The sequence below is a fragment of the Massilia norwichensis genome (genome assembly GCF_024753245.1).
GTDB classification, from domain to species: Bacteria; Pseudomonadota; Gammaproteobacteria; order Burkholderiales; family Burkholderiaceae_D; genus Telluria; species Telluria norwichensis.
Genome location: NZ_JANUGX010000013.1, coordinates 1 through 112724 on the forward strand (window position 1 = coordinate 1; position 112724 = coordinate 112724).

The 112724-nt window shown below is 66.4% G+C and carries 105 protein-coding genes, 1 tRNA gene and 1 pseudogene (1 of these 107 running past the window's edge); 54 read left to right on the forward strand and 53 right to left on the reverse strand.

Going from position 1 to position 112724, the window contains the following annotated elements; translation table 11 throughout:
- Positions 1–19 precede the first annotated feature (19 nt).
- The 7 genes from NX782_RS12255 to NX782_RS12285 form a co-directional block, all read right to left on the reverse strand.
- Positions 20–109: transfer RNA gene (locus NX782_RS12255), tRNA-Ser, on the reverse strand.
- Positions 110–177: 68 nt separating this feature from the next.
- Entirely contained in the window at positions 178–1473 is a 1296-nt protein-coding gene (gene serS / locus NX782_RS12260) for a serine--tRNA ligase (RefSeq protein WP_258845754.1), read from the reverse strand.
- Positions 1474–1563: 90 nt separating this feature from the next.
- Positions 1564–1776 (reverse strand): hypothetical protein, encoded by a 213-nt coding sequence (locus NX782_RS12265; protein WP_258845755.1) that lies wholly within the window; start codon positions 1774–1776, stop codon positions 1564–1566.
- A 153-nt stretch (positions 1777–1929) separates the two neighbouring features.
- Entirely contained in the window at positions 1930–3252 is a 1323-nt protein-coding gene (locus NX782_RS12270) for a replication-associated recombination protein A (protein ID WP_258845756.1), read from the reverse strand.
- Between the two features lie 36 nt (positions 3253–3288).
- Complete coding sequence (locus NX782_RS12275; RefSeq protein ID WP_258845757.1) at positions 3289–3930, reverse strand: energy transducer TonB; 642 nt, start codon at positions 3928–3930, stop codon at positions 3289–3291.
- Positions 3927–4568 (reverse strand): outer membrane lipoprotein chaperone LolA, encoded by a 642-nt coding sequence (gene lolA, locus NX782_RS12280; RefSeq protein WP_370661788.1) that lies wholly within the window; start codon positions 4566–4568, stop codon positions 3927–3929. The genes NX782_RS12275 and lolA overlap by 4 nt, the downstream gene beginning before the upstream one ends.
- Positions 4569–4667: 99 nt before the next feature.
- The gene (locus tag NX782_RS12285; protein ID WP_258845758.1) at positions 4668–7334 is read right to left on the reverse strand and encodes a DNA translocase FtsK; all 2667 of its coding nucleotides are present in this window, start codon (positions 7332–7334) and stop codon (positions 4668–4670) included.
- A 187-nt stretch (positions 7335–7521) separates the two neighbouring features.
- On the opposite strand from NX782_RS12285, the gene trxB reads away from it, so the two are divergent.
- From trxB to NX782_RS12305, 4 genes are all read left to right on the forward strand, one after another.
- The gene (gene trxB / locus NX782_RS12290) at positions 7522–8475 is read left to right on the forward strand and encodes a thioredoxin-disulfide reductase (RefSeq protein ID WP_258845759.1); all 954 of its coding nucleotides are present in this window, start codon (positions 7522–7524) and stop codon (positions 8473–8475) included.
- A 70-nt stretch (positions 8476–8545) separates the two neighbouring features.
- Positions 8546–9232 carry a Smr/MutS family protein gene (locus NX782_RS12295; protein ID WP_258845760.1) on the forward strand — a complete coding sequence of 229 codons (687 nt, stop codon included), beginning with the start codon at positions 8546–8548 and terminating at the stop codon, positions 9230–9232.
- 92 nt (positions 9233–9324) lie between these two features.
- Positions 9325–11538 carry an ATP-binding protein gene (locus NX782_RS12300; RefSeq protein ID WP_258845761.1) on the forward strand — a complete coding sequence of 738 codons (2214 nt, stop codon included), beginning with the start codon at positions 9325–9327 and terminating at the stop codon, positions 11536–11538.
- 15 nt (positions 11539–11553) lie between these two features.
- Positions 11554–12159, forward strand: coding sequence for a trimeric intracellular cation channel family protein (locus NX782_RS12305; RefSeq protein ID WP_258845762.1), 606 nt, complete (start codon positions 11554–11556; stop codon positions 12157–12159).
- Here the strand turns inward: NX782_RS12305 and NX782_RS12310 are convergent.
- The 4 genes from NX782_RS12310 to NX782_RS12325 form a co-directional block, all read right to left on the reverse strand.
- The gene (locus NX782_RS12310; RefSeq protein WP_258845763.1) at positions 12137–14578 is read right to left on the reverse strand and encodes an ATP-binding protein; all 2442 of its coding nucleotides are present in this window, start codon (positions 14576–14578) and stop codon (positions 12137–12139) included. The genes NX782_RS12305 and NX782_RS12310 overlap by 23 nt on opposite strands.
- Before the next feature lie 145 nt (positions 14579–14723).
- On the reverse strand, positions 14724–15080 hold the full coding sequence (locus tag NX782_RS12315; RefSeq protein ID WP_258845764.1) for a response regulator: 357 nt from the start codon (positions 15078–15080) through the stop codon (positions 14724–14726).
- Positions 15081–15159: 79 nt separating this feature from the next.
- Positions 15160–15498, reverse strand: a complete 339-nt coding sequence (locus NX782_RS12320) for a P-II family nitrogen regulator (RefSeq protein WP_258845765.1) — start codon at positions 15496–15498, stop codon at positions 15160–15162.
- A gap of 25 nt (positions 15499–15523) precedes the next feature.
- Positions 15524–17590, reverse strand: a complete 2067-nt coding sequence (locus NX782_RS12325; RefSeq protein ID WP_258845766.1) for an NAD(+) synthase — start codon at positions 17588–17590, stop codon at positions 15524–15526.
- Positions 17591–17619: 29 nt separating this feature from the next.
- On the opposite strand from NX782_RS12325, the gene NX782_RS12330 reads away from it, so the two are divergent.
- Both NX782_RS12330 and NX782_RS12335 read left to right on the forward strand, forming a co-directional pair.
- On the forward strand, positions 17620–18768 hold the full coding sequence (locus NX782_RS12330; RefSeq protein ID WP_258845767.1) for a GNAT family N-acetyltransferase: 1149 nt from the start codon (positions 17620–17622) through the stop codon (positions 18766–18768).
- Positions 18769–18837: 69 nt separating this feature from the next.
- Entirely contained in the window at positions 18838–20622 is a 1785-nt protein-coding gene (locus NX782_RS12335; RefSeq protein WP_258845768.1) for a thiamine pyrophosphate-requiring protein, read from the forward strand.
- A gap of 46 nt (positions 20623–20668) precedes the next feature.
- On the opposite strand, the gene NX782_RS12340 is transcribed toward NX782_RS12335, so the two are convergent.
- Together NX782_RS12340 and NX782_RS12345 are read right to left on the reverse strand one after the other, a co-directional pair.
- Entirely contained in the window at positions 20669–21916 is a 1248-nt protein-coding gene (locus NX782_RS12340) for an HNH endonuclease (protein ID WP_258845769.1), read from the reverse strand.
- A 66-nt stretch (positions 21917–21982) separates the two neighbouring features.
- On the reverse strand, positions 21983–22903 hold the full coding sequence (locus NX782_RS12345) for a LysR family transcriptional regulator (RefSeq protein WP_258845770.1): 921 nt from the start codon (positions 22901–22903) through the stop codon (positions 21983–21985).
- 272 nt (positions 22904–23175) lie between these two features.
- Between NX782_RS12345 and NX782_RS12350 the strand changes: the two genes are divergently transcribed.
- From NX782_RS12350 to NX782_RS12395, 10 genes are all read left to right on the forward strand, one after another.
- Complete coding sequence (locus tag NX782_RS12350) at positions 23176–25563, forward strand: TonB-dependent receptor (RefSeq protein ID WP_258845771.1); 2388 nt, start codon at positions 23176–23178, stop codon at positions 25561–25563.
- Positions 25564–25631: 68 nt separating this feature from the next.
- Positions 25632–26504: an alpha/beta fold hydrolase gene (locus tag NX782_RS12355; RefSeq protein ID WP_258845772.1), complete on the forward strand. Its 873-nt coding sequence runs from the start codon at positions 25632–25634 to the stop codon at positions 26502–26504.
- A gap of 33 nt (positions 26505–26537) precedes the next feature.
- On the forward strand, positions 26538–27743 hold the full coding sequence (locus NX782_RS12360) for a substrate-binding domain-containing protein (RefSeq protein WP_258845773.1): 1206 nt from the start codon (positions 26538–26540) through the stop codon (positions 27741–27743).
- 1 nt (position 27744) lies between these two features.
- Positions 27745–28518 carry an ABC transporter ATP-binding protein gene (locus tag NX782_RS12365; protein ID WP_258845774.1) on the forward strand — a complete coding sequence of 258 codons (774 nt, stop codon included), beginning with the start codon at positions 27745–27747 and terminating at the stop codon, positions 28516–28518.
- On the forward strand, positions 28511–29248 hold the full coding sequence (locus tag NX782_RS12370) for an ABC transporter ATP-binding protein (protein ID WP_258845775.1): 738 nt from the start codon (positions 28511–28513) through the stop codon (positions 29246–29248). Before NX782_RS12365 ends, NX782_RS12370 begins: the two co-directional genes overlap by 8 nt.
- Complete coding sequence (locus NX782_RS12375) at positions 29245–30276, forward strand: branched-chain amino acid ABC transporter permease (RefSeq protein ID WP_258845776.1); 1032 nt, start codon at positions 29245–29247, stop codon at positions 30274–30276. Before NX782_RS12370 ends, NX782_RS12375 begins: the two co-directional genes overlap by 4 nt.
- A gap of 2 nt (positions 30277–30278) precedes the next feature.
- Positions 30279–31343: a branched-chain amino acid ABC transporter permease gene (locus tag NX782_RS12380; protein WP_258845777.1), complete on the forward strand. Its 1065-nt coding sequence runs from the start codon at positions 30279–30281 to the stop codon at positions 31341–31343.
- Between the two features lie 332 nt (positions 31344–31675).
- Positions 31676–32335 (forward strand): choice-of-anchor J family PEP-CTERM protein, encoded by a 660-nt coding sequence (locus NX782_RS12385; RefSeq protein WP_258845778.1) that lies wholly within the window; start codon positions 31676–31678, stop codon positions 32333–32335.
- A 12-nt stretch (positions 32336–32347) separates the two neighbouring features.
- Complete coding sequence (locus NX782_RS12390) at positions 32348–32776, forward strand: post-PEP-CTERM-1 domain-containing protein (RefSeq protein WP_258845779.1); 429 nt, start codon at positions 32348–32350, stop codon at positions 32774–32776.
- Complete coding sequence (locus NX782_RS12395) at positions 32763–34238, forward strand: PA domain-containing protein (protein ID WP_308632936.1); 1476 nt, start codon at positions 32763–32765, stop codon at positions 34236–34238. The genes NX782_RS12390 and NX782_RS12395 overlap by 14 nt, the downstream gene beginning before the upstream one ends.
- Positions 34239–34316: 78 nt before the next feature.
- On the opposite strand, the gene ppa is transcribed toward NX782_RS12395, so the two are convergent.
- The 5 genes from ppa to hemC form a co-directional block, all read right to left on the reverse strand.
- Positions 34317–34853, reverse strand: coding sequence for an inorganic diphosphatase (ppa, locus tag NX782_RS12400; RefSeq protein ID WP_258845780.1), 537 nt, complete (start codon positions 34851–34853; stop codon positions 34317–34319).
- A 97-nt stretch (positions 34854–34950) separates the two neighbouring features.
- A complete protein-coding gene (locus tag NX782_RS12405; RefSeq protein ID WP_258845781.1) occupies positions 34951–36147 on the reverse strand; it encodes a heme biosynthesis protein HemY in 1197 nt (398 codons plus the stop codon).
- A gap of 11 nt (positions 36148–36158) precedes the next feature.
- Positions 36159–37319 (reverse strand): uroporphyrinogen-III C-methyltransferase, encoded by a 1161-nt coding sequence (locus tag NX782_RS12410; protein ID WP_258845782.1) that lies wholly within the window; start codon positions 37317–37319, stop codon positions 36159–36161.
- Positions 37316–38092: a uroporphyrinogen-III synthase gene (locus NX782_RS12415; RefSeq protein WP_258845872.1), complete on the reverse strand. Its 777-nt coding sequence runs from the start codon at positions 38090–38092 to the stop codon at positions 37316–37318. Before NX782_RS12415 ends, NX782_RS12410 begins: the two co-directional genes overlap by 4 nt.
- Positions 38092–39069, reverse strand: coding sequence for a hydroxymethylbilane synthase (gene hemC / locus NX782_RS12420; protein ID WP_258845783.1), 978 nt, complete (start codon positions 39067–39069; stop codon positions 38092–38094). The genes NX782_RS12415 and hemC overlap by 1 nt, the downstream gene beginning before the upstream one ends.
- A 172-nt stretch (positions 39070–39241) precedes the next feature.
- Between hemC and ppc the strand changes: the two genes are divergently transcribed.
- Complete coding sequence (ppc, locus tag NX782_RS12425) at positions 39242–42085, forward strand: phosphoenolpyruvate carboxylase (protein ID WP_258845784.1); 2844 nt, start codon at positions 39242–39244, stop codon at positions 42083–42085.
- A 75-nt stretch (positions 42086–42160) separates the two neighbouring features.
- On the opposite strand, the gene NX782_RS12430 is transcribed toward ppc, so the two are convergent.
- The 3 genes from NX782_RS12430 to rpoD all read right to left on the reverse strand — a co-directional run bounded on the left by NX782_RS12430 (position 42161) and on the right by rpoD (position 46674).
- Complete coding sequence (locus NX782_RS12430; RefSeq protein ID WP_258845785.1) at positions 42161–42898, reverse strand: hypothetical protein; 738 nt, start codon at positions 42896–42898, stop codon at positions 42161–42163.
- A gap of 63 nt (positions 42899–42961) precedes the next feature.
- Positions 42962–43801, reverse strand: coding sequence for a transporter (locus tag NX782_RS12435; RefSeq protein WP_258845786.1), 840 nt, complete (start codon positions 43799–43801; stop codon positions 42962–42964).
- Between the two features lie 95 nt (positions 43802–43896).
- A complete protein-coding gene (rpoD, locus tag NX782_RS12440; RefSeq protein ID WP_258845787.1) occupies positions 43897–46674 on the reverse strand; it encodes an RNA polymerase sigma factor RpoD in 2778 nt (925 codons plus the stop codon).
- A gap of 602 nt (positions 46675–47276) precedes the next feature.
- Here rpoD and NX782_RS12445 point away from each other — a divergent pair.
- From NX782_RS12445 to NX782_RS12470, 6 genes are all read left to right on the forward strand, one after another.
- Positions 47277–47828: a ProQ/FINO family protein gene (locus NX782_RS12445; RefSeq protein WP_308632937.1), complete on the forward strand. Its 552-nt coding sequence runs from the start codon at positions 47277–47279 to the stop codon at positions 47826–47828.
- A gap of 26 nt (positions 47829–47854) precedes the next feature.
- The gene (locus NX782_RS12450; protein WP_258845788.1) at positions 47855–48562 is read left to right on the forward strand and encodes a 3'-5' exonuclease; all 708 of its coding nucleotides are present in this window, start codon (positions 47855–47857) and stop codon (positions 48560–48562) included.
- Positions 48563–48605: 43 nt separating this feature from the next.
- Positions 48606–48986 (forward strand): c-type cytochrome, encoded by a 381-nt coding sequence (locus NX782_RS12455; RefSeq protein ID WP_308632938.1) that lies wholly within the window; start codon positions 48606–48608, stop codon positions 48984–48986.
- Between the two features lie 114 nt (positions 48987–49100).
- Positions 49101–49883, forward strand: a complete 783-nt coding sequence (locus NX782_RS12460; RefSeq protein WP_258845790.1) for a c-type cytochrome — start codon at positions 49101–49103, stop codon at positions 49881–49883.
- The gene (locus tag NX782_RS12465) at positions 49880–51136 is read left to right on the forward strand and encodes a c-type cytochrome (protein ID WP_258845791.1); all 1257 of its coding nucleotides are present in this window, start codon (positions 49880–49882) and stop codon (positions 51134–51136) included. The genes NX782_RS12460 and NX782_RS12465 overlap by 4 nt, the downstream gene beginning before the upstream one ends.
- Positions 51137–51322: 186 nt before the next feature.
- Positions 51323–52162 (forward strand): PEP-CTERM sorting domain-containing protein, encoded by an 840-nt coding sequence (locus tag NX782_RS12470; RefSeq protein WP_258845792.1) that lies wholly within the window; start codon positions 51323–51325, stop codon positions 52160–52162.
- Between the two features lie 116 nt (positions 52163–52278).
- Here the strand turns inward: NX782_RS12470 and NX782_RS12475 are convergent, their stop codons facing one another.
- Together NX782_RS12475 and NX782_RS12480 are read right to left on the reverse strand one after the other, a co-directional pair.
- On the reverse strand, positions 52279–53400 hold the full coding sequence (locus tag NX782_RS12475) for a type IV pilus twitching motility protein PilT (protein ID WP_258845793.1): 1122 nt from the start codon (positions 53398–53400) through the stop codon (positions 52279–52281).
- A gap of 117 nt (positions 53401–53517) precedes the next feature.
- Complete coding sequence (locus NX782_RS12480) at positions 53518–53991, reverse strand: DMT family transporter (RefSeq protein ID WP_258845794.1); 474 nt, start codon at positions 53989–53991, stop codon at positions 53518–53520.
- 150 nt (positions 53992–54141) lie between these two features.
- Between NX782_RS12480 and NX782_RS12485 the strand changes: the two genes are divergently transcribed.
- On the forward strand, positions 54142–55068 hold the full coding sequence (locus NX782_RS12485) for a hypothetical protein (RefSeq protein WP_258845795.1): 927 nt from the start codon (positions 54142–54144) through the stop codon (positions 55066–55068).
- A gap of 45 nt (positions 55069–55113) precedes the next feature.
- Positions 55114–55908 carry a head GIN domain-containing protein gene (locus tag NX782_RS12490; RefSeq protein WP_258845796.1) on the forward strand — a complete coding sequence of 265 codons (795 nt, stop codon included), beginning with the start codon at positions 55114–55116 and terminating at the stop codon, positions 55906–55908.
- A 98-nt stretch (positions 55909–56006) separates the two neighbouring features.
- Here the strand turns inward: NX782_RS12490 and NX782_RS12495 are convergent, their stop codons facing one another.
- From NX782_RS12495 to purU, 3 genes are read right to left on the reverse strand one after another with little or no spacing between them, the layout of a single operon-like run.
- Positions 56007–56465, reverse strand: coding sequence for a copper chaperone PCu(A)C (locus NX782_RS12495; RefSeq protein ID WP_258845797.1), 459 nt, complete (start codon positions 56463–56465; stop codon positions 56007–56009).
- A 23-nt stretch (positions 56466–56488) separates the two neighbouring features.
- Positions 56489–57037, reverse strand: coding sequence for a YaeQ family protein (locus tag NX782_RS12500; RefSeq protein ID WP_258845798.1), 549 nt, complete (start codon positions 57035–57037; stop codon positions 56489–56491).
- A 16-nt stretch (positions 57038–57053) separates the two neighbouring features.
- Complete coding sequence (gene purU, locus NX782_RS12505) at positions 57054–57923, reverse strand: formyltetrahydrofolate deformylase (protein WP_258845799.1); 870 nt, start codon at positions 57921–57923, stop codon at positions 57054–57056.
- A 95-nt stretch (positions 57924–58018) separates the two neighbouring features.
- Between purU and NX782_RS12510 the strand changes: the two genes are divergently transcribed.
- The 3 genes from NX782_RS12510 to NX782_RS12520 all read left to right on the forward strand — a co-directional run bounded on the left by NX782_RS12510 (position 58019) and on the right by NX782_RS12520 (position 60253).
- A complete protein-coding gene (locus tag NX782_RS12510) occupies positions 58019–59044 on the forward strand; it encodes an NADP-dependent oxidoreductase (RefSeq protein ID WP_258845800.1) in 1026 nt (341 codons plus the stop codon).
- A gap of 215 nt (positions 59045–59259) precedes the next feature.
- Entirely contained in the window at positions 59260–59592 is a 333-nt protein-coding gene (locus NX782_RS12515; protein ID WP_258845801.1) for a KGG domain-containing protein, read from the forward strand.
- Positions 59593–59740: 148 nt separating this feature from the next.
- Positions 59741–60253 carry a M48 metallopeptidase family protein gene (locus NX782_RS12520; protein ID WP_258845802.1) on the forward strand — a complete coding sequence of 171 codons (513 nt, stop codon included), beginning with the start codon at positions 59741–59743 and terminating at the stop codon, positions 60251–60253.
- Here NX782_RS12520 and NX782_RS12525 read toward each other — a convergent pair.
- Positions 60250–62541 (reverse strand): annotated as a pseudogene (locus NX782_RS12525) (FdhF/YdeP family oxidoreductase). The gene NX782_RS12520 and the pseudogene NX782_RS12525 sit on opposite strands and share 4 nt — an antisense overlap.
- A 271-nt stretch (positions 62542–62812) precedes the next feature.
- On the opposite strand from NX782_RS12525, the gene NX782_RS12530 reads away from it, so the two are divergent.
- The gene (locus tag NX782_RS12530) at positions 62813–65506 is read left to right on the forward strand and encodes a sensor domain-containing diguanylate cyclase (RefSeq protein ID WP_258845803.1); all 2694 of its coding nucleotides are present in this window, start codon (positions 62813–62815) and stop codon (positions 65504–65506) included.
- A 5-nt stretch (positions 65507–65511) separates the two neighbouring features.
- Here the strand turns inward: NX782_RS12530 and NX782_RS12535 are convergent, their stop codons facing one another.
- From NX782_RS12535 to NX782_RS12545, 3 genes are all read right to left on the reverse strand, one after another.
- A complete protein-coding gene (locus NX782_RS12535) occupies positions 65512–66837 on the reverse strand; it encodes a PepSY-associated TM helix domain-containing protein (protein WP_258845804.1) in 1326 nt (441 codons plus the stop codon).
- On the reverse strand, positions 66825–69119 hold the full coding sequence (locus NX782_RS12540) for a TonB-dependent receptor (protein WP_258845805.1): 2295 nt from the start codon (positions 69117–69119) through the stop codon (positions 66825–66827). Before NX782_RS12540 ends, NX782_RS12535 begins: the two co-directional genes overlap by 13 nt.
- Positions 69120–69247: 128 nt before the next feature.
- The gene (locus NX782_RS12545) at positions 69248–69658 is read right to left on the reverse strand and encodes a DUF2946 domain-containing protein (RefSeq protein ID WP_258845806.1); all 411 of its coding nucleotides are present in this window, start codon (positions 69656–69658) and stop codon (positions 69248–69250) included.
- Positions 69659–69838: 180 nt separating this feature from the next.
- Between NX782_RS12545 and NX782_RS12550 the strand changes: the two genes are divergently transcribed.
- The 4 genes from NX782_RS12550 to NX782_RS12565 are packed head-to-tail and all read left to right on the forward strand — an operon-like array spanning position 69839 to position 75338.
- On the forward strand, positions 69839–71104 hold the full coding sequence (locus NX782_RS12550) for a hypothetical protein (protein WP_258845807.1): 1266 nt from the start codon (positions 69839–69841) through the stop codon (positions 71102–71104).
- 1 nt (position 71105) lies between these two features.
- Positions 71106–71549 carry a phosphate ABC transporter substrate-binding protein gene (locus NX782_RS12555; RefSeq protein ID WP_258845808.1) on the forward strand — a complete coding sequence of 148 codons (444 nt, stop codon included), beginning with the start codon at positions 71106–71108 and terminating at the stop codon, positions 71547–71549.
- The gene (locus tag NX782_RS12560) at positions 71546–74230 is read left to right on the forward strand and encodes a bifunctional diguanylate cyclase/phosphodiesterase (RefSeq protein WP_258845809.1); all 2685 of its coding nucleotides are present in this window, start codon (positions 71546–71548) and stop codon (positions 74228–74230) included. The genes NX782_RS12555 and NX782_RS12560 overlap by 4 nt, the downstream gene beginning before the upstream one ends.
- A 1-nt stretch (position 74231) precedes the next feature.
- Complete coding sequence (locus tag NX782_RS12565; protein WP_258845810.1) at positions 74232–75338, forward strand: diguanylate cyclase; 1107 nt, start codon at positions 74232–74234, stop codon at positions 75336–75338.
- A 45-nt stretch (positions 75339–75383) separates the two neighbouring features.
- On the opposite strand, the gene NX782_RS12570 is transcribed toward NX782_RS12565, so the two are convergent.
- The 8 genes from NX782_RS12570 to NX782_RS12605 all read right to left on the reverse strand — a co-directional run bounded on the left by NX782_RS12570 (position 75384) and on the right by NX782_RS12605 (position 81726).
- Entirely contained in the window at positions 75384–75926 is a 543-nt protein-coding gene (locus NX782_RS12570; protein ID WP_258845811.1) for an LOG family protein, read from the reverse strand.
- A complete protein-coding gene (locus NX782_RS12575) occupies positions 75923–76603 on the reverse strand; it encodes a TetR/AcrR family transcriptional regulator (protein ID WP_258845812.1) in 681 nt (226 codons plus the stop codon). The genes NX782_RS12570 and NX782_RS12575 overlap by 4 nt, the downstream gene beginning before the upstream one ends.
- A gap of 75 nt (positions 76604–76678) precedes the next feature.
- Positions 76679–77479 carry a response regulator gene (locus tag NX782_RS12580; protein ID WP_258845813.1) on the reverse strand — a complete coding sequence of 267 codons (801 nt, stop codon included), beginning with the start codon at positions 77477–77479 and terminating at the stop codon, positions 76679–76681.
- Positions 77480–77535: 56 nt separating this feature from the next.
- Positions 77536–78450, reverse strand: coding sequence for an alpha/beta fold hydrolase (locus NX782_RS12585; protein ID WP_258845814.1), 915 nt, complete (start codon positions 78448–78450; stop codon positions 77536–77538).
- A 4-nt stretch (positions 78451–78454) separates the two neighbouring features.
- Positions 78455–80122 (reverse strand): GMC family oxidoreductase, encoded by a 1668-nt coding sequence (locus NX782_RS12590; protein ID WP_258845815.1) that lies wholly within the window; start codon positions 80120–80122, stop codon positions 78455–78457.
- Between the two features lie 9 nt (positions 80123–80131).
- Positions 80132–80653 (reverse strand): twin-arginine translocation signal domain-containing protein, encoded by a 522-nt coding sequence (locus NX782_RS12595; protein ID WP_258845816.1) that lies wholly within the window; start codon positions 80651–80653, stop codon positions 80132–80134.
- A gap of 135 nt (positions 80654–80788) precedes the next feature.
- Entirely contained in the window at positions 80789–81556 is a 768-nt protein-coding gene (locus NX782_RS12600) for an RNA methyltransferase (RefSeq protein ID WP_258845817.1), read from the reverse strand.
- Positions 81553–81726, reverse strand: coding sequence for a hypothetical protein (locus tag NX782_RS12605; RefSeq protein ID WP_258845818.1), 174 nt, complete (start codon positions 81724–81726; stop codon positions 81553–81555). Before NX782_RS12605 ends, NX782_RS12600 begins: the two co-directional genes overlap by 4 nt.
- A gap of 21 nt (positions 81727–81747) precedes the next feature.
- Between NX782_RS12605 and NX782_RS12610 the strand changes: the two genes are divergently transcribed.
- The 8 genes from NX782_RS12610 (at position 81748) to NX782_RS12645 (ending at position 89096) form a co-directional block, all read left to right on the forward strand.
- Positions 81748–82527: an inositol monophosphatase family protein gene (locus NX782_RS12610; RefSeq protein WP_258845874.1), complete on the forward strand. Its 780-nt coding sequence runs from the start codon at positions 81748–81750 to the stop codon at positions 82525–82527.
- A 332-nt stretch (positions 82528–82859) separates the two neighbouring features.
- Positions 82860–84317, forward strand: a complete 1458-nt coding sequence (locus tag NX782_RS12615) for a DEAD/DEAH box helicase (RefSeq protein ID WP_258845819.1) — start codon at positions 82860–82862, stop codon at positions 84315–84317.
- 255 nt (positions 84318–84572) lie between these two features.
- The gene (locus tag NX782_RS12620) at positions 84573–85001 is read left to right on the forward strand and encodes a MarR family winged helix-turn-helix transcriptional regulator (protein ID WP_258845820.1); all 429 of its coding nucleotides are present in this window, start codon (positions 84573–84575) and stop codon (positions 84999–85001) included.
- A 20-nt stretch (positions 85002–85021) separates the two neighbouring features.
- Positions 85022–86341: an MFS transporter gene (locus tag NX782_RS12625; RefSeq protein ID WP_258845821.1), complete on the forward strand. Its 1320-nt coding sequence runs from the start codon at positions 85022–85024 to the stop codon at positions 86339–86341.
- Positions 86342–86413: 72 nt separating this feature from the next.
- Positions 86414–87193, forward strand: coding sequence for a 2-oxo-tetronate isomerase (gene otnI / locus NX782_RS12630; protein WP_258845822.1), 780 nt, complete (start codon positions 86414–86416; stop codon positions 87191–87193).
- 86 nt (positions 87194–87279) lie between these two features.
- Positions 87280–88143 (forward strand): hypothetical protein, encoded by an 864-nt coding sequence (locus NX782_RS12635; protein ID WP_258845823.1) that lies wholly within the window; start codon positions 87280–87282, stop codon positions 88141–88143.
- A 15-nt stretch (positions 88144–88158) separates the two neighbouring features.
- Entirely contained in the window at positions 88159–88647 is a 489-nt protein-coding gene (locus NX782_RS12640) for a hypothetical protein (protein ID WP_258845824.1), read from the forward strand.
- A 65-nt stretch (positions 88648–88712) separates the two neighbouring features.
- Positions 88713–89096 (forward strand): TraR/DksA family transcriptional regulator, encoded by a 384-nt coding sequence (locus NX782_RS12645; RefSeq protein ID WP_258845825.1) that lies wholly within the window; start codon positions 88713–88715, stop codon positions 89094–89096.
- 27 nt (positions 89097–89123) lie between these two features.
- On the opposite strand, the gene phbB is transcribed toward NX782_RS12645, so the two are convergent.
- The 5 genes from phbB to NX782_RS12670 form a co-directional block, all read right to left on the reverse strand.
- Positions 89124–89882, reverse strand: a complete 759-nt coding sequence (gene phbB / locus NX782_RS12650) for an acetoacetyl-CoA reductase (RefSeq protein WP_258845826.1) — start codon at positions 89880–89882, stop codon at positions 89124–89126.
- Between the two features lie 128 nt (positions 89883–90010).
- On the reverse strand, positions 90011–90565 hold the full coding sequence (locus NX782_RS12655) for a hypothetical protein (protein ID WP_258845827.1): 555 nt from the start codon (positions 90563–90565) through the stop codon (positions 90011–90013).
- 100 nt (positions 90566–90665) lie between these two features.
- Complete coding sequence (locus NX782_RS12660; RefSeq protein WP_258845828.1) at positions 90666–91541, reverse strand: M90 family metallopeptidase; 876 nt, start codon at positions 91539–91541, stop codon at positions 90666–90668.
- Entirely contained in the window at positions 91541–92314 is a 774-nt protein-coding gene (locus NX782_RS12665; RefSeq protein ID WP_258845829.1) for a glutathione peroxidase, read from the reverse strand. The genes NX782_RS12660 and NX782_RS12665 overlap by 1 nt, the downstream gene beginning before the upstream one ends.
- A 215-nt stretch (positions 92315–92529) precedes the next feature.
- Positions 92530–93135: a winged helix-turn-helix domain-containing protein gene (locus tag NX782_RS12670; protein ID WP_258845830.1), complete on the reverse strand. Its 606-nt coding sequence runs from the start codon at positions 93133–93135 to the stop codon at positions 92530–92532.
- A 608-nt stretch (positions 93136–93743) separates the two neighbouring features.
- Between NX782_RS12670 and NX782_RS12675 the strand changes: the two genes are divergently transcribed.
- Entirely contained in the window at positions 93744–94775 is a 1032-nt protein-coding gene (locus NX782_RS12675) for an OmpA family protein (RefSeq protein ID WP_308632939.1), read from the forward strand.
- A gap of 119 nt (positions 94776–94894) precedes the next feature.
- The gene (locus tag NX782_RS12680) at positions 94895–95920 is read left to right on the forward strand and encodes a YihY/virulence factor BrkB family protein (protein ID WP_258845832.1); all 1026 of its coding nucleotides are present in this window, start codon (positions 94895–94897) and stop codon (positions 95918–95920) included.
- A 63-nt stretch (positions 95921–95983) separates the two neighbouring features.
- Here the strand turns inward: NX782_RS12680 and NX782_RS12685 are convergent, their stop codons facing one another.
- The 3 genes from NX782_RS12685 to NX782_RS12695 form a co-directional block, all read right to left on the reverse strand.
- Positions 95984–97258 carry an AI-2E family transporter gene (locus tag NX782_RS12685; RefSeq protein ID WP_370661789.1) on the reverse strand — a complete coding sequence of 425 codons (1275 nt, stop codon included), beginning with the start codon at positions 97256–97258 and terminating at the stop codon, positions 95984–95986.
- Between the two features lie 137 nt (positions 97259–97395).
- Entirely contained in the window at positions 97396–97710 is a 315-nt protein-coding gene (locus NX782_RS12690; RefSeq protein ID WP_258845833.1) for a BON domain-containing protein, read from the reverse strand.
- Positions 97711–97773: 63 nt separating this feature from the next.
- Positions 97774–98322 (reverse strand): hypothetical protein, encoded by a 549-nt coding sequence (locus NX782_RS12695; protein WP_258845834.1) that lies wholly within the window; start codon positions 98320–98322, stop codon positions 97774–97776.
- 194 nt (positions 98323–98516) lie between these two features.
- On the opposite strand from NX782_RS12695, the gene NX782_RS12700 reads away from it, so the two are divergent.
- Positions 98517–98990: an outer membrane lipoprotein gene (locus NX782_RS12700; protein ID WP_258845835.1), complete on the forward strand. Its 474-nt coding sequence runs from the start codon at positions 98517–98519 to the stop codon at positions 98988–98990.
- 66 nt (positions 98991–99056) lie between these two features.
- Complete coding sequence (locus tag NX782_RS12705; protein WP_258845836.1) at positions 99057–99446, forward strand: hypothetical protein; 390 nt, start codon at positions 99057–99059, stop codon at positions 99444–99446.
- A 150-nt stretch (positions 99447–99596) separates the two neighbouring features.
- On the opposite strand, the gene NX782_RS12710 is transcribed toward NX782_RS12705, so the two are convergent.
- The 6 genes from NX782_RS12710 to NX782_RS12735 form a co-directional block, all read right to left on the reverse strand.
- Positions 99597–99950, reverse strand: coding sequence for a hypothetical protein (locus NX782_RS12710; protein WP_258845837.1), 354 nt, complete (start codon positions 99948–99950; stop codon positions 99597–99599).
- Positions 99951–99961: 11 nt separating this feature from the next.
- Positions 99962–100348 (reverse strand): phage holin family protein, encoded by a 387-nt coding sequence (locus NX782_RS12715; RefSeq protein WP_258845838.1) that lies wholly within the window; start codon positions 100346–100348, stop codon positions 99962–99964.
- An 18-nt stretch (positions 100349–100366) separates the two neighbouring features.
- Positions 100367–100633: an ElaB/YgaM/YqjD family protein gene (locus NX782_RS12720; protein WP_258845876.1), complete on the reverse strand. Its 267-nt coding sequence runs from the start codon at positions 100631–100633 to the stop codon at positions 100367–100369.
- Between the two features lie 131 nt (positions 100634–100764).
- Positions 100765–101301 (reverse strand): ferritin-like domain-containing protein, encoded by a 537-nt coding sequence (locus tag NX782_RS12725; protein WP_258845839.1) that lies wholly within the window; start codon positions 101299–101301, stop codon positions 100765–100767.
- A 45-nt stretch (positions 101302–101346) separates the two neighbouring features.
- Entirely contained in the window at positions 101347–102270 is a 924-nt protein-coding gene (locus NX782_RS12730; RefSeq protein WP_258845840.1) for an OmpA family protein, read from the reverse strand.
- Between the two features lie 13 nt (positions 102271–102283).
- On the reverse strand, positions 102284–102676 hold the full coding sequence (locus tag NX782_RS12735; RefSeq protein ID WP_258845841.1) for a DUF4398 domain-containing protein: 393 nt from the start codon (positions 102674–102676) through the stop codon (positions 102284–102286).
- 192 nt (positions 102677–102868) lie between these two features.
- Between NX782_RS12735 and NX782_RS12740 the strand changes: the two genes are divergently transcribed.
- The 3 genes from NX782_RS12740 (at position 102869) to NX782_RS12750 (ending at position 105627) form a co-directional block, all read left to right on the forward strand.
- Complete coding sequence (locus NX782_RS12740; RefSeq protein ID WP_258845842.1) at positions 102869–104992, forward strand: AsmA family protein; 2124 nt, start codon at positions 102869–102871, stop codon at positions 104990–104992.
- 66 nt (positions 104993–105058) lie between these two features.
- On the forward strand, positions 105059–105370 hold the full coding sequence (locus NX782_RS12745; protein ID WP_258845843.1) for a BON domain-containing protein: 312 nt from the start codon (positions 105059–105061) through the stop codon (positions 105368–105370).
- 35 nt (positions 105371–105405) lie between these two features.
- Positions 105406–105627 carry a YMGG-like glycine zipper-containing protein gene (locus NX782_RS12750; RefSeq protein WP_258845844.1) on the forward strand — a complete coding sequence of 74 codons (222 nt, stop codon included), beginning with the start codon at positions 105406–105408 and terminating at the stop codon, positions 105625–105627.
- Between the two features lie 113 nt (positions 105628–105740).
- Here the strand turns inward: NX782_RS12750 and NX782_RS12755 are convergent, their stop codons facing one another.
- Positions 105741–106472: a Crp/Fnr family transcriptional regulator gene (locus tag NX782_RS12755; protein ID WP_258845845.1), complete on the reverse strand. Its 732-nt coding sequence runs from the start codon at positions 106470–106472 to the stop codon at positions 105741–105743.
- 178 nt (positions 106473–106650) lie between these two features.
- On the opposite strand from NX782_RS12755, the gene NX782_RS12760 reads away from it, so the two are divergent.
- The 6 genes from NX782_RS12760 to NX782_RS12785 all read left to right on the forward strand — a co-directional run.
- The gene (locus NX782_RS12760) at positions 106651–107487 is read left to right on the forward strand and encodes a glycine zipper 2TM domain-containing protein (protein ID WP_258845846.1); all 837 of its coding nucleotides are present in this window, start codon (positions 106651–106653) and stop codon (positions 107485–107487) included.
- 162 nt (positions 107488–107649) lie between these two features.
- Complete coding sequence (locus NX782_RS12765) at positions 107650–107880, forward strand: hypothetical protein (RefSeq protein WP_258845847.1); 231 nt, start codon at positions 107650–107652, stop codon at positions 107878–107880.
- A 90-nt stretch (positions 107881–107970) separates the two neighbouring features.
- Positions 107971–108117 carry a lmo0937 family membrane protein gene (locus NX782_RS12770; RefSeq protein WP_230029538.1) on the forward strand — a complete coding sequence of 49 codons (147 nt, stop codon included), beginning with the start codon at positions 107971–107973 and terminating at the stop codon, positions 108115–108117.
- Positions 108118–108223: 106 nt separating this feature from the next.
- Positions 108224–108901, forward strand: a complete 678-nt coding sequence (locus NX782_RS12775) for a YiaD family glycine zipper/OmpA-like lipoprotein (protein ID WP_258845848.1) — start codon at positions 108224–108226, stop codon at positions 108899–108901.
- A 378-nt stretch (positions 108902–109279) separates the two neighbouring features.
- Positions 109280–112135, forward strand: coding sequence for a TonB-dependent receptor plug domain-containing protein (locus tag NX782_RS12780; protein WP_258845849.1), 2856 nt, complete (start codon positions 109280–109282; stop codon positions 112133–112135).
- Positions 112136–112245: 110 nt separating this feature from the next.
- Positions 112246–112724, forward strand: partial view of an NUDIX hydrolase gene (locus NX782_RS12785; RefSeq protein WP_258845850.1) — the 5' portion only. It continues 115 nt past the right edge of the window; only the first 479 of its 594 coding nucleotides appear in the window; the start codon lies at positions 112246–112248; its stop codon lies off the right edge, out of view.

Here is a 112724-nt window from a genome sequence, read left to right on the forward strand (position 1 = left end):
CGGGAGCCCTTTTCTTATTTGGCGGAGAGGGTGGGATTCGAACCCACGGTACGGTCACCCGTACGCCTGATTTCGAGTCAGGTACATTCGACCACTCTGCCACCTCTCCTGGTAACCGGTCGCTGTATTCGCGAGAGGCCACATTATAGCAGCCTCTTGCGAAAACGGAAGAGCTATTTAAGCGGACGGGGTCAGGCGCTCGAGACCGCCCATGTACGGACGCAGCACTTCCGGAACGACCACGCTGCCGTCCGCCTGCTGGTAGTTCTCCAGCACGGCAACCAGCGTGCGGCCGACTGCCAGGCCCGAACCGTTCAGGGTGTGGACCATTTCCGGCTTGTTCTGGGCATTGCGGAACCGGGCCTGCATGCGGCGGGCCTGGAAGGCTTCGGTGTTCGACAGCGAGGAGATCTCGCGGTAGGTGTTCTGCGCCGGCAGCCAGACTTCCAGGTCGTAGGTCTTGGCGGCGCCAAAGCCCATGTCGCCGGTGCACAGCGACATCACGCGGTACGGCAGGCCCAGGCTCTTCAGGATGAACTCGGCCTGGCCGACCATTTCTTCCAGCGCTTCGTACGACTTTTCCGGATGCGCGATCTGCACGAGCTCGACCTTGTCGAACTGGTGCTGGCGGATCATGCCGCGGGTGTCGCGGCCGTAGCTGCCCGCTTCCGAGCGGAAGCACGGGGTGTGGGCGGTGATCTTGATCGGCAGCTGGTCCAGCGCCACGATCTCGTCGCGCACCATGTTGGTCAGCGAGACTTCCGAGGTCGGGATCAGGTAGAAGGTCTCGCCTTCGCCTTCGACGCCGCCCTTCTTCACCGCGAACAGGTCTTCCTCGAATTTCGGCAGCTGGCCGGTGCCGCGCAGCGAATCGGCGTTGACCATGTACGGGGTGTAGCACTCGGTGTAGCCGTGCTGGCCGGTGTGGGTGTCCAGCATGAACTGGGCCAGCGCGCGGTGCAGACGGGCGATGCCGCCCTTCATGACCGAGAAGCGCGAGCCGGTCAGCTTGGTCGCGGTGTCGAAGTCCAGGCCCAGCGGGCCGCCGATGTCGACGTGGTCCTTGACCTCGAAATCGAACTGCGGCGGCGTGCCAACCTTGCGCACTTCGACGTTGCCGGTCTCGTCCTGGCCGACCGGTACGGACTCGTGCGGCAGGTTCGGGATCGCTTCCATGAAGCGCGCCATCTTCTCCTGCACCTGGGCGAGGGCCACTTCGTTGGCCTTGAGTTCGTCGCCGATGCCGGCCACTTCCGCCATCACGGCGCTGGTGTCTTCGCCTTTGCCCTTCAGCATGCCGATCTGCTTGGACAGGCTGTTGCGCTTGCCCTGCAGCTCTTCGGTGCGCGTCTGGATCGCCTTGCGCTCGGCTTCGATGGCGTTGAAGCCGGCGACGTCGAGCTGGAACTTGCGGGTCGCCAGGCGGGCGGCGACATTGTCGATGTCTTTGCGGAGAAGTTGGATGTCAATCATTGTCGGTGGTTGCGCTTGGTTTTATCGAATGCGCAATTGTACCAAGCCGACAGGCTCCAGGTCCGCCAGATTCACCGGCCTTTCATCGAATCAGTTCAGGGCTGCCTTCTCGACGGCGCTCAGGCGGTGCGCCTTGATCACGACGGTCGGCACGTTCGGGTTGACCGCGGTGTTGGCAACGACCGCAGCCGGAGCGGCGCGGACCACGTCCGGGGCCTGGGCCGAGGCCATGGCATAGCTCGCGAAGTTGGCCACGACGGCAGCGACGATGAAGGCGGCTTCGAGGTTTTGACGCAGTTTCATGATGTTCTCCTTCGGGTTCGGTTGTCTGTTAAGTGCTTCGGTATGGTTGAACTTTACCGATTCGAACCCGGGACCTCCATCGACTTGCGACGGAGTGCCCAAAACACGGAATGAACTGCGAAAAAGCGGGTCTGGGGCCTTGTTCGCCCTGCCCTACTCGTCCTGTCCTCCACTGCGCGCATCCTCGTCCAGGCTGCGCAGCCAGGCCAGCTTCTCGGCGATCTTCGCCTCGATCCCGCGCGGCACCGGCTGGTACCAGCCAGGCTCCGGCATGCCGTCCGGCAGATAGGTCTCGCCGGCCGCATAGGCGTTCGGCTCGTCGTGGGCGTAGCGGTAGGCGTGGCCGTAGCCGAGTTCCTTCATCAGCTTGGTCGGCGCGTTGCGCAGGTGGACCGGGACCTCGCGCGACTTGTCCTTCTTCACGAAGGCCATGGCCGCGTTGAAGGCGTTGTAGCCGGCATTGCTCTTGGCCGCGATCGCCAGGTAGATCACGGCCTGACCCAGCGCCAGCTCGCCTTCCGGCGAACCGAGGCGCTCGTAGGTCGCGGCGGCGTCATTGGCGAGCTGGATCGCGCGCGGGTCGGCGATGCCGATGTCTTCCCAGGCCATGCGCACGATGCGGCGCGACAGGTACTTGGCGTCGGCGCCGCCGTCGAGCATGCGGCACAGCCAGTACAGCGCCGCGTCCGGATGCGAGCCGCGCACCGACTTATGCAGGGCCGAGATCTGGTCGTAGAAGTTGTCGCCACCCTTGTCGAAGCGGCGTGCGTTCAGGGTCAGCGCGTTCTCGACGAACTCGCGCGTGATCTGGGTGACGCCGGCGGTATCGGCCGAGGTCTTGGTCTGCTCGAGCAGGTTCAGGAAGCGGCGGGCATCGCCGTCCGCGTAGCCGACCAGGGTATCGACCGCGACCTCGTCGAACTGCAGGTTCTGCAGCACGCGCTCCTGGGCGCGCTTGAGCAGCTGGCGCATCTCCTCGTCGTTCAGCGCTTTGAGCACGTAGACCTGGGAGCGCGACAGCAGCGCCGAGTTGACTTCGAAGGACGGGTTCTCGGTGGTCGCGCCGATCAGCGTCACCAGCCCGCTTTCGACGAAGGGCAGCAAGGCGTCCTGCTGCGACTTGTTGAAGCGGTGGATCTCGTCGATGAAGAGGATGGTGTGCTTGCCGCCGGCCAGGAAGTGCTCGGCCTGCTCGATCGAGGCGCGGATGTCCTTCACGCCGGACAGCACCGCCGACAGCGCGATGAATTCGCAGTCGAAGGCATTCGCGGTCAGGCGCGCCAGCGTGGTCTTGCCGACGCCCGGCGGACCCCACAGGATCATCGAGTGCGGCCGGCCCGACTGGAACACCAGGTTCAGCGGTTTACCCGGTCCCAGCAGGTGGCTCTGGCCGATCACCTCGGCGATGGTCTTGGGCCGCAGCGCTTCGGCCAGCGGCGCCGCGGGTTCGGTCTTGAATAAGTCGTGGTTGTCCATGCCGCCAGTGTAGCCGAACGGACGCCAGGCGCGTACTCAGCGCAGCAGCACCCGGCCGTAGGCGGTATCGGTGCGCTCGCCCTTGAGCGCCGGATCGAAGCCGAAGCGGCAGCTTGCCACATAGGCCGCCAGCGCGTCGGCGACGGCCGGTGCCAGCGTCGCGCCTTCCGGCTTCACGCCGCGCGCCTGCCCGTTGGGGTCGACCAGCAGGCGCACCTTGACCCCGTCCGCGCCGCTGGGCCGGTTGTCGTAAGGTTGGAAGCCGGCGAAGCGGCCGCTGGCGGGACAACTGCCCGGCACCAGGTGCGGACGCAGCGCGTGTTCGCCGTCCAGGCTCCAGACGTACTGCACCGGCAGCGCCGCGCCGCCGGCCTTGGCCGCCTGCGCGGGCGTGAAGCGGCAGGCCTGGAGAGATTGGACCACGGCCTCGTCGAGCATCGCCCAGCCGCTCGATTTCGCCACCTGGACATCGGCGACGCGGCCGTCGGGCGCCAGGCGGAAGCGCAGCGTGGTGATGCCTTCGAGTTCGTAGCGGATGGCCTCGCGCGGGTAGGCCGGGCGGACGCAGGATTCGGGGGACAGCGCGGGCACGGATGCGGGCGAGGCCGCGTCTGCCCGCGTTTGCACGGCCAGGGCGGCAAGCGCCGTCAGCGCCAGCGCGCCCAGGCCGGTTTTCACTGGCTGACCACTTCCGCCCCTTTCGGGACCTCGAACTTGAACTGCTGGGCGCCCAGCTGCGGATTGCGCTGGAAGTTGGTGAACTTCAGCACCGAGGTCTGGCCGAACGAATCCTTCAGTTCCATCGCCTGCGGCACGCCGTCCTTCAGGCCGATGCCGATCTGCTCGAAGGTCGTGTCCTTGGCTTTCGGGGTCGCGGTCAGCCATTCCAGGCCGTCGCGCGCGCCCGCTTCGGCCAGCGTGAAGTTCTTTTCGAGGTCGTTACTGCCGAACAGGATCGCGGCCGGCGAGCTGCCCAGGGCGTTGCCGAGCTTGCGCGTGGTGACCTGGTTCAGGTCCTTGTCGTAGACGTAGAGGGTCTCGCCGTCGGCCTGCAGCACCTGCTCGTAGGGCTTGTGGTAGGTCCAGATGAATTTGCCGGGGCGGGCGAACACGAAGCTGCCGCTCGATGCCGGCTGGGCCTTGCCGGCGCCCTGCCTGCTGCGCAGCTGGGTTTGCGTGAATTCGCCGCGCGCGGCCTTGGTGCCGGAAACGAAGGTCTTGAACTGGTCGAGGGCGCTGGCGGATGCGGTACCGCTCAGGGCGAAGGTGGTGGCGGCCAGCAGGCCGGCCAGGGTGAGGTTCAGCTTCATGGTCATGATTTCGTCCTTTTCTTATTTGGTCATGAAGGCGGCCAGGCGTGGGCACGGGGTGCCCACCCTACCGTAGGGTGGGCGGCCTCCGCCCACGATCGGCGCTTACTCGGCGCTGGTCGCCGGCACCAGAATGTCGCGGTTGCCGTTCGACTGCATCGGCGACACCAGGCCGCTCTGCTCCATCTGTTCGATCAGGCGCGCGGCGCGGTTGTAGCCGATGCGCAGGTGGCGCTGCACCAGCGAGATCGAGGCCTTGCGGTTCTTCAGCACGACCTGCACGGCCTGGTCGTACAGGGCATCGGCTTCGCCGCCGCCCTCGCCCGCCGCCGCGCCTTCGCCGCCGCCATCTTCGAGCGTGCCGCCTTCGAGGATGCCCTCAATGTAATTCGGTTCGCCTGTCGATTGCAGATGTTTTACAACTCGATGCACTTCGTCGTCCGAGACGAAGGCGCCGTGCACGCGGACCGGCAGGCCGGTACCCGGCGGCATGTACAGCATGTCGCCCATGCCCAGCAGGGTTTCCGCGCCCATCTGGTCGAGAATGGTGCGCGAGTCGATCTTCGAGCTCACCTGGAACGCGATACGAGTCGGGATGTTCGCCTTGATCAGGCCCGTGATCACGTCCACCGACGGACGCTGGGTCGCCAGGATCAGGTGGATGCCGGCCGCACGCGCCTTCTGCGCGATACGGGCGATCAGTTCCTCGACCTTCTTGCCGACCACCATCATCAGGTCGGCCAGCTCGTCGATGATGATGACGATGGTCGGCAGCTTCTCGAGCGGCTCGGGATTGTCCGGCACGATCGAGAACGGGTTCGGGATGTGCTCTTCGCGCTTGGCCGCCTCCAGGATCTTGCTGTTATAACCGGCCAGGTTACGCACGCCCAGCTTCGACATCAGCTTGTAGCGGCGCTCCATCTCGTTCACCGCCCAGTTCAGCGCATGGCCGGCCTGGCGCATGTCGGTCACGACCGGCGCCAGCAGGTGCGGAATGCCTTCGTACACCGACATTTCCAGCATCTTCGGGTCGATCAGGATCAGGCGCACGTCGTCCGGGTCGGATTTATAGAGCAGCGACAGGATGGTGGCGTTGATGCCGACCGACTTGCCGGAGCCGGTGGTACCCGCCACCAGCAGGTGCGGCATCTTGGCGAGGTCGGCGATCACCGGCTTGCCGGCGATGTCCTTGCCCAGCGCGACGGTCAGGCTGGACGGGCTGTCGCCATACACTTTCGAACCGACGATCTCGGTCAGGCGCACGATCTGGCGCTTCGGATTCGGCAGCTCGAGCGCCATGTAGTTCTTGCCGGGGATGGTCTCGACCACGCGGATCGAGGTCAGCGACAGCGAACGCGCCAGGTCGCGCGCCAGGTTGACGATCTGGCTGCCCTTCACGCCGGTGGCCGGCTCGATTTCGTAACGGGTCACGACCGGGCCCGGATAGGCCGCCACGACCTTGGCTTCGACGCCGAAGTCTGACAGCTTCTTCTCGATCAGGCGACTGGTGAATTCCAGGGTCTCGACGGCGACCGATTCCTGGGCCGGCGGCGCGTCGTCCAGCAGGCTCAGCGGCGGCAGCGGCGAATCGCCGGGCATGCCGTCGAACAGCTTGTTCTGCCTTTCCTTCTCGGCGCGCTCGGAACGCGGCACGCTGACCACCTGCGGCTCGATCTTGATCGGGGCCGGGGCGCTGGCGGCGGCGCTGGCGGCAGCCGGTGCGGGCGCCGCTTCGCGCGCGGCAGCCGGGGCCGGGGCCGGGGCGCGCGGCGTCACCACGCCATCCTCGTCGATGGTCTCGTCGAACTCCCCGCCCAGCATCGGCTCGGCGCGCGGCGCCGGCCTGGCGTCGATCTGCGGCTCGGCCTTGTCGAGCTTGTCCGCCTTGGCCTTGCCGACCTTGGACATCACTTTCGACAGGAAGCCCGGGGCCGGGGCGGCGCTGCCCTCCTCGGCGTCCTCGTCCATGCGCGGCTCGGCCTTCGCAGCCGGTGCCGGCGCATGCTTCTCGACGTATTTGGCGCGCTCGGTCACCACGACCTCGTCGCGGCGGCTGGCCGCGACTTCGCCGTGGCGGCGGTCTTCGCGGTCTTCCAGGCGCAGGCGGAACCAGTCGACGCAGGATTCGATCGCCTCGCCGATGCGCTCGGCGACGGCCAGCCACGACACCTGGAAATACCAGGAAAAGCCGAGGCCGAAGACCAGCAGCAGCAGCAAGGTCGCGCCGGTCATGCCGAATGCGGTGTAGGCCGGGTAACCGATCACCTGGCCCAGCACGCCGCCAGGATCGCGCGGCAGCTCGACCTTCAGCCAGCGAATGCGCAGGTATTCAAGGCTGACGCTGCCGGCGAACATCAGGGCGAAGCCGATCCAGCGGATCACCGCCTCGCCCTGGTGCTCCTCGGGCTCGGGCTCGGCGGTCTCGATCACGAAACGCTTGTGCAGGCGGCGGTAGCCCTTCCACACGGCGCGCGCGAAGCAGACGCACAGCCACCAGGCGGAAAAGCCGAAAATGAACAGCAGCAGGTCGGCCAGCCAGGCGCCGGCGCGGCCGCCCAGGTTCATGACGTGCGGCACGGCCGCCTCGTGCGACCAGCCCGGATCGGCCTTGTTGTAGCTGAGTAATATCAGCACAAAGTACAGCAGGGCCACGGCCGTGGCCAGCCAGCGCGCCTCGGACAGCAGGCGAACCAGCCGGTTCGGCATCGGCTGCCGCGGCGGTGCGGGCTTGCGGGTGTAGGTCGACGTTGTCGATTGACTATTCTTGCTCATGCTGATTGAAACCGATGCTGCTATGTAAGACTTACCAAGATTAACCATTCTAAGCGATATATTGCCCAGTGGCCCCATGATTCATGCTCGCGTGCATCATCGACTATAATGTGCGCCACACATCCCCTTGAGAAAGTGGCGTCCCAACCCCACTTCCTTTCCCTTACCAATAAGACGAATTCCTGCAATGACCACTCGCAAACACGCCAAAGTCCTGATCCTCGGTTCCGGCCCCGCCGGCTATAGCGCCGCCGTCTACGCCGCGCGCGCCAACCTGAATCCGATGCTGGTAACGGGCGTCGAACAGGGCGGCCAGCTGATGACCACGACCGACGTCGAGAACTGGCCGGGCGACCCGCTGGGCGTCCAGGGTCCGGAACTGATGCAGCGCCTGCTGCAGCACGCCGAGCGCTTCAATACGGAGATCGTGTTCGACCACATCCACACGACCTACCTGAACGAGAAGCCGATCCGCCTGGTCGGCGATTCGCACGAGTTCACCTGCGACGCCCTGATCATCGCGACCGGTGCCTCGGCCCAGTACCTGGGCCTGCCGAGCGAGCAGGAATTCATGGGCAAGGGCGTGTCGGCCTGCGCCACCTGCGACGGTTTCTTCTACCGCAACCAGGAAGTGGCGGTGATCGGCGGCGGCAATACCGCGGTCGAGGAAGCGTTGTACTTGTCCAACATTGCCAGCAAGGTCACGCTGATCCACCGCCGCGACAAGTTCCGCGCCGAGCCGATCCTGGTCGACCGCCTGATGCACAAGGTCGAGGAAGGCAAGATCGTGCTGGAACTGAACCAGACCCTGGACGAAGTGCTGGGCGACGCCAGCGGCGTGACCGGCCTGCGCCTGAAAGCGAGCGACAGCGACGCCACCAAGGACGTCAAGGTGCACGGCCTGTTCGTGGCGATCGGCCACAAGCCGAACACCGGCATCTTCGACGGCCAGCTGGAAATGCACAACGGCTACATCAAGACCCGCAGCGGCACCGAAGGCATGGCCACCGCGACCAGCGTCGAAGGCGTGTTCGCGGCCGGCGACGTGCAGGACCACGTGTACCGCCAGGCGATCACCTCGTCGGGTTCGGGCTGCATGGCGGCGCTGGATGCGCAGCGTTATCTGGAAGCGCTGGAGTAAACTGCAATTAACTTGGGTTCCCGCCTGCGCGGGAACGACGTTTCAATATTGCGCGGGAACGACGGACGATATGGCGGGCTTGAAAGACTTCTCGGACTTGAAATCCTTGCGCGACCAGCTCAAGGAAGACCAGCGCCAGCGCGCCATCGAAAAAGCCGTGCGCGAGCGGCGCGAACGCATCGAACGCGAGCGTGCGGTCGAGTTCCGCGCCGCGGTCAAGGATGTCACGCCGATGCCGGAGTCGGACCGCTACGTCTGGCGTCCGGCCCAGGAAGCCGAGCTGCGCGCCCTGGCCACCGGCCAGCGTGCCCCGCAGTTCCGCACCGACGAGGAAGAAATCGCCGCGGTGCTCAAGGAATCCATGCTGTCCGACCAGTTCGACGTCGAAGGCCTGCTCGACGAAGACCCGACCCTGAGCTGGTCGGCGCCCGGCGTCGGCCCGGACGTCGTCAAGAAGCTGCGCAAGCGCCACTGGCAGGTCGAGGACGAACTCGACCTGCACGGCTACACGCGCGACCTGGCGCGGCGCATGGTCGACGCCTTTCTGCGCCGCTCGAGCAAGAACGGCGTACGCTGCGTGCGCATCATCCACGGCGTCGGCTATGGCTCGGCGGGCGGCGAACCGGTCCTGCGCGGCATGGTGCACAGCTGGCTGGTGCAAACGACCGAGACGGTCGCCTTTTGCGTGGCCAACCGCACCGACGGCGGACACGGCGCGCTGATCGTCCTGCTGCGCCCGGCGCTGGCGGACGAATAAGGGCCAAACGCCCTGCGGCAAGGCGTCGAAACCTGTAATATGCATGCTGAGCGGAACCGCCGTGGTTCCTGCATGAGAATGGATGACGCGAATTGAAGTCCAGTACCCCTGTGCCGATGGGCGCCCCGCTGCGTGTCGACCTGCTTAATTGCGCAGATGAACCGATCCACGTACCGGGCCTGATCCAGCCGCATGGAGCGCTGATCTTCTTCACCGCCGCCGGCGAGGTCGAAGGCTGGAGCGAAAACGCACCCGCCGCGCTCGCCATCCCGCTCGAACTTGGCACCCCCTTCGATGCGCTCGGCCTGAGCCCCGCCGTAGCCGAACTGATCCAGGAATGCCTGGACAACATGAGCGAGGGCGACACCGCGCCCATAGTCACCGCCATCATGGTCGGCGCGGCCGAATACGACTGCGTGGTGCACGCTCACCGCGGCCGCGTGATCGCCGAATTCGAGGCGCGCGAAGTCGCCACCGACACCGTCGCCCAGTTCGCCATCAAGGCGCACAGTTCGATCGACCGCCTGCGCCGCCAGAAGACCGTCCAGTCCCTGCTCGAGACCGCCGTGCGCCAGGTCCGCGAATTCACCGGCTTCGACCGTGTGATGGCCTACCGCTTCCGCCCCGACGACAGCGGCGACGTGGTGGCCGAAGCGCGCCGCGAGGATATGGTGCCCTTCCTGGGCCAGCGCTATCCGGCCGGCGACATCCCGCCGCAGGCGCGCCGCCTGTACACGCTGAACACCCTGCGCAATATCGCCGACGTCACCTACCATGCCGTGCCGCTGCTCGGGCCCGAGGGCAGCGCGCCGCTCGACCTGAGCTTCGCGGTGCTGCGCAGCACCTCGCCGATCCACGTCGAGTATTTGCAGAACATGGGCGTCGGCGCTTCGATGAGCGTGTCGATCGTCATCAACGGCCGCCTGTGGGGCCTGATCGCCTGCCACCACATGGGCCCGAAACGCGTGCCCTACTCGATCCGCATGGCGGCCGACGTGCTGGCCCAGGTCATCGCCTCCACGGTCCAGGGCCTGGAATCGCGCGAGGAAGCCGACCTGGTCGAACGCGCCGCCAAGGTGCGCACCAGCCTGGTCGAATCGCTGCTGCTGGAAGAAGACCCGATCGAAGCGCTGATGGCGCACGCCGACGGCATGATGGAAGCGGCGCGCGCCCAGGCCATGGTCGCGACCCAGTCCGGCCGTGTGGTCTGCCGCGGCATCGACCTGGCCTGCGCCGAGAAGATCGTGGCGGCGCTGCCGCAGGACGCGCACGACCTGGTGGTGCGCGAATGCCTGCACGACTGGCCCCAGGAAGTCCGCACAGGCCTGGGCAAGTGGGTCGGCGTTCTGGCCCTGCCCTTCGACCCGCCCAGCAACGGCTGGTGCCTGCTGCTGCGCCCGGAGCAGATCGAGCAGGTGGCCTGGGGCGGCAAGCCGGACAAAAGCACCCGGTTCGGCCCCCTCGGCGAACGCCTGACCCCGCGCGGTTCCTTCGAGGCCTGGATCGAGACCGTGATCGGCTGCGCCCATGCATGGGAAGACGGAGTGCTGACGCACGCCCGCATGACCCTCGGCGAACTGGCGCGGGTTTCGAACGCGCGCCGCGCCCAGCTCGAGTCGACCCGCGCCCAGCTGCTGGCGATGCTGGGCCACGACCTGCGCGACCCGCTGCACTCGATCAACATGGCCGGCATGGTGCTGGAAAAGACCGATGCCAGCGACAAGAGCACGACCCTGGGCCGGCGCATCCAGTCGTCCAGCAACCGCATGCAGCGCATGATCGGCCAGGTGCTGGACATGAGCCGCATCGACCGCGGCCTGGCGCTGGGCGTGACCCTGGAAGCGGTCGACCTGGCGGCCCTGGTCGAGGACATGGTCGAGGAAGCGCGCCTGGCCTACCCGACCATCGACTACCAACTGCGGATCGATGGCGCGGCCATGGTGATGGCGGACAGCGGCCGTCTCGGCCAGGTGCTGTCCAACCTGCTGAGCAATGCGCGCCACCACGGCGTGCCGAACCATCCGATCGCGACGCGCCTGTGGACGGAAGATGGCGCGGCCTGCGTCAGCATCGTCAACGCCGGCGCGGCGATCCCGCACGAGGTCGAGTCCGGCCTGTTCAATCCGTTCAAGCGCAGCTCGCTGAACAATCCGCGCAACCGCACCGGCATGGGCCTGGGCCTGTACATCGCCCAGCAGATCGTGCGCGAGCATCGGGGCGAGATCGCCTACCGCCATGAAGACGCGGCGCCCGGTACCGCGGGCTGCGGCCAGGTCGTCTTCACCGTGCGGCTGCCGCTGGCCTAGACCACCAGCAGCCGCATGACCCTCATCCGCTTCATCGAAATCATGGCGATCCTGGTCGGCGCCTTCTCGGGCTTCATCGAGGCGCGCCGCAAGCGCATGGACCTGGTCGGCGTGTTCACCGTCGCCTTCATCGCCGCGTTCGGCGGCGGTACCCTGCGCGACATCCTGCTCGACCGGCGCCCGCTGTTCTGGGTCGCGCACGAGGAATACGCGATCCTGATCTTCGTGCTGGCCATGGTGGCGTCGCCGCTGATGAAGACCCTGCGCCACATCGTGTCCGAGCGCCTGATCGTGATCGCCGACGCGGTCGGACTGGGCCTGTTCTCGGTGGCCGGCGTGGCCTCGGCGCTGGATGCGCAGATGCCGCTCTTCATCGCCTCGATGATGGGCGTGATCACCGGGATCTTCGGCGGCGTCCTGCGCGACATCGTCTGCAACGAAGTGCCGATGGTCTTCCGCGACGGCAAACCTTATGCGATCTGCGCTTTCGTCGGCAACTGGCTGTTCCTGGTGATGGGGATGTACGGCGTCCCCCACGATTTCGCGCTGTGGTCGAGCGCCCTCTTCATCAGCGGCCTGCGCCTGCTGACCTGGAAATTCAACGTGCAGGTGGGGCGCTAGCGGCCACCATGCGCGCCACCCGGCCCGAGAAATCGGTGAGCGAGAAGGGCTTGGTCATGATGTGCATGCCGGACTCCAGCGCGCCCTTGTTCAGCACCGCCGACTCGGCGTAGCCGGTCACGAACAGCACCTCGATACCCGGATGGCGGTCGCGCACGGCGGCGGCCAGCTGGCGCCCGTTCATCCCGCCCGGCAGGCCGACGTCCGTGATCAGGGCGTCGATGCGGCGGCCGTCGGCCTGGTCCAGCGCCGCCGCGGCGTTGGCCGCTTCCAGCACCTCGTGGCCGGCATCGCGCAGCAGCTCGGCGAGGATGGCGCGCAGCGGCTCCTCGTCGTCCACCAGCAGCAGCGTGGCGCGGCGCGCATGCGGCAGCGCGGCCAGCGGCAGCGGTGCCTCGTCCGGTGCCACGCTGCCGTGGCAGCGCGGCAGTTCGATGCTGACGGTGGTGCCCTGCCCCGGCGCCGACTTCAGCCCGACCTGGCCGCCGCTCTGGTTGACGAAGCCGAACACCATCGACAGGCCCAGGCCGGTGCCCTCGCCGATCGGCTTGGTGGTGAAGAAGGGTTCGAACACGCGCGCGGCGATATCCGGGGGCATGCCGGCGCCATCGTCGATCACGCAGATGCGCACCTGGGGCAGCTCGCCGCGCAGCGCATCCTCGGTGCGGATGCGCAGCTGGCCGCCCTCGGGCATCGCATCGCGCGCATTGATGGCCAGGTTCAGCAGCGCGCTCTCGAGCTGGTTCGGGTCGCAGCAGACGACGCCCTCGCTGCTGCCGAGTTCCAGCCGCACCGCGATCGCGGGGCCCACGGTGCGGGCGATCAGGTCTCGCATCGACGAGACCAGTTTGTTGACGTCGGTCGGCTGCGGGTCCAGGGTCTGGCGGCGTGCGAAGGCGAGCAGGCGGTGGGTCAGGCTCGCGGCCCGGTGCGCCGCGCCCTCCGCGCCGTCGAGATAGCGCCGCAGGTTGCCGGTGCGGCCCTGGTCGAGGTGGAAGCGCGCCAGCTGCAGGTTGCCGACCACGCCGGCCAGCATATTGTTGAAGTCGTGCGCCAGGCCGCCGGTGAGCTGGCCGATGGATTCCATCTTCTGTGCCTGGCGCAGCGCATCCTCGGCCTGCTGCAGCGCCTCCCGGCGCGCCTTTTCCTCGGTCACGTCGCGTCCCGCCATGTACAGCAGCCGGCCCTGCGGGACCACGGTCCAGGAAAGCCAGCGCCAGCTGCCGTCGCGGTGGCGGCTGCGGATCTCGTACTGGTTGATCGGCCTGCCCGCAGCGAGCTGCGACAGCACCGCCTTCAGTTCGTCCAGCTGGTCCGGATGCGCGAACTCCACGAAGGGCGTCACCTGCAGCTCGGATTCGAGCCAGCCCAGGGTCTGCGTCATCGCCGGATTGCAGCTCAGGAAGTAGCCGTCGATGTTCGCCACCGCCAGGATGTCTTGCGAGATCATCCATAGGCGGTCGCGCTCGGCGGTGCGCTCGTCGAGCAGGCTTTCCAGCTTGCGGTTGGCGCTGCGCAGCGCGTTTTCCGCACGGGCGCGTTCGACCGCGTTCCAGGTGCGCTCGGCCACGTCTTCCGCCAGCGCGATCTCGTGCGGCGCCCAGGCCCGCGCGCCGCGCTGGTTGACGATCAGGATGCTGCGCAGCTTGCCGTCGCGCAGAATCGGCACGCCGATTTCGGCATTCGTCTGCACCGTCTGGAAGTTCTGCACCGTCTCGGGCTCGTCGGCCATCTGCGCGGCGATGTCGTCATGCACGCTGGTACGGCCAAGCTTCAGCTGGTCGAACAGGCCCTTGCCGAAATCGCTGACCGCGAACACGCCTTTCAGTACCGGAATGCTGCCGTCGGTGTAGTTGGAGTGGAACACGACCTCGTTCTCGTCCAGCTCGATTTCGGCGAACAGCACGCGGTTGGCCTGCAGCGCCTCGCCCAGCAGGGCGCTGGCGCGGCGCGCGATCTCGTAGGGATCGGCCAGGCCGCGCAGCTGGTCGGCCATACGCAGCTGGAAGGCCAGGCGCCGTTCGGTGAGGACGCGGCGCGTGGTGTCGGTGGCAGCGCCGACCAGGCCGGCGATGCTGCCGTCGTCCTCATAGATCGGCGAATACGAGAACGTGAACCAGGTCTGCTCGTCGCGCCCGTGCCGCCGCATCACCAGCGGCATGTCCTCGATGAAGATCGATTCGCCGGCCAGCGCGCGTTCGATCAGCGCTTCGAGCTGGCCCCACAGTTCGGACCACACGGCGCGGAAGGGCCGGCCCAGCGCAGCCGGGTGCTTGTCCTGCAAGAAGGCGATGTACGGTTCGTTGTACAGCATGCCCAGCTCCGGCCCCCAGACCATGAACATCGGATGCTTGGAGTCGAGCATCAGGCGCACGACGGTGCGGATGGCCGGTGACCATGTCTCGGGCGCGCCCAGCACCGATCCAGTCCAGTCGTGGCCGGAAAACAGGGAGGAGAAGTTCTTGGTAACGTGTGAAATAAGCGCTCCGGGACCAAGGCGCCGGCAATCCGGCCTGCATTCATTGTAGCGCCGCGCCGCCGGAGACGGCGCGCGGCCCTTCCGCTCAGAGCATCGTTTCCAGATGCTCGACCAGGATCTCGAGCGACACCGGTTTCGGGAAGAAGCGCACCTGCTCCAGGGTCGGGCCGACCTCGATCGGATTGGCCGAGATCATCACGGCCGGCAGGCCGGGCTGCAGCGCGCGCAGGCGGCGCAGCAATTCGTCGCCGTTCATGCCCGGCATCTTGTAGTCGGTGATGACGACATCGGGCGCATCTGCCCGAAAGGCATCGAGCGCCTGCTCGCCGCTGTAGGCCACCGACACGCGGTAGCCCTTGATCGACAGGTAACGCTCGAAGACATAGCCGACGGCCTCTTCGTCGTCGACCACCAGGATATGTTTTAGCTTTGAATCATCCACGCATCGCCAGGGCGCCAGGCCTCATGTAACAATCTAACAAGCAAATGTAACATGAGGCCGGCGCGCAGGACAAGCAGATTCAGACCGCGTCAGGGCCGGTCTCGCCGGTGCGGATACGGATCACCTGCTCGACTTCCTGCACGAAGATCTTGCCGTCGCCGATCTTGCCGGTGCGCGCGGCCTTGATGATGGCGTCCACCACCTGCTCGGTCATGCTGTCGTCGACCACCACCTCGATTTTTACCTTTGGCAAAAAATCGACCACGTATTCGGCACCGCGGTAAAGCTCGGTATGGCCTTTCTGACGGCCGAAGCCCTTGACCTCGGTCACGGTCAGGCCGGTGACGTTCACTTCGGCCAGCGCTTCGCGCACCTCGTCCAGCTTGAAGGGCTTGATTACGCAGGTAATCTGTTTCATGGCTCGTTTCTCCTATCAGGTTCTGTTATTGATCTGGAATCCGGGACAGCTGCGCCATCCACACGGTCGCTTCCGAGTCGCTCGGCGCGCGCCAGTCGCCACGCGGCGACAGCGAACCGCCATTGCCGACCTTCGGCCCGTTCGGCACGCAGGAGCGCTTGAACTGGCTGGTCTTGAAGAAGCGCCACAGGAAGATGCCCAGGTTCTTCTTGATGGCGGCCAGGCCGTATTCGTTGCGGGCCGGGCTGCCGCCTTCGGGCCAGGGCCCGGCATTGCGGTCGTGCCAGGCGCAGTACGCCAGGTAGGCGACCTTGGCCGGCGTGAAGCCGTAGCGCAGCGTGTAGTAGAGGTTGAAGTCCTGCAGTTCATAGGGGCCGATGAAGTCTTCGGTCACCTGGGCCGGCTTGCCCTCCTCTTTACCCGTGCCGGTCTTGCCGGGCACGAGTTCGGGGCTGATCTCGGTTTCGAGTACCTTGATCAGGACGTCGGAGCCCGTGTCGCCGATCTGGTGGGTATCGGCAACCCAGCGCACCAGGTGCGAAATCAGGGTCTTCGGCACGCTGGCGTTCACGTTGTAGTGCGACATGTGGTCGCCGACGCCGTAGGTGCACCAGCCCAGCGCCAGCTCCGACAGGTCACCGGTGCCGATCACGATCGCATGGTGGTGGTTGGCCAGCCGGAACAGGTGGCTGGTACGTTCGCCCGCCTGCACGTTCTCGAAGGTGACATCGTATTCTTCCTTGCCCTCGGCGTAGGGATGGCCGAGGTCCTTCAGCATCTGGATACAGCTGGGGCGGATGTCGATCTCGTGCGCCGTGCAGCCGACCACTTCCATCAGCTGGCGGGCCTGCTGCAGCGTGCGCTCGCTGGTGGCGAAGCCCGGCATGGTGTAGGCCAGGATGTTCGAGCGCGGCAGGCCGAGGCGGTCCATGGCCTTGGCGCAGACCAGCAGCGCATGGGTCGAATCCAGGCCGCCCGAAATGCCGATCACGACCTTCTGGTGGCCGGAAGATTGCAGGCGCTGCAGCAGGGCCTGGACCTGGATGTTGTAGACCTCGGTGCAGCGCTCGTCGCGCCGTTTGCCGTCCGCCGGCACATAGGGGAAGCGCTCGATGGTGCGCTGCAGCGGCAAGTCTCTGTCGAGCGGCAGTTCGAGGGCGAAGCGCGTGTGGCGGAAGCTGGCCACTTCGTCGGCATGGCGGCGCACCGACTGCGCGAAGGTGGTCGTGTGCATACGGTCGAGCGACAGGCGCTCGAGGTCGACATCCGCCAGGATCAGGTGCGAGTCCTGCAGGAAGCGCTCGGACTGGGCCAGCAGGTCGCCCTTTTCGTAGATCAGCGACTGCCCGTCCCAGGACATGTCGGTGGTCGATTCGCCCAGGCCGGCCGAGGTGTACAGATAGGCCGCCAGGCAGCGCGCCGACTGCTGGCTGACCAGCTGGTGCCGGTAGCCGCTCTTGCCCACCACCACGTTCGAGGCCGACAAATTGACCAGCACGGTGGCGCCGGCCAGGGCCGCGAACGAAGACGGCGGCACCGGCACCCAGACGTCTTCGCAAATCTCGACGTGGAAACGGAACAGCGGCACATTCTCGAGTTCGAAAATCTGTTCCGGGCCGAAGTTCACCTCTTGGCCCAGCAGGGTAATCCGGTCGACGGCCGCGTTGTCCGCCGCACTGAACTGCCGGCTTTCGTAAAATTCGCCATAATTGGGCAGGTAGGACTTCGGCACCACGCCCAGGATGCGGCCGCCGGCCACCACCACCGCGCAATTGAACAGCACATGGTTCACGCGCAGCGGCGCGCCGACGACTATCGCCAGCGGCAGCTCGCGCGAAGCCTCGACGATCTGCGCCAGGCCGTCGAGCACGGCTTCGAGCAGCGCGCGCTGGTGAAACAGGTCGTCGCAACTGTAGGCCGAGAGGCCCAGTTCCGGAAAGGCGGCGAGCACGGCGCCCTGCTGCGCGGCTTGCCGCGCCAGCTTGAGCGTTTCCTGGACGTTGAAGGCCGGGTCGGCCACGCGGCAGCGCGGGCTGCCCACCGCCACCCGCGCGAAATCGTGCGAGTACAGGTTGAAGAATCGCTTATCCATGTTCAGCTTTTCATTATTCGGAAGTCATCTTGAATTATCGCACGCATATCGCTTCCTCTCTGTCCGAGATCGGTCAAACGGCCTGGGACGGACTGGTCGCCAGGCAGGACAACGCCAACCCTTTCCTCTCGTATGCCTTCCTGCACGCGCTGCACGAATCCGGCAGCGCCACGCCGGAGACCGGCTGGCAGCCGCAGTTCATCGTCCTCTACGACGACGCAGGTGATGGGGAGCAGCTGGTCGCCGCCCTGCCGCTCTACGTGAAAGGCCATTCCTACGGCGAATACGTGTTCGACTGGGCCTGGGCCGACGCCTACCAGCGCAACGGCCTCGATTACTACCCCAAGCTGCTGAGCGCCATTCCGTTCACGCCGGTGACCGGCTCGCGCCTGCTGGCCGTCGATGCGCGCGCGCGTGCCGCGCTGATCGAGGTATTGCAAGGAACCCAGCAGGCGAGCGACGTTTCTTCGACCCACATCCTGTTCCCGCCCGACGAGCAGGCGCGCCAGCTCGGCGAAGCGGGCTACCTGCTGCGCAGCGGCGTGCAGTTCCACTGGATGAACGCCGGCTACGCTTCCTTCGACGAGTTCTTGTCCACGCTGGAGCAGAAGAAACGCAAGAACATCCGCGCAGAGCGCCGCAAGGTGCTTGAAGCCGGCGTGACGATGCGCCGCGTGCGCGGCATCGATGCGACGGACGACGACTGGCGCTTCTTCACGCGCTGCTATCGCCATACCTATGCCGAGCATTACTCGAAACCCTACCTGAACCTGGACTTCTTCCGCCGCATCGGGCGCGAGATGCCGGCCAATCTGCTGCTGGTGATCGCCGAACGGAACGGCGAACCGATCGCCGCTTCGCTGGTCGTGCATGACGAGACCACTTTGTATGGCCGCTACTGGGGCGCGCTCGAGCACGTGCCCTGCCTGCACTTCGAGACCGCCTACTACCAGCCGCTGGAATTCTGCATCGAGCAGAAGATCCAGGTGTTCGAAGGCGGCGCCCAGGGCGAGCACAAGATGGCGCGCGGCTTCCTGCCGACCCGGACCTGGTCGGCGCACTGGCTGGCGCATCCTTCGTTCTCGAATGCGGTGGAGACCTTCCTGCAGCGGGAAAGCGGCGGCATCGACGACTATATCGATGAGCTGAACGAGCGCAATCCGTTCAAGGGGAGCTAACGGAACGCGGCCGTTTGCCGCACGATGCTAAGCTTTTCCCACGCCTTGAACGCAGACCGGGAGAACAGCATGAGCAAGACCGTCGGTGATTTCTTCGTCGAACGCCTGTACGAATGGGGGGTGCGCACCATCTTCGGCTACCCCGGCGACGGCATCAACGGCGTGCTCGGCGCGCTCGACCGCGCCAAGCACAAGATCGAATTCATCCAGGTGCGGCACGAAGAGATGGCGGCCTTCATGGCCTCGGCCCACGCCAAGTTCACCGGCCAGCCCGGGGTCTGCCTGTCGACCGGCGGACCGGGCGCGGCCCACCTGGTGACCGGCCTCTACGACGCCAAGCTGGACCACATGCCGGTGCTGGCGATCTGCGGCCAGTCCGCGCAGACTGCGCGCGGCGCCCACTACCAGCAGGAAGTCAACCTCGACCGCCTGTTCCAGGACGTGGCCGATTACGTGCACGAAGCGGCCGTGCCCTCGCAGGTGCGGCACCTGCTCGACCGCGCGATGCGCACCATCCTCGGACGCAACGGCATCGGCGTGCTGGTGCTGCCCAACGACCTGCAAGAAAAGCCGTATGAGGACCCGCCGCGCAAGCACGGCTCGGTGTTCTCCGGCGTCGGCTACGGCAAGCCGCGCATCGTGCCGCAGGAGGCCGACCTGCGGCGCGCGGCCGAGGTCCTCAACGCCGGCAAGAAGGTGGCGATCCTGGTCGGCGCCGGCGCGCTGCACGCCACCGACGAGGTCATCGCCGTGGCCGACCGCCTGCAGGCCGGCGCCGCAAAGGCTCTGCTGGGCAAGGCCGCCCTGCCCGACGACCTGCCCTGGGTCACGGGCTCGATCGGCATCCTCGGCACCAAGGCCAGCTGGGACATGATGAACCACTGCGACACGCTGCTGATGGTCGGCACCGGCTTCCCCTACGCCGAGTTCCTGCCCGAAGAGGGAAAAGCGCGCGCGGTCCAGATCGACATCGACCCGACCATGCTCGGCCTGCGCTACCCGGCCGAAGTCAACCTGCACGGCGACAGCGCCGAAACCCTGCGCCTGCTGCTGCCGCTGCTGGAACAGAAGACCGGCGACTGGCGGCGCCACGTCGAAAGCCAGGTGCAGGATTCCTGGAAGCTGCTCGAAAACCGCGCCCTGCAGCCGGCAAATCCGGTCAATCCGCAGCGCGTGACCTGGGAACTGTCGCCGCAGTTGCCGCCGGACGCCATCGTCACCAGCGACTCCGGCTCCTGCGCCAACTGGTTCGCGCGCGACCTGCGCGTGCAGCGCGGGCAGATGTATTCGCTGTCCGGCGGCCTGGCCTCGATGGGCGCGGCGGTGCCGTATGCGATCGCCGCCAAGTTCGCGCACCCGGACCGGCCCGTGATCGCGCTGGTCGGCGACGGCGCCATGCAGATGAATAACATGGCCGAGCTGATCACGGTGGCCAAGTATTGGCGTTTGTGGAAGGATCCGCGCTGGATCGTCTGCGTCTTCAACAACCAGGACCTGAACCAGGTGACCTGGGAACAGCGCGTCATGGAGGGCAATCCGAAGTTCGAGGCCACCCAGCAGATTCCGGACGTGCCCTATCACAAGTTCGCGGAGCTGATCGGCTTGAAGGGGATCTATTGCGACAGCGGCTCGGAAGTCGCCACCGCCTGGCGCGAAGCCTTTGCCTCGGACCGCCCGGTGGTGCTGGAATTCAGGACCGATCCGGAAGTGCCGCCCCTGCCCTCGCACATCACGCTGGATCAGGCCAAGTCCTTCATGAGCGCGATCGTCAAGGGCGATCCGAAGGAAGGGTCGATGCTGGCTGGGGTGGCGCGGCAGGTGTTTAGTAGTATTCTGCCGAAGGATAAAGATTGAATTACTGGCCAGCGCTTGGAATAAACGTTTGTAGAATTCTAAAACTTTAGATTTTACTTACGTTTACATACTCCTCGCGCACGGCCGTAACTTGAACTAATTCTCCGCCCGGATTGACTTTTACAAAGACATCCTCAGCAAAATTATAAGTACAAATAAATTCTTTTTCACTCAGGAATTCGGATTTTGCAAGAGGTGCGACAGCGTTCATTTTCTCGTTAAGCGTCGTCTCCAATGCGTTACCAGACTTATCGAAAACAGGAATCTCACCTTTCACTTGAATAACTTCGAAGTGCTCGCTCATTTGAAGCTCTTGGAACCTCATGAGGGCAGCTTCATTTTCAAAATAATATTGAAAACGTAAGAACGGCACACCATAAACTTCTCGACTTAATTCTTCACCAAAGATCTTTCGAAAAGATTTTTTTTCGATATCGTTGACCCCTACGACGAAAAGATGATCTGGATACATTTTCTTAGACAAGCTTACGCCAACCGCAAATAGTTGGTGCAGGTGCATCAAACAGCTTAGGCCGCCTGCTCGATGACTACAAAGCACTAAAAAATGCTTCTTTTTTGCGATATCCAGATACTTTTCTAATGAAGAAAACAAGTTTCTCTCGAAACCGCTACCAATATTTACATACTTCTCTACACGGCTGTGGTCTGCGTGAAAGAGTATCTCAGCGATTTCCACCGCTGCGTCGTCATGAAAGTATTCAGGAATAGTATCGACAGCAAATTCATAAGCTATTTTTAGCAATCCGATCTTAAATTCAAACAGATCGATGGAGAAGCCGCCTTGAATATTTGGGCGGGCGATTGACCTTACCGCCTGCTCTGGCAACTTCAACTGCTCAAGTGGCACCTTCAATTTTTTCGCCACGCCATCCAGGATGCCGCTCAGCTTATTCTTATCGCTGGCATCGACACAGATGCTGACCCTGGTCCCATCATCGAGTTTTTCGTACTCCACAGTCGGAACGACATACGGCACAAGTTTGCCGTCGCCATCTATGCGGAGTTGCACCCTGCGGCTTTCTTCGCCATCTATCCGGTGAATCCCAATGAACGGATTTGGCAGTTTTTTCGATTTTCCTTTTAAGCCCAGGGTAAATCGCTGAAACTCGGAAAACTTGTGATTAACAAGCTTGACATCGACAGTCGAGCCCATCCGGGAATTACACTGAGTGCAAACGGAATAGATGTGATAGTACCCACCCAGCGCATCCGGAATCACATGTTCATCTGAAAACGCTTCCTTGAACTTACGACAGATAATGCACTGTTTCATTCATGCCCAATTCATCATTAAAAATTAGCCCGGCATACTATCACTTCTTGGGATGCACCAGCACGCTCACGCCGCCCGCCCCATATCGCCCTTTTCCCACCACAGCGACGGATTGTTGTCAGCCAGGTCGCGCAACAGTTCCCACACCACTTTCACCCGCCGCAGGCGGTACAGGTCGGTCGGCGCGGCCAGCCAGAACGAGCGCTCGGCGTAGAAGCCCGGCAGCACCGGCACCAGGCGGCCGTCGTCGGGAATCGCGTACGGCGGCGCCATCATCAGGCCCATGCCCAGCGCCACCGCCTCGACCTGGGCACCCATGCCGAGCGAGCAGAAACGCCGGCGCGGCGTGAAGCCGAGTTCGTTCAGGTAGGATAGCTCGCGGCTGGCCAGGCGGTCCTGCACGTAGTCGACGAAGTCGTGGCGTTCGAGGTCGGCGTGGCTGCGGATCGGCGGATGGCGCGCCAGGTAGTCCGGCGAACCGTACAGGTAGAAGCGGAAGGAGGCCAGGCGCGTGACGACGTAGCGGCCGGTGGCGGGCGGGTCCAGCATCACGCCCAGGTCGGCCTCGCGGTTGGCCAGGTTGGCGAAGCGTGCCAGCGACAGCATCTCGATCGACAAGTCCGGATGGGTATCGAGCAGCTTGACCAGCAGCGGCGCCACCACCCGCACCCCGAACACGTCCGGCACGCCGAGCCGCACCACGCCCTGGGCGCCGACTTCGGTGCCGCCCAGTTGTTCGAGCGCGGCCAGCGAGGCGCCTTCCATCGCTTCCGCATGCGGCAGCAGCGCGTGGCCCATTTCCGTCAGCTCGTAGCCCTCGCGCGAGCGGTCGAACAGGGTCGTGCCGAGCTGGGCTTCCAGGCGGTCGATGCGCCGCGCCACGGTCGTGTGCTCGACTTCCAGCCGGCGCGAGGCGCCCGACAAGGTGCCGGCGCGCGCCAGTTCGAGGAAGAAACGCAGGTCGGTCCACTCAGGCAGGCTATTCATATGGTGATTGTCTGATATCAACAACAATGATTGTGCACCAGTGAACATGCAGCCGCCAGAAGTTTCCAGGGTTCACGCACAAAGCCGCCACACACAGAGTGAAAACCACGCTTCTCCGGCACACCGACGCACGACACGGCCGAGTTCCTGTGCATTTTTGCACACCCTATGAGCGCGTTGTTATCTATTCAACCAAGTTTGAGCGATGCAAACTCTGCAGCGTGCGAAAACCTGAACGCATGCTGCTATTAAAAATTATTAGGAGACATACGATGCGTCTTACCGAAAAGAAAATGCTGCTGAACCGTTCCGCCATCTCCACCGCCGTGCTGCTGGCGATCTACGGTGGGGCCATCGGGATAGCCCATGCCCAGGAAGGTGCGGACAACGGCGCTGCCGCCGCTGCGCCCGCCACCGCACCGGCCGCGGCCTCCGCGTCCGACAACATCAACCAGGTAGTCGTGACCGCGCGCCGCCGCGCCGAGCTGATCCAGGACGTGCCGGGCGCCGTCACCGCGATCTCCGGCGCCGAGCTGGAAAAGAGCGCGATCCCCGACATCACCGCCCTCACCGACACCGTCCCGAACACCACCCTGAAAGCCTCGCGCGGCACCAACACCACGCTGACCGCCTTCATCCGCGGCATCGGCCAGCAGGACCCGGTGGCCGGCTACGAGCAGGGCGTCGGCATCTACCTGGACGACGTCTACCTGGCCCGCCCGCAAGGCGCGCTGACCGACATCTACGACCTCGAACGCATCGAAGTGCTGCGCGGCCCGCAAGGCACGCTGTACGGCCGCAATACCATCGGCGGCGCGGTCAAGTACGTGACCCGCAAGCTGGCGCCCAAGCCGACCCTGGACGCCAAAGTCACCATCGGCAACTACGGCGAGAAGGACCTGGTGCTCAAGGGCAGCATGCCGATTTCGGATATCCTGCGCATCGGCGCCACCGTCGGCACCTTCAACCGCGACGGCTTCGGCCGCAACATCCTCAACGGCCGCCAGAACTACAACAAGGACGTGATGGCCGGCCGCGTCAGCCTCGAGCTGACCCCGACCCCGGACCTGTTCATCCGCCTCGCCACCGACAAGACCGTCGACGATTCCGAAGCGCGCCAGGGCCAGCGCCTGACCGCCGGCCCGGCCCCGGCCAGCATCCAGCCGGCACCCGGCACCTACGACACCCGCGCCAACCTGTACACGGTGCTGGGCCACGACCAGAAGGTCACCACCGAAGGCAGCTCGCTGCTGGCCGAATACACCATCGACCCGACCCTGTCGGTGAAGTCGATCACCGCCTACCGCAAATCGAAGTCGTATGCGCCGATCGACTTCGATTCGCTCGAAGTGCCGCTGTGGGAAGCGCCGTCCTTCTACAAGGACAACCAGACCAGCCAGGAATTCCAGCTGACCTATACCGGCCAGAAGGTACAGGGCGTGGCCGGCCTGTTCTACATGAAGACCAATGCGTACAACGACTTCGACGTGCTGTACAACGCCGCCGGCGGCCTCTCGCTGCTGACCCACGACGACATCGATTCCAAGACCTGGGCCGTCTACGCCGACGCCAGCTACAGCCTGACCGATGCCTTCAGCGTCACGGTGGGCGGCCGCTACACCGAGGACGAGCGCCGCGCCGAGATCTTCAAGGCCACCTACCTCGGCCTGAACAGCTCGCCGCGCCTGGGCAACGCCGCCGCCGTCCAGTTCGGCGCCGCCAACACCAACCTCGGCAAGGACGACCTGCACCGCACCGACAAGAAGTTCACGCCGAAGCTCGGCTTCGGCTACAAGCTGAGCCCCGAGCACAACGTGTACACCACCTGGTCGAAGGGCTTCAAGGGCGGCATGTTCGATCCGCGCATGGACCTGTCCGCCACCGGCGGCCCGACCTCGGTGGTGTCGCTGGCCAAGCGCGCCGGCGTGGCGCCGGAAGAAGTCAGCAGCGTCGAACTGGGTCTGAAGTCGTCGATGAACGGCGGCCGCCTGCAGACCAACGCCGCGGTCTTCTACACCGACTACAAGAACGTGCAGATCCCGGGCTCGATCCCGACGTTTGATGCCAGCGGCAACGTGAACGGCTTCGCCGGCAGCCTGACCAACGCCGGCAAGGCCAAGATCAAGGGCCTGGAACTGGAGGCGGTCGCCTACGTCACCAACCAGCTCAGCGTGAACGCGATGTACAGCTACATCGACGCCAAGTACAACGAGTGGATGGTGGCGAACGGCGCGGCGCTGGTAAACATCGCCGGCAGCACCGAGTTCCAGAATACCCCGCGCAACTCGGCCAACATCGCCGTCAACTACGAATGGCCGATGACGGTGATGGGCCGCTCCGGTTCCTTCAGCCTGTCGAACAGCGTCTCGTACAAGAGCAAGGTGTACCAGACCGAGATCGCCCGCGCCACCGGCGTCGCCAGCCTGGATGCGACCATCCCCGGCAACCTGGCCCTGGCCCAGGACGGCTTTGCGCTGTGGGATGCGGGCCTGGTCTGGACCAGCGCCGACCGCAAGATCCAGGTCGGCCTGCACGGCCGCAACCTGACGGACAAGCGCTACAAGACCGCCGGCTACAACTTCTCCGGCTTCTTCAACACCGTCACCGCGTTCTACGGCGACCCGCGCACCGTGCGCGGCACCGTCAACGTGAAGTTCTGATCCGCCCCGCAAGACGGCCACAGGGGCGTCCCGCGGGACGCCCTCTTTTCAAGAGATATCGGGGTCCAATGTCCACCTACACAGAAATCAGCTTCACGAGCGATGACGGTCTTCGCCTGTATGCGCGCGACTACCCCGCCAGCTCGGGGCCGGCGCGCCTGCCCGTGATCTGCATCCACGGCCTGACCCGCAACTCGGCCGACTTCGACGAACTGGCGCCCCTGATCGCGGCCCTGTCGCGGCGCGTGCTGGCGGTCGACGTGCGCGGACGCGGACAGTCGCAGCGCGACCCCCGGCACGAAAACTACAACCCGGTCGTGTATGCCGCCGACGTGGTCAAGCTGATGCACGAACTGGGCATCGCGCGCGCCGTCTTCATCGGCACCTCGATGGGGGGCCTGATCACGATGACGCTGGCGGCCCAGCACAGCGACATGGTCGCCGCCGCGGTCCTCAACGACATCGGCCCGGTGCTGTCCGAAAAGGGCCTGGCGCGCATCGCCGGTTATGCCGGCAAGGCGGTCGCGCTGGGCAGTTGGGAAGACGCCGCCGGCTTCATCAAGGACATCAACGCGTGCGCCTTCCCCGACAACTCCGACGCCGAGTGGGGCAAGTGGGCGCGCCGCGCCTTCGAGCAGATCGAGGGCGGCCGGCTGGCGCCGCGCTATGATCCGAACATTGCCGTCGGCATGCAAACCGGTAAACTCCGTCCGACGTCGCTGGCGGCTCGGATGGCCTTCCGCCGGCTGGCGAAGAAGCGCCCGGTGCTGCTGGTGCGCGGCGCGCTGTCCGACCTGCTGGAAGCGCGCCAGGCCGACTGGATGCGCCGCGCCGCGCCCGGCATGCAGTACGTCGAGGTGCCGAATGTCGGCCATGCGCCGATGCTGACCGAACCCGCCGCACTGGAGGCGATCGCGCAGTTCCTGGCGACCGTCCCCTGAACAGAACACAGCAAGAGAAAACGAGGAGACCACATGAAGATCATCAAGCCTATTCCTACCGCCCTGCTGGCGGCCTTCATCGCCACCGCCGGCAGCAGCAGCGCCGCATTTGCCGCATCGGCGCCCGACCTGAAGGTCGCCCTCATCGCCGGCAAGACCGGCGCCCTGGAAGCCTACGCCAAGGAAACCGAGACCGGCTTCATGATGGGCCTCGAATACCTGACCGGCGGGAAGATGGAAATCAATGGCCGCAAGATCAAGGTGATCGTCAAGGACGACCAGGGCAAGCCCGACCTCGGGCGCACCCTGCTGGCCGAAGCCTACGGCGACGACAAGGTCGACATCGCGGTCGGCACGACCTCGTCCGGCTCGGCGCTGGCGATGCTGCCGGTGGCGAAGGAATACAAGAAGGTGCTGATCGTCGAGCCGGCCGTGGCCGACGAGATCACCGGCGCCAAGTGGAACAAGTACATCTTCCGCACCGCGCGCAGCTCGATGCAGGACGCGCTGGCCGCCGCCTCGACCTTCAAGAGCGGCAGCGTGGCCTTCCTGGCCCAGGACTATGCCTTCGGGCGCGACGCCATCAAGGCCGGCAAGGAAGCGCTGGCCGCCACCGGCTCCAAGGCCAGGGTGGTGCACGAGGAATACGCGCCGGCCGCCTCCACCGACTTCACCGCGCCCACCCAGCGCATCTTCGACGCCCTGAAGGACAAGCCGCAGCCGCGCGTGCTGCAGATCGTGTGGGCCGGTCCGAATCCGCTGAACAAGATCGCCGACATGAAGCCGGAGCGCTACGGCATCGCCCTGGCCCCGGGCGGCAACATCCTGCCGGTGATGAAGACCTGGAAGGCCTACGCCGGCACCGAAGGCACGATCTTCTATTACTACGGCTTCCCGAAGAACAAGATGAACGACTGGCTGGTGGCGGAGCACACCAAACGCTTCAAGGCACCGCCGGACATGTTCACCGCAGGCGGCATGGCGGCGGCCGGCGCCGTGGTGGCGGCGCTGACCAAGGTGCCGAATGCGAACGGCGACCAGCTGGCGGCGGCGATGGAAGGCATGTCCTTCGAGACCCCGAAAGGCACGATGAGCTTCCGCAAGGAAGACCACCAGGCCCTGCAGCCGATGTACCACTTCCGCATCAAGAAGGACCAGAAGAACGAATGGGACATCCTGGAACTGGTGCGCGAGATCCCGGCCTCGGAACTGCCGCTGCCGGTGCGGAACAAGCGCTGACATGAACGCCGCAGCGCAGCAGGCCTCCCTCTCGACCCGCGACCTGACGATCCGCTTCGGCGGCCACGTCGCGGTGAACGCCGTGACGGCCGACTTCTATCCCGGCACCCTGACCGTGATCGTCGGTCCCAACGGGGCCGGCAAGACCACCTATTTCAATCTGGTGTCGGGGCAGTTGGCGGCGACTTCCGGCAGCGTGCACCTGGCGGGCCGCGACGTGACCAAGCTCGGTCCCGCGCACCGCACGCGCCTGGGCGTGGGGCGCGCGTTCCAGTTGACGAACCTGTTCCCGCACCTGAGCGTGCTGGAGAACGTGCGCCTGGCGGTGCAGAGCCGCGCCGGCATCGGCCTGAACATGTTCTCGGTGTGGTTCGGGCACAAGGCCGTCATCGAACGCGCCGAGCATTACCTGGAGCGGGTCTCGATGATCGCCAAACGCGACGTCATGGTCGGCACGCTGCCGCATGGCGACCAGCGCAAGCTCGAAGTCGCGATCCTGCTGGCGCTGGAGCCCGAGATCCTGATGTTCGACGAACCCACGGCCGGCATGAGCGTGGACGAGGTGCCGGTGGTGCTCGACCTGATCCACCAGGTGAAGGCGGAGCGCAACAAGACCGTGCTGCTGGTCGAGCACAAGATGGACGTGGTGCGCTCGCTGGCCGACCGCATCATCGTGCTGCACAACGGCACCCTGGTCGCGGACGGCGAGCCGCGCGAAGTCATGCAATCGAAAATCGTACAGGAAGCCTATCTTGGAACTCCCGAACATGTCTGAGCTGACAGGTGAGCCGATCCTGACCCTGTCCGGCGTGCACACCCACATCGGCCAGTACCACATCCTGCAGGGCGTCGATCTGGTGGTGCCGCGCGGCGGCCTGGCGGTCCTGCTGGGCCGTAACGGCGCCGGCAAGACCACGACCCTGCGCACCATCATGGGCTTGTGGAAGGCCAGCAGCGGCAGCATCGTATTCGACGGCCGCGACATCACGAAGCTGGCCACGCCCGACATCGCGCGCGCCGGCATCGCCTATGTCCCGGAGAGCATGGCCGTGTTCTCGGAACTGACGGTGCGCGAGAACCTCTACCTGGCGGCGCGCAACGGCCCACTGGATGAGGCGCGCGTCGACTGGATCTGCGGCTTCTTCCCGGCGCTGAAGAAATTCTGGCACTACCCGGCCGGCAATCTCTCGGGCGGCCAGAAGCAGATGGTGGCGATCGCCCGCGCGATCGTCGAGCCTCGCAAGCTGCTGCTGGTCGACGAGCCGACCAAGGGCCTGGCGCCCGCCATCGTGCAGAGCCTGATGATGGCCTTCCGCGAGCTGAAGGACACCAACACCACCATCCTGCTGGTCGAGCAGAACTTCAATTTCGTCAAGACCCTGGGCGATACGGTCGGCGTGATGGACGACGGCCGCGTCGCCCATGCCGGCCTGATGCACGACCTGGTAGGCGACGACGCCCTGCAGCAACGCCTGCTGGGCCTTTCCCTGGATTCCCACCAATGAGCGCTACTCTCCCCATCAGCGGGTCCAAGCCGCAGGCCGATGCCGCCCTGCCGGCCGCGAAACGCGACCTCGCCCCGCTGCTGCTGGTGCCGGCCCTGGCGCTGGCGGTGCTGCCCTTCGTCTCGCTGCCGACCTGGGTCACCCTGACCGTCGCCGGCCTCGCCATGGGCATGATGATCTTCATCATGGCCAGCGGCCTGACCCTGGTGTTCGGCCTGATGAGCGTGCTGAACTTCGGGCATGGCGCCTTCGTCTCGGTCGGCGCCTTCAGCGCCACGCTGGTGCTGCTGCCGATGCGCAACTGGCTCGAAGCCGACTCGCTGGCGGCCAACCTCGGCGTGCTCGGGCTGGCCGTGCTGGTGGCGATGCTGGTCACGGCGCTGATCGGCTGGGCCTTCGAGCGCATCGTCATCATGCCGGTCTATGGCCAGCATTTAAAACAGATCCTGATCACGATGGGCGGCATGATCGTGTCCGAACAGCTGATCAACGTGATCTGGGGCGCCGAGCAGATTCCGCTGCCGCTGCCGTCCTCGTTGCGCGGCGCCATCTTCATCGGCGAGGCCGCGATCGAGAAGTACGGCCTGCTGGCGGTCGTCGTCGGACTGGTCGTGTTCGCGGCGATGTTCCTGACCCTGAACCGCACCAAGATCGGCCTCCTGATCCGGGCCGGCGTCGAGAACGGCGAGATGGTCGAAGCCATGGGCTACCGCATCCGCCGCCTGTTCGTCGGCGTGTTCGCGGCCGGTTCCGCGCTGGCCGGCCTGGGCGGCGTGATGTGGGGCCTGTACAAGGAGACGCTGGTCGCCAGCATGGGCAGCGAAGTCATGATCATGGTCTTCATCGTCGTCATCATCGGCGGGCTGGGTTCGGTGGGCGGCTGCTTCATCGGCGCCCTCTTGATGGCGCTGCTGCACAACTATGCCGGCTTCCTGGCGCCCAAGCTGAACCTGGTGTCGAACATCGTGTTGATGATCGCCATCCTGCTGTGGCGTCCGGCCGGCCTGTATTCGACATCGCGAGGCTGAGCATGCTGATCAAACTTCTTTCCGGCGATCTGCCGCGCAGCCGCGCGCTGACGGTGCTGCTGCTCGTGGTGCTGCTCGGCCTGCTGCTGGTGCCATTCCTGTTCGCCGGCGCGCGGCCGCTGAACACCGCCGCCACCATCTGCGTCTACATCGTGCTGGTGGCGTCCTACGACCTGCTGCTGGGCTATACCGGCATCGTCTCCTTCGCCCACACGATGTTCTACGGGATCGGCGCCTACGGCATCGGCATCGCCCTGGCCAGCGTCGAAGAGCCGACCTGGGGCATCGTCTTCACCGGCCTTGGCCTGGCCCTGCTGCTGACGATTGCGCTGGCCTTCGTGATCGGCCTGTTCGCGCTGCGCGTGCGCGCCATCTTCTACGCCATGATCACCCTTGCCGTGGCGTCCTCGTTCACGGTGCTGGCCTCGCAGCTGTCGGATTTCACCGGCGGCGAGGACGGCCGCACCTTCAGCGTGCCCGAACTGCTGTCGCCGGGCTTCACGCTGATGGAAAACGAGGTGTTCGGGCGTGCGGTGGACGGCAAGCTGATCACCTATTACATCGTGTTCTTCGGCTGCCTGCTGCTGTTCCTGTTCCTGCTGCGCCTGGTCAACTCTCCCTTCGGCCGAGTGCTGCAGGCGATCCGCGAGAACGAGTTCCGCGCCGAGGCGCTGGGCTACCGCACCGTGGTCTACCGCATCTGGGCCAACGTGCTGGCGGCCGTGGTGGCGGCGCTGGCCGGCGCGCTGATGGCCCTGTGGCTGCGCTACGTCGGCCCCAAGACCTCGCTCGGCTTCGAGGTGATGACCGACATCCTGCTGATCGTGGTGATCGGCGGCATGGGCACGATGTATGGCGCGGTGATCGGCGCCGCCCTGTTCATCCTGGCGCAGAACTATCTCAAGAGCCTGATGGGCCAGGCCTCGGAAGCATTGGCCGACCTGCCGATGCTGGCCGCGGCCCTGCATCCGGACCGCTGGATGCTGTGGCTGGGCGTGCTGTTCATCCTCTCGATCTACTTCTTCCCGATCGGCATCGTCGGCAAGCTGCGCTTCCGCCGCAAATGACGTCGTTCCCGCCGCAATAACCGTCTTTCCCGCGGCAATAACCGTCGTCCCCGCGGCAATAACCGTCGTCCCCGCGCAGGCGGGGACCCAAGTTCTGGCGTGATCAACTTGGGTTCCCGCCTACGCGGGAACGACGATCCTCCCGGGCCTGCCTCAAGCGCCCAAACCGCCAGCACGGCAGTACCTTTCAGACGGCCTAAAGTCCAGCCCGCGCCTTAGCTAAAGATCAATGACCGTTGTCATCTCGATCATATGATGAGCTCAGCATGGCCTCGTCGACCAGCCAGCGCGAGCGATTCACCATCCTACTGGCTTCCAAGAAAGGGCTTTCCATGAAACCCGTTAATAGCTTGTTTGCGGCAGCCGCGTTTTCGCTAGCCGCACTCGGCACCCAGGCCGCCCAGGCCCAGGGCGTCGAAGTACTCAACGAAGGATTCGACAACGTCGGTGCCCTGAGCGGATGGGCCCAGGTCAACAACAGCGTGCCGCCCGGCGACGGCTGGTTCCAGGGCAATGCCGGCCTGTTCCCGGCCCAGTCCGGCGCCGCCGATTCCTATGTCGCCGTCAACTTCCTCAGCGCCGCCAACGGCAGCGGCACGGTCGACAACTGGCTGATCACGCCGGAACTGAGCCTGAACGGCGAATCGGTGCTGAGCTTCTACACCCGCCGCGCCGGCGAAGCCGGCTTCAACGACCGGCTCGAAGTGCTGTTTTCCACCGGTTCCGGCACCGACCTCAGCGGCTTCACCAGCGTCGGCACCATCGGCGGCAGCGGCAACTACCCGGCCGAGTGGGAACAGTTCAGCGCTACGGTCACGGCCAACGGCAGCGGCCGCTTTGCCTTCCACTACTTCGGTCCCGCCGACACATTGAATTATGTGGGCCTGGACACGGTCAATGTCGTGACGGCGGTGCCGGAGCCGTCCACCTGGGCGATGCTGGGCGTGGGTCTCGGCCTGCTCGGCCTGCGCCGCCGCAAACCGCAAGCCTGAACGGAGGATGCCATGTCGAAACAGAAGATGATGACCCTGAGCATGCTGGCCGCGCTCTGCGTGCTGGCCACGATGAGCATGCACGCCAGGGCACAAACGAGCGAAAGCCAATCCGGCCAGGAAGGCATGGTGGTGGTGCGCGATCCGGCCACCGGCAAGATGCGCGCGCCGACGCCGCAGGAATTGCGCGAGCTGCGCGCCAAGGCCCCGCGCCCGGCGGCCGCAGTCGCCGGCAACCCGCCGCAGCAGCCCAAGGCCTTGACCGGACGCCACGGTGCCCACGGCGTGCGCCTGGGCGAGAAGACCCTGGTCTACGACGTGGTCACGCGCGGCGAGGACGGCAAGCTGTCCAGCCAATGCGTACAGGGCGAAGACGCCACCCGGCACGCCCTGCACACCGACAACGCCCAGCAAGAGGAGCACCGCCATGAAGCCCGCTGATCAAGCAAAGCCCGGCCATCCGCGCCTGCAGCAGGCGGCGGCCGGCGTCGTCGCCACCATCGCCTGCGCCCTGGCGCTGGCGGTCGGCGCCATGACCACCGCGCACGCTGCCGCCACCATCGTGATCGTCAACCAGAACGAGCCGGGCGTGGGCTTCAACGATCCGACCCCGGCGGGCCCGGTCGGCGGCAATCCCGGCACCACGCTCGGCCAGCAGCGCCTGTACGCCTTCCAGCGCGCGGCCGACATCTGGGGCGCCACCCTGACCAGCAGCGTGCCGATCCGGATCGGCGCGTCCTTCGTGCCGCTGTCCTGCACCGCCACCAGCGCCGTGCTCGGTTCGGCAGGCGCCAACGAGATCTGGAGCGACTTCCCGAACGCGCCGCGCGCCAACACCTGGTATCCGAGCGCCCTGGCCAGCAAGCTGGCCGGCGAGGACGTCTCGACCCCGGGTGAGCCGCACATCATCGCGCGCTTCAATTCGCGCCTGGGCCTGTTCCCCGACTGCCTGCCGGGCAACGGTTTCTACCTCGGCCTGGACCGCAACTTCGGCGATCAGGTCGACCTCGTCACCGTGCTGCTGCACGAATTCGCGCACGGCCTGGGCTTCCAGACCTTCACCGACGACGAGACCGGCGAGGAAATCCTCGGCATCCCCTCGATCTGGGACTACTACCTGCTGAACAACGCTACCCGCCGCACCTGGGTCGAGAGCACGCCGGCCGAGCGCGCCCAGTCGGCCATGACCTGGCGCGGCCTGTCCTGGAACGGCCCGCGCGTGACCGCTGCCGTGCCGCAGGTGCTGGACCCGATGTCGAACCTCAACATCTCGGGTGCGGCGGCCGGTACCGCCGGCGGCGACTACGAGGTCGGCGATGCCTCCTTCGGCCCGCCGCTGGCGAATCCGCCGGTGCGCGGTCAGTTGATGCCGGTGGTCGACCAGGCCAATGGCACCGGCCTGGCCTGCGATCCGCTGAACGCCCTCAACGCACTGGCGGTGCGCGGCAACATCGCGCTGGTCGACCGCGGCACCTGCGATTTCGTCACCAAGGCCCGCAACGTGCAGACCGCCGGCGCGATCGGCATGGTGGTGGCGGACAACCAGCCGGGCGATGTGGCCGGCATGAGCGGCAACGATCCGAGCATCACCATCCCCTCGGTGCGGGTGACCCAGGCCGCTGGGGCCACGCTGAAGGCCAGCCTGCAGCGCCGTTCGCGCACCCAGTCGGGCGTGGTGGCCAGCCTGGGGGTGAACGCCAACCGCCTGGCCGGCACCGACCCGCAAGGCCGGATCCTGATGTACACGCCGACCATCTACTCGCCGGGCTCGACCGTCTCGCACTACACCACCGAAGCCAAGCCGAACCAGCTGATGGAGCCGTCCATCAACGACGACCTGACGCACGAGGTGACGCCGCCGCGCGACCTGACCTATCCGCTGCTGCAGGATATCGGTTGGTAATCCAAACCGGGTAAACAAAGCAAAAGGGCCGGCCCCTCGCGGGTGCCGGCCCTTCTTCATGGTCGCAATGCGCGGCGATTACTTCGCCTGGCCCTCGTAGGCCTTCACGCCGTTGACGATCTCTTCCTTGGCGGCGTCGACGCCGGCCCAGCCCTCGACCTTGACCCACTTGCCCTTTTCCAGGTCCTTGTAGTGCTCGAAGAAGTGCTGGATCTGGTTGCGGGTCAGTTCCGGCACGTCTTCATGCGACTTGATGTTGGCGTACACCGGCGCCAGCTTCTCGACCGGCACGGCCAGGATCTTGGCGTCGCCGCCGGCTTCGTCGGTCATCTGCAGCACGCCCAGTGCGCGGCAACGCACCACCACGCCCGGGATCAGCGGGAACGGGGTAATGACCAGCACGTCGCACGGGTCGCCGTCGTCGGCGATGGTGTTCGGGACGTAGCCGTAGTTGCACGGGTAGTGCATGGCGGTGCCCATGAAGCGGTCGACGAAGATCGCGCCGGATTCCTTGTCCACTTCGTATTTGACCGGATCGCCATTCATCGGGATCTCGATGACGACGTTGAAATCGTTCGGCACGTCGCGGCCGGCGTTGACGTTGTTCAGGCTCATGGCTTGTCCTTGGTTGCTTGGGTTGCTGTAAGAATAATAAAGGGGGCCATTATAGCGAATCGGCCTGGACTTGTGCGCCGCACAAGCCCGTGTTCCTTTACAGAACGGTGGCCAGCGCGCACTGGCGGAAGTGGCGGTTCGCCTCTTCTTCCTGGCCCAGGGCTTCGTGCAGCTGGGCCAGCTTCAAATGGGCTTCGCGCACATGCTCCGGATTGGTCGCGTCAAGCAGCGCCTGTTCCAGATAGCGCTGGGCCTTGCCCCACAGCTTCTGGCGCAGGCACAGCGCGCCCAGGGTCAGGGCCAGTTCGGCGTCGCCCGGGTGCTCGCGCAGCCAGCCTTCGCATTTCTCGATCTGGGCCAGCAGCGTGGCCGAGCCCTCCGGACCGGCAGCCTCGCGGTAGGCGCGCACCACGCGCTCGTCCCACTCCAAGGCCAGCGCGTTTTCGACGATCACGCGGGCTTCGTCGTGCAAGCCACGGGCGTTGAAGGCGGCGGCGGCGCGCGCCGCAATATAGGGCTTGCAACGGTCGGCGTTCGGCATCGAGGACCACATGCGGCGCAGGCTTTCGGCATCGTGGCCGCCCTCGCCCAGCAGCGCCTCGTAGGCCATCTCGCGCAGGCGGCCGGACAGGGCCGGATGCAGGGCGTTGCGCTTGTCCAGGATGCGCACCAGGCGCAGCACCTCGGGCCAGTTGCGGGCCTGCTGGTTGGCCTTCATCGCCCATTGCAGCGCGTGGATGTGGCGCTGGCCGCTGGCGTTCAGCTCGGCCACCGCTTCCAGCGCGCCTTCCGGCTTGTGCTCGTCGACCAGCAGTTCGGTCACCGTCATCAGGCGCGCGGTCTTGAGCGAGCCGTCGTGCAGGACCCCGGCCAGCCAGGCGTCGCGCCGTGCCGGTTCGCGCATGCGGTGCGCGGCACGGGCGCCGATCAGGGCCGCCAGGCCAGCATTGTCGGGCAGCTCGGCGGCGCGCTTGGCGGCCTTCTCGGCATGGCCGAAGCGGCCTTCGAACAGGGCTTTCAGCGCCTCGCGCAGGCCGCGGTTGGCTTCGCGCTCGCGCTTGCGCAGACGGTACTCGGCCACGCGCGCCGGCATGTCGAGGGTCGCGCGCACCGCCCGCGCCAGCACGTACACGGCCAGGAACAGGATCGCGGTGAGCACCACGAACAGGTTCAACGACAGGTCGATCCGGTGCGGCGGGTAGAAGAACACCACGTTGCCGGGGTTGAAACGGGCGGTCACGGCGATGCCGATCGCGGCCGCCATCAGGGCGACTAACCAGAGAAGCAGGCGCATCCGTCAGCTCCTCATGGTTTCGATTTGTAGTTGCGCACGGCGTTCAGGCTTTCCGACAGATCCGGCACCTCGATGGTGACGTTGTTGGCCTGTACCTGGCGCAGCAGGCCCTGCACCGACTGGGTCGAGCGCGCCTTGGTGTCGAAATAGCGGGCCAGCGTCTGCTGGGCGCTGCCGATATCGTCGCGGAAGGTGCCTTCGTTGCGCGACAACAGGGCCAGGCGCGCGTTCAGCAGGCGCAGCTTCAGGTTCTCGCGCACGAAATAGGCTTCGCCCGGCGACAGCATCAGCGCTTCCGGCCGGTCGACGGTGCGCACGCGGATCAGCTGGCGCATGTCGTCCCACATCTCGTGGCTCCAGTTGCGCCAGGTCTCGACCATGCGGCGGCCCAGCGACATCTCCTGTTCCGGCACGGCCGCAGCCGCAGCGCCCTTGGCGGCCTTGGCCGGCGGATTCACGCGGCTCGGCGCGCTCGGCTCGGCCGGCTTCTCGTCGGCCAGCAGCGGCAGGTTGTCGATCTGGCCGATCACGTTATCGAGGCGCAGCGCGATGCCGGCCTGGTCGACCTGGGGCAGCGCCTTCAGCTTGTCGATGTCGCGCGCGATGGCGCGGCGGATCGTGATGAATTGCGGCTTGTCGGAGCGCGACAGCGAGCGGTCGGCGTTGGCCAGCGCGATCAGCGCGCCCTGCACGTTGCCGGCCAGCTGCAGCTGCTGGCTGGCGGTCGACAGCACCTGCTCGATCTCGGACAGCGCCCATTCGTCGCGGTTCTTCGAGATGTCCTGGTACATCTGCTCGAGCGCGGCCTGCTGGCTCTGCGACTCGGTCTGGCGGCTTTCCAGCACGCCGACCTTGACCTGCAGCTCCTTGGCGGTTTCCTGGGTCTCGCGGACCAGCTGGGCGGTCTCGGCGTTCGAGGCGTTGTCCTTCTGCAGGGTCCTGGCGACGTCTTCGCGCAGGCGGTTGAAGCGGCTGTGGGTCGACCAGGTCTGCAGCGCCAGCAGCACGGCCAGCACGATGATGGCCACATTCTGCGGCTTGTTCAGCAGCCCGCCGACGCGGGTCATTTCCGGCACGCGCGGTTCGGCCGGCGCGGACGCCGCATAGGCCTCCGGCGGGACCATCTGGCCGCCCTTGCTCGATGGGTCGGGATTGTTGGGCAATTCGTTCATGCTTGTGATTGTAACGCGGCAAGAAGACGCTCGTCGCCGGAGCCGGTGAGGACCAGGCGGCCAAAGCCGAGTGCGCGCGCCGTGTCATGGATGCGCGCGTGCGGGACGATCAGGCGCTGCTGCCGCAGTTGATGCTGCAATTCGATGGGTTCGAGCCGCTCGACCAGGGACACCAGGCCGCGCAGCGCTTCCGAGCTCGTGATTATCCAGTCGTTCGGCCGGGCCAGCAAGCCGGCCAGTTGCGCCGCCAGCTCCGGGCTCAGGCCGGGGACCGCGCGGCGGTAGCTGCTGACCGTCTCCACCAGGGCGCCGGCGCCGCGCAGGGCGTCCGGCAGCAGCTCGCGCCCGCCCTCCCCGCGCACCACCAGCACGCGGCGGCCGGCCAGGCGCGCCAGGTCCAGCGCCTGCAGCAGGTGTTCGGAATCGCTGAAGGCCGGGTCGTTCGGGCAATGGATGCGCACGCGCCCATCCGCCACCCCGTGCCTGGCGAGCGCGGCGCGGCTGCCCTCGCCGACCACGCCGATGTCGACGCCCGCCGGCCAAGCCTCGATGTGGGCAAAGGCGGCATCGATCGCGTTCGGCGACACAAACACCACCAGCGCATACGCGGCCAGGTCGGCCAGCACGCGGCGCAGCACCGCCTGGCCCGCGTCCGGCAGCGGCGAGATGTCCAGCAGCGGCAGCAGCACCGACTCGCGGCCGAGGGCGGCCACGGCGCGCGCCAGCGGCTCGGCCTGCTGCCGGGGTCGGGTGATGACGACCGCGCCGGCCATCAGGGTGCGGCCGACTCGGCCTTGCACTCGGCCAGGATGGCGTCGGCGTCCTGTTCGCGCAGGCGGTTCGAGACTTGCTGGCCCAGGCTTTCGGGATCGTCGGCCGGGCCGCTGCTTTCGGCGAAGGCGCTGCGGCGGCCATCCGGCGTGGCCACGATGGCGCGCAGGTGCATCTCGCCGCCGGCGACGACCGCGTGGGCCGCCAGCGGGATCTGGCAGCTGGCGCCGAACACGCGCGAGACCTTGCGCTCGGCGGCGACGGCGCGGGCGGTGGCTTCGTCGTTCAGCGGCGCCAGCAGCGCGCGCAGGTCGACGCCGTCGGGACGGCTGCCTGCGACGATCTCGATCGCCATCGCGCCCTGGCCGGCGGCCGGCAGGCTCTCGTCCGTTTCCAGACAGGCACGGATGCGGTGCGCCATGCCCAGGCGCTTGAGGCCGGCGGCGGCGAGGATGATCGCGGCATATTCGCCACGGTCGAGTTTTCCGAGCCGGGTATCGAGGTTGCCGCGCAGCGGCTTGATCACCAGATGCGGGTAGCGCGCCGCGATCAGGGCCTGGCGGCGCAGGCTGCTGGTGCCGACCACGCTGCCGGCCGGCAACGCGGCCAGGCTGTCGAAGTCGTTCGAGACGAAGGCGTCGCGCGGGTCTTCGCGCTCGAGCACGGCGGCCAGCCCGAAGCCGTCCGGCAGTTCCATCGGCACGTCCTTCAGCGAGTGCACGGCCAGGTCGGCGCGGCCTTCATGCATGGCCACCTCGAGCTCCTTCACGAACAGGCCCTTGCCGCCGACCTTGGACAGGGTGCGGTCGAGGATCTGGTCGCCGCGCGTCGTCATGCCGAGAATGTCGATTTGGCAATGCGGATATAATGCGGCGAGGCGGTCGCGCACGTGCGTGGCCTGCCACATGGCCAGACGGCTCTCGCGCGATGCGATAATGAGGCGAGACGGGACGCGTAGCGTCGTATCGTTTGAGTTCAAAACAATTTCTTTCACTGTCGTTGTGCCTGGATCGGCCGGCGCCGGTAGGCGGCATGCCTGAAACCACAAATTCTAGCATGCGGCCCCTTGCAGAAACCGTGGCATCCACCACGGCAACGTTGTACACGAGAGCCCCTTTTGGGACCCCCGAACATTCAACCTGTGCTCGATAATGAACAAAGCTGCAAACCTTGATCCCCTGGCTGCTTCGCAAGACCAGGTTTCCGCATCCATCCCGACGCCGTCTTCCGAGAAAGACGCGCCGCTGAAAGAAGACATCCGCCTGCTCGGCCGCCTGCTGGGCGACGTGCTGCGCAACCAGGAAGGCGAGGCCGTGTTCGACGTGGTCGAGAACATCCGCCAGACCGCCGTGCGCTTCCGCCGCGAGGACGACCCGCAGGCCGGCGAAGAGCTGACCACCCTGCTCAAGAAGCTCTCGCGCGAAGAAACCAACTCGGTGGTGCGCGCCTTCTCCTATTTCTCGCACCTGGCCAACATCGCCGAAGACCAGCACCACGTGCGCCGCCGCCGCGCCCACCAGCTGGCCGGCTCGAAGGCTCAGCCGGCCAGCGTGGCGTATGCGCTGGCGCGCCTGCAGGATGCCGGCGTCGGGCGCGAGCAGGTGGCAAGCTTCTTGCGCGAGGCCTTGATCTCGCCGGTGCTGACCGCCCACCCGACCGAGGTGCAGCGCAAGTCCATCCTCGACGCCGAGCACGACATCGCGCGCCTGCTGGCCGAGCGCGACCTGCCGCTGACGCCGAAGGAACGCGCGCGCAACATGACGCTGCTGCAGGCGCGCGTGGCGACGCTGTGGCAGACCCGCATGCTGCGCTACGAGAAGCTGACCGTGGCCGACGAGATCGAGAACGCCCTCTCCTACTACCGCACCACCTTCCTGCGCGAGCTGCCGGCCCTGTACGACGACATCGAGGAAGAGCTGCAGGCCTCGACAAGGGACGCCACCTACCTGCAGATGGGCAGCTGGATCGGCGGCGACCGCGACGGCAACCCGAACGTCAACGCCGACACCATGCAGCGCGCGCTGGTGCGCCACGCCACCACCATCTTCGATTTCTACCTCGATGAAGTGCACGCGCTGGGCGCCGAGTTGTCGACCTCGACCCTGCTGGTGCAGGCCGACGCCGCGCTCGAAGCGCTGGCCGCGAACTCGCCGGATACGTCGCCGCACCGCAGCGACGAACCCTACCGGCGCGCCCTGATCGGCATCTACGCGCGCCTGGCCGCGACCGCGCGCGAACTGGGCGCCAACAATCCGCTGCGCAAGGAGGTCGGCCACGCCGATGCCTACGGCGACCCGGCCGAGTTCCAGGCCGAACTGCAGGTGCTGGCCGATTCGCTGGCCAACAACCACGGCGCGATATTGATCCGCCCGCGCCTGGCCGGGCTGCTGCGCGCCGCCGCCATCTTCGGCTTCCACCTGGCCTCGCTCGACATGCGCCAGAGCTCGGACATCCACGAGCGTGTGCTGGCCGAACTGTTCCGGCATGCGGCGGTCGAGCCGGACTACGCCGCACTGGACGAAGCCGCCAAGGTGAAACTGCTGTTGGCCGAGATCGCCCATCCGCGCCTGCTGTACACGCCTTATGCCGAGTACTCGGACGAGACCGAGTCGGAACTCGGCGTGCTGCGCATGGCACGCGAGATCCGCAAGCGCTACGGCACGCGCGCGATCCGCAACTACATCATCTCGCACACCGAGACCGTGTCGGACCTGCTGGAAGTCCTGCTGCTGCAGAAGGAGACCGGCCTGCTGCGCATCGACGAACGCGAGAAACAGTGCGACGTGATGGTGATCCCGCTGTTCGAGACCATCCCCGACCTGCAGCGCGCCGGCCAGATCATGGCCGAGTGGATGGCGCTGCCGATCGTGAAGGAATTCATCACGCAGCAGGGCCGCCTGCAGGAAGTCATGCTGGGCTATTCGGACTCGAACAAGGACGGCGGCTTCCTGACATCGAACTGGGAGCTGTACCAGGCCGAGCTGAAACTGGTGCAGGTGTTCGGCGAGGCCGGCGTCAAGCTGCGCCTGTTCCACGGCCGCGGCGGCACCGTCGGCCGCGGCGGCGGTCCGAGCTACGACGCGATCCTGGCCCAGCCGCCGGGCACCGTGAACGGCCAGATCCGCCTGACCGAACAGGGCGAGATCATCTCCTCGAAGTTCTCGAACCCGGAGATCGGCCGCCGCAACCTCGAACTGCTGGTGGCGGCCACGCTGGAAGCGGGCCTGATGCCCCACGGCGAAGGCCATGAACAGGTGGCGCGCCTGCAGCGCTACGAAGCGGCGATGGCCGAGCTGTCCGAGCGCGCGTACAAGGCTTACCGCAACCTGGTGTACGAGACCCCGGGCTTCACCGACTACTTCTTCGCCGCCACGCCGATCGCCGAGATCGCCGAGCTGAACCTGGGCTCGCGCCCGGCCTCGCGCAAGTCGACCCGCCGCATCGAAGACCTGCGCGCGATTCCCTGGGGCTTCTCCTGGGGCCAGTGCCGCCTGCTGCTGCCGGGCTGGTTCGGCTTCGGCGCCGCCGTCTCCGGTTGGCTGAAGGATGGGGAAACGGGCGGCGAGCGTGAAGAAAGGCTGGCGCTGCTGAAGGAGATGTTCCAGCAATGGCCCTTCTTCGCCACGCTGCTGTCGAACATGGACATGGTGCTGGCCAAGACCGACCTGCCGATCGCCCGCCGCTACGCCGAACTGGTGCCGGACGTGGCGCTGCGCGACCGCATCTTCAAGCGCATCGCGTCCGAATACGGCGAGACCCTGCGCTGCCTGGAACAGGTGACCGGCAATGCCGAGCGCCTGGCCGCGAATCCGCTGCTGGCCCGTTCGATCCAGAACCGCTTCGCCTACCTGGATCCGCTGAACCACCTGCAGGTGGAGCTGATCCAGCGCCATCGGGCGCTGTCGAAGGACCCGGCGAATGTCGATTCGCGGGTGCATCGGGGGATTCACATGTCGATCAATGGGGTGGCGGCGGGACTGCGCAATACCGGTTGAGTTGCATTGCGTCCGATCGCGTGTCATTACGGGTACTGCCCGTAATGACTTCCCGCGCTTGCGGGAATGGCGTTTTCAATGCGGCCTGGGCGCAACCTGTTCCGGATACGCCGCGTCGATCATCCTGATGATGTCGCGGCTGAGCTCGATATAACTCTGGTAGCGCTGGTACAGCTGCCGCGTGGTCGCCATCTGGCGCAGCAGGCGCTTGCCCTTCGGCGTGGTCGTCACGCGAAACAGCGAGCGCTCGTCGTCGCCTTCGAGCTGTTCCTCGCGGTACTCGCGCAGCTTGCGCTGGCGGGTCGTCCAGCCGCCTTCCGAGGTCTGGATTTCAAGCAGCCGAGTCTGGTACAGCGCCAGGATCGCGGTCAGCAGTTGTTCGTTTTCGATATTGGTCAGCTTGCCGCTCATCACGAAACCGTCGAAGCGGCTCTTGGCCGGCATGAAGTACCAGTTCGCATCGCTGGCGGCATAGGCTTGCTTGAACTTTGCCCAGTCCGGCTGCGTATCGGGATCGAGGCTGGCGAGGTAGGCATAATTGGCGTCGAAGCCCTTGTAGCCTTCGCTGATGTTGGTGAGCGCCTTGACGTCGCCCTCCAGGTCTCCCTTGAGGCCCACCAGGAAGCTGCGCACTTCCTGCTGCTGGTGATGGTGCTCGCTCAGGCCGTGCAGCCAGATGCTCATGCTGACGGCGAACACGATGATCGCGATCTCGACGGCGATCTCGCGGAGGCGGTGCGACAGCGCATGCTCCTTCTTCGCCATCAGGTGCACGACGTTCTTGCCGTGTTTTGCCACTTCCAGCTCTGCCATATCGTGTCCGCCAGGATGTTAGGTTAAAAATATCCTAACATGTTGGGTTGCAAAATTGCAACTTTAGCGGCGTACCGACAGGCCGAACCCCAGACTCAAATCCGGCGTCCGGCGGTTCAGGCCATGCATCAGCTGGACGTCGAGCTGGCTGTCCTTGTTCAGCAGCCAGGTCAGGCCGGCATCGAAGCTGGACTGGGTGCCGCCGTGGGTGGCGCGCGCGATCTGCGGCGCGGCCAGTTCCACGAAGCCGTGCAGGCGCTCGTCGAACGCCTTGGTGAGCGCGGCGGCGACAATGCCGTAGCCATAGCGCGCGCCGCCATCGTCGCTGTCGATGCCCAGTCCCGGCATCAGGCCGAGCGACAGGTCGTGCGGCAGATCCCATTCGGCCACCAGGCGCAGCGAAGGACGCAGGCCATGGCCGCGCAGTTCGCGGCTGCCGCTCGGCAGCGCGGCGTGCAGCAGCACGCCCAACGAGGGGGCGCCGGCCTGGCCGTCCGGCGCATCTCGCAGGTGCCACTTGAGACCGACTTCGGTGTCCGCCCAGCCGGCCGTGACCGTATGCTGGCCGGTGCCGGAATCGCTGGCGTGGATGACGTTGCGGCCGTCGGTCTCGAAGCGCAGCTCGGTGCTTTCGCCGAGGCCGATGCGCAGCAGGGTCGGCGAAGTCAGCGTGCGCTGGTGGCTGTCGTCGTCGCGCTGGCGCTCCCACTGGACGCTGGTCTCGAGCTGCACGCGGCCCTTGCCGACGACCTTGCTGGTCTCGGTGACGCCGGGCCGGTCGGGATTGATGGCATCGTCGTCGGCGGCATGGGCGTTCGTGGCGAATGGCAGGCACAGGGCGGCCAGAAGAAGGGAAGCGGAGACGGCGTGGGTCATCGGTGCGAAGCGTGGTGAACGGAACACTGCAGTATCCCCGAGCCGGCATCGACGGTCCAGCCGCGCACGAAAAAAACCCCGGCAAGCCGGGGTTTCGCAGACGCTACACGCAGCAGCGCGGCTTACTGGTTCTGCAGGAAGGTCTTGAGCTTGTCCGAACGCGAAGGCTGGCGCAGCTTGCTCATCGCCTTGGCTTCGATCTGGCGGATACGCTCGCGGGTCACGTCGAACTGCTTGCCCACTTCTTCCAGCGTGTGGTCGTTCGACATCTCGACGCCGTAGCGCATGCGCAGCACCTTGGCTTCGCGCGGGGTCAGCGAGTCCAGCACTTCCTTGATCACGCCGCGCATCGAGGCGTGCATTGCGGCTTCCAGCGGCGCCAGGGTCGCGTTGTCCTCGATGAAGTCGCCCAGCTGCGAATCGCCGTCCTCGCCCATCGGGGTCTCCATGGAGATCGGCTCCTTGGCGATCTTCATGATCTCGCGGACCTTCGATTCCGGCATCTCCATCTTGGCCGCCAGCGTCGCCATGTCCGGCTCGCTGCCGGTTTCCTGCATGATCTGGCGCGAGATGCGGTTCATCTTGTTGATGGTCTCGATCATGTGCACCGGCACGCGGATGGTACGGGCCATGTCGGCGATCGAACGCGTGATCGCCTGACGGATCCACCAGGTCGCATAGGTCGAGAATTTATAACCGCGACGGTATTCGAACTTGTCGACCGCCTTCAGCAGACCGATATTGCCTTCCTGGATCAGGTCCAGGAATTGCAGGCCGCGGTTGATGTACTTCTTGGCGATCGAGATCACCAGACGCAGGTTGGCGACGGTCATTTCGCGCTTCGCGGTGCGGGCGCGCTTTTCGCCGGCTGCCATCTGCTTGTTGATCTTGCGCAGGTCGGCCAGCGGCAGCGCCACGCGCGCCTGCAGGTCGATCATGCGGCGCTGCAGTTCCATGATGGCCGGCGCGTTACGCGACAGCACCGCGCTGTACGGATAGGCGCAATCGACTTCGCGCTGCACCCATTCGAGGTCCGTCTCGTTGCCCGGGAAGACCTTGATGAAGTGGGCGCGCGGCATGCCGCAGCGGTTCACGCAGATGTCCAGCACGGCGCGTTCGATGGCGCGCACTTCGTCCATCTGGCCGCGCAGGGTGTCGCACAGCTTTTCGACGATCTTGGCGGTGAAGCGGATGCCCAGCAGCTCGGTCGAGATCACGTCCTGGGCCGCGATGTACTGCAGCGAGCCGTAACCGTGCGTCTTGAAGGCGTGGCCCATCTTGTCGAACTGCTTCTCGATGATGCCGAACTTCTCCAGCGCGGTCTTCTTCAGCGCGGCCAGCTGCTCGGCCGAGTAGCCGGCAGCGGCGCTGCCGCCCGTGCTGCCCTCTTCCTCTTCCTCGTCTTCCAGCTCTTCCTCTTCCTCGTCGTCCGAGGCGGCGGTGGACGCGGCCGCCACCGGTGCCGGGCTGCCTTCGTCCGGCGCCATCAGGCCGTCGACGACGTCATCGATCTTCAGTTCGTCGCTGGCGATCTTGTGCGACAGCGCGATGATTTCGGAAATCGTCACCGGGCAGGCCGAGATCGCCTGCACCATGTCCTTCAGGCCTTCTTCGATACGCTTGGCGATGGCGATCTCGCCTTCGCGCGTCAGCAGCGAGACCGCGCCCATTTCGCGCATGTACATGCGGACCGGGTCGGTGGTGCGGCCGAAGTCGGAGTCGACGGTCGACAGCGCGGTCGCGGCCGCGGCCTCGACTTCGTCTTCGCTGGTCGGGGTCACGACGGCGTCCGACAGCAGCATCATTTCCGCTTCCGGGGCGCGCTCGTAGACGGCGATACCCATGTCGTTGAAGGTCGCGATGATGCCTTCGATCGCTTCCGGATCGATGATGTTTTCCGGCAGGTGGTCGTTGATCTCGGCATGGGTCAGATAGCCGCGCTCCTTGCCCATGTTGATCAGGTTCTTCAGCTGGGTACGGCGCTTTTCCAGTTCCTCGCCCGAGAAGCCCTGCTCGGCGCCCAGCATACCGGGGATACCCTTGGCCTTGCGCTCGCGCAGCTTGGAGGCGGCCTTCAGCTCGGCGCGCTCGACCGCGTTCAGCGCGGCGATCTCGTCGTTCTCCGGCACGAACTCGCTCGGCTTGCGGCCGCGGCGGCCCGGCACTTTCACCTGCGGCAGCAGGTAGCCGGAGGTATCGATCTTCGCCAGCGCGGCGGCGTCGGTGGTGGTGCTGACGGTGCCGGTCGGCGTGGCCGCAGCGGCTGGCGATGCCGACGGCTCGATGCGGCGGGTGCGGGTGCGCACCACGCGCGGCGCCGGCGCTGCTTCAGCGGCGACAGGGGCCGGTGCCGCGGCCGGCTCGGCGGCGACTGGCGCAGCTTCGCCGGCGGCTTCGGCAGCGGCGGCTTTCAGCGCGGCCAGCTTCGAGGTGCGCTTGCGCACGATCACCGGCGGCGCTGCGGGCGCAGTCGGGGTCGGGATGAAGTCGGCGTCGTCGGCGTCGGCGGCAACCGCGGCGACCGCGGCAACCGGGGCGACCGGTGCAGCCGGGGTGGCCGGTGCAGCCGCCGGGGCGGCATCATGCACGGTCTCGGCGACGACTTCGGCGGCTTCGACACCGGCTTCCACGGCCTGGTCGAATTGCTCCGGCTGGAGTTGCGCTGCTTGTGCGGCGGCGGTTTGCGACGCTGCGGCCGCATCCTGCTCGGCCTGGGCCGCTTTCAGCGAGGCCAGACGCGAACGCGTTTTCACCACCGTCACCTTGGCCGCCGGTCCGCCGGCCGCCGCTTCCGTTTCGAGGAAGTAGGAGGTCGCGGTTTTCGGCACTGCCAGCTGCGCCGTGCTCTTCGCCGGCGCTTTCTTCGCTGTCAGTGTCAATGTCTTGGCGGTGTTTTTCATGATGAACATTCTCCAGTCGAGGCGGGGTGCGCGCCTGCGAAGTCAATAAGCCACCTGGTCCGCTTGCGGACCCTCGGGCAAGGAATAACGGGATGGCCCTAACTAAGGGCAGAGGGGCCGGAAATCAAGCACGAAAGACAGTACTTGCCGGCAGGCGTTTGACGCGGCCGGCAGCGGCGGCGTCGGATCGCGTGGACGGGTAGCAAGAACAAGTCGGGTTGTGGTTGAAATCGCGGTTTAGCATGTCGGAACGAAAAAAAGCCCGTCAAGGAACGGGCTTGAGCTATTTTCCCAAGAGAGAAATAGAGGAGACAGGCATATTATGCACCAAGGAAATATTTAGTGATAATTGAAATATCCGATAATGGATATAAGCAATTCACATAGTCCCTGGCCGATTATCCGGCTCCCGACCGTCTGCGGCGGCGCAAGCCGGCCGCAGGGAAAGGGGCGGATCATACACGATTTCTCGCTGCCGCGCCCGTCGTACGCGAAGGAAATCACGGTTGGCAGGCAGCGACGACGAACCCTTACACGGCTCAGCGGTACATCCGCCGCCTTGCCATGCTATCCTTCCGCTTCCCGTTCTTACCATGAAGTCAATGAATACGATTAGTAACGTCGCCGAAACCCCCGAGGCCAACGAAAACAACGCCGCCGACACCACGCCGGAGACCGGGGCCGCTTCGGCATCCGCCCCTGCGCCCGCATCTGCGCCCGCATCTGCGCCCGCATCTACGCCTGATGCTGCGCCTGCCGCGGATTCCCCGCGCGCCCTGCTCAAGCAGCTGCAGCAGCAGTTCGAGGCTTTCCGCAACTGCCTGCCGCTCGAGATCGGCATCGACAAGCAGCTGCTGGCCCGCATGCCGAGCCTGAACCGCAAGCTGATGCGCGCCGCACTCGGCATCCACACCGGCTCGATGCGCTACCTGCGCGCGATGGAAAAGGCCACCGTGCGCTACGACCTGGACGGCAAGCCGGGCGCCGAGGTGACGGATACCCACCGCCTGCACGCCAAGGAACTGCTGCAGCAGCGCTTCAAGAAGGAAGCCGAGCGCAAGAAGGCCGAGCGCGAAGCTGCTGCCCAGCAGGAAGCGGAACGCAAGCGCCAGGAAAAGCTGCAGCAGCTGGCGTCCAAGTTCTCGAAAAAATAATCATTCGAGCGACTGGAACTGATCAAGTGAGCGAAAACGCAGCGGACACCGAAGAGTCATTGCCGCCTTACGAGGGCATCGCGCTGTCCAGCGTGCGTCTGGTGCGGACCAGGGAGGATGCGCAAGCCGCCCTGGCCGCCCTGCTCGCCTGCGAGGCCATCGGCTTCGATACCGAATCGAAGCCGACCTTCCAGAAAGGCGAGGTATCGACCGGCCCGCACCTGGTGCAGCTGGCCGACGACACCCATGCCTGGCTGTTCCAGATCGGCTCGCCGACCTCGCCCGCGGTGGCGCTGTGCACCGAGGTTCTGCGCCCGGTGCTGGAGTCCCCGACGATCCTGAAGGTCGGCTTCGGCCTCGGCGACGACCTGCGCCGCCTGCGCGCCAAGCTCGGCATCGACACCCGCAACGTGATCGACCTCGCCACCGCCCTGCGCCGTGGGGAGAAGAACGCCTGGGGCGCGAAGACGGCGGTGGCCCGCTTCTTCGGCAAGCGCCTGCAGAAATCGCGCCGCATCACCACCACCAACTGGGCCATGCCGCGCCTGTCCGAACAGCAGATCCAGTACGCGGCCGACGACGCCCACGTCGCGCTGCGCATCTACCGTCATTGGTGCCAGCATTTCCCGGCTGCCGCCGACAGCGCCGCCGCGAATGCCGCCCGCCTGGCCGCGCGCGCCGCCAGCCAGGCGCGGCTCGAGGCCGACGCCCGGCAAGAGCAGCCTCAGGCCTGAAGCCACGGCAGGCCGCGCCGCCGCCTATAATCGCGGCATGAAAATGTCTGTTTTATCCGCGCTGGCGCTGGCCGCGTCGGCCACGCTGGCAGGCTGCGCCCCGTCCGGCACCGACGCCGCGACCGGCGAGCGCGTCTTCAAGCAGTGCGCCTCCTGCCACCAGGTCGGCCTCAATGCCCGCGGCGGCTTCGGTCCGCAACTGAACGGCCTGTTCGGCCGCCGCGCCGGCGCCACGCCCGACTTCGCCTATTCCGATGCAATGCAGGCCTCCGGCATCGTGTGGGACGAACGCAGCTTGAGCGCCTTCCTGCACGACCCCGACAAACTGGTGCCGGGCACCAAAATGCGTTTCTGGGGCATCCGCGACGAGAACGAGATCAAGGCGCTGCAGGCTTACCTGCGCACCTTCCAGGACCTGCGCTAAGCCCACGCGAACCAAGCGCCTTGTGTATCTCAGGCAAAATTGTCGCGAGAGCAAACCTCTTTTGAATGCACTACAATATTGCAGGAGATACAAAAGGAGGCTCTGGAACCGACCATGCAAGGCATTATCCGACCACCCGCCCTTCTGGCGGTCGCCATGTTCGCGTGGACGAGCGTGCTGCCGGCCTCGGCCCAAGCAGCCCAGCCGGCTCAGCCGGGCCGGCAGATGGCCGTCCCCGATACCTTCCCGCAGCGCCTGGCCGCCTGCATCGCCTGCCACGGCAGCGCCAACACGCCGCCGGCGGCCGCAGGCACCCAGAGCGGCAGCGGCGGCGCGCGCCAGTATTTCCCGCGCATCGCCGGCAAGCCGGCCGGCTATCTCTACAACCAGCTGACGAATTTCCGCGATGGCCGCCGCCAGTATCCGCTGATGACCTGGATGGTCCAGCACCTGTCCGACGACTACCTGCACGAGATCGCGGATTACTTCTCGCGTCAACACGTGCCGGTGCCGGTGCTGCCGCGCGCCGGCCTGCCGGCCGCCGAACTGGCGCGCGGCCGCCAACTGGTCATGCGCGGCGATACCGCCCTGAAGGTGCCCGCCTGCATCGCCTGTCACGGCGAGCGCCTGACCGGCGCGCTGCCCGCCATTCCCGGCCTGCTCGGCCTGCCGCGCGACTACATCAACGCCCAGTTCGGCGCCTGGCGCAACGGCAGCCGCCACGCGCTGGCGCCGGACTGCATGGGCACCATCGCCGCGCGCCTGAGTCTGGCCGACGTGTCGGCGATCTCGGCCTGGCTGGCCAGCGAACCGCTGCCGCCTGACGCCAGCCCGGCGCCGGCCCTGCCGCGCCCCTTGCCGCTGGCCTGCGGCAGCGCACCGGAGCAGCAGCCATGAAGCGCCGCCTCCTTCCGCTGCTGGCGCTGGTGCTGGTACTCGCCGCCGGCGCGGCGCTGCTGGCCTGGCCGCGCGCCGAATTCATCGCCGCCAAGTCGCCGCAAAGCTGGGCTTCGAGCCCGGCCAATATCGCGCGCGGCGCCTACCTGGCGCGTGCCGGCGATTGCGCCGCCTGCCACACCAGCCGCGGCGGCCAGCCCTACGCCGGCGGCCGCGCGATCGAGACGCCGTTCGGCCGTGTGATGGCGCCGAACATCACGCCCGACCTTGCAACCGGCATCGGCGCCTGGACCGCGGACGACTTCTGGAACGCCCTGCACAACGGCATCGGGCGCGACGGCCGCCTGCTCTACCCGGCCTTCCCCTATCCCAACTACACGAAGGTGACGCGCGAGGATGCCGACGCCCTGTTCGCCTGGCTGCGCAGCCTGCCCGCCGTGCGCCAACAGAACCAGGCCCACGCCCTGCGCTTCCCCTACGACAGCCAGGCCGCGCTGGCAGGCTGGCGCCTGCTCTACTTCAGGCCCGGCGTCCAGCAGGCCCAGCCTGCGCGCGGGCTGGAATGGAACCGCGGCGCCTACCTGGTCGAAGGACTGGGCCATTGCAGCGCCTGCCACAGCCCGCGCAACGGCCTCGGCGCCAGCGGACAGGGACTGCAGGGCGGCCTGATCCCGGTGCTGGGCTGGTATGCGCCGGCGCTGGCATCGACCGACCCGCACCTGGCGCAACTGCTGCAGACCGGCGTCTCGCCGAACGGCGCGGTGGTCGGCCCGATGGCGGAGGTGGTGCGCCAGAGCCTGCAGCACTTGTCGAAACAGGACCTGGACGCGATGGCCGCCTACCTGCACTCGCTGCCGGCGGAGCCGGAAGCGCCGCGGCCGGCGCCGCTGCCGTCGGAAGCGCTGATGAAGCTGGGCGCCCGGATCTACGACCGGCATTGCGTCGACTGCCATGGCAAGGATGGCCGCGGCGCCATGGCCGCGAATGGCGCCCCCGCCTATCCGCCGCTGGCCGGCAACCGCACGCTGGCGATGCGGGACCCGGTCAACGCCATCCGCATCGTGCTCAACGGCGGCTTCCCGCCCGCGACCGGCGGCAATCCGCGCCCCTACGGCATGCCGCCCTACAGCCATGTGCTGGACGACGCCGAGGTGGCGGCGGTGGTCAGCTATGTGCGCGCCAGCTGGGGCAATGCCGCGCGCATGGTGACGGCGCCGGAGGTCAACCGCTACCGCGCCGTGCCCCTGGACTGAACAATAAAATACTGTCGGGAATTTTTACACCGATGCAAGCTTATTGCTGAGAGTGCAAGTAAAATTTACTACTGGAATAAAATAAAAGTCAGTAAATACAACTACTTACGATTATTCAACTAAAGCCTGGCATCGAACTTGCTTATATGTAGGTCGGGGTTCCTGACAACAACTAACAGCGACATCATGAAAAAACTTCTTCTGAGCTTAGCAGCTGCAACCGCCAGCGCTGGCGCCATCGCCAGCCCGGCAATCACTTTGCCGACCGGCGGTCTTTACCTGAAATACACCGGCCAGGAACAGATTGCGATCAACGGCGCCACGACCTTCGCCGGCACCAAGGAAATCAACTGGGGCGTGTTCGTCGTCTCGACCCTGGAAACCGGCGACGTCAACACCCCGGGCGACTCGATCGACCCGAGCGGCGATGGTCCGTTCTTCGTGAACAAGCAGGCTGGCGGCCAGATCACCGGCATGTTCTACGGCATCGAGAAAGGCGGCGACTCGGTTGCCAACGCCTTCCCGGCCACCAAGGGCTATATGGACCTGTACTGGCGCGACCTGGACAAGTACAGCGCCACCTCGCTGAGCTCGACCGCCGCCGGCATCCGCTGCGGCTACGACTGCGCAGTCGGCTACACCGAAGGCACCTTCCTGGCCCGCCTTTACTTCGATACCGGCATGGACGTCGGCAACTCGCTGAACACCATCGTGGGTAGCCAGGTTCCGAGCAGCAAAGGCTTCTCGGGCCAGGCCGACTCCTACGCCTCGGTCGACATGACGAAACAAGGGCTGTGGAGCTTCCACTTGAACTCGAACTGGTTCAACACCGCCGAAGGCCAGCGCGACCTGCGCTTCAAGAACAGCTACAACTACAATTCGAAGTGGAGCGCCGGCCCGAACATCCTGGGCGCGCGTGTGGACGATCCGGGCCAGGCATTCGCCGTGCCGGAACCGGGCGCACTGTCGCTGATGGGCCTGGCCCTGGTGGGCATGGGCGCCGTCCTGCGCCGCCGCCGCGGCTGATCGTTTGCCGGCAGGCTGGCCTGGCCAGTCTGCCGGCATTAGTTCGGGAACGCCAAAAGAAATCGGGCACTTGTTTTCAAGTGCCCGATTTCTTTTTATCTGCCGTTTTACAAACCCTAGACCATTTCCGCGAAGCCGATGCGGTCGGTGGTGGCGGCGCGCGCATCGTCGACCCCGACCTTGTGCGAGGCCAGCAGCCCTTCCAGCACGCTGTTCATCGTGTGGCAGCCGGGCTCGCGGCCGGCATTCATATGGGCGCGGATGGCGCCCAGGTCGCCCTGCTCGATCATGCCCGCCACTTGCGGGCTGATGCTCAGGCATTCGGTGGCCAGGTGGTAGCGGTTGCCCTGCCGGGACGGCAGCAGCGCCTGGCACAGCACGCCGCGCAGCGCGTGCGCCAGCGCCTGGCCCTGGGCTTCGGAATTGCCCAGCAGGCGCAGCATCTTCTGCAGGCCCAGCTCGGTCGAGCGCGCATGCAGCGTCGCCAGCACCAGCGGACCGGATTCCGCCAGCGCCAGCGCCTCCTGGGCGGTCTGGGCGTCGCGGATCTCGCCGATCACGATCACGTCCGGGCGCTCGCGCAGCGCATCCAGCGCGCCGAGGTAGTAGCTGTCGACGTCGCCGTCCACGCCCACTTCGCGCTGGGTGATGATGCACTTGCGCTGCGGGATCAGGGTCTCGACCGGGTCTTCGATGGTGATGATGTGGCCCGAGCGCTGGCGGTTAATCTCGTCGAGGATGGAAGCGATGGTGGTCGACTTGCCCTGGCAGGTGTCGCCGATGATCAGCACCAGCCCACTGGTCAGGCGCGCGAATTCCTGCTCGTCCGGATGCAGGCCCAGCTCGGCCAGCAGCAGCGGCTCCTTCGGGAAGCGGCGGATCACGCAGCCCAAGCGCTTCTTGCCCTGGAAGCTGAAGCAGTTGGCGCGGATGCGCGCCGTGTGCAGGTCGATCGACCTGTCGAAGGCGCGCTCCTGGATGCGTTCGGCCCAGTTCGGCTCGATGACGTCGAAGAACTCTTCCAGCTCCTCCTTGGTGATCGGCGAATCCGTGACCGCCACCAGGCCCTTCGGCTGGCGCAGCATCAGCGGGCTGTTCTGGTGAATGATGATGTCCGAGAACACCAGCTTCGAGTTCAGCAGGTGCAGGATCTGCTCGACCAGGGTGCCGAACACGGGATGGTCTTCGTTTTCGATATACGAAAGCGTGGGGATCTGCGAGGACTGGTGGTATTCCATCGGACGATGTAAAAGTGGAACTGACGATGCATTAATTATAAAACCAGCAGCGCGCCAAAGTTCCACTTGGAAAGATAATTTTTCTTGTGAAAAACTTACAACATTCGCCCCCGGGGCTCAACGGTCCAGCATGGCGGCAATGCGGTCGCCGAACAGGGCCAGCGCGACACCGACGATCATCACTACGGCGCCCAGCAGCCGCACCGCCGACACCTTGCGCATGGCGACATTGACGAGGCCGAAATGGTCGATCGCCATCGAGGTCAGCAACTGGCCGGCGATCACCAGCACCACCAGGTTCAGCAGGCCGATGCGCGGCACCAGCATCACGGTGCAGAAGATGAAGGCGGCGCCGAGGAAGCCGCCCGAGAATTTCCACAGCGGCTGCTGCGGCAGCACCGCCAGCGCATCGGGCAGGCCGCCGCGGGCCAGGGCGACCACCGCCAGCGCCACGGTGCCGCACAGGAAGGACACCAGCGCGGCCACGACCGAGTTGGCGCCGACGGCTGCCGCCATCTGGCTGTTGATGGCGGCCTGGAAGGACACGGCGATGCCGGCGCCGAAGGCGACGAGGAACAGCAGGAGATTCATGAACGAAAAAAGTGCGGAAAAAAGCCGGCGATTGTAGCGAAAACGGCTGCGCTTGCGAAGTGAGCGCGTGCTGAATGTATACTGCGCAATGTTTCCATTAATACCATCCCGATGACGACGCTCTCCAATGCCCCAGCTCCCGAGCAGCCCATGCGCTGGCCGGTCCTGTTCTTCATGTTCGCGCTGCTGGCCTTCAGCCTGATGATGTGGCGCTGGGGCGGCACCATCGAGGATTCGCAGGCCTACTTCGACACCGCCCGTTATTTCCGCGGCGAGCTCACGCTCGCGGACCTGCGCGCGCCCTTCCCTTACCGCACCCTGGTGCCGGCCATCGCCGCCGCCCTGCCCGGCGACCTGCGCCAGGCCTTCGCAGTACTGAACTGGCTGTGCATGAGCGCGAGCGCCTGCCTGATGACCGCCGTCGCCCTGCGCGCCGGCATGGATTCGAAGCGCGCCACCGGCGCCGGGGTGCTGATGCTGGTGGCGCTGCCGACCTTCTGGTACGCGCCCTACCTGGTGGTCGACCCGGGCTCGATCCTGGCCCGCAGCGCGTTCGTGCTGGCGGTGCTGGCGGGCCAACCCTGGCTGGCGGCGCTGGCCGGCCTGCTGGGCACTGCAGTACGCGAAGAAAACATCCTGCTGCTGGCCTGGCTGCTGGCCACCCGCCGCATCGCCGTCGGCGGCGGCCTGGCGGTGCTGCTGGGCGCCGGCGCCTGGCTGCTGGCGGTGCGCTTCTGGCTGATCCCGGGCCTGCCTTCCTACACCTGGGAACCCAGCTGGTGGACCGTCAACCATGCGCTGCACGACGTCCGTTCGCTGCTGTCGATCGCCGGCACCTGCATCCCGGTCGTCCCGGCCGCCATCATGGGCTGGCGCCAGGTGCCGGCAGCCATCAAGCCCCTGCGCAGCCTGTTGCTGCTGATGGCCCTGCCGCCGCTCTACGCCGCCCTGTGCGTGCGCGTCGAGGGCCGGATTATCTGGGGCCTGTATCCCTTCCTGATCCCGTTTGCCGCAGCCTACGGCGCCGATCGTGCAATCCGTCGCAAAACGCCGCCGGCGCCGGACGGGGCCGACTAAGATGCCTCATCGATCACCGCCCACCACCCATAAGGAGACCATGCCATGAGCACGACCCCGACCACCCTGCGCCGCCGCCTGCTGGCCGCATGCGCCCTTGCCGCTGCCGCGACCGTGACCACTGCGGCGCTGAGCCCGGCGCCGGCGCTGGCCGTGGACTGGAACTTCGGCAAGAGCGAGCAGGTCAAGGGCAGCGGCAATATCAAGCGCGAGACGCGCCAGGTGGCCGGCTTCAAGGGCCTGGCGCTGGCCCTGCCCGGCCAGGTTGAAGTGCGCACCGGCAGCAGCGAAGGCCTCAGCATCGAGACCGACGACAACCTGCTGCCCCTGATCGAGACCGTGGTCGAAGACGGTACGCTGAAGATCCGCGCCAGGAACAAGGTCAACCTCCGCACCCGCAACCTGAAGGTCGTGGTGCAGACGCGCGGTGTGGAGCGCCTGGCGCTGGCCGGTTCCGGCAGCATCGACGCCGACCGCATGGCGGGTGCGCGCCTGCAATTCGACCTCGGCGGCTCGGGCAACATCCGGGTCGGCAAGGCGGAGGGCGATGCGCTCAGCGTCAACCTGGGCGGCAGCGGCGACCTGAAGGTGAACGAGGGCAGCGCGCGCAAACTGTCGGCCTCGCTGGGCGGCTCCGGCACCGTCGACATGGCGCGCGTGCGCCTCGACACCGCCGACGTGACTCTGGCCGGCTCCGGGAATGCGACCTTATGGGTGCAGAAGGCGCTGGAGATGTCGGTCGCCGGTTCGGGCGACGTCAATTACTATGGCGATCCGCAGGTCAGCAAGAGCGTGGTCGGCTCCGGCTCGGCGCGCCGCCTGGGTCCGGCGCCGCGCTGAGAGGCATATCGTGGGCACGGGGTGCCCACCCTACGGGGTCGATGCAGCAGGTAGGGTGGGCACCCCGTGCCCACGTTGAATCAGTCAAATCGGTTGAATCAGTGGGCGGCCGGCGCGGTATAGGTCAGCGCCTTGACCGGCACCGACAGCGCGATGTTCTCGCGCTTGCCGGCCGCATCCTGCACGACCAGCGTCAGCGGCACCTGCTCGCCTTCCTTCAGCTGCTGCTTCAGGTCGAACAGCATCACGTGGTAGCCGCCCGAGGCCAGGTTCACGGTCTGGCCGGCCGGCAGATCGATGGCCTCGACCGCGCGCATGCGCATGGTCTGGCCTTCCATCGCCATCTGGTGCAGTTCCACGCGGCCCGCGACCGGGCTCTTCACTTCCACCAGCCTGGCCGGCCTGGCCGACTTCAGCTGCATGAAGGCGCCGGCCACCTTGGCCTGGGGCACGGTGGCGCGGATCCACGGCGCGCTGACAGTGACATTGCTCCCGACCTGGGCCAGGGCCGGGACGGAAAGGATGCCGGCCAGCGCCAGCGCGAGAAGTCGTTTCATGGGCTTACCTGTCGAATCGAAAATCAGTAGTTGCGTTCCGCGAGCAGCGTTTCGCGCTCGACCTGCACGGTGTCCGTGCCGTCGGTCAGCCATACCTGGCCGTCCTGGATCGTGCACTGCAGCTGCATATTGCGCTTGGCCATGCGCTCCAGCGCGGCGCTGCTCTCGGCGGCGATGTTCACGATCGTGATGTTGCGCGCGCGGTCGATCTGTTTGGCGATCTGCTTGAACCAGATGTGGCTGACGGCGCTGTAGCTGTAGACCACCACGTGCTCGGAGCGCCCGCTGGCCTTCATGAGGCGGCGTTCGTCCGGCTGGCCGACCTCGATCCAGGTGTCGATGGCCCCGGTGAGGTCCTTCAGCCACAGGGCCGGCTCCTCGACGTCGAACAAGTCCTTGCCGTAAGCGAGCGCTTCGTCGGCGTGCAGGGCAAACGCGAGCAGGCGGATCATCACCCGCTCGTCGGTTTCCGAAGGATGGCGCGCGATGGTGAGCGCGTGCTCCTGGTAGTAATTGCGGTCCATGTCCGCGATGCTGAGTTCTGCCTTGTAGATCGTTGCTTTCAGGGCCATTCAATATGCTTTCTATTTAGCTGAACACGACCGTCTTGTCGCCGTTCAGCAGGATGCGGTGTTCCACGAACCACTTGACCGCCCGCGCCAGCACCACGCTTTCGACGTCGCGCCCGATCGCCGTCAGCGCCTCGACGCTCATCGCGTGGTCGACCCGCTCGACGTCCTGCTCGATGATCGGCCCTTCGTCCAGGTCGCCCGTGACGAAGTGGGCGGTGGCGCCGATCAGCTTGACGCCGCGCCGGTGCGCCTGGGCATACGGGCGCGCGCCCTTGAAGCTGGGCAGGAAGGAATGGTGGATGTTGATCGCCCTTCCCTTCAATGCCTCGCACAATCCCGGCGACAGGATCTGCATGTAGCGCGCCAGCACGACCAGGTCGACCTGGTGCCGGTCCAGCAGCTCGATGATGCGGCTTTCCTGCGCCAGCTTGTCCGACTCGCTGGCACCGGCCTCGAGCGGCAAGTGATGAAAGGGGATATTGTAACTGGCCGCGAGCTGGTAGAACTCCATGTGGTTCGAAACGATGGCCGGAATCTCCACCGGCAGCAGCCCGCTGCGGTAGCGGAACAGCAGGTCGTTCAGGCAGTGGCCGATCTTCGACACCATGATCATCACGCGCGGCTTGCGCGCGGCGTCGTGCAGCTGGCCGGACGCGTTCAGGTGCGCGCAGAGGGCGTCGAAGCCGGCGCGCAGGGTGGCGTCGGACACGTTCGGCTCTTCCAGCGCGAAGTGGATGCGCATGAAGAACAGCTTCGATTCGGCGTCGCCGAACTGGTCGGAGTCGATGATGTTGCAGCCGTGTTCGGCCAGGAAGCCGGACACGCGCAGGACGATGCCGCGCTGGTCCAGGCAGGACAGGGTCAGGATGTATTCGGGATGCGTCATGAGGCGCTCTGGCTGTGTGTGGATGGAAGGGCTTGCTCCGGCATTGTCGCACGAGTTGTAAAATCGGCATGTACACAACATTCGAAAGGAATTCCATGTCCGCCACCGAGATGAACCAGCAGTTCCGCCTCGCCGCCCGCCCGGTCGGGCTGCCCGTCGCCGCCAACTGGCAGCTCCTTGAGGAGGCGCTCGCGCCGCTCGAGGAAGGCCAGGTCCGGGTGAAAGTCCTCTACCTGTCGCTGGACCCGGCCATGCGCGGCTGGATGAACGAAGGGAAGTCGTATATCCGCCCGGTGGCGATCGGCGAGGTGATGCGCGCCGGCGCGGTCGGCGTGGTCGTCGAATCGCGCTCGCCGCGCTTCGCGGCCGGCGACCACGTCAGCGGCGCCTTCGGCGTGCAGCGCTACTGGACCGGCGCCGCCGACGAGAAGAGCGGCGTGGTGAAGATCGACCCGGCGCTGGCACCCCTGCCCGCCTGGCTGAACGTGCTGGGCATGCCGGGCATGACGGCGTATTTCGGCCTGCTGGAAGTCGGCCAGCCGAAGGCCGGCGAGACGGTGGTGGTGTCGGCCGCCGCCGGCGCGGTCGGGATGACGGTCGGCCAGGTCGCCAGACAGCTGGGCTGCCGCGTGGTCGGCATCGCCGGCGGTGCCGACAAATGCCGCTTCGTGGTCGAGGAACTCGGCTTCGACGCCTGCATCGACTACAAGGAAGGCCCGCTCGGCCCGGGCCTGAAGCAGCACTGCCCGAACGGCGTCGACGTCTACTTCGACAATGTCGGCGGCGAGATCCTGGACGCGGTCCTCACCCGCATCAACATGAAGGCACGCATCGTGATCTGCGGCGCGATCTCGCAGTACAACAACACCACGCCGGTGAAGGGGCCGGCCAACTACCTGTCGCTGCTGGTGAACCGCGCGCGCATGGAGGGCATCGTGGTGTTCGATTATGCGCCGCGCTATCCGGAAGGCGTGGCCAGGCTGGCGCAGTGGCTGCGCGAAGGCAGCTTCCGCCACCGCGAGCACGTGGTCGAAGGTTTCGAAAAGTTCCCTGAAGCCCTGTTGATGCTGTTCGAAGGGAAGAACTTCGGCAAGCTGGTACTCAAGATCGCCGAGGCCTGATCGCCCATCTGAATCGAGCGCCTAAGAAAATCTCCAGGGCAAGGCGCACCGCCGAAGACAGTACGTTAGTACGGCGAGGCGGTGCAACGCCGCCATGGAGGTTTTATTAGGTGCTCGCGCCGGAACTATTGCATCGCCCGCCTCTCTAATCGGCACGAGCGCATCCATGACGCTCTCGGGTTTGATTGTTCACCGACAGGCATAAGGAGATCGATATGGCGACAAGCAAGGAAGGCGGCAAGAGCGGGAGCTCGGGCGGCAACGAGCAGAAAAGCCAGCCTGCCAAGCGCGGTTTCGCTGCGATGGACCAGAACCAGCAGCGTCAAATCGCCAGCAAGGGAGGCCAGGCCGCGCACCAGAAGGGAACGGCGCACGAATTCGATTCAGAGGAAGCGCGCCGCGCAGGCCAGAAAGGCGGGGAAGTGGTGAGCCGCAACCGCGCCCACATGGCCGACATTGGCCGCAAGGGCGGGGAAAGCCGGCAATCGGCCAACCGCGCCGCGGCCGCCGCCAAGGGGGGTAACCGCCAGGGAGGCAAGGCGGAATAGCAAAGGAAGGCGGCAACGCCAGGCTCCTTGCCTGACCAGGGATGGCATCGCCGATGCCATCCCCTTACCGGTTGAACTGCACCGGCTCTTACCTGCCATGACCTGGGGGCGCACTCGCAGCGGCATCCTGTGCTAGAGTGCGCATCCCATGTCCGACCTGAAATACCTGAGCGCCTACCCCGCCCACCTGCTCGACCAGGTGCGCCGCCTGATCGACGGCGGCAAGCTGGCCGACCACCTGCGCAGCCGCTATCCGCACGCCCATGCCATCCGCACCGACAAGGCCTTGTACACCTACGTCCAGGACCTGAAGGATGACTACCTGCGCAATGCCGAGCCGGTCGCCAAGGTCGGCTTCGACAGCAAGATCGGCATCGTCCAGCAAGCCCTCGGCCTGCACACCGCCATCTCGCGCGTGCAGGGCAACAAGCTGAAGGCCAAGCACGAGATCCGCATCGGCAGCGTGTTCCGCGACGCCCCGCCCGAATTCCTGCGCATGATCGTCGTCCACGAACTGGCCCACCTGAAGGAAAAGCAGCACGACAAGGCCTTCTACAAGCTGTGCTGCTGGATGGAGCCGGACTATCACCAGTTCGAGTTCGATGTGCGCCTGTATCTGACGCAGCTGGAGCTGGGCGGCGAGCGGTTGTGGGCGCCCTAGAGGTGGCTGGCCTTGCCGCCTGAGGCCGCGCGCCGCAGCACCACCGGCACCGATTTATAGGACGGCGTGCCGCTCTGGCTGTCGTAATTGGCCAGCGCCACCAGCCCGTTCGCTTCCGGATAATAGGCCGCCACCGAGCCGCGCGCGATATCGAAGGCCACCGCCACGAAATCCCTGACGATGCGCGGCGCGCCGGCATGCTCGCATTCCGCCACCGCTTCGATGTCGATCAGGTCGCCGTGTTCGAGGCCCCGTTCGGCAAGGTCGGCCGCGTTGACGAAGACGACGTCGCGCCGGCCGGTGATGCCGCGGTAGCGGTCGTTCTTGCCGTAGATGGTCGTGTTGTACTGGTCGTGGCTGCGCACCGTGGCCAGCACCAGCGCGTCCTTCGCATCCTCGCGCGCCAGCGGGCGCTGGCGGGCGCTGTCGAAGACGATGAAATTGGCCTTGCCCGAGGCCGTGCGCCATTCGCGCCGTCCGGCCGGGATGTCGAGGCGGAAGCCGCGCGGCACCCGCACCCGCTCGTTGTAGTTGTCGAAGTCGGGGAACACGGCCTCGATCGCATCGCGGATGCGGCTGTAGTCGGCGATGTACCAATCCCAGTCGATCTTCGAATCCGGCAGCGTCGCCCTGGCGATGCCGGCCACGATGGCGGGTTCGGACTTGAGCAGGCTGGATGCCGGCGGCAGCGTGCCGCGCGAGGCATGCACCATCGACATCGAATCCTCGACCGTCACCGACTGCGGCCCGCTTTCCTGCATGTCGAGTTCGGTGCGCCCGAGGCAGGGCAGGATGAAGGTGTTCTTGCAGACCATCAGGTGCGAGCGGTTCAGCTTGGTGGCGATATGCACCGAGAGGTCGAGCTTGCGCATCGCCTCGTAACAGACTTCCGGATCGGGCATCGCGGTCGGCAGGTTGCCGCCGAGGCAGATCAGGGCCTTCGAGCGGCCGTCGCGCATCGCTTCGACCGCCGCCACCGCGCCGTGCCCGTGCTCGCGCGGCGCCTCGATGCCGAACACCCGCTCCAGCGCATCGAGAAAGCCCTGGCCCGGCATCTCGGTAATGCCCACCGTGCGGTCGCCCTGCACGTTGGAGTGGCCGCGCAAGGGGCAGATGCCGGCGCCTTCCTTGCCGATGTTCCCGCGCAGGAGCAGCAGGTTGGCCAGTTGCTGGACGTTGCCGGTGCCGTGGCGGTGCTGGGTGATGCCCATGCCGTAGCAGATGATCGGACGTTCGGCCTCGGCATAGATGGTGGCGGCGGCCTCGATGTCGGCGCGCGACAGGCCGGCAACCTCGACGATGTCGTCCCACGAGGTGGCCTCCAGGTCCGCCGCCAACGCCTCGAAGCCGGTCGTGTGCTCGCGGATGAAGTCGTGGTCGAGCGCATCCATCGCCAGCAGCGTCTTCATCATGCCCTTCAGCACCGCGGCGTCGCCGCCGATCTTCACCTGGTAATAATGGGAGGCGATCGGCACCGCCTTCCCGACCGTCATTTCGGCCGGGCTCTGCGGCGACTTGAAACGCTCCAGGCTGCGCTCCTTGAGTGGATTGAAGACCACGATCGGCGCGCGCCGCAGCGAGGCTTCGCGCAAGGTGGCGAGCATGCGCGGGTGGTTGGTGCCCGGATTGTGGCCGAACGAGAAGATCGCGTCGCAATGATGGAAGTCTTCGAGCGTCACGGTGCCCTTGCCGACGCCGATCGATTGCGGCAGGCCGACGCTGGTCGCCTCGTGGCACATGTTGGAGCAGTCCGGGAAGTTGTTGGTGCCGTATTCGCGCACGAACAACTGGTACAGGAAGGCCGATTCGTTGGACGCGCGGCCGGATGCATAAAACTCGGCCATGTTCGGGTCCGGCAGCTTGCGCAATGCCTCGCCGATGCGCCGGAACGCCTCATCCCAGGCGATCGGCACGAAGTGGTCGGTGGCGGCGTCATAGACCATCGGGTGGGTCAGGCGCCCTTCCCATTCGAGAAAAAAGTCCTCGCGCTGCCACAGTTCGCTGACGCTGTGCGCGGCGAAGAAGGCCGGTGTCACCCGCTTGTTGGTCGCTTCCCAGGACACGGCCTTGGCACCGTTTTCGCAGAATTCGAACGACGAGCCCTCGCGCGGATCGGGCCAGGCGCAGCCGGGGCAATCGAAACCATCTGGCTGGTTCACCTGCAGCATGATCGTGGTGCGGTTGGCCGACATCTCGCCGCGCAGCGCCTTGGCGACGGCTTGCAAGGCGCCCTAGCCGCCCGCGGGACCGCCGTATTCGCCGATGCCTGGTACTTCTTTCTTTCGCATACGTCCTACTTTGCAGTAGGGCGCATTTTGGCGGGCGCGGCGAGAATGTTAATTTCGAAAGCCGCAGGGAAACAATTGGCAGCCCGTTGCCGTCATTCCAACGCAGATATTGAACAGTCAAGGCGCCGGCGCAACACAATTCACAAAGTATCCTTGAGGAAATAGTTTCCATGCGGCACGCATGATAGGATGCACACATCGGCTGCCCCCGCCCCCGGCGCCGTGCTTTCCTCGGCCCTGACCCCGCCGTTCTCCTTCCGGATTACTGGCCATGCACCATCCCATCACCGCTACCGAACAAGACCGCCTCAAGGCCCTCGAATCGCTGGACGTCCTCGATACGCCGGCGGAACAACGCTTCGACCGCTTCACGCGCCTGGCTGCGCTCACCTTCGGCGTGCCGATCGCACTGGTGTCGCTGGTCGACGGCAGCCGCCAATGGTTCAAGTCGCGCTGCGGCATCGACGGGACAGAGCTGCCGCGTTCGGCGGCCTTCTGCAGCCACGTCGTGACCCAGGGCGAGATGATGGTGGTCGAGGATGCGACGCAGGACCCGCGCTTCGCCGGCAACCCGCTGGTCACGGGCGCGCCGCACATCCGCTTCTACGCCGGCCAGCCGCTGTTCAGCGATGGCCAGCCGGTCGGCACGCTGTGCATCGTCGACCGCGCGCCGCGCCGCTTCGACGCCGAGCAGCGCCAGGCGCTGCGCGACCTGGCCGACCTGGCCGAGGCGGAGCTGAACCACGTCAAGATGGCCACCGCGCGCCTGATGGCCGAGCAGGCACTGAAGGCGCTCAATGCCCAGCTCGAGCAGCGCGTGGCCGAGCGCACCGCCGAACTCGAATGCAAGCTCGGCGAACTGTCGCGCGAAAGCGCGCGCCGCAAGGAGGCCGAGGCTTCGCTGCAGCACAGCGAGGAATGGAACCGCACCATCGTCGCCACCTCGTACAATGGCTTCGTCGGTGTCGACGCCGAGGGCCGCATCGTCGAATGGAACCCGTCCGCCGAGCGCATCTTCGGCTGGCCGCGCGCACAGGCGCTGGGGCGCAGCCTGTCCGGACTGGTCGTGCCGCCGGCCCTGCGCGCGGCGCACGAAGCGGGCATGCGGCGCTGCATCGAGACCGGCCATGGCACGGTCCTGAACAGCAGGCTGGAGCTGCCGGCGCTGACCGCGAGCGGCCGCCAGATCACGGTCGAGATGACCCTCAGCAGCTACGAATGGCGGGGCAAGCGCTGCTTCGGCGCCTTCATGAACGACATTTCGGAGCGCATCCGCACCCGCCAGCAGCTCGAAGAGAAGCAGGAAATGCTGGACGCGATCCTGGAATCGATCGACGTCGGCGTGGTCGCCTGCGACGCGGTCGGCAACCTGTCGCTGTTCAATCGGGCGGCGCGCGCGATCATCGGGCGCGACATGAAGACGATCGTGCCGGCCGAGTGGTCGCAATACTATGGGATGTACCACGTCGACGGGCGCACGCCGCTGGCGATGGACGAGGTGCCGCTGGTGCGCGCGCTGAAGGGCGAGACCGTGCGCGACGAAGCGATCGTGATCGCCCCCGATGCCGCCGCGTCGCACAGCCTGCTGGTCAGCGGCCGGCCGCTGCGCGGCGTTTCCGGCCGCCCGCTGGGCGCGGTGGTGGTGATGAAGGACGTGACCGAGGCGAACGCCGCGCGCGAGCTGCTGGAACGCAGCGAAGGCCGCCTGCGCGCGCTCGCCGAAAACCTGCCGGCGATCATCGGCAAGGTCGACGCGGAGCGCCGCTTTGTGTTCTTGAACGGCCACGCACTGCAAAGCTATGGCAAGAGCGCCGACGCGCTGTTCGGCCAGGCCGTCGCCAGCGGCTACCGCCCCGACGACTACACCCGGCTGCTGCCCTGGATCGAGCGCGCAGAAGGCGGCGAGCAGGTCGACTTCGAGTATGTCGCCAGGATCGCCGATCGCGAGCAGCACTTCCAGTGCTGCTTCGTCCCCCAGCGCAGCGCCAGCGGCGCGCCGGCCGGCTTTTATGCGATGGCGGTTGACATCACCGAGCGCAAGCTGGGGGAGCTGCGCCAGGCCGAAAACGAAGAGCGGCTACGCACCATCACCGACAACGTGCCGGTGCTGATCGCCCACCTCGACGGCGCCCGCCGCTACGTGTTCGCAAACGCCGTGCACCAGTCCTGGCTGGGCAAGGCAGCGGGCCAGATCCTCGGCAAGACCATGGAAGAAGCCTTCGGCGCCGACTATGTCGCGCCCCAGGCCAAAGCGCTGGAGAAGGCCTGGCAGGGCCAGGCCTCGCAATGCGAGCACGAGATCGTGCGCAAGAAGCATACGCGCATCGCCCACACGACCTTCCTGCCGCAGCTGCGCGACGGTCAGGTGGTCGGGGTCTATGTGCTGACGCTGGACGCCACCGCCTCGCGCCTGCACGAGCGCAGCCTGCATGCGCTGGCCCATACCGACACACTGACCGGCCTGCCGAACCGCCGCCACTTCGAGAGCGCGCTGGAGAAGGCCACCGGGCGCAGCGCGCGGCCGGCGCGCGGCACCGCCCTGCTCTACCTCGACATCGACCACTTCAAGGCGATCAACGACCGCTACGGCCACGCGGTCGGCGACGCCGTGCTGGTCGAGTTCGCACGTCGGCTGGGCGGCGCGGTGCGCAACTCCGATCTGGTCTCGCGCTTGGCCGGCGACGAATTCACGGTGCTGCTGAACGACGTGGCCGGCGAAGCCGACGTCGAAGCGGTGGCGCGCAAGATCCTGGCCGCGATGCGCGCGCCCTTCGAACTGGAGGCCGTGGTGCTGCAGGTCCGGACCTCGGTCGGCGCGGCGCTCGCCGACCAGCCCGATCCGGACCCGGCGCGCCTGCTCGACACCGCCGACCGCGCCCTGTACAAGGCCAAGGAAGCCGGCCGCAATACCTTCGCCATGCTGCGGCTCGGGCGCAGTCAACGCCCGGCGCTGGTCCACGGCTGAGCCGCTCAGGCAGGCGCGGCGGCATCATGGCGGCGCCAGCCCAGCGCCGCTTCGATCGCCAGCACCACGGCCGCGCTCAGCGCCAGCAGCGGCATCAGCGCGCACAGCGCGAGGCCCAGCAGCACGGCGGCCGGCGGCGTCGCGCGCCAGGCGCCCGGCAGCAGTTTCGGCAAGCCCGGCAAGCCGGCGCGGCGGCGCTTGAAGAACATCACCCAACCGGACACCAGCGAGAACAGTACGCTGGCCGCGAACAGGAACAACAGCACCTGGTTCCAGACGCCCAGCTCGCCCCGGTGGAAGGGAATGCCGACCGCGCTGGCCTTGCCGAAGGCCGTCTGGCGCGCCCAGCCCGCGTGGTACAGCACCTGGCCGTCGTAGGCATTCAGCACCAGATCGAAGCGATTGCCCGGATGGCGGCGGTCGGCCGAACTGGCGCGCCACACGCCGTGCGGACCGCGCGGCGGCGTCAATTGCGGCGGCGTGTCCGGCACCAGCGTGCGCGTGCGGTCCCAGGCCTGCTGCCAGTTCAAGGGGGCGCCCTGGGGCATCGAATGCAGTCCGCCCGGCACCTGGGGCGAAGCCTGCCCGGCCCAGTCGCGCAGCGCCCGCACGTTCTCGCCGGCGTAGCGGCTCCAGGTGATGCCGGTCAGGACCATGGCCAGGCTCAGCACGCCCAGCAGCACGCCGAGGAAGGCATGCCATTGGCGCCAGCCCGCGCGCCCGCGCCGGCCGGCACGCGGCATCCCCGGCTGGCCGGGCCGCGGCCACCACAAATACACGCCCGTCAGCAGCATCACCAGCATCCAGCTGGCTCCCAGTTCGATCATCCAGCGCCATCCATCGCCCTGCAGCAGGCGCGAATGCAGGCGCCGCGCCCATTCGCTGAAGCGCTCCTGCTCGCGCTGGCTGCCGAGCACCTGGCCGCGGTAGGGGTCGACGAAGACGGTGATGCGCCCGGCACCCTGCCCCGGCCGCGGACTGGCCGCCGGCTGCCCGTGCCCCGCGTGCGCGCTGGCGCCCGGCGCCGGCCGGTCGAAGCTCACGCGCACCGCATCCTCGGCCCTGGCCGGCGGCACCACCGCCTGCACCTCGAGCCCGGCCGGCGCCGCCCGCCGCGCCGCCGCGACCGCCGCATCCAGCGGCAAGCGCGCCCCTTGCGGCGCGACCCGCTCCAGCTGCCCGTACAGCTGCGCCTCGATCTGCGGCGTGAAGATGTAGAGCAGGCCACTCAAGGTGGCGACCAGAACGAAGGGCGAGGCGATCAGCGCCGCCCAGAAGTGGATGCGCCAGAACAGGCTGCGGCGCTGCGCGCCCATGCTTACAGGTCCCATTTCAGCTCCGCGACCCAGGTGCGCTGGGGATAAGGGTGGAAGTTCCAGTACTTGTAGTTGTTCAGGTTGTCGATGCCGAGGGCCGCCGTCCACTGGCGGTCCAGCCGGTAGACCAGCCGCAGGTCGGTCGTGAAGTACTTGCTCGCGCCCTGGTAGGCGAAGCCGTTCGGGTCCGAATTGTCCAGGGTCGAGTACTGCCGGCCGCTGTAGCGCGCGGCAAGGGTGGCGGACAGGTGGTCGTCGACGCGCCAGGTCGCCTGCCCGGCCGCGCGCCACGCCGGAATGCGCGGCTGCCATTTGCCGACGCTGGCCGGGAACTTGTCGTTGCGCGCGATCTTCGAATCGGTCCAGGTGAGGCTGGCGTTCAGGTCCAGGCCGCGCAGCAGCAGGTCCGCCGCGCCGTAGGCGGCTTCGAGCCCTTTGGTCTCGATGCGGTCGACGTTCTGCACATTGGTCACATTCGGCAGGACCAGCACGTTCGTCTGCGAATACAGGGCGTCGCGGGTGCGCTCGCCGAAGGCCGTCAGGCGCAGCTGACCTGTCTCCAGTTTGCGTTCGGCGCTCAGCTCGCCGGTCCAGGATTGTTCGGGCTTCAGGTTCGGGTCGTTGTTGGTCAAGGTACCGGCCGCGTTGATGCCGCCCTGGTACAGCTCGGACACGGTGGGCATGCGCACGGCCCGCCCCAGCGAGGCCTTCAGCAGCCAGTCTTCGGTGAGCTGGAAGGCCAGCGCCGCCTTGGGCGACCAATAATGCTCGCTGCGGCTGCCGTGGCTGACCGTGGTGCTGGCGTTCGAGGTCCGGCCCTCGCGCGCTTGCCAATGCTCGGCGCGCAGGCCCAGCACCGTCTTCCAGCGCGGTGCGAACTTCCAGGTGTCCTGGGTATACAGCGCGTCTATCGTGGTGCGGCCGCTGAAAGCCTGGTTGCGCGCACCGGCGCTGCCGGCGATCCAGTCGGCGGTCGCGTTCTCGATGCTGCGCAAGCGGTAGGCTTCACGCTGCGCGCCGAACTCGGCGATGTGCGCACCGGCGGCGCCTGCGGGCCGCCACACGCCCTTGGCGGCGAAGGTATGCCAGCCGGTGCCATGCTGGTCGACGATGCGGCCGGCGCCGCCGCTGGCCGCCGCCGGCAGGGCGACGGTCGGCGCGCGCAGGATGTCGCGATCGTAGTCGTAAAGGCTGGCCGCGAGCTCCCAGTCGAACACGCCGCGCGTGTTGCTCTTGAGGGTCAAGCCGTGCATCAAGTGGCGCAGGTCTTCGTTGGACTGGTTGAAGTCCGCCGGCGCCAGCGCATAGGCGCGCCCGCCGATGTTCACCGTGCCGCTGGTGACTGGCTGGCCGCCGGCATCGCGCAAATAGGACTCGGGCCGGCCCTGCGCTTCGTTGTCCCACAGCCCGAACACCCAGGTTGCGCGCAAGGTCGGCGACAGGTCGTAGGCCAGCTTGGCCTTCAGGTGTTGCTGCGTCGTGTGGTAGCGCGTGGCCGCGCCGAGGATCAGCCAGTCGCGGCCGGTGCGGTCCTGACCCGGCACCGCACCGCTCACCGGCGTTCCGGCGCCGGATTCGACGGCGGCCGGGTAGCGGGTCGGGAAGGTCAGCGGCTGGCCGTCGCTCGAGAGGCGGCTCAGATCGAGATACCAGGACCAGGCGCCGGCGCGGTTGCCGAGCGCGATGCTGCCCTGGCGGCCGCGGTAGGTGTCATCGCTGCCATACAGCTTGAACGGCTGCCAGGAGGCCGCGAACTTCGCATGCGCCTCGAAGCGCGACGGCATGCGGGTCACGTAATCGACCACCGCGCCCACCGAGTTGCCGCCATAGGCCGCCGAGAACGGCCCGTACAGGACGTCGACGCGCTCGATCTCTTCCGGACTGACCATGCCCCAGCGCGGCGCGAAGCTGGCGCCGTTGCCGAGGTAGTTCGACAGCAGGATGCCGTCCGCGTACACCGCCGAGCGGGCGCTGTTGCCGGTGCCGGAAGCGCGGGTGGACAGCACCGCGTGGTTGTAGTCGCCGATGTAGCGCTTGCGCACCAGCAGGCTGGGGAGGTACTTCAGCGCGTCCTCGGCGTCGCTGGCATTGATGCCGCGGGCGATCTCGTCGCCGGTGATGGTTTCGATGGTGGTCGGGATCTGGGTCGGCAGCGAGGTCGGGTGCTTGCCGGTGACGATCACGGTGCCCATCTCCCGCGCCTGCTGCGGCGCTTCCTGCGCGAAGGCGCCGGAGCTTGCGGCGGCCAGCGTCGTCAGGGTCCATAGCGGTGCCCTCGATGGTCTTCGATTCTTCATTCCTGTTCCTGTTTCAGTCGCCCGAAGGGGCAGTCGGCGCACGTCAAGGCATACCGAAGCGCATCCCGATGCGGGCGGCGCCGGATGGCAGACGTGCGGTTCGATGCGGGCGGCGCGGGGCCGCGGGATCAGGCGGCGGGCGGCGCGCGCGGCTGCGCAGGCGACCACAGGAACAGCGGACGCGAGGAATGGTAGTAAAGCGGCGGATAGACGTCGCGGCCGGCTGCCGCGGCGAAGGCGATGGCAGACGGCGGCGGCAGCCCGTGCGATGCCGCATGGGACACACAATAGCCGCAGTGGTTCATGGCTTTGTGCAGTTTGCCGGCCTCATCGCCGTCCTGCCCGTCCGTCGGCGTGGCCAGGGGCATCGTTGTCATGCCCAGCGCGGTGCAGACCTCCAGCGTCATGACCACCGGCGCCGGCGTGGCGGCCTGCATCGCATGCGACACCAGCGGCGCGAACGCATTGAACAGGATGGCCAGGCAGGCGATCCAGACCATGCGTGCGCGTACGAAACGATGCCGTGTCGGGGTATGCATGCTTGCATTATAGGCCACAGTCCGGAAGGCCGCGCTTCGTTGCCATTGAACAACAAATATTGCAGCTCATTGGCTGGCGTTAGAAGTTATCTATCGACTTTCGGTTTCCCTCCGTATAAAGTCAATTTGGCGCTTCTTGCGCCCGCTTTAGTTTATCCCCGCAGTCGAGAAGGCAAAGTAATGCAGCAACACCCTTCGGGTCGCCTCCTGTTCTTTCCCCTGTTCGCGTTCGCCATGCTGCTCGGCGGCGGCGCCCGTGCGCAGGATGACGCGGCCGGCAAGTCCGGCAGGCCAGGCTGGGCCATTTCCGGCTTCGGCACCATCGGCGTGGCGCACGCCAGCGAGCGCAACGCCGACTACACGGCCAGCGTCCTGAAGGTCGATGGCGCCGGCGCGACCCGCAACTGGAGCCCGAACGTCGACAGCCGCCTCGGCGCGCAGATCGATGCACGCCTCGGCCGGCACTGGTCGGCGGTGCTGCAGGTGGTCAGCGAGCAGGGGCTCGACAACAGCTACCGTCCGCGCATCGAATGGGCCAACGTCAAGTACCAGGCCACGCCGGACCTGGCCCTGCGCCTGGGCCGCATCGCGCTGCCGATGTTCCTGGCCGCCGACTATCGCAAGGTCGGCTACGCCTACCCGTGGGTGCGGCCGCCGGTCGAGACCTACAATTCGCTGCCCTTCACCAGCAGCGACGGCGTCGACGCCAGCTGGCGCTGGAGCGCGGGCCCGGTGCGCAATGCCTCGCAGCTGTTCTACGGCCGCGACAAGGTCTCGCCGGCCGGGGATCTGAACGCCTACGGCCGCGGCATCGTCGGCTTCTCCAACACCAGCGACTGGGGTGCGCTCAGCCTGCGCGCCAACCTGGTCCGCACCGAGGCCACGACCGATATCGGCGCAGCGCTGTTCCAGGCCTTCGAGGCTGCCGGTCCGGCGGGCGCCGCGATCGCGCGCCGCTACCGGATCGACCACAAGCGCGCCATCGTCGGCAGCATCGGCATGGACTACGACCCGGGCCGCTGGTTCCTGATGGCGGAAGCCAGCCGCACCCACACCGAGTCGCTGCTCGGCGCCACCCGCAGCCTTTACGCCAGCGCGGGCCTGCGCCTGGGTTCCCTGACGCCCTACCTGATCGCATCGCGCGTGCGCGCCACCAGCGCCACCCGCGACGATGGCCTGCCGACACGCGGCCTGCCGCCCGCGCTGGCAGGCCAGGTGGCCGGGTTGAACGACGCCCTGAATGTGCTGTTGGCCACCATCGCGCAACAGGACACCGCGGCCGCCGGCCTGCGCTGGGATCTGGCCACCAATACCGCCCTCAAGCTGCAATACGACCGTGTCACCCCGCGCGACGGTTCGCGCGGCACCCTGATCAACCTGACGCCCGCCTTCCGCTCCGGCCAGACGGCCCATGTGGCCAGCGTCGCACTCGATTTCGTGTACTAGGATGCGGCGCGGACCTTTCCAGCGCCTGGTGGCAGGCGCCGTTTTCTTTCTGCTGGCCGGCGCCGGCGCCCAGGCCGGCGCCGCCGACCTGGTGGTCATCGTCTCGGCCAGGAGCCAGGTGAACGCGCTGCGTCCGGACCAGGTGGCCGCGATCTTCCTCGGCCAGACCGCGCGCTTCCCCGACGGCGACGAGGCAGTGCCGCTCGACCTGCCGCTCGGTTCGCCCCTGCGCAACGAGTTCTACGAGCGCGTCGCCAACAAGTCCCCGGCCCTGCTGAAGGCCCATTGGTCGAAGATGGTGTTCACCGGCCACGGCCAGCCGCCCGGCGAAGCGCGCGACAGCGCCGCGGTGCGGCGCCGGGTCGCCGAGAATCCCGAGCTGATCGGCTACATCGAACGCAGCGCGCTGGACGCCAGCGTGCGCGCGGTACTGGTGGTGCGATGATGGACGCGAACCGCTCCACCGCGCGCCGCTTCGGCCGCGTGCTCGAGACCCACATCGCGCTGCCGCTGTTCGCGCTGCTGCCCCTGATCGCGATCTGGATCGCCACCTTCCACTTCATCGCCGCCGAACGCGACGCCGCCATCGCCGCCGCACGCGACAACGCGCGCGAACAGGTCGATACCTACGAAGCGCAGATGGTGCGCAGCCTGACCGCGATCGACCAGACCCTGAAGGTGCTCAAATATGCGGTCGAACAGCACGGTGCCGACGGCGCGCTCGACGCCCTGCGCCGCCAGGGCCTGCTGCCGCCCTCGCTGGTGTTCGTGGCCGGCATCGCCGACCGTGACGGCAGGATGGTGGCCAGCAATCCGCCCCTGAAGCCGCTCGACATCTCGCGCGAGCGCTATTTCAGCGTGCATCGCGACGGCGAGACCACGATGCCGGCCGTGAGCCGCGCCGTCGGCGACGCCGCCAAGCTGGAACCGCACCTGCATTTCACGCGCCGCATCAACGACGCCGCCGGCCGCTTCGCCGGGGTTGCCCTCGTCGCCGTCGATCCGGCCTACTTCACCAGCGCCTACGAACACTCGCGCGAAGGGGAACTCGGCATGATCGGCCTGATCGGCGACGACGGCGTGGCGCGCGCGCTGCGCGTCGGCGACCGGGTCTCCTGGGGCCAGCAGGTCGCGCTCGATCGCATCGGCGACGATGCCATCGATCCGCATCCGACCGCGCCCGATGGCGTGGTGCGCTATGCCAGCGTGCGCCGCCTGCACGGTTTTCCGCTGTCGGCCGTGATCGGCCTGGCCGAGAGCGAGCAGATGGCGCAGTACAAGCGGAATCGCGGCAAGTACATCGTGGCCGCGCTGACCGGCAGTGCCCTGCTGATCGCCGTGGTCGGCCTGATCAGCGCCTGGTCCTGGCAGCTGGCCAAGGCGCGGCGCCGCGAGCGGCGCGCCCAGGCGACCTATGCGGCCGCCTCGGAAGCCAGCCTGGACGCCTTCTTCGTGCTGCGCAGCGTGACCGACGCCGACGGCCACGTGACCGACTTCCTGATCGAGGAAACCAACTCGCGCGCCGAACAGGTGACCGGCATCCGCAAGGCGGACATGCTCGGCCGCCTGGTCGGCGACATGCTGCCCTTCTACCGCGTGAACGGCATGTACGAGGAACTGCTGTCGGTGGTGGTCGACGGCAAGGCGGTCGAAACCGAATGGCAGGCCGCGACCTCGCCCGCGGTCGGCCGCTGGCTGCAGCGCCAGATCGTGCCGGTCGACGGCGGCGCGGTCGTCACCGTGCGCGACATCACCGAGCGCAAGCTGGCCGAGGAACGGATCCGCCACCTGGCCCACCACGACGAGCTGACCGGCCTGCCGAACCGCAGCCTGATCCGCGACCGCCTCGACCAGGCGGTGCTGAACGCCCAGCGCAACGGCAAGCACCTGGCGCTGGCCTTCGTCGACCTGGACGGCTTCAAGCTGGTCAACGATGGCCTCGGCCACAGCGCCGGCGACGAGCTGCTCAAGGAAGTCGGGCGCCGCATGCAGGCCTGCCTGCGCCGCAACGACACCCTCGGCCGCCTGGGCGGCGACGAGTTCGTGATCCTGCTGCCGGACGTGTCCGGCGAGCCGCTGGCGATCACGCCGGTGCTGGAAAAGATCCGCCAGGCGGTGACCGAGCCGGTGCAGATCGGCGACCAGGCGGTGCAGGTCACCTGCAGCATGGGCGTGGTGATGTACCCGCGCGACGGCGACGACCCCAAGACCCTGATGATGAACGCCGATGCCGCGATGTACCGCGCCAAGGACCTGGGCAGCGACAACTTCCAGTTCTACACCCGCGAGATGAACGCCAGCGTCGAGGAAAAGCTGATGCTGCTGGAAGGGATGCGCAAGGCCTTCGATTCGACCCAGGCGGCGTCCGGCATCGCGCATGCGCCGGCCGGCCACTTCTTCCTGATGTACCAGCCCAAGGTCGACCTGCGCACCGGCCGCATCTTCGGGGTCGAGGCCCTGATCCGCTGGCGCCATCCGGAGCACGGGATGGTGCCGCCGCCGCGCTTCATCGGCCTGGCCGAGGAATCGGGCCTGATCGTCGCGATCGGCGAATGGGTGCTGCGCACCGCCTGCCGCCAGGCCCGGCTCTGGGCCGATGCCGGCCTCGATCCGCTGACGGTGTCGGTCAACGTGTCGGCCCGCCAGTTCGAGGAAAAGCACCTGGTCGAACGCATCGCCGTGGCGCTGCGCGACACCGGCCTGCCGCCCTGCGCGCTGGAGCTGGAAGTGACCGAGAGCCTCCTGATGCGCGACATGCAGCAGGCCGTCGAACGCATGCGCGAGCTGAAGGCGATGGGCGTCTCGCTGTCGATCGACGATTTCGGCACCGGCTATTCGAGCCTGTCGGCGCTGAAGTCCTTCCCGATCAGTACCCTGAAGATCGACAAATCCTTTGTGCGCGACCTCGCCCACAGCCTCGACGACCAGGCGATCGCGCTGGCCGTGATCTCGCTCGGCCACCGCCTGAACCTGCGCGTGATCGCCGAGGGCGTGGAGACCGGGGAGCAGCGCGAATTCCTGGCCGCCAACGAGTGCGACGAGATGCAGGGCTACCTGTTCTCGCCGCCGGTGCCGGCCGAACGCATCACCGAGATGCTGCAGGCCCAGGCCCGCAGGGTGGCCTGACATGGGACCGGCCGCGCTGTCCCGACTGCTGTTCGGCGCCGAGCCCAAGCTGCGCCGAATGATGTACTACTGGGGCGCGACGGCGGCGCTGTACACCGTGTTCGTCGGCCTGCTGACCGACGCCGGCGAGCGCGGCCTCATCGACCGCGGCGATGCGCTCGGGCTGGCCGCGTACACCGCCGCCGGCATCGTCGGGTCCTACCTGCTCGTGCGGCTGGGCGCCAGGTTCGGGCTGGCGCCGACCGGCGCCGCCGCGCTGCAGGCGGTGTTCGGCATCAGCTGCAACATGTGGGCGTATTCGATTACCGGGCCCCTGCGCGGCGCCACGCTGATGGGATTGATGGTCGTGGTGGTGTTCTGCACCTTCGCGCTGCGTCCGCGCCAGACCCTGGCGCTGACCGCCGTCGGCCTGGCCGCCATGGGCGCCACGATGTGGTGGCACCAGGCCCACGACCCGCTGCATTATCCGCCGCTGGTGGAAGGCCTGACCTTCGCCATCATGGCCGGCTGCTCGATGACGGTGACCCTGCTGACCGGCGAGGCCAGCAAGCTGCGCGCACGCCTGAAAGCGCAGAAGGAAGACCTGGTCACGGCGCTGGACACGATCCGCACCCTGGCCACGGTGGACGAACTGACGGCGCTGTCGAACCGGCGCCACATGAACGAGATGCTGGCCCAGGAAGAGCGGCGCCACGGCGCCGGCATGCCGGGCCGCGACACCTGCATCGCCCTGCTCGACATCGACTTCTTCAAGCAGATCAATGACCGCCACGGCCACGCCACCGGCGACGAGGTGCTGCGCAGCTTCGCGCAGGCCGCGCGCGCCGAACTGCGTGCCGGCGACGTGCTGGCGCGCTGGGGCGGCGAGGAATTCCTGCTGATGCTGCCCGACACCGAAGAAGCCGCGGCGCTGGCGGTGGTCGAGCGCATCCGCGCCCGGGTCGCACTCCTGCAGTTCGAAGGGATGGCGCCGGAGCGCCGCATCAGCTTCTCGGCGGGCCTGACCGCGCGCCGCGGCACCGAGGCGCTGGCCGATACCGTCAATCGCGCCGACAAGGCGCTCTACCAAGCCAAGTCGTCGGGACGCGATAGGACCGTGGTGGCGTAGGGCGGGCGCGGCCGGCGTAGGCACCCCGTGCCCACCCTACCCCGATCAGCGCGTGGCCATCAGGCGCGTCACCAGCGCGTCCGGATCGGCGTCCATCGTCAGCAGCGCGGCATGGGCCGGGCGCACGAAGCCCTGCTCCACCATGTGGCCGACGAAGCTGGCCAGGCCATCGTAGAAGCCTTTCGCGTTCAGCAGGCCGATCGGCTTGGCGTGGATGCCCAGCTGGGCCCAGGTCACCATCTCGAACAGCTCTTCCAGCGTACCCATCCCGCCCGGCATGGCGATGAAACCGTCCGCCAGGTTCGACATCATGGCTTTGCGCTCGTGCATGTCCTTGACCACGAACTGGCGCGTCAGGCCGGTGTGGCCGACTTCGCGCTCGAGCAGCGCGCGCGGGATCACGCCGGTGACTTCGCCGCCAAGGCGCAGCACTTCATCAGCGATCACACCCATCAGGCCGACCTTGCCGCCGCCGTAGACCAGGCCGATATTGTGTTCGACCAGCACGCGGGCCAGGCCGCGCGCAGCCTCGGCGTACAGAGGATCGGCGCCGGGCGAGGCGCCGCAGTAGACAGCGATGGCTTTCATGCTTTTCCTTCGGGGGGCAACTGCTTCAGGTAGTCTTCGGACAGGCGCTGGAACAGCTCCCGGGTTTCGCCGCGCAGGTAGGGGCCGACCATCGACAACACCTGGTAGCAGCCGCGCGCGAGGGCATCGGCGATCGCCTGCTGCTCGCTGTACTTGCGCGGGTTGCGCACATATTCGTAGGACAGCCAGTAGGTCGCCACCACCACCATGTTGGTGGCCATCGCGCCGATCTGGGCTTCGCCGGCTTCCAGCGAGCCTTCGCTACGCAGGTCTTCGCAGAGCTGGCGCGCGACCTTGATCTTGTGCGCCAGGATGGCCTTGAAGTGCAGCTCCAGCTTGCGGTTGCGCGACAGCAGGTCGTTCAGGTCGCGGTAGAAAAAGCGATAGCGCCAGATCAGTTCGAACATCATGCGCAGGTAGAGCCAGACGTCCTCCAGGTTCGAGCGGCGCCCGGCCGGCACGGTCAGCATGCGCCCGATCTCGGCTTCGAACTGGGCGAAGATCGAATTGACGATGTCGTCCTTGTTCCGGAAGTGGTAATACAAATTCCCCGGAGAGATGTTCATCTCTTCGGCGATCACGGTGGTCGTGATGTTCGGCTCGCCAAATTCATTGAACAGCCTGAGCGACAGTTCGAGAATCCGTTCGCGGGTCCGGCGGGGCGCTTTCTGTTGCATGGAAGACGGCATGGTTGAAATCACCCGCAAGGATAACACCGACGCCGCGCCGCGGCCATATCGGCGGGGTCCGGCCTAGTGCCGGCCGGCGCGTTCGCGCTGCAGGGCGAAGGCGGCGCGCAGGTCCTCGCGCAGCGCACCCGCGACCCAGGGCTTGACCAGGTGGCGGTCGACCAGGCCGGCGGCGCAGGCACGGTCGATCGCTTCCAGCTCCGAAGGTCCGGACAGGCCGGACAGGATCAGGCGCACGGTGCGCGGCCAGGCGCGGCACACGCGGGCCATCAGGTCGGTGCCCTGCATGCCGGGCATGGACTGGTCGGACAGCACCACATCGACCGGGTGGCGCTCCAGCAGCGCCAGCGCTTCCTCGCCGGAGCCGGCGCTGAGGATGCGCCAGGGTTCGCTGTCGAGGGCATCGACCAGCACGTCGCGCATGAAGGCATCGTCGTCGACCACCAGCAGGGTCGGCAGGCCGGACGGCGCGTCCGCGCCGGCTGCATCGGCCGCCGGCGCCGGCAGGAAGGCCTCGACCTCGGCGACGAAGCTGGCCGGCTCGATCGGCTTGCACAGGTAGCCGTCGAAGCCGGCGGCGCGTACCCGCTCGCGGTCGCCGTCGAGGGCCAGCGCGCTGACGGCCACCAGCGGCATCCGCGCGCAGACTGGATCGGCCTTCAGTGCGCGCGCCACCGCGTAGCCATCCAGCGAGGGCAGGCGCAGGTCGCAGACCACGAGGTCGGGCCGGCTGTCGAGCGCCAGGCGCAGGCCGCGGGCGCCATCGTCGGCGCCGGCCACCGTGTGCCCGGCTTCCCGCAGCAGCATCGCCATCAACTCGCTGGTGGGAAGATCGTCTTCGACGATGAGAATGCGCGCGGACATGGCCTGTCTCCCTGGGACCGTTGGTGTCGTTTGTATTGACTTTAACACCGCGGCGATCAGGAAACCAGTGCCGCCAGCTCTTCCATCACGGCCGCCAGCACGCGCGGATTGCTGCCGAGGGCGACGTGGCCGATGCCGCCGAATTCGAGGTTGCGCGCGCCGGGCAGGCGGCTCGATTCCTGCGGCGCGACGATGTTGTCGTGGTGGGTGTAGAGCGAGGTGACGAGGGCGCGGGTGGCGGCGTCCTCCCCCTGCGCCAGCGCCTGCAGCCAGGGACTGCCGGGGCGCATCTGGAAGGCGTTCTGTCCCAGGCCGAAACGGGCCAGCGCGGTGCCGTGGTGCGGCGTGCCGAGCGTGAGCACGCGCGCGACGCGCCGGGTGCCGTGGTCGCGCATCCAGGCCCGCGCGACCAGCCCGCCCATGCTGTGGGCGACGATCGCGATCTTTTGCGCGCCGGTGCGGGCGCACAGGTCCTGCACCGCCTTTTCGACGAGCGGCACATAGGCGTCGATGCTGCCGGCGACCGGCTCCAGGTCGACGCTGGCGTGGCTGATGCGGGCCGCGTCGAGCAGCGGCGTCAGATGCGTCCAGTAGCCGCTGTTGCAGCCGTAGCCGTGCAGGAGCAGCACCGGTACATGCCTGCTGTCCGGGTGGATGCGCGTGGCGGCGCAGGCGCGCGGCACCTGCCAGGAGGTCACCAGCATGCTGGCCTTGAACTCTTCGGCCAGCAGGCGCAGGCGGGCTTTGGGGCCGAGCCGGAAGGCGCTGGGGGTGGCGCTGGCGAACCAGCCGGCCATCGCGAAGTTGTTCATATTGATCAGCAGGCGCACCAGCGCCACGCAGGCGAGGCCGATCAGCGCCGCCTGCCAGGGCGCGATCCCGGCGCGCGCCGTTAGCGCCCAGGCGATCAGCGCCGCCGCGCCCAGCTGCACCAGCAGCAGCGTGCGCAGCAGGCGGCGCGCGCTTTTCATGGCTTCACGCGGCTTGCACCGGCGCTCCCGCGGCCGGCGCCGGGGCCGCCACCGGACGCGCGGCCGGACGGCCGGTCAGGGACTGCGCCAGTTCGCTGGCCAGGCGTGCCGTGATGCCGTAGATCGACAGCTGCGGATTGGCGCCGATCGAGGTCGGGAACAGCGAGCCGTCATGCACCGAGAGGTTCGCCAGGCCGTGGTAGCGCCCATCCGGGCCGGTCACGCCGGCGCGCGGGTCCCCTGCCATCATGCAGCCGCCCATCACGTGGGCCGAGGCGACCTTGGTCAGGTGCGGGCGGTAAGGCAGCGCGGCGATGCCCTGCTGCGCCTCTTTCCACGACGCGTAGCGCGGCGCGGTCTCGTGCGCCACCTGCACCGCCGTGGCGCCGGCCGCGAACTGGATCTCGGCCATGGTGAGCAAGGCGCGGCGCGCGCCGTCCCACAGCGGCTCGTTCAGCGGATAGTCGAGCACCGGCGCGCCGCCGGCTGCCAGCTGCACGCTGCCGCCCTGCGATTCGGGGTGGAAGCCGTCGCGCAGCAGCGCCAGCGTGCCCTGCAGGTGCGGGAACTGGCGCATCATCCCGGCGTGGCTGGCGCCGAAGCCGGTCATGGTGGTCGCCAGCAGCACCGGGTGCAGCGGCGGCGCTTCCAGCTTGTAGCCGAGCGGGCCGTCGATCGCCTGGGTGTGCAGGAAGTGGTCCGAGTAGACGGTCTGCGGCGCGCCGGCATAGCCTTCGACGCGCTGCGGGAACAGCGCCGCCGACACCAGGGTCGGGTGCAGGAAGGTGCGCTTGCCGAGCAGGCGGTTGGGATCGGGCGCCTTCGAACGCAGCAGCAGCGCCGGCGAATTGATCGCGCCGCCGGCCAGCACATAGTGCTTCGCGCGCAGGCGTAGGCGGCGGCCGGTCGGCTGCAGGCCGGCGGCGTCGAGCGCGCTGCATTCGAGTCCCGCGATCCGTTCGCCATGGATCAGGAAACGCTCGGCGCGGGCGCGCGTCACCAGCGTGGCGCCATGCTCGAGCGCCGAGGGGATCGTCGATACCAGCATCGACTGCTTGGCATTGGTCGGGCAGCCCATGCCGCAATAGCCGAGGTTCCAGCAGCCGTTGACGTTGCGGCGGATGAAGCCGGTCGGGATGCCCAGCTTTTCCGCACCGCGCCGCAGCAGGTCGTTGTTTTCGTTGGGCGGCGCCTGCCAGTCTCCGACGTGCAGGCGCGCTTCCATCAGTTCGAACCAGGGCTTGAGCGCCGCTTCGCTGTAGCTGTCCAGGCCATGGCGCTGCTGCCAGAATTTCAGGGTGTCGGGCGGAGTGCGGAAGCTCGAGGTCCAGTTGACCGTGGTCGAGCCGCCGACGGTGCGCCCCTGCAGGATGGTGATCGCCTTGTCCTTGGTCTTGCGCGCGGCCGACTCCTGGTACAGCGTCGGATAGGCTTCCTCTTCGCGCATGCGGAAGTCGCGCGAGGACTGCAGCGAGCCTTCCTCGACGATGATGACCGACAGGCCGCTCAGGGCCAGGATCTCGGCGCTGACGCCGCCGCCGGCGCCGCTGCCGATGACGATGACGTCGGCGTCGAGCGTGCGGTCGGCATCGAGGCGGGCGCCGTCGATGACCTTCCAGCCGCGCGCCAGGCCGGCCGCGACCGGATCGGGGATGATCTTGATGTTACTCATGCCAGCTCCTCAAGCGAGTTCCTTCAGCGGTCCGGGATAGCCGATCGCCGCCCAGTTGGCGGCATCGCTGTACCAGCTGCCCAGCACCAGGTCGTGCAGGGCCTGGTAGGCGGTGCGCAGCAGCGCGAGGCGGTGGGTGCGCCAGTCCTGCAGCCAGTCGGTGACCTCGGCGTCGGTGGCTTCGGTCCAGCCGTGCGGAATGCCGGTCAGCAGGCGGCGCGCCGGGCCCAGCGCCAGCAGGCCGAACAAATCCTGCACTTCCTGCTGGGTGGCCAGCGGCAGGCCGAGGATGGTCTGGTGCAGGCGCTCCGTGACGGACCCGATCGCCTGTTGGCGCGCTTGAGCCTCGGTCGGCAGCACCCCGGCCAGGATCGCCGGCACGATCGCGTGCATGGCGTCGCGCGCCTCGCCGTCGAGCACGAAGCCCTTGGGCGCAGGCGGATGCGTGGCGCGGTAAATGCCGCCGCCGGCGGCAAGCACGAGCGCCGCCAGGGCGCCCGCCTTCAGGAAGGATCTGCGGCTTGTCTCCATATCGAACCCTTATCTTTCTTTTTTATCTAGTGTAAGCGAAAGATTCGTGGGGAAAACGCGCAAAACTAGAGCGCCGCGTCTAGCTTGCCGCGAGGCTCTTTCCAAAATTCGGGGTCTGACCCCGGTTTTTGGAAATTATTCTTTGGAACGCATCATTTGGCGGGCGATGCCGCGCAGGATGTTGACTTCCTCGGTTTCGAGCTGGGTGCGGGCGAACAGGCGTTTCAGGCGCGGCATCAGCTTTTTGGGGTTGTCGGCGTTCAGGAAGCCGATCGCCACCAGCGCTTCTTCGAGGTGGGCGTACATGCCCTCGATCTGGGCCATGCTGGCGGCCTCGCCATGGAAGCCGACGCCGGTCTGGGTCCTGTCGCGCTGCGACGCGTCCCCTTCCGCCGCGAGCCGGCATTCGTAGGCCAGCACCTGGGCCGCCTGCGACAGATTCAGCGAGGAATACGAGGGGTTCGCCGGAATATTGATAAGGACATTGCAGCCGGCGACAATGTCGTTCGGCAGCCCGACGCGCTCGTTGCCGAGGATCAGGGCCGGGCGCAGATCCGCCTTGTCGGCGACATGGGCGGAAAAGGCGCGCGGCGTCCACACCGGCGGCGAGAACTCGCGCAGACGGGCCGACACCGCGGCGGCAAAATTACAGCCTTCCAAAGCTTCGGCGACGCTGCCGACGATGCGCGCGTTTTCCAGCACGTCGATGGCGCCGCTGGCAAAGGCCACCGCCTCCGGGTCCGTCAGCGGCTGTTCGCAGCGCGGCGTCACCAGCACCAGCTCGGAAAAACCCATGGTCTTCATCGCCCGCGCGACCGAGCCGACATTGCCTGCGCGGCTGGTTTCCACTAGCACAAAGCGTAGCCGTTTGAAAAGAGATATGTCAGTTTCGGTCGGGTTCATTGTAAAATAGCGCCATCGCGCGGTGACGAGCGGTTGAAATGCAGCTGGATCTTGTATCCGGCCGCGATTTTAACGGTTTCGGCACCGCTTTGCTCTTTGTCATTCTCATCGCTATTTGATCGTTCACGGCACGCATGTTTCCACTGCGGCGCGTGGGCGTCAGCATTCATCAGGAAACCCTCATGCACCCAATGCTCAATACGGCCATCAAGGCCGCCCGCCGCGCCGCCACGGTCATCAACCGCGCTTCGTTCGATCTCGACCGTATCACCGTCAGCGAAAAAAGCCATAACAACTTCGTCACCGACATCGACCAGGCAGCGGAACAGGCCATCGTCGAGACCCTGCTGAAGGCTTACCCCGACCACGCGATCCTGGGCGAAGAATCCGGCCCGACGGCCAACCTGAACGACGATAGCGAATACGTCTGGATCATCGATCCGATCGACGGCACCACCAACTTCCTGCACGGCTACCCGAACTACTGCGTCTCGATCGCGCTGCAGCAGCGCGGCGTGATCACCCAGGCCGTGATCTACGATCCGGTCCGCAACGACCTGTTCACCGCCACCAAGGGCGCCGGCGCCTACCTGAACGAGAAGCGCATCCGCGTGCGCAATCCGGACCGCATCAACAAGGCCCTGATCGGCTCCGGCCACGGCACCGAGCCGCGCGACCTGGCCGAATACCTGCGCATGTACGAAGTGGTGGCGGCGCGCTGCCACGGCGTGCGCTCGAGCGGCTCGGCGGCGCTGGAACTGGCCAACGTGGCCGCCGGCCGCGTCGACGGCTTCTTCGAGAAGGGCCTGAAGATCTGGGACATCGCCGCCGGCTCGCTCCTGGTGACGGAAGCCGGCGGCATCGTCGGCGAATTCAGCGGTGAATCCGAATACCTGAACAAGGGCGACGTGATCGCCGCCGGCCCGAAGGTCTTCGCCGGCATGGTCGCCGTTCTGAAGCCGTTTGCCTGAGTGATGGAAGGGGGCGGCCAGCCCCCGGGACGCTGGCGGTCCGCGTGCAGCACGCTCGATCGCTTTCGCGTAAAATACCTGTCTGCTTCCGGCGCCCTGCACCGTCGTTGCACCGCGCCGCGTCTCCCTGCCCCATCAGCCCGACGGCTGCGCTAAATTTCTCTAGCGAAACATTTTGAATTATAATTTACGTAGCTCTTAACCTTTGTGTTGATGGCTGCGACACGGCGTACCGGCACCAGTACCGGCCGCCCTGCCTTGTGTAATCCGATCGGCTTGACTGGCGTCTTCGATATTCTCGAAGGCGACGCGCCGGTCCCTACAGAAAAACTATGTCATTCACTACTCTCGGTCTGACCGACGCCATCGTACGTGCCGTAACCGAAGCGGGCTATACCGCTCCGACCCCGATCCAGGCCCAGGCCATCCCGGCCGTACTCGGCGGCGGCGACCTGCTGGCCGGCGCCCAGACCGGCACCGGCAAGACCGCCGGCTTTACCCTGCCCGTGCTGCACCGTCTGTCGACCGACAAGGTGGGCGCGGCGCTGACCAACAAAACGGCCAAGCGTTCGATTCGTGCGCTGGTGCTGGCCCCGACCCGCGAGCTGGCTGCCCAGGTCGAGGAAAACATTCGCACCTACGCCAAGTACACCAACCTGAACTCGGCCGTGATCTTCGGCGGCGTCGGCATCCATCCGCAGATCAAACTGCTGGCGAACGGCGTCGACATCCTGGTCGCCACCCCGGGCCGCCTGCTCGACCACGTCGGCCAGGGCACCATCAAGCTCGACAAGATCGAGATCCTGGTGCTGGACGAAGCCGACCGCATGCTCGACATGGGCTTCATCCACGACATCAAGAAGGTGCTGGCCGTGCTGCCCCCGAAGCGCCAGAACCTGCTGTTCTCGGCCACCTTCTCGGACGAGATCAAGGCCCTGGCCGACAAGCTGCTGAACAACCCGGCATCGATCGAAGTCGCGCGCCGCAACTCGACCGTCGAGGTGATTTCCCAGACCATCCACCCGGTCGACCGCGACAAGAAGCACCCGATGCTGTCGCACCTGATCCGCACCAACAACTGGAAGCAGGTGCTGGTGTTCACCCGCACCAAGCACGGCGCGAACAAGCTGGTCGAACAGCTCGGCCGCGACGGTATCGGCGCGATGGCAATCCACGGCAACAAGAGCCAGTCGGCTCGCACCAAGGCGCTGGCCGAATTCAAGGACGGCAGCCTGACCGCCCTGGTCGCCACCGACATCGCCGCGCGCGGCATCGACATCGACCAGCTGCCGCACGTGGTCAACTATGACCTGCCGAACGTGCCGGAAGACTATGTGCACCGGATCGGCCGCACCGGTCGCGCGGGCGCCACTGGCGAAGCGGTGTCCCTGGTCTGCGTCGACGAGCACCAGATGCTGAAAGACATCGAAAAACTGATCAAGCAGACTCTGCCGCGTGAGGTGATCCCTGGCTTCGAGCCGGATCCGACCGCCAAGCCGCAACCGATCCAGCTGCGCAGCGGCGCACCTGGCCACGGCAACCGCGGTGGCCGCCCGGGCGGCGGCCGTCCTGGCGGCGCCCCGCGCAACGGCGGCGCACCGGCAGGCCGCAGTGCTGCCCCGGCGGGCGGCGCCCCGCGTAATGGCGGCAATGGCGGCAATGCTGGCGGCGGTCGTGGTAATGGCGGCGGCAATGCCGGCGGTGGCCGTGGCAACGGCGGCGGTGGCCGCGGCGGCCAGAACCGCGGTCCGCGTCCGGCCACGGCACGCAGCGGCGGTGGCGATCGCTGATCGCTGACTGTCCTCGACTGCGCTGCATAAAAGCCGCGCCACCTGCACGGGTGGCGCGGCTTTTTGTTATCCATCAAACCGGGGTCAGACACCGATTTTTGGAAATGTCCTGCGGGATGTTTCCAGAATTCGGTGTCTGACCCCGGTTTGATTTTTGTCGTGTTTTTGATACTTGATTACTCAAGTACTTGCCAAGGGTCGCTGTTCTCCATATATTTGATTACTCAAGTACATTTCAATTGTTGAGGAACCGTCATGGAAAACACGCTGACCACCGAATTCTGCCTGCGCATGGGACGCGCCTGGGCCACTCTTTCGCGCCGCCTGGACAGCTCGCTGGGCAGCCACCACGGCATCAGCTTTGCCGACTACCAATTGCTGCTGCACCTGCAACGCGCGCCCGGCGGGCGTTTGCGCCGGGTCGACCTGGCCGAGAAGCTGGGGCTGACCGCCTCCGGCGTGACCCGCTCGCTGCTGCCGCTGGAAAAGATCGGCCTGGTCGACCGCCAGAGCGATCCGCGCGATGCCCGCGTCGGCTATGCGATCATCACCGCCGCCGGCAGCGAGCTGGTCACCAACGCGACGACCGTGGTCGACAACATCAGCCGTGCCGCACTGGGTGCGCCGTCGCGCGCGCAACTCGAGGCGACCTCCAACCTGCTGGCACAGCTGGCCGGAACCTGACACGCCCTCCTGGAAGAGACATGAATAACAATAAATTGCTGCGGGACCCCAACTTTGCCTGGCTGCTGGGCGGCGGCGTCATCTCCGCCCTCGGCGACCAGTTCACCATGATCGCCCTGCCCTGGCTGGTGCTGCAACTGACCCACGATCCGCTCGCGCTCGGCATGATGGTGGCGCTGCTCGGCGTGCCGCGCGCGGTGCTGATCCTGTTCGGCGGCGCGCTGGTCGACCGCCATTCGCCCAAGCGCGTGCTGATGCTGACCAAGTACGCGAACATGGTCCTGCTGGCGCTGCTGGCGGCCCTGGTGCTGAGCGGCCGGGCGACCCTGCCGCTGGTGAGCGTCATCGCCGTCGTGCTCAGCCTGGCCTCGGCCTTCAGCATCCCGGCCGGCACCTCGATCCTGCCGCAGGCGGTGGCGCCGCAGCATCTGGCGTCGGCGAATGCGACGATGATGGCGGTGCGCCAGGTAACGATGCTGGTGGGACCGCTGCTGGCCGGCCTGCTGTTTGCGCTGGGCGGCGACGGCCGCGCCGGCATGCAGGACGGCCATGCGTTCGGACTGGGCCTGGCCTTCGCCTTCGATGCCTTCAGCTTTGCACTGTCGGCCTGGACCTTGGCCAAGGTGCGGCCGCTGGCCACGCCGGCGCCGGCTGAAAAAGCGGACCAACAAACGCCGGCGCAATCCGTACTGCGCGCGGTCGGTGCCGGCTTTGGCGCGCTGTGGCGCGACCTGACCCTGCGCACCGCCTTCCTGTACTGGGGACTGTGCGCCTGCGTGACCGGCGGCGTGATGCAGGTGGCGCTGCCGCTGCTGGCCAGCGAACGCCTGCACGGCGCTGCCGCGCTCGGCCTGCTGATGGCGGCGAACGGCGCCGGTTCGCTGGCCGGCATGGCCCTGTCCGGCATCGCCGGCGGGCGCCGCCTGGGCACGCTCGGGCTCACACTGCTGGCGATCGACGGCCTGGTCGGCGCCCTCCTGATGCCGCTGGGTATGATCACCAGCAGCTGGCAGGGCATGCTGATCCTCGCTGCGATCGGGGTGCTGGGCGGTTATGTGCAGGTGGCCGTGTTCACCTGGATCCAGCAACGCGTGGCGCCGCAGATGCTGGGACGGATGATGAGTATCTTCATGTTCGTCTTCATGGGCCTGGCGCCTTTAACCGCGGCCGCGGCCGGCTGGCTGGCCAGCCACGTCACCCTGGCGACCCTGTTCACCGGCGCCGGACTGGGCCTGAGCCTGGCGGCGCTGGCAGCCTGGCTGTTCACGCCGATGGCCAGGCTGGCCGATGCCGGCCCGCCCGCCGGCGACGATGACGCCGCACCGTCGCCGACAAACTGACGAGCCGGAATCCGACAGGCGGCCGCGCCGTGCCGCCTGTGCCGGGTTGCCACTTCGGCTACAATTTTGTCCATGCCAAAATTTGCCGCCAACCTGAGCCTGATGTTCAATGAACTCGGCTTCCTCGAACGCTTCGCCGCGGCCCGTACGGCCGGCTTCGATGCGGTCGAGTTCCTGTTTCCCTACGCCTGCGAACCGGAGCAGATCCTGGGCCGGCTGCAGCGCTACAAGCTGCAGCTGGCATTGCACAATTTTCCGGCCGGCGACTGGGCGGCAGGCGAGCGCGGCTTCGCCTGCGATCCGCGCCGCATGCAGGAATTCCAGGACAGCGTCGAGCTGGGCCTCGACTATGCGGTCGAGCTCGGCGTGCCGCGCCTGCACTGCATGGCCGGCAAGCTGCCGCCGAACGTGGCGCCGGAGCGCGCGCATGCGACTTTCGTCACCAACCTGCGCTTCGCGGCCGAGGCTGCGGCCAGGCACGGCATCGAGGTCCTGATCGAGCCGATCAACGATCGCGACATCCCCGGCTATTTCCTGACGCACAGCAGCCAGGCGGCAGGCATCATCGCCGAATGCGGCATGGACAACCTGTTCCTGCAGTACGACATCTACCATATGCAGCGGATGGAGGGCGAGCTCGCCCTGACCCTGCGCGAGCGGATGGCTATCATCCGTCACATCCAGCTGGCCGACGTGCCCGGCCGCCACGAACCCGGCACCGGCGAGATCAACTTCCCCTTCCTGTTCAAGCTGCTCGACGAACTCGGCTACGACGGCTGGGTCGGCTGCGAATACATCCCGCAAGGCGAGACTGTCGCGGGCCTGGCCTGGCGCGACGCTTTTATTGCTTGACTTGATCGGCGGCAAGCTAGCCGCTGGGCAACTTTGAAAGAATGGGACTTTTCGGGCTCGGCCTTTTGCCGGCTAGAAAGGAACCCATGGACATCAGATCGATAGCTCAGCGTTTCCTGCTTGTCCTCGCCGCAGCATTGCTGCTGGCCAGCTGCGCGACGACAGGCGGCGGCCCGGTCAGCCTGGCCGAAGTGCGGGAATTCGCCGATGCCTCGGCAAAGCTCGGCGGCTATGCCGAGCTGTCGAAGCGCTACCGCGACACCTACGAGCGCGAACAGCCCTATCTGTCGCCGGCCGCCGACCGTATCGCCAAGGAAAACGATGCGCGCCGCAAGGCGGTCTACGACGACTTCCTCAGCATTCAGAAGAGCCTGGTGCTCTATATGCAGACCCTGAGCCTGCTGGCCGGCGAAACGCGCTACGACCTCTCCGCCCAGCTCGACGACCTCGGCAACGGCCTGAAGGCGAACAGCGAATCCGGTCTGCAGCAGCGCCACGTCGCCGCCTATACCGGTTTGACGCGCCTGCTGACGCGGGTGATCGCCTCCGGCTACCAGGGCCGCAGTGTCGAGACCATGGTGCGCGACGGCGATGCCGACGTGCAGGTGCTGCTGGAGGCGATGATCGCCCTCACCCGCCTGTATGCCAAGACCAACGAGAACGAGAAGAAGACCATCCTCGGCATCTTCGATGTCGAGATCCCGTTCTCGACCAAGAACTCGGACCGCATGCTGGTGACCCTGGCCAAGGTGCACTACCTGAGCAAGTCGACCGAATACAAGCTGATCGACAAACGCTACGACCTGGCCCTGCAGGGCCTGACCACGGTGGCGCTGGGGCACCAGAAGATGCGGGAAAACCTGAACAAGCTCACGGCGGACGAAACACGCAAGATGCTCGCCGCCTATGGACGCGACTTGCGCGCCTTGCGCGACGCAATGTCCGAATAAACCCGAGGAGGCCGCATGGCAAACGAAAAAACCGTCCCGCAGACGCCCGCACAGGCCCTGTCCACCGCCAGGCAGGTCGAGGAACTGGCCGACCGCCTGTCCGCCTGCGCCGACAGCATCCATGAGCGGGTGATGCGCGACATCCGCCGCGCCCAGGAGCAGCACCATGGCGAGGTGCCGGAGTCCGAACAATCGGTGGCGCGCGCCCTGCTCGACGCCGAGATCGAGCTGCGCCAGCGCGCCAACCGCCTGTACGCCGATGCCGCCGCCTGCGTGGTCGCCCCGCTCGGCCAGTCGCAGGTGCACCTGGTGGCGCTGACCGCCGACGCCGCCGACAAGATCAAGAAGATCACCCGCATCGGCGACGGCATCACCCTGGTCGCACGCCTGCTGGGCCTGGCCGCTGCCGCGGCGACCGGACAGGTCCTGCCCATCCTGGCCGCCGTCGACCAGCTCAAGACCCAGCTCGACGTGGTGGCCGTGCACGAGGCGCCGCCGGCCTGACAGCGCGCCGCAGGTTTGCGCTACACTGGTCTCCCGCAGGCGAGCTTTTTTCGGGAGACCGTCCCATGAGCGTCAATCCAACCGTCCAGTCCGGCGAAACACCGGACCGCGAGCAGCTGGCCCTCCTGAAAACGATGCTGGAACAGCGCCTGCAGGCGCTGGAAAGCATGGCGGCGCCCGCCGCCGCCGAGGGCGAACTGCCGGTCTCCGAAGTGGAAAGCTCGCCGCTCGACCGCGCCACCGCGCGCCTGCTGAACGACCTCTCGCGCGAAGCCGCCGGCCACCACGCGGCCGAGATGCAGGTGCTGCGCCACGCGCTGGCAAAGTTCGAGGACGACAGCTACGGCCTGTGCGAGGTCTGCGGCCAGCCGATCGGGGCCAAGCGTTTGCTGGCAAGACCTGAAGCGCGCCTCTGCATAGCCTGCCAGACGCGCGCCGAGCGACATTAATCAGAGCGCGCCTGAGACCGGCCGGGTTCAGTACATGTGCTGGCCGCCGTTAATGGCCAGATTGGTCCCGGTCATGAACGCCGCCTCCTCCGACACCAGATAGGCCACCAGGCCCGCCACCTCGTCCGGCTCGCCGAGGCGGCCCATCGGGATCTGCGGCAGGATGCGTTCCTTCATCACCTCGGCCGGAACCGCCTCGACCATCCGCGTGCGCAGGTAGCCGGGCGAGACCGTGTTGACGGTGACGCCGTGGCGCGCCATTTCCAGCGCCAGCGCCTTGGTGAAGCCGTGCATGCCGGCCTTGGCGGCCGCGTAGTTGGCCTGGCCGAAGGCGCCCTGCTGGCCGTTGACCGAAGAAATATTCACCACCCGGCCCCAGCGCCGCGCCATCATCGGCTCGATCGCCTGCTTGCTCAGGTTGAAGACGCTGTCGAGGTCGGCCCGCAGCACGGCTTGCCAGTCGTCCAGGCTCATCTTGCGCAGGCTGCGGTCGCGCGTGATGCCGGCGTTGTTGACGAGCACATCCAGACGCCCCATCTCGGCCAGCAGCTTCTGCATCATCCATTCGCAGTCGCCATAGTCGGTGACGTCGACCTTGTACGCCTTGAAGCGGTAGCCGTCGTCGCGCTGGGCGGACAGCCAGGCTTCCGGCGTCGGGTTGCCCGGCGAATAGGTGGTCGCTACCCGGAATCCCTCATCGTGCAGGCGCCGGCAGATTGCCGTGCCCAGTCCACCCATTCCACCGGTGACCAAAGCCACCCTGGTCTTTGCTTTGTCGTCGTGCATGCTTGTCGTCCTGTCGTCGGTAGGGCCGCGCCGGGTGCGCGGGAAATACCGAGTCTAGGAGCACCATCGTGCCCAGCTTTGACAAAGCGCAAACGGACTTACCCCTCAGCCCGCTTGCATGAAGCGCTTCAGCGAATGATGTCGGGGGCGCTGCCCGGATCGAAATCGGCCCAATCGCCGTCGACGATATTGCCCCTGGCGCGCTCGATCTGGGTGGCGCCGAGGCCGCGCAGCACGTCCACCGCCTTGGCTTCCAGGCCGCTGTCGTCGAAGGCGACCGCGACCAGCATGCCGGCGTGACGGTTCTCGACCGGCGCACGGCCACCCTCTTCCTTCTCGCCGGCGTCCTTCATCTTCGAGAAGCTGAACAGCGAGCCGACGTGGGCGCCGACCAGGCCACCGACCACGGGACCGAGCGGACCGGTGATCGGCGAGGTCGCAGCACCCGCCACGACGCCGACAGCGGCCCCGCCGGCGGCGCCTTGCGCCACGCCCTCCGGCGTTTCCTTGGCACCCGGCGAGTGGATGTGGTCGCCGCCGATGGCGGTCTGGTCGTGCTGGCCGGGCTGGCTGAGATAGAAACCGCTGATGCGTTCGCCCGCGAAGCCGGCGTCGAGAAGTGCGCGGCGGGCCCGCTCGACCTCCTCCTGCAACTGGAAGTGCCCTGCAATGATCATGGACATGAGAATTCCTCCTGGATTCGTCAGTACGGCAGATACTGCAGAGCATGCGCGCGCCGCGCCATTGGCTCTGTACGCAAACGCACGCAGCTCAGGGGCCCCGCTACTGCCACTGTCCGTAGACCAGGCCGTGCGGCTCCGGTTCCTGCCACTGCGGCAACGGGAACCAGTCGCGCGGATCGACACGGAAATAACACTGGAACTCGGCATACAGTTCCGGATGGCGCGCCGCCAGCGCATGCGGCTGCTCGAAGAAGCTTTCGGTGGCGACGGCGAAGAATTCGGCCGGGCTGCTGGCGCCGTAGGGATCGAGCACGTCGCGCTGGCCCCAGTAGGTTTCGCGGCGCAGCAGTTCGAAGTCGCGCGCCAGGGTCTCGGACCAGCGCCGGTAGCGTTCGGCGCTGCCCAGCAGGGGCGCGCCGTTGGTGCTGCCGGATTCGCTGTCGAGCTGGTGCGCGAACTCGTGCAGGACCACGTTCTGCGCCCCTTCCGGATCGTGGCCGGCGCGCCGCACGTGGTCCCAGGACAGGATCACGCGGCCGTCGCCCCAGGATTCGCCGAGCAGATCCTGGCGCGTCTCGGTGACCACGCCGCCGGGGTCGACCTGCTTGCGCGGCACCAGGAAGGCACCCGGGTACACCAGCACCGCGTGCAGGCCGGGATAGACCTCGGTCGTACGGTTCAGCAACAGCAGGCAGGCCTGGGCCGCGATCGTCACCCGCATCTCCTCGGTCACCTCGAGCCCGGCGCAGCCGACGAAGGTCTTCTCGTGCAGGAAGCGCTTGACCAGGCCCTGCAACTGTTCGCGCAGCGGCACGGCCATGCCGCGGTACTGCACCACGTTGCGCTCGACGATGGCGAGCTGGGTATTGCTCAATGGACGGGCCAGCGCCTGGCGCAGGCGCCAGCGCGGCAGGCCCCAGGCCAGCAGCAGCCCGGCTGCGATGGCGGTACAGACGAGCGTGGCACCGGTGTCCATCAGGCTGCCGCCGGGCTGTCGGCGCTCCCCTGGGCCGGGGCGAAATAGGCATCGACCGCGTCGGCGCCGCCGATACGCTTGCCGCCGATGAAGACCTGCGGCCAGGTCATCTCGCCGGAGACGGCGCGCAGCACGCTGGTGTTGATTTTCTGGTCCTGGGAGATATCCGTGAAGGCGATCCCGCGCGCCTTCAGCACCGCCTTGGCGCGCGCGCAGAAGGGGCAACCGGGCTTGGAGAACATCACCACCGGCTCCTGCGGTTTAGCGTCCGGGTTGATGTGGCGGAGCATGGTGTCCGCATCCGAGACCTCGAACGGATCGCCCTCCTTGTCCGGCTCGATGAAGATCTTGTCGACGACGCCGTCCTTCACCAGCATCGAATAGCGCCAGGAACGCTTGCCGAAGCCGAGCTCGCGCTTGTCCACGAGCAGGCCCATGCCTTCGCTGAAGTCGCCGTTGCCGTCGGGGATCATGGTGATATTGTCCGCTTCCTGGCTGCGCTGCCATTCGTTGACGACGAAGGGGTCGTTGACGGTGATGCAGACCACGTCGTCGACGCCATTCTCGCGCAACACCGGCGCCAGTTCGTTATAGCGCGGCAGGTGGGCGGAGGAACAGGTGGGCGTGTAGGCGCCCGGCAGGGCGAACACGACCACGGTCTTGCCCTTGAACAGTTCATCGGTGGTGATGTCGCGCCACTGGTCGCCGGGACGCGCCTTGAACGTGACCTGGGGAACGGGCTTGCCTTCCAGGGATTCTGGACTCGGTAACATGGGATCTCCTCTCATTGGCGGGCGGCGTCGCGCCGCTTCCCGCCGCATATGGGAATCCTTATCTGCTTTTCAATTAAAAAGTGAGCAGTAAATAAAAAGCCACCGCCCGGAGGCGGTGGCGTCCATCATGCCGTTTCCACGCTTTTCGACTACCGATGGCAGCCGCGCTGAGGTTCAGGGCAGATTCGGGAGCGAGGCCCGGTCGGGCCCTGCAATTATTTGGCGACCTGGCTCGGCGCCGGGCCGAACAGGGCGGCGACCAGCGGATCGCGGGTGACCGGGCTGCGGTTCACGCGGATCGCGTAGTGGGTGTCGTCGGCCAGGATGTGGAAGTGGCGGCCGGTGCCGGCCATGCTCTGCTCGCGCAGGCCCGGACGCTCCTTGCGCGGGGCGGCGCCTTCGCGCTTCGGCTGGCAGATCGCGGCCAGGAAGGCCTTGACGCGCTCGGGATCCGGCGAAATGCGGTACACGGCCTTGCCCAGGTAGGTGGCGGTGCCTTCGATATAGCGTGCCAGTTCGATCACGCCGGCTTCGCGCAGGTCGCGGATGTACTTGCGGGCGCCCGACGGCGAGAACTTCAGGAACCAGGCGATCTCGTCTGCCAGCATTTCATGCGTCTGCAGCTCGCCGATCAGCTTTTGCATGTTCTCGATGCGGCGCTGGGTTGCCGAAGTCGACCGCACACGCTCGATCGGCGCCAGCGAGATCGGGGCGCGCTCGGTCGGTTGCGGCGGGACACGTTCAATCAGTGCAGAGTTGCTGGAAGTGTGGACTGCTCCGGTGTCGCCCTGTACCGCATTGTAGTGAGTCGCTGCATGCATGTTGGTTTACTCCATGTAATGAGACTGTGTTCTGTATGGCCCGGACCGACGTCTATCTCTATGACCTTGAGACAACTTGCCGGTTCCGCTTAACTGAATACAAGATTGCCTGCGTCAGACCCGGAGTTCTGTGCGCCAGCCAACATTGCCGAAAATTTCTCAAAGTTATTTTTCCGGCAGCGTATTGACACAACACAGCCGCTCGATTGCGAAAAATGGGGAAAACCGGCGGTTTTTATGGCAGAGGTGACAACAAAGCCATAAATAACGGTGGATTCCTGCTGGACATAAAGGGATCGTGACTTGTCGATCCGGAAATTATTACAATTAGAAACAATTCATTTTAGAAACGTTCTCGCTTTGCCAATCTTCCCGATAGGAAATAAATAGCCGACGTAGCGCGACGATGAGGAATCTTAAACCACGTTTCACTGATGAGCAGGTAAAAAGAGGAACTGTCGCGTTGCGTAATTGTCACAAACACCGTGGCCTAGGTGCGGTACCGCACGGACCCTTGCAAAGCCGGGCTTGTATTCTTGACCACAACATCACTGCTAGGCACGCGATGTCTGTACCTTTACAACCTATGGGAGTTACCTGTGAATAATATGAAGAAGATCGCTCTTGCTGCCGCCCTGCTCTGCTCGGCTGGCGCCACGCTGGCTCAAGAAGAAATCATCAATCCGTCGTGGTATGTGGCGCCGACCGTCGTTGGCATCAAGCCCGACCACGATTTCGGCGTCGGCGACAAGGACTGGGGCGGCGGGTTGAAGTTCGGTAAGCCGGTGCACCCGCTGTGGGACATCCAGATCGGCGCCACCGAAGCGCGTGCCGACAATGATCTGACCAAATACCGCCAGACCCTGGTCGGCGTCGATGCGCTGCTGATGCTGTCGCGTAAGCAGTTCCGTCCGTTCCTGCTGGTCGGCGTCGGCGGCGAGCGCGATCGCATCCAGCGTCCGGGCTACAAGGTCTCCGGCTGGTCGCCGTTCTACACCGCCGGCCTGGGCTTCCAGGCCAGCCTGAACGACCGCTGGTCGCTGCAGGTCGATGCCAAGGCAGTCAAGAGCAACCTGCGCAAGGACGACGAGTTCGGCTTCAGCAAGGCGCTGACCAAGTACGTCGGCGTCAGCCTGGCCTACGCCTTCAACCCGCCGCCGGCACCGTACGTTGCCCCGGCTCCGGCGCCGGCACCTGTCGCCGAAGCTCCGGCTCCGGCACCGGCTCCGGTTGCTCCGCCGCCGCCGCCGGCACGCTTCGAGAAAGTCACCCTGGACGCCAGCAAGACTTTCGAGTTCGATAAAGCAACCGTGATCCTGCCGGCACCGAAGCTGGACGACATCGCTGCCGCCCTGCAAGCCGACCCGTCGATCACCAACGTCGACATCACCGGCTACACCGACCGCCTGGGCTCGACCAAGTACAACCAGAAGCTGTCGGAGCGCCGCGCCAACGCGGTCAAGGAATACCTGGTCAGCAAGGGCGTCGACGGTAGCCGCCTGAACGCCACCGGCAAAGGCGAGCAGAACCCGGTCGTCACCGACTGCAACCAGAAGAAGAAGTCCGAGCTGATCGAGTGCCTGGCACCGAACCGTCGCGTCGAAGTGGAGCAGATCACCATCGAACGCCGCGTGCAGTAATGCAGCACTAGAGGTCATGCGGGAACGCCGAGCGCTCCCGCATGGTCTTGCCACAGGGCGTAGGCCCATGTTGGCCAACGACGCGCCTCCGGGCGCGTTCTTTATTTGGAGGAAGCGATATGGATGTAAGAAAACGGTTGCCGGAATTCGGCAAACTCGTCCACGTGATGCGCTGTTCCGTCAGCGAATGGGTGGACCACCGCGCTGCAAGCAAGGCCGCGGCCCTGGCCTACTACTCCCTGTTCTCGCTCGCCCCCATCCTGGTGCTGGTGATCGCCGTCGCCGGCTTCTTCTATGGTACCGAGGCGGCGCAGGGCCAGCTGATGGGCCAGTTGCGCGGGCTGCTCGGCGCGCAGGGCGCGGAAACCATCCAGTCGATCGTGGCCGGCGCCCGCAACAAGGACAGCGGCGTGTTTGCCACCATCGTCGCCTCGGTGCTGCTGGTGGTCGGCGCGACGTCGGCCTTTTCCGAACTGAAGGACAGCCTGGACGAGATCTGGGACGCACCGCCGCCCAAAGACGCCGGCTGGTGGGTCACGATCAGGACCCGCCTGCTGTCTTTCGGTGTGATCCTGACCCTGGGCTTGCTGCTGATGACCTCGCTCGTCGTGTCGGCCGCCCTGAACGTCCTGGAAAATTACATCGGCGGCATGTGGCATGACGCCACCGTCATCCTCGGCTGGGTTGCCTCGGGCTTCAGCTTCCTGGTGATCGCCACCATGTTCGGCGCGATTTACAAGCTGCTGCCACGCATTAAGCTGTCCTGGCATGACGTGACCATCGGCGCGCTCGGCACCGCGTTGATGTGGACCCTGGGGAAATTCGCGATCGGCCTCTACATCGGCAATAGCGGCACCACCAACAGCTTCGGCGCGGCCGGTTCGCTGATCGCCCTGCTGCTGTGGGTCTACTACTCGGCGCTGATCTTCTTCTTCGGTGCCGAATTCGCACGCCAGTACGCGATCCAGCTGGGCAGCCTGAGGAAACAGGAAATCACCGCGGCATCGGTGTCCCCGCTGGGCAAGCTGCCGAACGGGAAGCCGGACCGCCGGATTCGCGACCGCCGCACTGCCGGCAGGCGCGACCGCCGCGGCGCCGGGGCGCCCGACCGCAGGCTGGGCGTGGCAGTCGGTAACAATGCCTGAGAACCGCCGGCCGGGCTGTACCGGCAGCGCCTCGCGAAGCCCGCGCCGGGCTTCGTGAGGCGCCTACTCTCCCAGCAGCTCGGCCACGACTTCCATCCCCTCCACCCGCTCGGCGACCACCTTCACCACCACCACCATCGGCACGCCGAGCAGCAGACCCCACATGCCCCACAGCCAGCCCCAGAACAGCAGGCTGACGAACACGGCGGCCGGGTTCATCTTCGCGATCTTGCCGGTCATCCAGGTCGTGACGACCATGCCGACCAGGGTCGCGATCGCCAGCGAAGCACCGGCCACCAGGATCACCATGCGCAGCGATTCGAACTGCAGGAAAGCGACCAGGCCGGTGGCCGAGGTGATCAGGAGCGGGCCGAAGTAAGGCATGATGTGCGCCACGCCGGCGAAGATCGCCCAGGCGCCGGCGTTCTCGAGCCCGATCATGCGCAGCGCGCCCCACATCAGCAGGGCCAGCAGACCGTTGGTGACGAGCAGCATGAACATGTAGTTCTGGATCGAGGTGTTGATGTCCTCGAGGATGTGCACGGTGACCTTCTTGCGCGTCAGCGAAGGACCGGTCAGCTTGACCAGCTTGCGCTTGAAGGTGTCGCCCGCCAATAGCAGGAAGAACACCAGGAAGATCACCATGGTCGCCTGGGAGATGAAGCTGGCCAGGCCGACCGAACCGGCCAGCAGCCAGTCCATCACGCGGAAATTGCTGGCGCCGGGCGTGCTGGCCGGCACCGGCTTACGCTGGATCGCGCGGCGCGCGTCCGAACCGGCGTTGGCCGCGGCCTGCTCGATCTCGGCGGCCGCCGCCTGCACCTGCTGGATGGTCGAGGGCTGGCCGTCGGACGCTTCCATGATCAGCTTGGTGACCTTGTGCGTGAGCGCGGGCAGCTCGTCGATGATGTTGAAGAACTCACCCTGCACGCGCTGGACGGTCAGCGCCATGCCGGCCAGGATCGCGGCCGTGACCAGGGTGGCGCCGATCGCGCGCTTGACGTGCCAGCGTTCCAGCCAGCGCACCACCGGACTGAGGGTGTAGGCGATGAAGATGCCGAGCAGCAGCGGCACGAAGAAATTCTTGGCCCATTGCAGGGCGAATACAAAGGCGACGGTGGCCAGGATGCCCAGCGACATGCCGCGCGCGTTGACGTGGACCGGCAGGCGCAGTGCGCCGTGCATGGCCCCCAGCTCTTCGCCGGTGGGTGCGCCCTCGCTGTTCAAGAGGCCGGCTTCGCGCGCCGCCTCTTCAGGCGTGCCCAGGCTGGCCGCCGGCGGCGCGGCGGTGGATTCGGATGGCTTGACGCTGGTGTTGCCGGGTGGAGCGAGCTGCATAGCATTACCTGAAAAAAGAAAAGGCCAACCCCAGGGCTGGCCGTCGATTCCACTCCAGCCGACGCGCCCGGGCGCCCCGATGGGGGTCGCCCGCGCGGGCCGGAGATGTCATCCGGCGTCAGCCAATTCTACTTAACTTATTTGACGCGGATGTCGTTCTTCACCGACGAAACACCTTTCACGCCACGAGCGATGTCGGCAGCGCGCTGGGCATCGCCCGGCTGGGCCACGAAGCCCGACAGCTGCACGGCGCCTTTGTAGGTTTCGACGTTGATCTCGGTGGCCTTCACGTTCGGATCGGCGGCGAAAGCGGCTTTCACCTTGCCGGTGATGGCAGCGTCGTCGAGGTATTCGCCGGTGCTTTCCTTGTTCGGGCCCGATGCGCAGCCGACCATGGTGAAGGCGACGGTGGCGGTGAAGATGGCGGTAGCGATACGTTTGGTCATGTTCATGATGAGCTCCTTTGTTGATTGGCCTGTGGCCGGTTATAAATCGTTCAGACTGCTTCGTTCAAATCACTTGCCGAACTGGACTTTGGCGTTGGAAACGCACTGGTCGCGGGCGGCGCCGGCAAAGGCGTCGCAGCGTTCCATGGCAACCTTCCAGGCCGCAGCCAGCTTGTCGTCGCGAGCTTCGTTGCGCGCTTCGATGGTTTTCTGGTCGGCCTTGGCGTCGGCTTGCGCCGCCACCAGGGCCGCCTTTGCCTGCGCCTGGCAGACATCCTTGTCGTTGCCGGCCAGGCCGGCACAGCGCGCCTTGTCGCGGCTGTAATTCGCGTCGGCGATACGCAGGCGGGCACGGGTGTACGCCTTCAGCGTGTCCTCGTACTTCGCGCGCGCTTCTTCTTCGGTTCGCACACGCGCGGCCTTGGCTTCGGCCACGCACACATCCTTCGGGTTGCCGGTCACGGCATCGCACTGGGCGCGCGCATTCTTGTAATTGGCCGCCGCCAGTTCGCGCGCCTGTTCGTAGGCCAGCTTGGCTTCCGGCGTCGCGGCTTTCGCATGGGCAACCCACAGCATGGCAGCGCCCAGCAGCAAGATCACATGGGGTGGTGTCCGCATTGTTTTTCTCCTTTTTCAACACACAGGTGATGTTTTACTCTGCCGTAAGCAAGAGTTCTGTTCGGTGGCGTACACATACAAAAAGTGTTGTTTAGACATGGATGAGTCACAAGTAAAGACGGTGCGTCATCGCACAGACCTCAGGCGTGGGCCTCCTTAATCTGAGCCTACAATCTTTGCCAGGAGGACAAGTCATGAAAGCTATTCGATCTCTCACCGCCCTGGTCGCGGTCGGCGCCATCCTCGGCGGTTGCGCCAGCAGCAGCCCTGATCCCTACTACGGCAACCAGCGCTACGGCGACGGCTATAACACCAGCTACCGCGACAGCGCGTCAAGCGGTTACGGCACCATCGAATCGATCCAGGTGACCAATGTCGAAGGCCGCACCAGCGGCGCCGGCGCCATCGTCGGCGGCCTGGTGGGCGCCTTGGCCGGCAACCAGGTCGGCAGCGGCGGCGGCCGTACCGCGGCCACCGTGGCCGGCGGCGTGGCGGGCGCGGCAATCGGCAACAACGTCGAACGCAACCGCGATGCAGGCCAGCAAGGCTATGCAGTGAATGTCCGCCTCGACAATGGCGAATACCGCACCGTGGTGCAGGACAATGTCTACGACCTGCGTGTGGGCAACCGCGTGCGCATCGTCGACGGCCGCGTCTACCGTTATTGATCGGGCACTTGCGAAGGCCGGCGCGCGCTGCGCCGGCCTTCGTGCGTCCGCAGAAGGGAGAACATCATGAGACAAGCAACAGCGATGCTGCTGGCCGCCCTGCTCGCATCCGCGGGAGGCCTCGCCCAGGCCCAGTCGCAGCCCCAGGCGAACGACGACAGCACGGTCGCCCCGGCCGTGAAAGCGAAGCAGGCCGCGGAGATCCGCCAGGGCGATCCCGCGCGCTGGCAACAGAACGATCCGACGCGCCAGGCGCGGCTGAAGACTTTGCAGAAGGAGATCGGCGCGGCGTATGCGGAAGCGAAGAACGCCTGCCGCGAGAGCACGGCGGCCGAGCGTGCGGCCTGCCTGAAGGAAGCCCGCGCAACCTACGAGCAGGACATGAAGAATGCACCGGCCCAGCTGGACGCGGCGCCGGAAGGCGCCGTGCAGACCACGCGCACGGTGCAGAACTGAGTTGTAGAAGCAGGATCGGCGGCGCGGAGAGCGCCCACAAAAAGACGGCGTCCAATCCAGAGATTGCGACGCCGCTCAAGCCCCACCATATTCTGTGTCGTCTGCCATCCGAAGCGGCCCGGTGATGCCTGGCCGCTTGCGGATGCGCTCTCAGTATGCCATTTGCTGCGCGCGTTTGCGCTGTACGTACCAAGCGGCAACGCCAGCCAGAGCAGCAACCCCCAGCGCCGGCTTACCGAGCTTGCGCTTACGGATGAAGCCTAGCACGGTTAGGGCATAAGGGGCCAGCGCCGATACGCTTGTACCGGTTGGTTTCAGCAGTGCGTCGGCACGCGCGCGCAGAACCCAGGTCGCGTGGTCGAGCACCGAATGGAACATCACTTCGGGACGGGCCGAGTGCTTGATCTGGGCGCGTGCGTGCGCGACGCCGGCGCGATAGAACTCGCCGTCGCGCAGCAGCGCGCGCTTCTTTTCCTCGTGGCTGCGATGATCGTTCTTGTCCATGTTCTCTCCGATTACATAATCATGTCGCGGTCGTTGCGCAGTTCCTTCATCGTCTCCGGGAAGGCCAGCTTGCCCTGCTTCAGCATGGACAGGCCCTTGGCCACCAGGATGCCGGTGACGACGAGGAAGACGATGAACATGACGAGCAGGATCTTCCAACCCATTTCGTCCCAGGCCAGAGCGACGATGGTCGCGGTGCCGTAGGCGATGGCGAACCAGGTGGCGAGGATGGCGCCGGCGAAGATGGCGACCAGCTCGATCAGGTGGTTGCGCACCTCGGTCATCTCGAGCGCGGCAAGCTCCACGCGCGACACCACGAGGCCGAACAGGTTTTTCGCCAGGCCCGTGATCCCACCCATGAGGCCGGGGCCATGCACGACGTTTTCGTTATTTTCCATGGCTGCCCCCGACCCGGATTATTTGCGGCCCAGCAGGACACCGAGCAGCAGGCCAGCGCCGGCTGCCACGGCAACGGTGCGCCATGGGTTGTCTTTAACGTAGACATCGGCAGACTGCGCCAGTTCCTTGCCCTTGACCATGGCTTGATCCTTGTACTGGCTGCCCTTGCCCAGCGCCGCGTCCAGCATGTGCATGCCGCGCTCGCGCAGTTCGTCGGCCTTGGTGCCGGTCAGCGAGGCGGCCGCGGTCAGCAGCGACTGGGCATCCTTGACCAGCGTCTGCATGTCGGCGCCGGCATCGTCCAGCTTGCCGTCGATGGAAGCCGCGGTGGCTTTGGCGCGTGCGGCGTTGGCGTTGGCGCGGATGGATTCGAGCATGTTGTACTCCTTGTTCTTTGGTGGGTTGGTAAGAATTCTTATGCCAGCAGGTCGGCCATGTCGTCGGCGTGTTCCTCTTCGGTCGCCAGGATCTCGATCAGCATGTTCTTGGTGGTCGGGTCCTTGTCGCCGATCGCCAGGATCATCTGGCGGTAGGATTCGATCGCCACGCGCTCGGCGATCAGGTCGGCGCGGATCATCGCCTGCACGTCTTCCGAATCGTCGTACTCGGCGTGGCTGCGCTGGGTCAGCGTGGCCGGGTTGAAGTTCGGCGAACCGTTCAGCTGCACGATGCGCTCGGCGATGCGGTCGGCGTGGTCCTGTTCCTGCTGGGCGTGCTCGAGGAACTCGGCCTTGATGTGGGCGACGTTCGGGCCGCTCGCGGTGTAGTAGTGACGCTTGTAGCGCAGCACGCACAGCAGCTCGGTGGCCAGCGCGGCGTTCAGCATCGCCACCACCGCCTCGCGGTCGGCGGCGTAGCCTGCGGTCACGGCGCCGTCTTCGAGGTTGGCGGCGGCCCGGCGGATCTCCTCGATGTCGAAGCCGTGCGCCAGGTTGGAATTCGTCTCGTTCATGGTCTGTCTACCCTTCTTTCAAATAAAACTGCAACTGCGGATGAATCAGCGCGCCGCCGCTCGCGGCGGGATCGACGCGTTCTCGTTCGACAGCACGATTTCGACGCGGCGGTTCAGCTGGCGGTTCGAGGCGCTGTCGTTCGACGCCACCGGGTACGCTTCGCCATAGCCGCGCATCGCCACGCGCTCGCGCGGGACGCCGAGGCTGGTCAGGGCCTGGGCCACGGATTGGGCGCGGCGCTCCGACAGTTCCTGGTTATGGGAATGGCTGCCGGTGCTGTCGGTAAATCCTTCGACCAGCACGGTGCGGTCGGGGTTCTGCATCATGACCTCGGCCAATTTGCGCACGGTCGCCATGCCGTTCGGCGTCAGCTCGGCGCGGTCGGTACCGAACAGGACGTCTCCGATCGTGACCACCATGCCGCGCTCGGTCTTCTGCGCGTGCAGCTCGACCAGGATGGCTTCCAGGCGCGCCGAACGCTCGGCCAGCTGGGCGGCCTGCTGCTGGGCAGCGGCGGCCTGGGCCTGGGCGTCCTGGGCTTGCTGCTGGGCAGCGGCGACCTGGGCGTTGGCGGCGGCGGCTTCGCGCTTGGCGCGCTCGGCCTCGGCGGTGCGGGCTTCGAGCTGCACGCGGTCGCGCTGGCGGCTGGCATCGGCGATCTCGGCCTCGGCGGTCTTGGCCTTCGCCACTTCCTGGGCGGTGGCGATGCGCTGCTTGGCCACATAGGCCAGGCGGTCGATGGTGTCCAGGCTCTCGCGCTTGGCGGCGGCCTGGTTGGCGCGGTCGAGCGCCTCGCTGGCCTGGCGGAATTCCATCGGTGCGTTGCTGGCGACGGCCGGGTTGTTGCTGGCGGCCACATAATCGGCGCGCGCCTCGTCGAGGGTGGCGGTGGTGGTCGGGACGGTGCTGCAGGCGGCCAGCAGCACGGCGCTGGCGAAGGCCGCCGATTTCAGAAACGTCGATTTCATCGTAGCTCCTTTTTTATTGTTGATCGGAATTGGCGCGGTCCACTTCCTGGCGCAGCACGCGCAGATCTTCGTTCAGCGCGTTCGATGCCGCCGTGGCCTTGGCCGAGGTCGCCTTGGCCTGGGCCAGCTTGGCATCGGCCTGGGCCTGCACCGCGAGTTCGCGGGCGCGCTTGTAATCCTTGGCGGCCAGCGCCTGGTTGGCCTGCATCATCTTGCTGCGAGCGGCGCTGATCTCTTCCGGCGCCAGCTCGGGCGCACCGGCCGACACGGCGTTATCGACGGCGTTGTGCGATACCGCGACAGCAGCCGTGGCCGGGGTCTTTTCCGGGCTCGCGCAGGCGGCCAGGCTCAAGACCGCGGCGGCTGCGCCAACCCGCAACAACAGGTTCATCGATTTCATGTCCATCGTCGTACTCCCGTTTGAAGAAAGATTGTGTTGGTAACGTTATAAGCCTCTTGCTCACAGAGATCGGTTCGCTGCCGCACATAGAGCCTGTGTTGCATCAATGCCTACCCCGCTTGGGTGCGACACCGCACATTGATTTGCCGACCTTTACGTTAATGTGGCCTCAACACACTCCCACCAGAAGGATTGCTTATGACAACCCAACAGCATGAGGAGAACAGGCCGGCGGACCAGGCGAGCCCCGGCAACGCATCCGGCAAGCACCACGGCAAGCGCGCCATGTCGCGCGGGCTGAAGATCGTGCTCTGGATCCTCGGCATCCTGATCGCCATCCCGGTCATCGCCATCATCATCCTGCTGACCTTCGACTGGAACCGCGCCAAGCCCTGGCTGAACGCCAAGGTCAGCGACGCCATCGACCGCCCCTTCGCCATCGTCGGCGATCTGTCGGTCAAATGGGAACGCCCGTCGGACACCATCATCCCGGGCCAGCGCACCTGGCGCGACCACATTCCCTGGCCGCACCTCTACGCCAACGACGTGCACGTCGGCAATCCGGCCAACATGGCCAGGGGCGATACCGCCAGCGTGCGCCAGGTCTCGTTCTCGCTGAACCCCTTCCCGCTGCTCAAGCACACGATCAATATTCCCGTGCTGCGGGTCGACGGTCCGCGCCTGGAACTGCTGCGCACCGATGCGACGCACTACAACTGGGCCTACAAGCACGAGAAGAAGGAATCGAAGTGGGAGCTCGACCTCGAGCGCCTGGTGCTGGCCAAGGGCGTCATCCACATCAAGGATGCGGTCACCGACGCCGACATCACGGCCGACGTCGACACCATCGCCAACGATCCGACATACGGCGTCGCCTTCAAGGTCCACGGCACCTACAACGACGCGCCGGTCACGGGCGGCGGCAAGACCGGCGGCGTGCTGACCCTGAAGGACCAGGACGCGCCCTTCCCGGTCCAGGCCGACGTGCGTTCGGGTCCGGCCCGGCTGGCGCTCGAAGGCACGGTCACGCGGCCGGCCAAGCTGGCCGGGGTCGACCTGCAGCTGAAGCTGGCGGGCCGCAGCCTGGCGCGGCTCTACCCCTTCACCGGGGTGGTGCTGCCCGAGACCCCGCCCTTCTCGACCGACGGCCACCTGACCGGCACGCTGGCCGACGAATCGGACAGCAAGCGCAGCCGCTGGACCTACGAGAAGTTCAAGGGCAAGGTCGGCGAGTCCGACATCAACGGCACCCTGACCTTCCAGGGCCAGAAGCCGCGCAACAAGCTGAGCGGCACCATCCACTCGAACCAGCTGCGCTTTGCCGACCTGGGTCCGCTGGTCGGCGCCGATTCCAACGCCAGCAAGCGCGAACGCGGCGTGGCCGCGGTGCAGCCGAAGGACAAGGCGCTGCCGGTCGAGAAGTTCAACACCGCGAAGTGGAAGGTGCTGGACGCCGACGTGCGCTTCACCGCCGACCGCATCGTCAAGACCGCGCAGCTGCCGCTCAACAAGCTGAACACCCACCTGACGCTGGACAACGGCGTGCTGAAACTGCACCCGCTTAACTTCGGCCTGGCCGGCGGCACCGTGACGTCGGACATCACGCTGGACGGCAGCGGCGGCGCCGGCAAGGATGCGATCAAGGCCACGCTGGACGCCACCGCGCGCCACATCGAGGTCAAGCAGCTGTTCCCGCAGGTCCAGAAGATCCAGCAGGCCACCGCCGGCGACATCTATGCGCAGGCCAAGCTGACCGCCACCGGCGACTCGGTCGGCGAGATGCTCGCCAAGTCGAACGGCGAAGTGAAGGGCCTGGTCAGCGAAGGCGTGGTCAGCAAGCTGCTGCTCGAGGAAGCCGGCCTGAACGTCGGCAACATCATCATCACCAAGCTGTTCGGCGACAAACAGGTCCAGCTGAACTGCCTGGCGTCCGACCTCGACGTCAAGAACGGCGTGGCCTCGACCAACACCTTCGTGCTCGACACCGAGGAAGCGATCGTCGACATCAACGGCTGGGTCAACCTCGGCAACGAGCAGATGGACCTGCGCGTGAAGCCGGAGACCAAGGCGCTGCGCCTGTTCACGCTGCGCACCCCGTTCTACGTGCGCGGCACCTTCAAGAAGCCCGACCTGCAGCTCGACAAGAAGGTGCTGGCGATGAAGGGTGGCGCCGCGGTGGCGCTGGCCGTGGTGGCCGCGCCGGCCGCCGCCCTGCTCCCCCTGATCAACACCGGTCCGGGCGAGAAGAGCCCCTGCGCTTCCCTGCTGGCCGAGGCCAGGGCCAAGCCGCAGGCGCCGCCGCCGGGCAAACAGAAACGCTGAGCTGAGTGCAGGTGTGTGAGATGTCGAACAGACCCCAGTTTTGTGCATTACTAGAATGGAATCACTATGAAGCAATTCGGATGTACCGCGACGCTGCTGGCTGCCTTGGTGCTGGGCCCGGTGACCGTCTCGGGATGTGCCTCGACCAATTCGCAATCGGACCAGGCCATCAAGGACGCCACCATCACGACCGGAGTCAAGGCAGCCATCGTCGGGGATCCGAACCTGAAGGTTTCCGAGCTCAAAGTGGAAACCGATCAGGGCGTCGTGCAGCTGGGCGGATACGTCAGCTCGGCGGACGACGTGGCGGCGGCTGCAGCGGCCGCGCGCACAGTGAAGGGCGTGAAGTCGGTCAGGAATGACCTGCGCCTCAGGTAGAAGACAAGACCAAACCCACCGTAAGGAGATCCATCATGAAAACCATCAAACAAATCGTTCTGACTGCTTCCCTGGCAACTGCTGCACTGGCCATGACCGGCTGCGCCGACATGTCGCGCCAGGACCGTAACACCGCTGTCGGCGCCGGCGTCGGCGCCGTGGCCGGCTCGGTCCTGACTGGCGGCAGCGCTGTCGGCGCAGTGGGCGGCGCAGCCGTCGGCGGCGTGATCGGCAACCAGACCGGCAAGACCCACTAAGTCGCACGGCAGCCCGCTCGACGCGGGTGATGTGAAAACGCCCCGCTTCGTGCGGGGCGTTTTGTTTTGTGCCGATCGATGGAAGAAAAGCCGCCGGGCCGGCGGCCCGGAGATCACACGAACAGCGGTGCGGAGGTGCCGGCCCCAGCCTCGCGCACGATCTCGTAGCAGGTGCAGGCGGCGTGGGACAAGCCGAGCGGATCGAGGATCTCGATATTGCCCCGGCTGTAGTTGATCAGGCCCTGCTGCTGCAGCGCGCTGGCGGCCTTGGTGACGCCGACCCGCCGCACACCCAGCGCATGCGCCAGGAATTCGTGGGTCAGGTGGAAGCGGTCGGACTGCAGGCGGTCGCGCGTGACGAGCAGCGATCGCGCCAGGCGCGCTTCGAGCACGTGGTAGCGGCTGCACACGGCGATCTGGATGGCCTGGGCCAGCAGCGTGTCCGTGTAGCGGTACAGCACGCGCTGCAGCGCCGGACTACGCGCGAACTCGGCGCGAAACAGGTCGGCGTCGATGCGGCTGGCACTGCCGGCACGCTGCACCACGGCGCGCACCTGGGTGGTGTCGTGGCCGAGCGCGACGGTGGCGCCGATCATGCCTTCGCGGCCGACCAGGCCGACTTCCAGCGTCATGCGCACTTCGGCCACGGCCATCATCGAGACCAGGCAGTCGTGCGGAAAATAGATGTGGCGGATGGGGTCGCCCGGTTCGCACAGCACGGCCCCCACCTCCACCTGGACCTGGTCGAGCGCCGGCAGCATGCGTGCCAGATCTTCCGGCGGAAGCGCGGCCAGCAGCAGGTTGGCGTTATGCTCGGCGACCATGGGTGCAGCAGGAGAATTCATCGGACCCTCGCGGTTGGACGCCAGGGCAGAGCTGCGGCTGACGTCGCGGTATCATTTGCTAACAACTTTTGGTCAGCGTACCGGCGCGGCCGGGCGAAGTATGTACGGTGACGCACGGAACCGGTTGTTGTTGACAGAGACAATGCCTGGACCGAACTGAAGAACATAGAGGCCAGCCATGAACCCGAACCATACGACACCATCGACACGCAGCGGACAGCATCCGCTCCTGATCCTCGCGGCACTCGCCGTGATCCTGTTCTGCGCGGTCGGCACGGCCGCCATCATGGGCTGGCTGCCCTCCTCCAAAGGACGCACGGCGACGGGCGACCTGAGCGAGGCCGACCGCGCCGCCCTCAACGCCAGCCTGCAGCAGCCGGGCTATGCCGCCCAGCCGACCACCGGCGCCTATGCGCCCGCCACCCCGGTGACGACCGCACCGCTGCCGGCCACCCAGCCGGCGACGATCGCGCCGACCACGGCCAGCACCGCCGCTGGCTATGCGCCAGGCTACGCGCCGGCCTACCCGGCCCAGGGCAGCACCGCCTACGGCAACAGCGCCCAGGGCGCGACTGGCTCGGGCTACGCCGAACCAGTGCCGGCGCCGACACCGGTGCGCGAAAGCCACCCGAAGGCGAAGACCACGACCCGCGTCGCGCAGGAAGACTCGGCGAGCCGCTGGTGCAGCAACTGCGGCAACGTCGAATCGATCCGCACGATCACGACCCGCGCCCAGGGCAGCGGCATCGGTGCCGCCGGCGGCGCCATCCTCGGTGGCCTGCTGGGCAACCAGGTCGGCGGCGGCCATGGCCGTCAGCTGGCGACGGTGGCCGGTGCGGTCGGCGGCGCGGTGGTCGGCAACCAGGTCGAAGGCAATATGAAGGCCAACCACAGCTACGAGATCCGGGTCCGCCTGGACGACGGCACCCTGCGCACCTTCCACCAGCAAAGCGCGCCGCAATGGCGCACCGGCGACCGCGTGCGCATCGTCAAGGGTTCGCTGCGCGCGGCATAAGTCACCCTCTACCCATGCCGGGTGAGATCGAACGGGGCTGCGGCCCCGTTTTTGTTTTCTTTTTCGCAATGTGCGCCAGCGCACGGAACGTGGGCTTGTGTCGGTCAAGAATCATTTAACGCCAGCTCATCGGCAGAGACCAATCACGCGAAAGGGAGTCCAATGAACAGCATTGCATGGATGGGCATCATTCTCTGGGGTCTGCTTCTGACCGCCTTCGGCCTCGTCAGCGCCGGGCCGGCGCCGCAGCCGGGCACGACCGACATCGCCGCCCACGACGTGTTCTTCCTGATCACCGGCGGCCTGCTGACCTGCCTGATCGGTTTCGTCGGCCTGATGGGTTTCATGGGCTGGGTGCCGGGATTGCGAAAAGAACAAAAATCCGTGGCCTAATGTACGTCAACGAACGGAGCACAGCGGCGCCTTTTGGAATACTGAACTCACGGCAAAGACATCGCCGGTTCAAACGAAGAGGACACTATCATGCTCTATACTATCGCTGTCGTACTCATCATTCTTTGGCTGCTGGGCCTGGTAACTTCCTATACCGTCGGCGGCTTCATCCACATCCTGCTGGTCGTTGCCGTGATCATGATCCTGGTTCGCCTGATCAGTGGACGTGGCATATAAGGTCCCGTTACGCAACACCCGCAAGACTGACCGATCCGTTTCGCGGTCGTGCCCTGAAGATGAGGGTGCGACTACGAAACGGATGTTTTTTTTGAAGGAGCACATCATGAACAAACACACCGCCCTCTTCCGGTCCACCCTGTGCGCGACCGTCCTTGCCGTGGCCGCCAGCGGCTGCGCCGACATGAACGCGACCCAACGCGGCACCGCCACCGGCGCCGGCGTCGGCGCTGGCCTGGGCGCCATCATCGGGGCCAGCACGGGTGGCGGCGGCAGCGGCCGCGCCACCCGCGGCGCGGTGCTGGGCGGCCTGGCTGGCGCCGTGGCCGGCAACGTCTGGTCGAAACACATGGAGCAGCAGCGCCAGGCGATGGAACAGGCCACCCGCGGCACCGGCGTGCAGGTCTCGCAGACCGCCGACAACCGCCTCAAGCTCGAGATCCCGAGCGACATCTCCTTCGACACCAACCGGTCCGACATCAAGCCGAACTTCCGGCCCATCCTCGACCGCTTCGCCAGCACGCTGCAGGAGAATCCGGCCACCTACGTGACCATCATCGGCCACACCGACAGCACCGGCGGCGACCAGATCAACCAGCCGCTGTCGCTCGACCGCGCGGCCCATGCGCGCGACTACCTGGCAGGGCGCGGCGTCAATCCGAACCGCATCACCGTCGAGGGCCGCGCGGCACGCGAGCCGATCGCCTCGAACGACGATCCGGCCGGCCGCGCCCGCAACCGCCGCGTCGAAATTTATGTGAACGAACCCGGCCGCGCCGGCTGATCCTTGCCGGGCGCCGCAGCGCTACCCGCGGCGTCTGGTGAATTTCAGTGATATTTGAATGGGTGATGCGGCGCGCAAGCGATAGACGCTGCCGCATCACCCGTTTCGTATTTACGCAAGCAAAATCCCGCGCATCTTTTCTCCCTCCCAGTACCCGTTTCCACATGCATTAGTTTTTCTTGTGCATATACGGAAACAGTGCCAATGTTGCATGGCACCATCACCCCTGTTTATACCCGTTGCAATATGCACACAAAATCACGAATCCGATTTGACTTTTTCGTATCAGAAATGTTCTGATCCTCCTCTTGGCTGGTGCGACCCGCCGAGGTTGGAAAAGTGAAGCCCCGGCTTCGAAACAAAAGTATTGGAGAGATTTTGACTAAGCAACTCGCAGTAAAGCACAGCGTCCTCGCTGTGGCCCTCACCCTGGCAGTACCGGGCTTCGTGTACGCGCAGGCAGAGCAGGCGCAAGTACAGAAGGTCTACGTGACCGGTTCGAACATCAAGCGCGCCGACAAGGAAGACTCGTCGCCGATCACCGTGATGACCGCCAAGGAAATCACCGCCACCGGCGCCAACACCGTCGCCGAACTGCTGCACAACATCCCGGCCTTCGGCACGGGCACCGCCAACGACATCCGCGACGACAACGGCTTCTCGAAAGGCGCTTCGACCGCTTCGCTGCGTAACCTGGGCACCTCGTCGACCCTGGTCCTGCTGAACGGCCGCCGTATCGCCGCCTCGGCTTACGCCGACCCGAACCAGGGCAAGTCGACCATCTATGACCTGAACAGCATCCCGGTGTCGGCCATCGCCCGCGTCGAAGTGTTCAAGGATGGCGCCTCGGCCGTGTACGGCTCGGACGCGATCGCCGGCGTCATCAACTTCATCACCAAGGACGACTACCAGGGCGGCGAAATCACCGCCTCGACCTCGGCCAACGATGACGGCGAGTTCAACCGCAACAACATCAACGGCTCGTTCGGCTTCGGCGACCTGGAAACCAACCGTTTCAACGCCCTGCTGAGCTTCGACGTCTCGCAGCGCGGCCGTACCGGCATCAAGGATGTGAAGGACATCGAGCAGGACCAGTACTCGGCGATCAACTACCGCCTGAACGACTACAGCAGCTACGTGTCGGGCAACCCGTTCATCTTCCGCCAGTCGGCCCCGGGCGCAGGCTTCTCGACCACCGCCGCCGCCGGCCGCTACATCAGCAACACCACCGCCGGCTGCAACGGCAAGGTCATCACCGGTGGTCCGGAGCACGGCATCGGCATCACCAACAGCTCGATGCTGACCGGCCGTTCGTTCTGCTCGTTCGACACCAACGAATACCAGGAAGCGCAGTCGAAAGGTACCGACGTCAACCTGCTGTCGCGCATCACCGTCAAGCTGGGCGAGAACGTGACCTCGTTCACCGAAGTCGGCTTCTCGCGCGTCGAGCGTGAGTACACCGGCGCGCCGCGCACCATCGCGTCGACCACCCCGACCACCGTGTTCCGCGTCAACGGCCTGCCGACCAGCTACCAGCTGCTGCTGCCGTCGGGTCACCCGGACAATCCGTACGCCGGCTACAGCGCCGCGGCGGCCTTCCGCTTCGTCGGCACCGACGCCAGCTCGGAAACCGTCAACAAGACCTACCGTTTCCTGACCGGCCTGAAAGGCACCACCGGCGCCTTCGACTGGGAAACCGGCTTCCTGTACAACCGCGCCGAGCGTGACGACCTGATGCACGGCATGCTGTACTTCCCGGTCGTCAACCGCATCGTCACCGAAGGCCGCACCATCGCCGCCACCATCGCCGATCCGAACGCGGTGCGCGACGTCGACAACACCGGCTTCTCGCAAGTCATGCAGCTGGATGCCAAGGCATCGACCACCGTCGGCAAACTGCCGGGCGGCGACGTCGGCGTCGCCTTCGGTGCCGAAATCCGCCAGGAAAAGCTGGGCCTGACCTCGGATCCGGAACTGGCATCGGGCAACATCATCGGCCTGTCGAACTCGGTGCTGGGTGGCCAGCGCACGGTCAAGTCGGGCTTCGTCGAACTGCGTACGCCGTTCACCAAGTCCTTCGAAATGGACTTCGCCGGCCGCTACGACAAGTACCCGACCGCCAAGAGCTTCGTGCCGAAAGTCGGCGCCAAGTGGGAAGCGAACGACAAGCTGACCTTCCGCGGCTCGTTCGCCAAGGGCTTCCGCGCACCGGCACTGTCGCAAGTGTCGCCGGGTGGCGTGCAGTCGTTCAACAACGGCTTTGCCGACCCGATCCGCTGCCCGGACGGCCGCACCCCGGTCAACGGCGCCGATCCGCTGGATTGCTCGCGCGGCATCTCGTCGGTGTCCGCTCCGAACCCGAACCTGAAGAACGAAACCTCGCGCAGCTACTCGTTCGGCGCGATCATCAACCCGACCAAGAACGTCGACATCCTGATCGACTACTTCCGTATCCGCAAGGAAAACGAGACCGCGCTGCTGTCGTCGACCTTCGTGGCCCAGCACCCGGAGCTGTACCCGGGCCTGGCCGTGCGTGACAACAACAACCTGGTCGATGCAAACGGCCAGGTGATCCCGAACTCGGGCCAGCTGCTGGCGATCAACCGTACCTTCGTGAACCAGGGCAGCACCGACACCTCGGGTATCGACGTCGAAGGCGCGCACCGCATGAACCTGGGCGAGATGGGCCGTATCACGACCCGTGTCAACTACACCTACACGCTGCGTTACAAGCGTGTGGAGCGTCCGGGCGAAATCTCGCACGACCTGACCGGCACCAACGGTGGTCTGTCCGACTGGGCAACCTCGGTCGGCGACATCCCGCGTCACCGCCTGAACGTCGCTTCGACCTGGACCCGTGGCGACCACGCCGCGACCCTGTCGGCCGACTTCGTGTCGAACATCTCGCTGCTGCGCCGCTACGACAACGACGTGACCTACCCGCAGCCGTACTGCTACTACGGCAAGGGCCAGCCGTCGACCGCCTACTCGCTGGGCGGCCTGCCGAACTACGGCTACTCGAACCCGGACTGCAACGTCGACGAATGGCTGACCTTCGGCGCCGCTTACTCGTACACCGGCTTCAAGAACTGGACCCTGTCGGCGAACATCCGCAACCTGTTCGACACCAAGGCCCCGTACGATCCGCGTGAAGCCGTCACCGGCTTCAACAGCCAGCTGCACAACGGTATGGGCCGCTACTTCCGCCTGTCCGCTTCGTACAAGTTCAAGTAATCATCTGATTGCCTGATCGCCTGGTGCGAACCAAAGCCGCCCCGCGCAAGCCGGGCGGCTTTTTTCATGCCCGCAGTGTATGCTCGGCGGACATTTGACCAGGAGACGCCATGGCAGAACAACGCATCCGCATCGTCGGCGAGAACATCCTCGCGGACGACTACTACCCCCTCAAGAAAATCAGCTACGAACAGCGGCGCCAGGACGGTAGCTGGCAGGCGCAGCAGCGCGAGGTCTACGACAGCGCGTCCGGCGCCGCCGTGATGCTGTACAACCGCGAACGCCGCACCGTCATCCTGACGCGCCAGTTCCGCATCGGCGCGCGGCTGAATGGCAGCGACGGCTTCCTGCTGGAAGCGACCGCCGGGGTGCTGGACGATGCGCCGCCCGCCGAGCGCGCGAAGCTGGAAGCCTGCGAGGAAACCGGCTACCAGATCGAGCGCCTGGACCCGGTGATGACGCTGTTCGTCAGCCCCGGCTCGATCACCGAGCGCATCCACCTGTTCGTGGCCGAATACGACCCCGCGAAACGCTGCGGCCCGGGCGGCGGCAAGCCCGAGGAAGGCGAGGACATCGAGGTGCTCGAGAT

What these genes read in the sequence shown, in the direction of transcription:
- serS (WP_258845754.1), bottom strand. Translation starts at nt 1,473, where the DNA reads ATGATTGACATCCAACTTCTCCGCAAAGACATCGACAATGTCGCCGCC.
- NX782_RS12265 (WP_258845755.1), bottom strand. Translation starts at nt 1,776, where the DNA reads ATGAAACTGCGTCAAAACCTCGAAGCCGCCTTCATCGTCGCTGCCGTC.
- NX782_RS12270 (WP_258845756.1), bottom strand. Translation starts at nt 3,252, where the DNA reads ATGGACAACCACGACTTATTCAAGACCGAACCCGCGGCGCCGCTGGCC.
- lolA (WP_370661788.1), bottom strand. Translation starts at nt 4,568, where the DNA reads ATGACCATGAAGCTGAACCTCACCCTGGCCGGCCTGCTGGCCGCCACC.
- NX782_RS12285 (WP_258845758.1), bottom strand. Translation starts at nt 7,334, where the DNA reads ATGAGCAAGAATAGTCAATCGACAACGTCGACCTACACCCGCAAGCCC.
- trxB (WP_258845759.1), top strand. Translation starts at nt 7,522, where the DNA reads ATGACCACTCGCAAACACGCCAAAGTCCTGATCCTCGGTTCCGGCCCC.
- NX782_RS12295 (WP_258845760.1), top strand. Translation starts at nt 8,546, where the DNA reads ATGGCGGGCTTGAAAGACTTCTCGGACTTGAAATCCTTGCGCGACCAG.
- NX782_RS12305 (WP_258845762.1), top strand. Translation starts at nt 11,554, where the DNA reads ATGACCCTCATCCGCTTCATCGAAATCATGGCGATCCTGGTCGGCGCC.
- NX782_RS12320 (WP_258845765.1), bottom strand. Translation starts at nt 15,498, where the DNA reads ATGAAACAGATTACCTGCGTAATCAAGCCCTTCAAGCTGGACGAGGTG.
- NX782_RS12325 (WP_258845766.1), bottom strand. Translation starts at nt 17,590, where the DNA reads ATGGATAAGCGATTCTTCAACCTGTACTCGCACGATTTCGCGCGGGTG.
- NX782_RS12335 (WP_258845768.1), top strand. Translation starts at nt 18,838, where the DNA reads ATGAGCAAGACCGTCGGTGATTTCTTCGTCGAACGCCTGTACGAATGG.
- NX782_RS12340 (WP_258845769.1), bottom strand. Translation starts at nt 21,916, where the DNA reads ATGAAACAGTGCATTATCTGTCGTAAGTTCAAGGAAGCGTTTTCAGAT.
- NX782_RS12345 (WP_258845770.1), bottom strand. Translation starts at nt 22,903, where the DNA reads ATGAATAGCCTGCCTGAGTGGACCGACCTGCGTTTCTTCCTCGAACTG.
- NX782_RS12350 (WP_258845771.1), top strand. Translation starts at nt 23,176, where the DNA reads ATGCGTCTTACCGAAAAGAAAATGCTGCTGAACCGTTCCGCCATCTCC.
- NX782_RS12355 (WP_258845772.1), top strand. Translation starts at nt 25,632, where the DNA reads ATGTCCACCTACACAGAAATCAGCTTCACGAGCGATGACGGTCTTCGC.
- NX782_RS12360 (WP_258845773.1), top strand. Translation starts at nt 26,538, where the DNA reads ATGAAGATCATCAAGCCTATTCCTACCGCCCTGCTGGCGGCCTTCATC.
- NX782_RS12365 (WP_258845774.1), top strand. Translation starts at nt 27,745, where the DNA reads ATGAACGCCGCAGCGCAGCAGGCCTCCCTCTCGACCCGCGACCTGACG.
- NX782_RS12370 (WP_258845775.1), top strand. Translation starts at nt 28,511, where the DNA reads ATGTCTGAGCTGACAGGTGAGCCGATCCTGACCCTGTCCGGCGTGCAC.
- NX782_RS12375 (WP_258845776.1), top strand. Translation starts at nt 29,245, where the DNA reads ATGAGCGCTACTCTCCCCATCAGCGGGTCCAAGCCGCAGGCCGATGCC.
- NX782_RS12380 (WP_258845777.1), top strand. Translation starts at nt 30,279, where the DNA reads ATGCTGATCAAACTTCTTTCCGGCGATCTGCCGCGCAGCCGCGCGCTG.
- NX782_RS12385 (WP_258845778.1), top strand. Translation starts at nt 31,676, where the DNA reads ATGAAACCCGTTAATAGCTTGTTTGCGGCAGCCGCGTTTTCGCTAGCC.
- NX782_RS12390 (WP_258845779.1), top strand. Translation starts at nt 32,348, where the DNA reads ATGTCGAAACAGAAGATGATGACCCTGAGCATGCTGGCCGCGCTCTGC.
- NX782_RS12395 (WP_308632936.1), top strand. Translation starts at nt 32,763, where the DNA reads ATGAAGCCCGCTGATCAAGCAAAGCCCGGCCATCCGCGCCTGCAGCAG.
- ppa (WP_258845780.1), bottom strand. Translation starts at nt 34,853, where the DNA reads ATGAGCCTGAACAACGTCAACGCCGGCCGCGACGTGCCGAACGATTTC.
- NX782_RS12405 (WP_258845781.1), bottom strand. Translation starts at nt 36,147, where the DNA reads ATGCGCCTGCTTCTCTGGTTAGTCGCCCTGATGGCGGCCGCGATCGGC.
- NX782_RS12410 (WP_258845782.1), bottom strand. Translation starts at nt 37,319, where the DNA reads ATGAACGAATTGCCCAACAATCCCGACCCATCGAGCAAGGGCGGCCAG.
- NX782_RS12415 (WP_258845872.1), bottom strand. Translation starts at nt 38,092, where the DNA reads ATGGCCGGCGCGGTCGTCATCACCCGACCCCGGCAGCAGGCCGAGCCG.
- ppc (WP_258845784.1), top strand. Translation starts at nt 39,242, where the DNA reads ATGAACAAAGCTGCAAACCTTGATCCCCTGGCTGCTTCGCAAGACCAG.
- NX782_RS12430 (WP_258845785.1), bottom strand. Translation starts at nt 42,898, where the DNA reads ATGGCAGAGCTGGAAGTGGCAAAACACGGCAAGAACGTCGTGCACCTG.
- rpoD (WP_258845787.1), bottom strand. Translation starts at nt 46,674, where the DNA reads ATGAAAAACACCGCCAAGACATTGACACTGACAGCGAAGAAAGCGCCG.
- NX782_RS12445 (WP_308632937.1), top strand. Translation starts at nt 47,277, where the DNA reads ATGAATACGATTAGTAACGTCGCCGAAACCCCCGAGGCCAACGAAAAC.
- NX782_RS12455 (WP_308632938.1), top strand. Translation starts at nt 48,606, where the DNA reads ATGTCTGTTTTATCCGCGCTGGCGCTGGCCGCGTCGGCCACGCTGGCA.
- NX782_RS12460 (WP_258845790.1), top strand. Translation starts at nt 49,101, where the DNA reads ATGCAAGGCATTATCCGACCACCCGCCCTTCTGGCGGTCGCCATGTTC.
- NX782_RS12465 (WP_258845791.1), top strand. Translation starts at nt 49,880, where the DNA reads ATGAAGCGCCGCCTCCTTCCGCTGCTGGCGCTGGTGCTGGTACTCGCC.
- NX782_RS12470 (WP_258845792.1), top strand. Translation starts at nt 51,323, where the DNA reads ATGAAAAAACTTCTTCTGAGCTTAGCAGCTGCAACCGCCAGCGCTGGC.
- NX782_RS12475 (WP_258845793.1), bottom strand. Translation starts at nt 53,400, where the DNA reads ATGGAATACCACCAGTCCTCGCAGATCCCCACGCTTTCGTATATCGAA.
- NX782_RS12480 (WP_258845794.1), bottom strand. Translation starts at nt 53,991, where the DNA reads ATGAATCTCCTGCTGTTCCTCGTCGCCTTCGGCGCCGGCATCGCCGTG.
- NX782_RS12485 (WP_258845795.1), top strand. Translation starts at nt 54,142, where the DNA reads ATGCGCTGGCCGGTCCTGTTCTTCATGTTCGCGCTGCTGGCCTTCAGC.
- NX782_RS12490 (WP_258845796.1), top strand. Translation starts at nt 55,114, where the DNA reads ATGAGCACGACCCCGACCACCCTGCGCCGCCGCCTGCTGGCCGCATGC.
- NX782_RS12495 (WP_258845797.1), bottom strand. Translation starts at nt 56,465, where the DNA reads ATGAAACGACTTCTCGCGCTGGCGCTGGCCGGCATCCTTTCCGTCCCG.
- NX782_RS12500 (WP_258845798.1), bottom strand. Translation starts at nt 57,037, where the DNA reads ATGGCCCTGAAAGCAACGATCTACAAGGCAGAACTCAGCATCGCGGAC.
- purU (WP_258845799.1), bottom strand. Translation starts at nt 57,923, where the DNA reads ATGACGCATCCCGAATACATCCTGACCCTGTCCTGCCTGGACCAGCGC.
- NX782_RS12510 (WP_258845800.1), top strand. Translation starts at nt 58,019, where the DNA reads ATGTCCGCCACCGAGATGAACCAGCAGTTCCGCCTCGCCGCCCGCCCG.
- NX782_RS12515 (WP_258845801.1), top strand. Translation starts at nt 59,260, where the DNA reads ATGGCGACAAGCAAGGAAGGCGGCAAGAGCGGGAGCTCGGGCGGCAAC.
- NX782_RS12520 (WP_258845802.1), top strand. Translation starts at nt 59,741, where the DNA reads ATGTCCGACCTGAAATACCTGAGCGCCTACCCCGCCCACCTGCTCGAC.
- NX782_RS12530 (WP_258845803.1), top strand. Translation starts at nt 62,813, where the DNA reads ATGCACCATCCCATCACCGCTACCGAACAAGACCGCCTCAAGGCCCTC.
- NX782_RS12535 (WP_258845804.1), bottom strand. Translation starts at nt 66,837, where the DNA reads ATGGGACCTGTAAGCATGGGCGCGCAGCGCCGCAGCCTGTTCTGGCGC.
- NX782_RS12540 (WP_258845805.1), bottom strand. Translation starts at nt 69,119, where the DNA reads ATGAAGAATCGAAGACCATCGAGGGCACCGCTATGGACCCTGACGACG.
- NX782_RS12545 (WP_258845806.1), bottom strand. Translation starts at nt 69,658, where the DNA reads ATGCATACCCCGACACGGCATCGTTTCGTACGCGCACGCATGGTCTGG.
- NX782_RS12550 (WP_258845807.1), top strand. Translation starts at nt 69,839, where the DNA reads ATGCAGCAACACCCTTCGGGTCGCCTCCTGTTCTTTCCCCTGTTCGCG.
- NX782_RS12555 (WP_258845808.1), top strand. Translation starts at nt 71,106, where the DNA reads ATGCGGCGCGGACCTTTCCAGCGCCTGGTGGCAGGCGCCGTTTTCTTT.
- NX782_RS12560 (WP_258845809.1), top strand. Translation starts at nt 71,546, where the DNA reads ATGATGGACGCGAACCGCTCCACCGCGCGCCGCTTCGGCCGCGTGCTC.
- NX782_RS12565 (WP_258845810.1), top strand. Translation starts at nt 74,232, where the DNA reads ATGGGACCGGCCGCGCTGTCCCGACTGCTGTTCGGCGCCGAGCCCAAG.
- NX782_RS12570 (WP_258845811.1), bottom strand. Translation starts at nt 75,926, where the DNA reads ATGAAAGCCATCGCTGTCTACTGCGGCGCCTCGCCCGGCGCCGATCCT.
- NX782_RS12575 (WP_258845812.1), bottom strand. Translation starts at nt 76,603, where the DNA reads ATGCAACAGAAAGCGCCCCGCCGGACCCGCGAACGGATTCTCGAACTG.
- NX782_RS12580 (WP_258845813.1), bottom strand. Translation starts at nt 77,479, where the DNA reads ATGTCCGCGCGCATTCTCATCGTCGAAGACGATCTTCCCACCAGCGAG.
- NX782_RS12585 (WP_258845814.1), bottom strand. Translation starts at nt 78,450, where the DNA reads ATGAAAAGCGCGCGCCGCCTGCTGCGCACGCTGCTGCTGGTGCAGCTG.
- NX782_RS12590 (WP_258845815.1), bottom strand. Translation starts at nt 80,122, where the DNA reads ATGAGTAACATCAAGATCATCCCCGATCCGGTCGCGGCCGGCCTGGCG.
- NX782_RS12595 (WP_258845816.1), bottom strand. Translation starts at nt 80,653, where the DNA reads ATGGAGACAAGCCGCAGATCCTTCCTGAAGGCGGGCGCCCTGGCGGCG.
- NX782_RS12600 (WP_258845817.1), bottom strand. Translation starts at nt 81,556, where the DNA reads ATGAACCCGACCGAAACTGACATATCTCTTTTCAAACGGCTACGCTTT.
- NX782_RS12605 (WP_258845818.1), bottom strand. Translation starts at nt 81,726, where the DNA reads ATGAATGCTGACGCCCACGCGCCGCAGTGGAAACATGCGTGCCGTGAA.
- NX782_RS12610 (WP_258845874.1), top strand. Translation starts at nt 81,748, where the DNA reads ATGCTCAATACGGCCATCAAGGCCGCCCGCCGCGCCGCCACGGTCATC.
- NX782_RS12615 (WP_258845819.1), top strand. Translation starts at nt 82,860, where the DNA reads ATGTCATTCACTACTCTCGGTCTGACCGACGCCATCGTACGTGCCGTA.
- NX782_RS12620 (WP_258845820.1), top strand. Translation starts at nt 84,573, where the DNA reads ATGGAAAACACGCTGACCACCGAATTCTGCCTGCGCATGGGACGCGCC.
- NX782_RS12625 (WP_258845821.1), top strand. Translation starts at nt 85,022, where the DNA reads ATGAATAACAATAAATTGCTGCGGGACCCCAACTTTGCCTGGCTGCTG.
- otnI (WP_258845822.1), top strand. Translation starts at nt 86,414, where the DNA reads ATGCCAAAATTTGCCGCCAACCTGAGCCTGATGTTCAATGAACTCGGC.
- NX782_RS12635 (WP_258845823.1), top strand. Translation starts at nt 87,280, where the DNA reads ATGGACATCAGATCGATAGCTCAGCGTTTCCTGCTTGTCCTCGCCGCA.
- NX782_RS12640 (WP_258845824.1), top strand. Translation starts at nt 88,159, where the DNA reads ATGGCAAACGAAAAAACCGTCCCGCAGACGCCCGCACAGGCCCTGTCC.
- NX782_RS12645 (WP_258845825.1), top strand. Translation starts at nt 88,713, where the DNA reads ATGAGCGTCAATCCAACCGTCCAGTCCGGCGAAACACCGGACCGCGAG.
- phbB (WP_258845826.1), bottom strand. Translation starts at nt 89,882, where the DNA reads ATGCACGACGACAAAGCAAAGACCAGGGTGGCTTTGGTCACCGGTGGA.
- NX782_RS12655 (WP_258845827.1), bottom strand. Translation starts at nt 90,565, where the DNA reads ATGTCCATGATCATTGCAGGGCACTTCCAGTTGCAGGAGGAGGTCGAG.
- NX782_RS12660 (WP_258845828.1), bottom strand. Translation starts at nt 91,541, where the DNA reads ATGGACACCGGTGCCACGCTCGTCTGTACCGCCATCGCAGCCGGGCTG.
- NX782_RS12665 (WP_258845829.1), bottom strand. Translation starts at nt 92,314, where the DNA reads ATGTTACCGAGTCCAGAATCCCTGGAAGGCAAGCCCGTTCCCCAGGTC.
- NX782_RS12670 (WP_258845830.1), bottom strand. Translation starts at nt 93,135, where the DNA reads ATGCATGCAGCGACTCACTACAATGCGGTACAGGGCGACACCGGAGCA.
- NX782_RS12675 (WP_308632939.1), top strand. Translation starts at nt 93,744, where the DNA reads ATGAAGAAGATCGCTCTTGCTGCCGCCCTGCTCTGCTCGGCTGGCGCC.
- NX782_RS12680 (WP_258845832.1), top strand. Translation starts at nt 94,895, where the DNA reads ATGGATGTAAGAAAACGGTTGCCGGAATTCGGCAAACTCGTCCACGTG.
- NX782_RS12685 (WP_370661789.1), bottom strand. Translation starts at nt 97,258, where the DNA reads ATGCAGCTCGCTCCACCCGGCAACACCAGCGTCAAGCCATCCGAATCC.
- NX782_RS12690 (WP_258845833.1), bottom strand. Translation starts at nt 97,710, where the DNA reads ATGAACATGACCAAACGTATCGCTACCGCCATCTTCACCGCCACCGTC.
- NX782_RS12695 (WP_258845834.1), bottom strand. Translation starts at nt 98,322, where the DNA reads ATGCGGACACCACCCCATGTGATCTTGCTGCTGGGCGCTGCCATGCTG.
- NX782_RS12700 (WP_258845835.1), top strand. Translation starts at nt 98,517, where the DNA reads ATGAAAGCTATTCGATCTCTCACCGCCCTGGTCGCGGTCGGCGCCATC.
- NX782_RS12705 (WP_258845836.1), top strand. Translation starts at nt 99,057, where the DNA reads ATGAGACAAGCAACAGCGATGCTGCTGGCCGCCCTGCTCGCATCCGCG.
- NX782_RS12710 (WP_258845837.1), bottom strand. Translation starts at nt 99,950, where the DNA reads ATGGACAAGAACGATCATCGCAGCCACGAGGAAAAGAAGCGCGCGCTG.
- NX782_RS12715 (WP_258845838.1), bottom strand. Translation starts at nt 100,348, where the DNA reads ATGGAAAATAACGAAAACGTCGTGCATGGCCCCGGCCTCATGGGTGGG.
- NX782_RS12720 (WP_258845876.1), bottom strand. Translation starts at nt 100,633, where the DNA reads ATGCAGACGCTGGTCAAGGATGCCCAGTCGCTGCTGACCGCGGCCGCC.
- NX782_RS12725 (WP_258845839.1), bottom strand. Translation starts at nt 101,301, where the DNA reads ATGAACGAGACGAATTCCAACCTGGCGCACGGCTTCGACATCGAGGAG.
- NX782_RS12730 (WP_258845840.1), bottom strand. Translation starts at nt 102,270, where the DNA reads ATGAAATCGACGTTTCTGAAATCGGCGGCCTTCGCCAGCGCCGTGCTG.
- NX782_RS12735 (WP_258845841.1), bottom strand. Translation starts at nt 102,676, where the DNA reads ATGGACATGAAATCGATGAACCTGTTGTTGCGGGTTGGCGCAGCCGCC.
- NX782_RS12740 (WP_258845842.1), top strand. Translation starts at nt 102,869, where the DNA reads ATGACAACCCAACAGCATGAGGAGAACAGGCCGGCGGACCAGGCGAGC.
- NX782_RS12745 (WP_258845843.1), top strand. Translation starts at nt 105,059, where the DNA reads ATGAAGCAATTCGGATGTACCGCGACGCTGCTGGCTGCCTTGGTGCTG.
- NX782_RS12750 (WP_258845844.1), top strand. Translation starts at nt 105,406, where the DNA reads ATGAAAACCATCAAACAAATCGTTCTGACTGCTTCCCTGGCAACTGCT.
- NX782_RS12755 (WP_258845845.1), bottom strand. Translation starts at nt 106,472, where the DNA reads ATGAATTCTCCTGCTGCACCCATGGTCGCCGAGCATAACGCCAACCTG.
- NX782_RS12760 (WP_258845846.1), top strand. Translation starts at nt 106,651, where the DNA reads ATGAACCCGAACCATACGACACCATCGACACGCAGCGGACAGCATCCG.
- NX782_RS12765 (WP_258845847.1), top strand. Translation starts at nt 107,650, where the DNA reads ATGAACAGCATTGCATGGATGGGCATCATTCTCTGGGGTCTGCTTCTG.
- NX782_RS12770 (WP_230029538.1), top strand. Translation starts at nt 107,971, where the DNA reads ATGCTCTATACTATCGCTGTCGTACTCATCATTCTTTGGCTGCTGGGC.
- NX782_RS12775 (WP_258845848.1), top strand. Translation starts at nt 108,224, where the DNA reads ATGAACAAACACACCGCCCTCTTCCGGTCCACCCTGTGCGCGACCGTC.